This is a genomic window from Pseudomonas sp. W5-36 (assembly GCF_046540455.1).
In the GTDB taxonomy this organism is placed as follows: Bacteria; Pseudomonadota; Gammaproteobacteria; order Pseudomonadales; family Pseudomonadaceae; genus Aquipseudomonas; species Aquipseudomonas graminis_B.
In genome coordinates, this window is sequence record NZ_JAXCIQ010000002.1 from 229,123 (window position 1) to 341,748 (window position 112,626).

Annotated in this window: 120 protein-coding genes, 2 tRNA genes and 3 pseudogenes (2 of these 125 cut by a window edge); 94 read left to right on the forward strand and 31 right to left on the reverse strand. The window is 58.8% G+C overall.

Going from position 1 to position 112,626, the window contains the following annotated elements:
- The 5 genes from hisA to SLW74_RS03870 form a co-directional block, all read right to left on the reverse strand.
- Positions 1–52, reverse strand: partial view of a 1-(5-phosphoribosyl)-5-[(5-phosphoribosylamino)methylideneamino]imidazole-4-carboxamide isomerase gene (hisA, locus tag SLW74_RS03850; RefSeq protein ID WP_065987386.1) — the beginning only. The gene continues 698 nt to the left of window position 1, outside the view; only the first 52 of its 750 coding nucleotides appear in the window; its start codon is at positions 50–52; the stop codon falls past the left edge of the window.
- 91 nt (positions 53–143) lie between these two features.
- Complete coding sequence (locus SLW74_RS03855; RefSeq protein WP_037016295.1) at positions 144–404, reverse strand: DUF2164 domain-containing protein; 261 nt, start codon at positions 402–404, stop codon at positions 144–146.
- Positions 404–1,042: an imidazole glycerol phosphate synthase subunit HisH gene (hisH, locus tag SLW74_RS03860; RefSeq protein WP_065987387.1), complete on the reverse strand. Its 639-nt coding sequence runs from the start codon at positions 1,040–1,042 to the stop codon at positions 404–406. Before hisH ends, SLW74_RS03855 begins: the two co-directional genes overlap by 1 nt.
- Entirely contained in the window at positions 1,042–1,635 is a 594-nt protein-coding gene (hisB, locus tag SLW74_RS03865) for an imidazoleglycerol-phosphate dehydratase HisB (RefSeq protein ID WP_065987388.1), read from the reverse strand. Before hisB ends, hisH begins: the two co-directional genes overlap by 1 nt.
- 305 nt (positions 1,636–1,940) lie before the next feature.
- On the reverse strand, positions 1,941–3,602 hold the full coding sequence (locus tag SLW74_RS03870) for an OFA family MFS transporter (RefSeq protein ID WP_065987389.1): 1,662 nt from the start codon (positions 3,600–3,602) through the stop codon (positions 1,941–1,943).
- Positions 3,603–3,932: 330 nt separating this feature from the next.
- Between SLW74_RS03870 and SLW74_RS03875 the strand changes: the two genes are divergently transcribed.
- The 9 genes from SLW74_RS03875 to SLW74_RS03915 all read left to right on the forward strand — a co-directional run bounded on the left by SLW74_RS03875 (position 3,933) and on the right by SLW74_RS03915 (position 11,182).
- Positions 3,933–6,161 carry an AsmA family protein gene (locus SLW74_RS03875; RefSeq protein ID WP_410928175.1) on the forward strand — a complete coding sequence of 743 codons (2,229 nt, stop codon included), beginning with the start codon at positions 3,933–3,935 and terminating at the stop codon, positions 6,159–6,161.
- Between the two features lie 135 nt (positions 6,162–6,296).
- Positions 6,297–7,364 carry an A/G-specific adenine glycosylase gene (gene mutY, locus SLW74_RS03880; protein ID WP_410928176.1) on the forward strand — a complete coding sequence of 356 codons (1,068 nt, stop codon included), beginning with the start codon at positions 6,297–6,299 and terminating at the stop codon, positions 7,362–7,364.
- Positions 7,361–7,633 (forward strand): oxidative damage protection protein, encoded by a 273-nt coding sequence (locus tag SLW74_RS03885; protein ID WP_192130801.1) that lies wholly within the window; start codon positions 7,361–7,363, stop codon positions 7,631–7,633. The genes mutY and SLW74_RS03885 overlap by 4 nt, the downstream gene beginning before the upstream one ends.
- A gap of 102 nt (positions 7,634–7,735) precedes the next feature.
- Positions 7,736–7,811 (forward strand) — tRNA-Phe (locus tag SLW74_RS03890).
- A gap of 386 nt (positions 7,812–8,197) precedes the next feature.
- The gene (locus SLW74_RS03895) at positions 8,198–8,785 is read left to right on the forward strand and encodes a DUF433 domain-containing protein (protein WP_369318359.1); all 588 of its coding nucleotides are present in this window, start codon (positions 8,198–8,200) and stop codon (positions 8,783–8,785) included.
- Complete coding sequence (locus SLW74_RS03900) at positions 8,782–9,189, forward strand: hypothetical protein (protein WP_296306432.1); 408 nt, start codon at positions 8,782–8,784, stop codon at positions 9,187–9,189. The genes SLW74_RS03895 and SLW74_RS03900 overlap by 4 nt, the downstream gene beginning before the upstream one ends.
- 141 nt (positions 9,190–9,330) lie before the next feature.
- On the forward strand, positions 9,331–9,984 hold the full coding sequence (locus tag SLW74_RS03905) for a hypothetical protein (RefSeq protein ID WP_410928177.1): 654 nt from the start codon (positions 9,331–9,333) through the stop codon (positions 9,982–9,984).
- Between the two features lie 70 nt (positions 9,985–10,054).
- Positions 10,055–10,549: a hypothetical protein gene (locus SLW74_RS03910; RefSeq protein ID WP_410928178.1), complete on the forward strand. Its 495-nt coding sequence runs from the start codon at positions 10,055–10,057 to the stop codon at positions 10,547–10,549.
- Between the two features lie 90 nt (positions 10,550–10,639).
- Positions 10,640–11,182, forward strand: a complete 543-nt coding sequence (locus tag SLW74_RS03915; protein ID WP_410928179.1) for a cytochrome b — start codon at positions 10,640–10,642, stop codon at positions 11,180–11,182.
- Between the two features lie 106 nt (positions 11,183–11,288).
- Here SLW74_RS03915 and gabP read toward each other — a convergent pair whose 3' ends face one another.
- Positions 11,289–12,680, reverse strand: coding sequence for a GABA permease (gabP, locus tag SLW74_RS03920; protein ID WP_410928180.1), 1,392 nt, complete (start codon positions 12,678–12,680; stop codon positions 11,289–11,291).
- Between the two features lie 495 nt (positions 12,681–13,175).
- On the opposite strand from gabP, the gene SLW74_RS03925 reads away from it, so the two are divergent.
- The 11 genes from SLW74_RS03925 (at position 13,176) to SLW74_RS03975 (ending at position 21,158) form a co-directional block, all read left to right on the forward strand.
- Positions 13,176–13,949, forward strand: a complete 774-nt coding sequence (locus SLW74_RS03925) for an ABC transporter ATP-binding protein (RefSeq protein WP_296316150.1) — start codon at positions 13,176–13,178, stop codon at positions 13,947–13,949.
- A gap of 13 nt (positions 13,950–13,962) precedes the next feature.
- The gene (locus tag SLW74_RS03930) at positions 13,963–14,727 is read left to right on the forward strand and encodes an ABC transporter substrate-binding protein (RefSeq protein WP_065987399.1); all 765 of its coding nucleotides are present in this window, start codon (positions 13,963–13,965) and stop codon (positions 14,725–14,727) included.
- A 67-nt stretch (positions 14,728–14,794) separates the two neighbouring features.
- A complete protein-coding gene (locus tag SLW74_RS03935) occupies positions 14,795–15,490 on the forward strand; it encodes an ABC transporter permease (RefSeq protein WP_410928181.1) in 696 nt (231 codons plus the stop codon).
- Positions 15,487–16,176, forward strand: a complete 690-nt coding sequence (locus SLW74_RS03940) for an ABC transporter permease (RefSeq protein ID WP_122622908.1) — start codon at positions 15,487–15,489, stop codon at positions 16,174–16,176. The genes SLW74_RS03935 and SLW74_RS03940 overlap by 4 nt, the downstream gene beginning before the upstream one ends.
- Before the next feature lie 157 nt (positions 16,177–16,333).
- Complete coding sequence (locus tag SLW74_RS03945) at positions 16,334–17,539, forward strand: methyltransferase (protein WP_410928182.1); 1,206 nt, start codon at positions 16,334–16,336, stop codon at positions 17,537–17,539.
- A gap of 295 nt (positions 17,540–17,834) precedes the next feature.
- A tRNA-Thr gene (locus tag SLW74_RS03950) sits at positions 17,835–17,910 on the forward strand.
- Positions 17,911–18,021: 111 nt separating this feature from the next.
- Complete coding sequence (locus SLW74_RS03955; protein WP_410928183.1) at positions 18,022–18,603, forward strand: hypothetical protein; 582 nt, start codon at positions 18,022–18,024, stop codon at positions 18,601–18,603.
- 1,024 nt (positions 18,604–19,627) lie between these two features.
- Positions 19,628–19,786, forward strand: coding sequence for a hypothetical protein (locus tag SLW74_RS03960; protein ID WP_162835411.1), 159 nt, complete (start codon positions 19,628–19,630; stop codon positions 19,784–19,786).
- Positions 19,783–19,989, forward strand: coding sequence for a hypothetical protein (locus SLW74_RS03965; RefSeq protein ID WP_410928184.1), 207 nt, complete (start codon positions 19,783–19,785; stop codon positions 19,987–19,989). Before SLW74_RS03960 ends, SLW74_RS03965 begins: the two co-directional genes overlap by 4 nt.
- Before the next feature lie 19 nt (positions 19,990–20,008).
- Complete coding sequence (locus SLW74_RS03970) at positions 20,009–20,842, forward strand: phage antirepressor N-terminal domain-containing protein (RefSeq protein ID WP_410928185.1); 834 nt, start codon at positions 20,009–20,011, stop codon at positions 20,840–20,842.
- Positions 20,843–20,918: 76 nt separating this feature from the next.
- Complete coding sequence (locus tag SLW74_RS03975; protein WP_410928186.1) at positions 20,919–21,158, forward strand: hypothetical protein; 240 nt, start codon at positions 20,919–20,921, stop codon at positions 21,156–21,158.
- Here the strand turns inward: SLW74_RS03975 and SLW74_RS03980 are convergent.
- Positions 21,126–21,518, reverse strand: a complete 393-nt coding sequence (locus tag SLW74_RS03980) for a LexA family protein (protein WP_410928187.1) — start codon at positions 21,516–21,518, stop codon at positions 21,126–21,128. The two genes, SLW74_RS03975 and SLW74_RS03980, sit on opposite strands and share 33 nt — an antisense overlap.
- Positions 21,511–21,792: a hypothetical protein gene (locus tag SLW74_RS03985; protein ID WP_410928188.1), complete on the reverse strand. Its 282-nt coding sequence runs from the start codon at positions 21,790–21,792 to the stop codon at positions 21,511–21,513. The genes SLW74_RS03980 and SLW74_RS03985 overlap by 8 nt, the downstream gene beginning before the upstream one ends.
- Positions 21,793–22,142: 350 nt before the next feature.
- Between SLW74_RS03985 and SLW74_RS03990 the strand changes: the two genes are divergently transcribed.
- The 3 genes from SLW74_RS03990 to SLW74_RS04000 all read left to right on the forward strand — a co-directional run bounded on the left by SLW74_RS03990 (position 22,143) and on the right by SLW74_RS04000 (position 24,140).
- Complete coding sequence (locus SLW74_RS03990; protein ID WP_410928189.1) at positions 22,143–22,925, forward strand: TIGR04255 family protein; 783 nt, start codon at positions 22,143–22,145, stop codon at positions 22,923–22,925.
- Between the two features lie 7 nt (positions 22,926–22,932).
- Complete coding sequence (locus SLW74_RS03995; protein ID WP_410928190.1) at positions 22,933–23,460, forward strand: hypothetical protein; 528 nt, start codon at positions 22,933–22,935, stop codon at positions 23,458–23,460.
- A 326-nt stretch (positions 23,461–23,786) separates the two neighbouring features.
- Positions 23,787–24,140, forward strand: coding sequence for a hypothetical protein (locus SLW74_RS04000; protein ID WP_410928191.1), 354 nt, complete (start codon positions 23,787–23,789; stop codon positions 24,138–24,140).
- Between the two features lie 130 nt (positions 24,141–24,270).
- Here the strand turns inward: SLW74_RS04000 and SLW74_RS04005 are convergent, their stop codons facing one another.
- Genes SLW74_RS04005 through SLW74_RS04015 form a run of 3 tightly spaced genes read right to left on the reverse strand, consistent with a single transcriptional unit; the run spans position 24,271 to position 27,875 of the window.
- A complete protein-coding gene (locus SLW74_RS04005; protein ID WP_410928192.1) occupies positions 24,271–25,032 on the reverse strand; it encodes a DNA adenine methylase in 762 nt (253 codons plus the stop codon).
- Between the two features lie 12 nt (positions 25,033–25,044).
- Positions 25,045–26,115 carry a phage portal protein gene (locus SLW74_RS04010; RefSeq protein WP_410928193.1) on the reverse strand — a complete coding sequence of 357 codons (1,071 nt, stop codon included), beginning with the start codon at positions 26,113–26,115 and terminating at the stop codon, positions 25,045–25,047.
- The gene (locus SLW74_RS04015; RefSeq protein WP_410928194.1) at positions 26,115–27,875 is read right to left on the reverse strand and encodes a terminase ATPase subunit family protein; all 1,761 of its coding nucleotides are present in this window, start codon (positions 27,873–27,875) and stop codon (positions 26,115–26,117) included. Before SLW74_RS04015 ends, SLW74_RS04010 begins: the two co-directional genes overlap by 1 nt.
- 156 nt (positions 27,876–28,031) lie before the next feature.
- Here SLW74_RS04015 and SLW74_RS04020 point away from each other — a divergent pair, with 156 nt between their 5' ends.
- The 25 genes and pseudogenes from SLW74_RS04020 (at position 28,032) to SLW74_RS04140 (ending at position 46,295) form a co-directional block, all read left to right on the forward strand.
- Positions 28,032–28,898: a GPO family capsid scaffolding protein gene (locus SLW74_RS04020; RefSeq protein WP_346630024.1), complete on the forward strand. Its 867-nt coding sequence runs from the start codon at positions 28,032–28,034 to the stop codon at positions 28,896–28,898.
- Between the two features lie 37 nt (positions 28,899–28,935).
- Positions 28,936–29,940, forward strand: a complete 1,005-nt coding sequence (locus SLW74_RS04025) for a phage major capsid protein, P2 family (RefSeq protein ID WP_410928195.1) — start codon at positions 28,936–28,938, stop codon at positions 29,938–29,940.
- 2 nt (positions 29,941–29,942) lie between these two features.
- Positions 29,943–30,647: a terminase endonuclease subunit gene (locus tag SLW74_RS04030; protein ID WP_410928196.1), complete on the forward strand. Its 705-nt coding sequence runs from the start codon at positions 29,943–29,945 to the stop codon at positions 30,645–30,647.
- 99 nt (positions 30,648–30,746) lie between these two features.
- Positions 30,747–31,214, forward strand: a complete 468-nt coding sequence (locus tag SLW74_RS04035) for a head completion/stabilization protein (RefSeq protein WP_192130774.1) — start codon at positions 30,747–30,749, stop codon at positions 31,212–31,214.
- Entirely contained in the window at positions 31,214–31,426 is a 213-nt protein-coding gene (locus SLW74_RS04040) for a tail protein X (RefSeq protein ID WP_346628038.1), read from the forward strand. Before SLW74_RS04035 ends, SLW74_RS04040 begins: the two co-directional genes overlap by 1 nt.
- Before the next feature lie 62 nt (positions 31,427–31,488).
- Entirely contained in the window at positions 31,489–31,803 is a 315-nt protein-coding gene (locus tag SLW74_RS04045; RefSeq protein WP_110950439.1) for a phage holin, lambda family, read from the forward strand.
- Positions 31,800–32,639 carry an N-acetylmuramidase domain-containing protein gene (locus SLW74_RS04050; RefSeq protein WP_410928197.1) on the forward strand — a complete coding sequence of 280 codons (840 nt, stop codon included), beginning with the start codon at positions 31,800–31,802 and terminating at the stop codon, positions 32,637–32,639. Before SLW74_RS04045 ends, SLW74_RS04050 begins: the two co-directional genes overlap by 4 nt.
- Entirely contained in the window at positions 32,636–32,842 is a 207-nt protein-coding gene (locus tag SLW74_RS04055) for a hypothetical protein (protein WP_410928198.1), read from the forward strand. The genes SLW74_RS04050 and SLW74_RS04055 overlap by 4 nt, the downstream gene beginning before the upstream one ends.
- A complete protein-coding gene (lysB, locus tag SLW74_RS04060) occupies positions 32,839–33,282 on the forward strand; it encodes an Rz-like lysis system protein LysB (protein ID WP_410928199.1) in 444 nt (147 codons plus the stop codon). The genes SLW74_RS04055 and lysB overlap by 4 nt, the downstream gene beginning before the upstream one ends.
- A pseudogene (lysC, locus tag SLW74_RS04065) lies at positions 33,197–33,391 on the forward strand (Rz1-like lysis system protein LysC); the annotation flags it as partial. The gene lysB and the pseudogene lysC, both read left to right, overlap by 86 nt.
- Positions 33,388–33,870: a phage tail protein gene (locus tag SLW74_RS04070; protein WP_410928200.1), complete on the forward strand. Its 483-nt coding sequence runs from the start codon at positions 33,388–33,390 to the stop codon at positions 33,868–33,870. The pseudogene lysC and the gene SLW74_RS04070, both read left to right, overlap by 4 nt.
- Positions 33,867–34,319: a phage virion morphogenesis protein gene (locus SLW74_RS04075; protein ID WP_410928201.1), complete on the forward strand. Its 453-nt coding sequence runs from the start codon at positions 33,867–33,869 to the stop codon at positions 34,317–34,319. The genes SLW74_RS04070 and SLW74_RS04075 overlap by 4 nt, the downstream gene beginning before the upstream one ends.
- Positions 34,320–34,357: 38 nt before the next feature.
- Positions 34,358–34,939, forward strand: coding sequence for a phage baseplate assembly protein V (locus SLW74_RS04080; protein ID WP_410928202.1), 582 nt, complete (start codon positions 34,358–34,360; stop codon positions 34,937–34,939).
- Positions 34,936–35,289 (forward strand): GPW/gp25 family protein, encoded by a 354-nt coding sequence (locus SLW74_RS04085; RefSeq protein ID WP_410928203.1) that lies wholly within the window; start codon positions 34,936–34,938, stop codon positions 35,287–35,289. The genes SLW74_RS04080 and SLW74_RS04085 overlap by 4 nt, the downstream gene beginning before the upstream one ends.
- Positions 35,286–36,200 carry a baseplate J/gp47 family protein gene (locus SLW74_RS04090; RefSeq protein ID WP_410928204.1) on the forward strand — a complete coding sequence of 305 codons (915 nt, stop codon included), beginning with the start codon at positions 35,286–35,288 and terminating at the stop codon, positions 36,198–36,200. Before SLW74_RS04085 ends, SLW74_RS04090 begins: the two co-directional genes overlap by 4 nt.
- The gene (locus SLW74_RS04095; RefSeq protein ID WP_410928205.1) at positions 36,197–36,808 is read left to right on the forward strand and encodes a phage tail protein I; all 612 of its coding nucleotides are present in this window, start codon (positions 36,197–36,199) and stop codon (positions 36,806–36,808) included. The genes SLW74_RS04090 and SLW74_RS04095 overlap by 4 nt, the downstream gene beginning before the upstream one ends.
- A complete protein-coding gene (locus SLW74_RS04100) occupies positions 36,805–38,847 on the forward strand; it encodes a phage tail protein (RefSeq protein WP_410928206.1) in 2,043 nt (680 codons plus the stop codon). Before SLW74_RS04095 ends, SLW74_RS04100 begins: the two co-directional genes overlap by 4 nt.
- Before the next feature lie 10 nt (positions 38,848–38,857).
- A complete protein-coding gene (locus tag SLW74_RS04105) occupies positions 38,858–39,403 on the forward strand; it encodes a phage tail assembly chaperone (protein WP_410928207.1) in 546 nt (181 codons plus the stop codon).
- Positions 39,404–39,549: 146 nt separating this feature from the next.
- Positions 39,550–40,722 (forward strand): phage tail sheath protein, encoded by a 1,173-nt coding sequence (locus SLW74_RS04110; RefSeq protein ID WP_410928208.1) that lies wholly within the window; start codon positions 39,550–39,552, stop codon positions 40,720–40,722.
- 51 nt (positions 40,723–40,773) lie between these two features.
- A complete protein-coding gene (locus SLW74_RS04115) occupies positions 40,774–41,289 on the forward strand; it encodes a phage major tail tube protein (protein WP_410928209.1) in 516 nt (171 codons plus the stop codon).
- A gap of 57 nt (positions 41,290–41,346) precedes the next feature.
- Entirely contained in the window at positions 41,347–41,682 is a 336-nt protein-coding gene (locus SLW74_RS04120; RefSeq protein ID WP_410928210.1) for a phage tail assembly protein, read from the forward strand.
- An 8-nt stretch (positions 41,683–41,690) separates the two neighbouring features.
- Positions 41,691–41,810, forward strand: coding sequence for a GpE family phage tail protein (locus SLW74_RS04125; RefSeq protein ID WP_110950425.1), 120 nt, complete (start codon positions 41,691–41,693; stop codon positions 41,808–41,810).
- A complete protein-coding gene (locus tag SLW74_RS04130; protein WP_410928211.1) occupies positions 41,803–44,562 on the forward strand; it encodes a phage tail tape measure protein in 2,760 nt (919 codons plus the stop codon). The genes SLW74_RS04125 and SLW74_RS04130 overlap by 8 nt, the downstream gene beginning before the upstream one ends.
- Positions 44,563–44,568: 6 nt before the next feature.
- The gene (locus SLW74_RS04135; RefSeq protein WP_110950424.1) at positions 44,569–45,009 is read left to right on the forward strand and encodes a phage tail protein; all 441 of its coding nucleotides are present in this window, start codon (positions 44,569–44,571) and stop codon (positions 45,007–45,009) included.
- The gene (locus SLW74_RS04140) at positions 45,006–46,295 is read left to right on the forward strand and encodes a phage late control D family protein (protein ID WP_410928212.1); all 1,290 of its coding nucleotides are present in this window, start codon (positions 45,006–45,008) and stop codon (positions 46,293–46,295) included. Before SLW74_RS04135 ends, SLW74_RS04140 begins: the two co-directional genes overlap by 4 nt.
- A gap of 30 nt (positions 46,296–46,325) precedes the next feature.
- On the opposite strand, the gene SLW74_RS04145 is transcribed toward SLW74_RS04140, so the two are convergent.
- Together SLW74_RS04145 and SLW74_RS04150 are read right to left on the reverse strand one after the other, a co-directional pair.
- Positions 46,326–46,499, reverse strand: a complete 174-nt coding sequence (locus tag SLW74_RS04145) for a hypothetical protein (protein WP_410928213.1) — start codon at positions 46,497–46,499, stop codon at positions 46,326–46,328.
- A 119-nt stretch (positions 46,500–46,618) separates the two neighbouring features.
- Positions 46,619–46,972, reverse strand: coding sequence for a helix-turn-helix domain-containing protein (locus SLW74_RS04150; protein ID WP_410928214.1), 354 nt, complete (start codon positions 46,970–46,972; stop codon positions 46,619–46,621).
- A 103-nt stretch (positions 46,973–47,075) separates the two neighbouring features.
- On the opposite strand from SLW74_RS04150, the gene SLW74_RS04155 reads away from it, so the two are divergent.
- The 23 genes and pseudogenes from SLW74_RS04155 (at position 47,076) to SLW74_RS04265 (ending at position 65,601) form a co-directional block, all read left to right on the forward strand.
- Positions 47,076–47,276 carry a DNA-binding protein gene (locus SLW74_RS04155; protein ID WP_410928355.1) on the forward strand — a complete coding sequence of 67 codons (201 nt, stop codon included), beginning with the start codon at positions 47,076–47,078 and terminating at the stop codon, positions 47,274–47,276.
- Positions 47,277–47,305: 29 nt separating this feature from the next.
- On the forward strand, positions 47,306–47,779 hold the full coding sequence (locus SLW74_RS04160; protein WP_410928215.1) for a YmfL family putative regulatory protein: 474 nt from the start codon (positions 47,306–47,308) through the stop codon (positions 47,777–47,779).
- 76 nt (positions 47,780–47,855) lie between these two features.
- Positions 47,856–48,137, forward strand: a complete 282-nt coding sequence (locus SLW74_RS04165) for an ogr/Delta-like zinc finger family protein (RefSeq protein WP_410928216.1) — start codon at positions 47,856–47,858, stop codon at positions 48,135–48,137.
- Positions 48,137–48,511 carry a hypothetical protein gene (locus tag SLW74_RS04170; protein WP_410928217.1) on the forward strand — a complete coding sequence of 125 codons (375 nt, stop codon included), beginning with the start codon at positions 48,137–48,139 and terminating at the stop codon, positions 48,509–48,511. Before SLW74_RS04165 ends, SLW74_RS04170 begins: the two co-directional genes overlap by 1 nt.
- Before the next feature lie 64 nt (positions 48,512–48,575).
- The gene (locus SLW74_RS04175; protein WP_346628055.1) at positions 48,576–48,809 is read left to right on the forward strand and encodes a hypothetical protein; all 234 of its coding nucleotides are present in this window, start codon (positions 48,576–48,578) and stop codon (positions 48,807–48,809) included.
- 2 nt (positions 48,810–48,811) lie between these two features.
- Positions 48,812–51,616: a toprim domain-containing protein gene (locus SLW74_RS04180; protein ID WP_410928218.1), complete on the forward strand. Its 2,805-nt coding sequence runs from the start codon at positions 48,812–48,814 to the stop codon at positions 51,614–51,616.
- A 40-nt stretch (positions 51,617–51,656) separates the two neighbouring features.
- A complete protein-coding gene (locus SLW74_RS04185) occupies positions 51,657–51,953 on the forward strand; it encodes a hypothetical protein (protein ID WP_410928219.1) in 297 nt (98 codons plus the stop codon).
- Positions 51,954–51,991: 38 nt separating this feature from the next.
- Positions 51,992–52,129 (forward strand): hypothetical protein, encoded by a 138-nt coding sequence (locus SLW74_RS04190; RefSeq protein WP_199885209.1) that lies wholly within the window; start codon positions 51,992–51,994, stop codon positions 52,127–52,129.
- A 70-nt stretch (positions 52,130–52,199) separates the two neighbouring features.
- A complete protein-coding gene (locus SLW74_RS04195; protein ID WP_410928220.1) occupies positions 52,200–52,463 on the forward strand; it encodes a hypothetical protein in 264 nt (87 codons plus the stop codon).
- A complete protein-coding gene (locus SLW74_RS04200) occupies positions 52,463–53,134 on the forward strand; it encodes an HNH endonuclease signature motif containing protein (protein WP_410928221.1) in 672 nt (223 codons plus the stop codon). Before SLW74_RS04195 ends, SLW74_RS04200 begins: the two co-directional genes overlap by 1 nt.
- The gene (locus tag SLW74_RS04205; protein ID WP_410928222.1) at positions 53,131–53,376 is read left to right on the forward strand and encodes a hypothetical protein; all 246 of its coding nucleotides are present in this window, start codon (positions 53,131–53,133) and stop codon (positions 53,374–53,376) included. Before SLW74_RS04200 ends, SLW74_RS04205 begins: the two co-directional genes overlap by 4 nt.
- Before the next feature lie 73 nt (positions 53,377–53,449).
- Positions 53,450–53,653, forward strand: a complete 204-nt coding sequence (locus tag SLW74_RS04210; protein WP_410928223.1) for a hypothetical protein — start codon at positions 53,450–53,452, stop codon at positions 53,651–53,653.
- On the forward strand, positions 53,650–54,807 hold the full coding sequence (gene xerC / locus SLW74_RS04215; protein ID WP_410928224.1) for a tyrosine recombinase XerC: 1,158 nt from the start codon (positions 53,650–53,652) through the stop codon (positions 54,805–54,807). Before SLW74_RS04210 ends, xerC begins: the two co-directional genes overlap by 4 nt.
- A 429-nt stretch (positions 54,808–55,236) precedes the next feature.
- Positions 55,237–56,655 (forward strand): hypothetical protein, encoded by a 1,419-nt coding sequence (locus SLW74_RS04220; protein ID WP_410928225.1) that lies wholly within the window; start codon positions 55,237–55,239, stop codon positions 56,653–56,655.
- 652 nt (positions 56,656–57,307) lie between these two features.
- Positions 57,308–58,120, forward strand: a pseudogene (locus SLW74_RS04225) (tyrosine-type recombinase/integrase); the annotation flags it as partial.
- Positions 58,121–58,509: 389 nt separating this feature from the next.
- Positions 58,510–59,445, forward strand: coding sequence for a retron St85 family effector protein (locus SLW74_RS04230; protein ID WP_410928226.1), 936 nt, complete (start codon positions 58,510–58,512; stop codon positions 59,443–59,445).
- Positions 59,442–60,398, forward strand: a complete 957-nt coding sequence (locus SLW74_RS04235) for a retron St85 family RNA-directed DNA polymerase (RefSeq protein ID WP_410928227.1) — start codon at positions 59,442–59,444, stop codon at positions 60,396–60,398. Before SLW74_RS04230 ends, SLW74_RS04235 begins: the two co-directional genes overlap by 4 nt.
- A gap of 211 nt (positions 60,399–60,609) precedes the next feature.
- Positions 60,610–61,533 (forward strand): hypothetical protein, encoded by a 924-nt coding sequence (locus tag SLW74_RS04240; RefSeq protein ID WP_410928228.1) that lies wholly within the window; start codon positions 60,610–60,612, stop codon positions 61,531–61,533.
- Between the two features lie 2 nt (positions 61,534–61,535).
- Positions 61,536–62,615, forward strand: coding sequence for a hypothetical protein (locus SLW74_RS04245; protein WP_410928229.1), 1,080 nt, complete (start codon positions 61,536–61,538; stop codon positions 62,613–62,615).
- Between the two features lies 1 nt (position 62,616).
- Positions 62,617–63,288, forward strand: a complete 672-nt coding sequence (locus SLW74_RS04250) for a hypothetical protein (protein WP_410928230.1) — start codon at positions 62,617–62,619, stop codon at positions 63,286–63,288.
- A gap of 438 nt (positions 63,289–63,726) precedes the next feature.
- Positions 63,727–64,218 carry an AAA family ATPase gene (locus SLW74_RS04255; protein WP_410928231.1) on the forward strand — a complete coding sequence of 164 codons (492 nt, stop codon included), beginning with the start codon at positions 63,727–63,729 and terminating at the stop codon, positions 64,216–64,218.
- A gap of 170 nt (positions 64,219–64,388) precedes the next feature.
- Positions 64,389–64,709, forward strand: coding sequence for a hypothetical protein (locus SLW74_RS04260; protein WP_065987406.1), 321 nt, complete (start codon positions 64,389–64,391; stop codon positions 64,707–64,709).
- Positions 64,710–64,851: 142 nt separating this feature from the next.
- The gene (locus tag SLW74_RS04265; protein WP_410928232.1) at positions 64,852–65,601 is read left to right on the forward strand and encodes a substrate-binding periplasmic protein; all 750 of its coding nucleotides are present in this window, start codon (positions 64,852–64,854) and stop codon (positions 65,599–65,601) included.
- 35 nt (positions 65,602–65,636) lie between these two features.
- Here SLW74_RS04265 and SLW74_RS04270 read toward each other — a convergent pair whose 3' ends face one another.
- From SLW74_RS04270 to SLW74_RS04295, 6 genes and pseudogenes are all read right to left on the reverse strand, one after another.
- A complete protein-coding gene (locus SLW74_RS04270; protein ID WP_410928233.1) occupies positions 65,637–66,596 on the reverse strand; it encodes a quinone oxidoreductase family protein in 960 nt (319 codons plus the stop codon).
- A gap of 223 nt (positions 66,597–66,819) precedes the next feature.
- Entirely contained in the window at positions 66,820–67,596 is a 777-nt protein-coding gene (locus tag SLW74_RS04275) for an AraC family transcriptional regulator (protein ID WP_410928234.1), read from the reverse strand.
- Positions 67,597–67,739: 143 nt separating this feature from the next.
- Positions 67,740–69,008: an OprD family porin gene (locus SLW74_RS04280; RefSeq protein WP_065987410.1), complete on the reverse strand. Its 1,269-nt coding sequence runs from the start codon at positions 69,006–69,008 to the stop codon at positions 67,740–67,742.
- 242 nt (positions 69,009–69,250) lie between these two features.
- Entirely contained in the window at positions 69,251–69,481 is a 231-nt protein-coding gene (locus tag SLW74_RS04285; RefSeq protein WP_083233037.1) for a hypothetical protein, read from the reverse strand.
- Between the two features lie 181 nt (positions 69,482–69,662).
- Positions 69,663–70,769, reverse strand: a complete 1,107-nt coding sequence (aguA, locus tag SLW74_RS04290; RefSeq protein ID WP_410928235.1) for an agmatine deiminase — start codon at positions 70,767–70,769, stop codon at positions 69,663–69,665.
- A 170-nt stretch (positions 70,770–70,939) separates the two neighbouring features.
- Positions 70,940–73,839, reverse strand: a pseudogene (locus tag SLW74_RS04295) (aminotransferase).
- A gap of 296 nt (positions 73,840–74,135) precedes the next feature.
- On the opposite strand from SLW74_RS04295, the gene rfbB reads away from it, so the two are divergent.
- The 7 genes from rfbB (at position 74,136) to SLW74_RS04330 (ending at position 81,244) form a co-directional block, all read left to right on the forward strand.
- Positions 74,136–75,215 carry a dTDP-glucose 4,6-dehydratase gene (gene rfbB, locus SLW74_RS04300; protein ID WP_192130735.1) on the forward strand — a complete coding sequence of 360 codons (1,080 nt, stop codon included), beginning with the start codon at positions 74,136–74,138 and terminating at the stop codon, positions 75,213–75,215.
- Positions 75,212–76,087, forward strand: a complete 876-nt coding sequence (rfbA, locus tag SLW74_RS04305) for a glucose-1-phosphate thymidylyltransferase RfbA (RefSeq protein ID WP_410928236.1) — start codon at positions 75,212–75,214, stop codon at positions 76,085–76,087. Before rfbB ends, rfbA begins: the two co-directional genes overlap by 4 nt.
- On the forward strand, positions 76,084–76,629 hold the full coding sequence (gene rfbC / locus SLW74_RS04310) for a dTDP-4-dehydrorhamnose 3,5-epimerase (RefSeq protein WP_192130733.1): 546 nt from the start codon (positions 76,084–76,086) through the stop codon (positions 76,627–76,629). The genes rfbA and rfbC overlap by 4 nt, the downstream gene beginning before the upstream one ends.
- On the forward strand, positions 76,626–77,507 hold the full coding sequence (rfbD, locus tag SLW74_RS04315) for a dTDP-4-dehydrorhamnose reductase (RefSeq protein WP_410928237.1): 882 nt from the start codon (positions 76,626–76,628) through the stop codon (positions 77,505–77,507). The genes rfbC and rfbD overlap by 4 nt, the downstream gene beginning before the upstream one ends.
- An 89-nt stretch (positions 77,508–77,596) precedes the next feature.
- Positions 77,597–79,411 carry an ATP-binding protein gene (locus SLW74_RS04320; protein ID WP_410928238.1) on the forward strand — a complete coding sequence of 605 codons (1,815 nt, stop codon included), beginning with the start codon at positions 77,597–77,599 and terminating at the stop codon, positions 79,409–79,411.
- Positions 79,408–80,784, forward strand: a complete 1,377-nt coding sequence (locus tag SLW74_RS04325; RefSeq protein ID WP_192171327.1) for a sigma-54-dependent transcriptional regulator — start codon at positions 79,408–79,410, stop codon at positions 80,782–80,784. The genes SLW74_RS04320 and SLW74_RS04325 overlap by 4 nt, the downstream gene beginning before the upstream one ends.
- Positions 80,777–81,244 carry a YiiD C-terminal domain-containing protein gene (locus SLW74_RS04330; RefSeq protein WP_410928239.1) on the forward strand — a complete coding sequence of 156 codons (468 nt, stop codon included), beginning with the start codon at positions 80,777–80,779 and terminating at the stop codon, positions 81,242–81,244. The genes SLW74_RS04325 and SLW74_RS04330 overlap by 8 nt, the downstream gene beginning before the upstream one ends.
- A gap of 164 nt (positions 81,245–81,408) precedes the next feature.
- On the opposite strand, the gene cysQ is transcribed toward SLW74_RS04330, so the two are convergent.
- Both cysQ and nudE read right to left on the reverse strand, forming a co-directional pair.
- The gene (cysQ, locus tag SLW74_RS04335; protein WP_410928240.1) at positions 81,409–82,251 is read right to left on the reverse strand and encodes a 3'(2'),5'-bisphosphate nucleotidase CysQ; all 843 of its coding nucleotides are present in this window, start codon (positions 82,249–82,251) and stop codon (positions 81,409–81,411) included.
- Complete coding sequence (gene nudE, locus SLW74_RS04340) at positions 82,248–82,814, reverse strand: ADP compounds hydrolase NudE (RefSeq protein ID WP_074889934.1); 567 nt, start codon at positions 82,812–82,814, stop codon at positions 82,248–82,250. Before nudE ends, cysQ begins: the two co-directional genes overlap by 4 nt.
- Before the next feature lie 96 nt (positions 82,815–82,910).
- Here nudE and yrfG point away from each other — a divergent pair, with 96 nt between their 5' ends.
- The gene (yrfG, locus tag SLW74_RS04345; RefSeq protein WP_065987421.1) at positions 82,911–83,573 is read left to right on the forward strand and encodes a GMP/IMP nucleotidase; all 663 of its coding nucleotides are present in this window, start codon (positions 82,911–82,913) and stop codon (positions 83,571–83,573) included.
- A gap of 132 nt (positions 83,574–83,705) precedes the next feature.
- On the opposite strand, the gene lysM is transcribed toward yrfG, so the two are convergent.
- Positions 83,706–84,152: a peptidoglycan-binding protein LysM gene (lysM, locus tag SLW74_RS04350; protein ID WP_192130727.1), complete on the reverse strand. Its 447-nt coding sequence runs from the start codon at positions 84,150–84,152 to the stop codon at positions 83,706–83,708.
- Positions 84,153–84,323: 171 nt separating this feature from the next.
- Between lysM and SLW74_RS04355 the strand changes: the two genes are divergently transcribed.
- The 4 genes from SLW74_RS04355 (at position 84,324) to SLW74_RS04370 (ending at position 89,276) form a co-directional block, all read left to right on the forward strand.
- The gene (locus SLW74_RS04355; RefSeq protein WP_192130726.1) at positions 84,324–85,211 is read left to right on the forward strand and encodes a LysR family transcriptional regulator; all 888 of its coding nucleotides are present in this window, start codon (positions 84,324–84,326) and stop codon (positions 85,209–85,211) included.
- Between the two features lie 94 nt (positions 85,212–85,305).
- Entirely contained in the window at positions 85,306–86,145 is an 840-nt protein-coding gene (gene fdhD, locus SLW74_RS04360; RefSeq protein WP_065987424.1) for a formate dehydrogenase accessory sulfurtransferase FdhD, read from the forward strand.
- A gap of 2 nt (positions 86,146–86,147) precedes the next feature.
- Complete coding sequence (locus SLW74_RS04365) at positions 86,148–88,478, forward strand: FdhF/YdeP family oxidoreductase (protein ID WP_167355775.1); 2,331 nt, start codon at positions 86,148–86,150, stop codon at positions 88,476–88,478.
- A 336-nt stretch (positions 88,479–88,814) separates the two neighbouring features.
- Positions 88,815–89,276, forward strand: coding sequence for a glycine zipper domain-containing protein (locus SLW74_RS04370; protein ID WP_065987426.1), 462 nt, complete (start codon positions 88,815–88,817; stop codon positions 89,274–89,276).
- 70 nt (positions 89,277–89,346) lie between these two features.
- Here SLW74_RS04370 and SLW74_RS04375 read toward each other — a convergent pair whose 3' ends face one another.
- Together SLW74_RS04375 and SLW74_RS04380 are read right to left on the reverse strand one after the other, a co-directional pair.
- Entirely contained in the window at positions 89,347–89,775 is a 429-nt protein-coding gene (locus SLW74_RS04375; protein ID WP_065987427.1) for an acyl-CoA thioesterase, read from the reverse strand.
- Between the two features lie 55 nt (positions 89,776–89,830).
- Entirely contained in the window at positions 89,831–91,762 is a 1,932-nt protein-coding gene (locus tag SLW74_RS04380) for an ATP-dependent DNA helicase RecQ (RefSeq protein WP_410928241.1), read from the reverse strand.
- A gap of 242 nt (positions 91,763–92,004) precedes the next feature.
- Between SLW74_RS04380 and SLW74_RS04385 the strand changes: the two genes are divergently transcribed.
- From SLW74_RS04385 to SLW74_RS04395, 3 genes are all read left to right on the forward strand, one after another.
- Positions 92,005–92,808, forward strand: coding sequence for a hypothetical protein (locus SLW74_RS04385; RefSeq protein ID WP_410928242.1), 804 nt, complete (start codon positions 92,005–92,007; stop codon positions 92,806–92,808).
- A 128-nt stretch (positions 92,809–92,936) separates the two neighbouring features.
- Complete coding sequence (locus tag SLW74_RS04390) at positions 92,937–94,064, forward strand: hypothetical protein (protein WP_410928243.1); 1,128 nt, start codon at positions 92,937–92,939, stop codon at positions 94,062–94,064.
- Between the two features lie 238 nt (positions 94,065–94,302).
- Positions 94,303–95,037, forward strand: coding sequence for a hypothetical protein (locus tag SLW74_RS04395; protein ID WP_141695127.1), 735 nt, complete (start codon positions 94,303–94,305; stop codon positions 95,035–95,037).
- 61 nt (positions 95,038–95,098) lie between these two features.
- Here SLW74_RS04395 and SLW74_RS04400 read toward each other — a convergent pair whose 3' ends face one another.
- Together SLW74_RS04400 and hslO are read right to left on the reverse strand one after the other, a co-directional pair.
- Complete coding sequence (locus SLW74_RS04400) at positions 95,099–96,640, reverse strand: phosphoenolpyruvate carboxykinase (protein WP_410928244.1); 1,542 nt, start codon at positions 96,638–96,640, stop codon at positions 95,099–95,101.
- A gap of 191 nt (positions 96,641–96,831) precedes the next feature.
- A complete protein-coding gene (hslO, locus tag SLW74_RS04405) occupies positions 96,832–97,734 on the reverse strand; it encodes an Hsp33 family molecular chaperone HslO (RefSeq protein WP_065987433.1) in 903 nt (300 codons plus the stop codon).
- 98 nt (positions 97,735–97,832) lie between these two features.
- On the opposite strand from hslO, the gene SLW74_RS04410 reads away from it, so the two are divergent.
- Positions 97,833–98,642, forward strand: coding sequence for a phosphatase PAP2 family protein (locus SLW74_RS04410; RefSeq protein WP_410928245.1), 810 nt, complete (start codon positions 97,833–97,835; stop codon positions 98,640–98,642).
- 65 nt (positions 98,643–98,707) lie between these two features.
- On the opposite strand, the gene SLW74_RS04415 is transcribed toward SLW74_RS04410, so the two are convergent.
- Positions 98,708–99,109 (reverse strand): RNA-binding S4 domain-containing protein, encoded by a 402-nt coding sequence (locus SLW74_RS04415; protein ID WP_065987435.1) that lies wholly within the window; start codon positions 99,107–99,109, stop codon positions 98,708–98,710.
- 117 nt (positions 99,110–99,226) lie between these two features.
- On the opposite strand from SLW74_RS04415, the gene SLW74_RS04420 reads away from it, so the two are divergent.
- The 3 genes from SLW74_RS04420 to rimK are packed head-to-tail and all read left to right on the forward strand — an operon-like array spanning position 99,227 to position 101,400.
- Positions 99,227–100,000 carry an EAL domain-containing protein gene (locus SLW74_RS04420; protein ID WP_065987436.1) on the forward strand — a complete coding sequence of 258 codons (774 nt, stop codon included), beginning with the start codon at positions 99,227–99,229 and terminating at the stop codon, positions 99,998–100,000.
- 48 nt (positions 100,001–100,048) lie between these two features.
- Positions 100,049–100,498, forward strand: coding sequence for an ATP-dependent zinc protease (locus tag SLW74_RS04425; RefSeq protein ID WP_192131017.1), 450 nt, complete (start codon positions 100,049–100,051; stop codon positions 100,496–100,498).
- Positions 100,495–101,400, forward strand: coding sequence for a 30S ribosomal protein S6--L-glutamate ligase (gene rimK, locus SLW74_RS04430; protein WP_065987438.1), 906 nt, complete (start codon positions 100,495–100,497; stop codon positions 101,398–101,400). The genes SLW74_RS04425 and rimK overlap by 4 nt, the downstream gene beginning before the upstream one ends.
- A 75-nt stretch (positions 101,401–101,475) precedes the next feature.
- Here rimK and SLW74_RS04435 read toward each other — a convergent pair whose 3' ends face one another.
- Together SLW74_RS04435 and ompR are read right to left on the reverse strand one after the other, a co-directional pair.
- Positions 101,476–102,789: an ATP-binding protein gene (locus tag SLW74_RS04435; protein WP_410928246.1), complete on the reverse strand. Its 1,314-nt coding sequence runs from the start codon at positions 102,787–102,789 to the stop codon at positions 101,476–101,478.
- A 166-nt stretch (positions 102,790–102,955) separates the two neighbouring features.
- Positions 102,956–103,696, reverse strand: a complete 741-nt coding sequence (gene ompR / locus SLW74_RS04440; RefSeq protein ID WP_065987440.1) for a two-component system response regulator OmpR — start codon at positions 103,694–103,696, stop codon at positions 102,956–102,958.
- Positions 103,697–103,976: 280 nt separating this feature from the next.
- On the opposite strand from ompR, the gene SLW74_RS04445 reads away from it, so the two are divergent.
- The 3 genes from SLW74_RS04445 (at position 103,977) to gshA (ending at position 108,468) form a co-directional block, all read left to right on the forward strand.
- Positions 103,977–106,301, forward strand: coding sequence for a Tex family protein (locus SLW74_RS04445; protein WP_410928247.1), 2,325 nt, complete (start codon positions 103,977–103,979; stop codon positions 106,299–106,301).
- Complete coding sequence (locus tag SLW74_RS04450; protein ID WP_065987442.1) at positions 106,301–106,684, forward strand: PaaI family thioesterase; 384 nt, start codon at positions 106,301–106,303, stop codon at positions 106,682–106,684. Before SLW74_RS04445 ends, SLW74_RS04450 begins: the two co-directional genes overlap by 1 nt.
- 197 nt (positions 106,685–106,881) lie before the next feature.
- Positions 106,882–108,468 carry a glutamate--cysteine ligase gene (gene gshA / locus SLW74_RS04455; RefSeq protein ID WP_410928248.1) on the forward strand — a complete coding sequence of 529 codons (1,587 nt, stop codon included), beginning with the start codon at positions 106,882–106,884 and terminating at the stop codon, positions 108,466–108,468.
- A 180-nt stretch (positions 108,469–108,648) separates the two neighbouring features.
- On the opposite strand, the gene argA is transcribed toward gshA, so the two are convergent.
- Positions 108,649–109,947, reverse strand: a complete 1,299-nt coding sequence (gene argA / locus SLW74_RS04460; protein ID WP_065987444.1) for an amino-acid N-acetyltransferase — start codon at positions 109,945–109,947, stop codon at positions 108,649–108,651.
- Positions 109,948–110,107: 160 nt separating this feature from the next.
- Positions 110,108–111,256 (reverse strand): acetylornithine deacetylase, encoded by a 1,149-nt coding sequence (gene argE, locus SLW74_RS04465; protein WP_410928249.1) that lies wholly within the window; start codon positions 111,254–111,256, stop codon positions 110,108–110,110.
- Positions 111,257–111,421: 165 nt separating this feature from the next.
- Between argE and SLW74_RS04470 the strand changes: the two genes are divergently transcribed.
- Positions 111,422–112,626: the 5' portion of an inorganic triphosphatase gene (locus SLW74_RS04470; RefSeq protein ID WP_410928250.1), read on the forward strand. 163 nt of this gene lie beyond the right edge of the window; 1,205 of the gene's 1,368 nt are visible here — the first part of the coding sequence; it begins with the start codon at positions 111,422–111,424; the stop codon falls past the right edge of the window.

Sequence of the window (112,626 nt, forward strand, 5' to 3'; positions counted from 1 at the left end):
GCAGACGTACACATGCGCCGTCTTTAAGGTCGATCGCGGGAATAATGAGCATCAGCTTTTCCTTCGTCTAAAAGCCGCGAACCGCACGCCATAAGCTGCAAGTCGCATCTCTACTAATTCTTGCAGCTTGAGGCTTGACGCTTCTAGCTGCTCTTCTCCAACGCCCACAGGTCGCTTTCGATGCTTTCGAAACGCTCCTTGAGGTGCGTCTGAACATCGAAGATCGCCCGGTTGTAGTAATGCGGTGCGATCTCGCGGGTGAACAACTCCAGAATTTCAGCCGCTTCGAACGAACCCAGGTCCAACTCGAAACGGTCTTCCATGAACCGCTTGATCGTGTGGCACGCCTCGCTCTCCTGCTCGGGAGTGAGGGTCAGGATCGGCGGTTTGGTCTTCTTGCTCATTACCGGCTGCCGTCCCACGCCGCGAAGTTCTGCAGTAACTGCAGGCCATGGGTATGGCTCTTCTCGGGGTGGAATTGCACGGCGAAACGTGAGCCATCGGCCAAGGCAGCGGCGAAGTCATGACCATAATGGCCACGTCCGACAATCTGCTGCGGGTTGGGCGATTCGATGTAGTAACTGTGTACGAAATAGAACCGCGCCATGTCCGGAATGTTGGCCCAGAGCGGATGATCCACGGCCTGCGCCACCTCGTTCCAGCCCATGTGCGGGACTTTCAGATGCTGGCCGTCTTCGTGAAGATCCTTGCCGAAAAAGCGCACCTGACCGGGCAATACGCCGATGCAATCGACGCCGCCACTCTCTTCGCTGCGCTCCATCAGCGCCTGCATGCCCACGCAGATGCCGAGAAACGGACGGTCCTGACTGACTTCACGCACCAGGGCATCGAAGCCCAGGCGACGGATTTCAGCCATGCAGTCGCGAATCGCGCCGACCCCGGGAAACACGACACGGTCGGCTTCACGGATGACGTCGGCGTCGCTGGTGATCAGCACGCGACCGGCGCCAACGTGCTCCAGCGCCTTGGCCACCGAGTGCAGATTGCCCATGCCATAGTCGATAACAGCGACGGTCTGCATTACAGCACGCCTTTGGTCGACGGCATCTGGCCAGCCATGCGGTCATCAAGCTCCACTGCCATGCGCAATGCACGGCCGAACGCCTTGAAGACGGTTTCGATCTGGTGGTGGGTGTTGTGGCCGCGCAGGTTGTCGATGTGCAGCGTGACATTGGCGTGGTTGACGAAGCCCTGGAAAAACTCCTGGAACAGGTCCACATCAAAGCCGCCGACGGTGGCGCGGGTGTACGGGACGTGCATCTGCAGGCCAGGCCGACCGGAGAAGTCGATGACCACGCGCGACAGCGCTTCATCCAGCGGGACGTAGGCGTGGCCGTAGCGACGGATGCCCTTTTTGTCGCCGATGGCTTTGCTGAACGCCTGACCCAGCGTGATGCCGACATCTTCCACGGTGTGGTGATCGTCGATATGCAGGTCGCCTTTGCATTCGATGTCCAGATCGATGAGCCCGTGACGGGCGATCTGGTCGAGCATGTGTTCAAGAAAAGGAACGCCGATATCAAATCGGGACTTTCCGGTGCCATCCAGGTTGATCGAGGCTTTGATCTGGGTTTCCAGGGTGTCGCGCTCGACGAACACCATACGTTCGGCCATCACCAGCTCCGCTAAATCATTGGGCGAAAAGGCGGCCATTATAGGCGTGTGGCGGGGAAACAGAAACATGAAGCGAGCAATGCCTGACCGAGGGAAATGCCGGCCGCATGCGATAGACATGTGTGTACAAGCGAATACATTCAGGCAAAAAAAATGTGGGAGCGAGCTTGCTCGCGAATAGGCCCTGGCATTCGACATCTCTGTCGACTATAAGGCCGTCTTCGCGAGCAAGGTGGATCGCCACCCCGGTCGCGCCCACAGGTTTCAGGTCAGCCTGATACATCTCAGGCTGCCTCGATCAGCTTTTAGTGAAACAACACCGCAGTCTTCTGCAGAGTGATCCACACGCCCCATGCCAACGGAATGCCCACTGCCAGCCAGGCCAGAATCGCCAGTGGCTTGGTGCTTGGATCGGCTTTCCATTCCAGCGAAGTGCTGTGATCGGCGCCGACATCGTGACCGAAAGCTTGCTCAGCCTTCAATTGCTCGTCAGTCATGAAGTACTTGTCGGCCACCGGACGCACCAGCAGGTTGCAGATGAAGCCCAATACCAGCAGACCCGCGAGGATGTACAGGGTGATGTCGTAAGCATCGGCGCGTGCAACGCCGTGGCTCAGCTGATACTCACGCAGGTAGTTCACCAGAACCGGACCGAGCACGCCAGCGGCAGCCCAGGCGGTCAGCAGACGACCGTGGATCGCGCCGACCATTTGCGTACCGAACAGGTCGGCCAGGTACGCCGGAACGGTTGCGAAACCACCGCCGTACATCGACAGCACGACGCAGAACGCCGCCACGAACAGCGCAACGCTGCCCAGGTGACCCAGTGTCGGTACCGATGCGTAGAGCAAAAAGCCCAGCGCGAAGAACACGAAGTAGGTGGCTTTACGGCCGATGTAGTCCGAGAACGATGCCCAGAAGAAACGTCCGCCGATGTTGAACAGGCTCAGCAGACCGGTGAAGCCGGCTGCGATGGCCGCGATGGCCGCCAGTTGCGAGGCATCCAACTGCCCGAAAGGCTGATCGTTGCCCAGCAGTTTGCCGCCGAACACTTCCTGCAGCAGGGGCGAAGCCATGCCGAGGATGCCAATGCCTGCCGAAACGTTCAGGCACAGCACCAGCCAGACCAGACGGAACTGCGGGGTCTTCCACGCAACGCTGACGTGCACGTGACGGTTGGTGATCATCGCGCTGTTGGCTTTCTTCGCAGGAGCGGTCCAGCCTTCAGGTTTCCAGCCGGTCGGCGGAACGCGATAGGACAGTGCACCGCCGATCATGAAGACGAAGTAAATCACCGCCATCACCGCGAAGCTCTGCCAGACACCGACGCTGTCAGGCGTGGCGAAGTGGCTCATCAGTGCGGTTGCCAGCGGAGCGCCAACCATCGCGCCACCGCCGAACCCCATGATCGCCATGCCGGTCGCCATGCCGCGCTTGTCCGGGAACCACTTGATCAGCGTCGAGACCGGCGAGATATAACCCAAGCCCAGACCGATACCGCCGATCACGCCCGAGCCGATCCACATCAGCCAGATCTGGTGCGTATAAACGCCCAGCGCCGAGATCAGCAGACCACCACACCAGCACAGTGCCGATACAACACCGGCCTTGCGCGGGCCTGCGTGTTCCAGCCAACCGCCCCAGATCGCTGCGGAGCAACCCAGGAAAATGAAGAACAGGGTATAGATCCAGCCGAGCATGGAAATCGGCCAATCACAGCTGGACGAAATGACTTGCTCGAAGAAACCCATGTCAGCCGGGCAGGCGACAGCGGTCTTGATGCCGATTGCCTTGGACAGCGGCAGCCAGAACACCGAGAAGCCATAGGCCATGCCGATACACAAGTGGATTGCCAATGCAGCTGGCGGAACCAGCCAACGGTTGAAACCGCGCTTGGCGATAATGCGCTCTTTGGACAAGAACGCAGGCTGAGCGGCAGTACCGCCCAGAGCAGTGCTCGTAGTCATCTTATTGTTGCCCCCAATTTATAGTTGTATCCCGCAAGAACAGCGACATAGCCCCACCACCACTCTTAAAGCACGCAGGCCTCGGTGGTTTATCGGCAGGACATCTCTTTACGTGACAATTCGACGCAGCACGGCTGGCGAATGGCGCGAGATTACCATTTGCGGCCTAAAAGAAAGCATTCTGCTACTACCTTTTTAGTGCCGTCTGTCACTGTGCAGGTCGCCGCCAACTTGATCGGCAACGTCTATGGCGATCCAAAACCCGGTGCTTGCGTGAGAACGCTATACTCGCGGGCTAAATTTTGAACGACTCGACACAAGGACTCGCCCATGAAAGCGTTCGGCAAAATCCTGGGGCTCACCCTTCTCGGGCTGTTGCTGATCATCGTGGCTCTTGGCTTTGCCCTGACCCACTTTTTTGATCCCAACGACTACAAAGACGAGATTCGAAAACTGGTTCGCGATCGCGCCCATGTCGAGCTGACGCTCAATGGCGACATCGGCTGGAGCCTGTTTCCATGGCTTGGCCTGGAGCTGCACGACGCCAGCGTTGCCACCTTGAGCGAGCCGACCAAACCCTTCGCCGACTTGCAGATGCTCGGGCTGTCCGTGCGCGTGCTGCCGCTGCTGCGCAAAGAAGTTCAGATGAGCGACGTGCGCGTCGAGGGCCTGAACCTGACGCTGACCCGCGATGAAAGCGGCCACGGCAACTGGGAAGACATCGGCAAAGTACCCGCGACCGCGGCCAATCCAGCCCAGCCCCCCGCCACGCCGGAAGCGCCAACTGATACCGCGTCGGCCAAGCCCGACAAGCCGTGGCAGCCGCTCAAGCTGGACATCGACAGCCTGACCGTGAACAACGCGCGGATCGATTTCAACGATATTCCCAAGGCCCGGCAGTTCACCGCCGAGAGCATTCAGCTGAGCACCGGCCCGATCCACAACGCGACCGATATCCCGCTGAAACTGACCGCATTCCTCAGCACCAATCAACCCGTCGTGCGCACCAAAACCGAACTGACGGGCAAGCTGCGCTTTGATCGCGCCCTCAAGCGTTATCAGCTCGACGACATGCGTTTCTCGGGTGATGTGACGGGCGATCCACTTCAGGGCAAGACGCTGACGTTCTCGGCCCAGGGCCAGTTGCTGGCAGACATGTCCGCCAACGTCGCGGAATGGACCAACCTGAAGCTGTCCGCCAACCAGCTGCGCGCCATCGGCGAGCTGCATGTGCGTGACCTGGACAAGACCCCGCAGCTCACGGGGGGCATTTCGATTGCGCAGTTCAACCTGCGCGACTTCCTCGACAACATCGGCCAGCCTGCGCCGACTCTTGGTGACGGCAGCCTGAACAAACTGGAACTGGTCACCCGCATCGCGGCGACGCCGAACAGCGTGGCGCTGGACGACCTCACGGTGAAACTCGACGACAGCACCATCAGCGGCCACATCGCCGTGGAGGACTTCGCCAAGCAATCCCTGCGCCTGCAACTCAAGGCCGACACGTTCGACGCCGACCGCTATCGCAAGCCAGAAGGCGAGCAGGCGAAGAGCGCGGGCGCCGCTCGCAGAGCCGAAGTTCAGGGCGCCGAGGCCGAAGCCATGGTGGCCTCAGGCACCTCGCCTCTGCCGAATCAGCCGACCCAAGGCGCCTGGAGCGACGCGAAGCTGCTGCCGCTTGAGCGCCTGCGCAAACTGGATGTCGACGCCGATCTGAGCTTCGGCAAACTGACCCTGGAGAAACTGCCGATCCAGAATGCGGCGCTGAAAACCTCGGCGCTCGATGGCGTGATAACCGTCAACAGCCTGCGCGGCGATCTGTACAACGGTTATTTCGAGGTCAAGGGCAATCTCGACGCGCGTCCCGAGGTGCCGTTGGCCAGCGTGCAGACCCGTATCGCCAAAGTGCCGGTGGAACACTTCATTCAGAGCCAGGGCACCACGCCGCCTCTGCGCGGCCTGCTCAACCTCACCAGCGATGTGACCGCCAAAGGCAACAGCGAGAAGGCGCTGGTCGAGAGCCTCAACGGTACTGCCAGTTTTGCGCTGAACGACGGCGTGCTGGTCAACGCCAACCTCGAGCAGCAGCTCTGCCGCGGCATCTCGACGCTCAACCGCAAGAGCTTGAGTGGCGAGCCGCGTGGCAAGGACACGCCCTTCCAGCAGTTGAATGGCAATCTGGTGTTCCGCAACGGCGTGGCCAGCAACCCGGACCTGAAAGTCCGTACCCCGGGCCTGACCGTCAACGGCGATGGCGACATCGACCTGCGCGTCATGGGCATGAACTATCGCGTCGGGGTGATCATCGAAGGCGACAAGAGCGATATGCCAGACCCTGCCTGCGAAGTGAACCCGCGCTTTGTCGGCATCGAATGGCCGGTGCTCTGCCGTGGCCCGCTGGAAATGGGCGCGAAGGCCTGTCGTCTGGATAACGACGGCCTGGGCAAGGTCGCTGCAAAGCTGGCAGGCGACCGGATTGGCGACAAGATCGATGAAAAGCTGGGGGACAAGGTCAGTCCCGAGCTTAAGGACGCGATCAAGGGATTGTTCAAGCGTTAAGCCTGACTAACAGGCGCCGCGCAGTTACGTGGTGGGAGTGCGCACACTCCCACATTCATTTTGACTGGCCGCCGACAGCGCGGCGTCTGGCTGCGGATATAGCAACCCAACTTCTTTTGATCACCGGAACCCTTGATGCAACCCGAGCAGTTCTCCTCCGCCGTTCTCGACTGGTACGACCGCCACGGCCGTCACGATCTACCCTGGCAACACGACATCACCCCGTACCGCGTGTGGGTGTCGGAAATCATGCTGCAGCAAACCCAGGTCAGCACGGTGCTTGGCTATTTCGACACGTTCATGGAAGCGCTGCCTACCGTGCAGGCTCTGGCCGACGCGCCGGAAGATGAGGTTCTGCATCTGTGGACCGGGCTGGGTTACTACACTCGCGCGCGCAACCTGCAGAAGGCCGCGAAAATCGTGGTGGCCGAGCACGGCGGAGAATTCCCCCGCGACGTGGAAAAGCTCGTCGAGCTGCCGGGTATCGGCCTCTCAACGGCCGGAGCGATTGCCAGCATCAGCATGGGCCTGCGCGCGCCGATCCTTGATGGCAACGTCAAGCGCGTACTCGCCCGCTTCACCGCCCAGGAAGGCTATCCCGGCGAGCCCAAAGTGGCGAAGCAGATGTGGACCACGGCCGAGCGCTACACGCCGCACAGCCGGGTCAATCACTACACTCAGGCGATGATGGATCTGGGTGCCACGCTCTGCACCCGGACCAAACCCAGCTGCCTCCTCTGCCCCCTCGAGCGTGGCTGCGAAGCCCACATGCTGGGCCAGGAAACCCGTTATCCAATTCCTAAACCGCGCAAGGTCGTGCCGCAAAAGCGCACCTTGATGCCGATCTTTGCCAACGACGAAGGCGCGATTCTGCTGTATCGCCGCCCTTCGACCGGGCTGTGGGGCGGGCTGTGGAGCTTGCCGGAACTGGACGACTTCAACGACATGCAGCATCTGGCCAACCAGCACGCCCTTGAGCTGGGCGAGCATCAAGCCTTGCCGGGCCTGATCCACACGTTCAGCCACTTTCAGCTGAGCATCGAACCCTGGCTGGTCCGGGTCCGCGCGTCCGCCCATCACGTGGCCGAGGACGACTGGCTCTGGTATAACCTCGCCACCCCGCCGCGCCTGGGCCTTGCCGCCCCGGTGAAGAAACTGCTGAAAAACGCAGCCGACGTATTGAATGCAGGAGAGTCCTCATGACCCGCACCGTGATGTGCCGCAAATACAAAGAAGAATTGCCTGGCCTGGACCGTCCGCCGTATCCGGGCGCCAAAGGTGAAGACATCTACAACCATGTCTCGCAGAAAGCCTGGGGCGACTGGCAGAAACACCAGACCCTGCTGATCAACGAGCGTCGTCTGAACATGATGAACGCCGAAGATCGCAAATTCCTGCAGACCGAGATGGACAAATACCTGTCCGGCGAGGAATACGCCAAGGCCGACGGCTATGTTCCCCCTGCCGAATAACCCTTCGCAGACAGTGTTCGTCGTAAGCGGAGGAAATAATTCAGATTTTTTTCGACACCGTGCTTGACGACCTCCTGAAAAACACGTTTAATGCGCCCCGTTGCCCAGATAGCTCAGTCGGTAGAGCAGGGGATTGAAAATCCCCGTGTCGGCGGTTCGATTCCGTCTCTGGGCACCATAAATACCGAAAACCCCTGCATCGAAAGATTCAGGGGTTTTTTATTGCGCGCGAATAACTAGGGTGCCCTCGGAGATCTCCGCCGTACAGACGCCTGCTACGAATGGATTTGTTAAGCGTCGCCACTCCAGGCACAGCACGGGATCATCAAACTTTCACCCGTCCGCGCCCCCACCTTCTTTACAATTTTGCCCTGAGCATCCGCCCAAGATCAGTTGAACGAGACCCTGATCAACCTCAGAATGCATTTTTTTGAGCAGCCACGGACACGGGAGGTGTGCATGAAGACTGTCGAATCGTCGAGCCGCCTCATTGGGGTCGGCGTGTACACGCCCTCAGAAGCAGCCCTTTACACAGGCATACCCGCCAAGGACATTCGCAGATGGCTGTTCGGCTATAAGGCGGATGGTGTGGAGCACTCCGGTTTGTGGCTTCCTGAGCTGGATGTCGGAGACGAGAAGCTGCTTGGCTTCCACGACCTGCTTGAGATCAGATTTGTTGATGCCTTCCGAAAGCACGGCGTGAGCCTTCAAGCTATTCGCGCAGCATCCAGGCAAGCCAAGGAAATTTTTGACCAGCACTATCCGTTCACCTGCAGAAGATTCCAGACTGACGGCAGGAGCATATTCGCTACCGTTTTTGATGAAACTGGCGACGAGGCGATCCTGGATCTGGCGAAACGTCAGTATGCATTCAGGCAAGTAATCGCCCCTGCGCTGTATGAGGGCATTGACTATACGGGCGAGGGAAAGGCGCAGCGTTGGTATCCAGTCAAGCGAAGCAGGGCAATCGTGCTGGACCCGAACCGCAACTTTGGAAAACCGGTGCTCTCCGCCGCTGGTATCGATACGGCGTCGATTTATCAGGCTTACCTGGCTGAAGGCCAAGACGCAAAACGTGTGTCCGTGATTTTCGAAATTCCGACCGCAGCAGTGGACGCTGCGGTGACCTTTGAGCATAGGATCGCTGCTTGAATTTTCTGATCGATAACAATCTTCCACCGTCCATTGCCAGAGCCTTGCACGAGCTATGCAGAGGCGAAGGCCATGTCGTAGTCCCACTTAGGGACAGGTTTCCAGCGGACACAAGTGACATCCACTGGATTACCGACCTCACTGCCGAAGGCGGGTGGGCCGTGGTGTCACAAGACAAGTTCTCCAAGGGAAACGCCGAGCGGCAGGCCTTCAGAGAATGCGGGCTACCGGTTTTCTGCCTCGCGAGGCAATGGGGCCAAACGACCTACTGGAGTAAGGCTGAAAATCTTGTCCGGTGGTGGCATGCCATCATTCGGCAGGCGGAGCTGATCTCGGGCGGTGCGGCATTCAAGGTGGTCTGGAAATTTTCAGCGCCCGGGAAGTTTGAGCAATTGAAAATGTAGCCTCGCATCAGACTCGCCCCTGTGATCCCGTCTCTGGGCACCATAAATACCGAAAAACCCCTGCATCGAAAGATCCAGGGGTTTTTTATTGGGCGCAATTTATTAACATCGCAGGCTTGAGCTAACCAAGGAAGCTTCGTGATGGCATCTGTCAGCAAGCAACAAAAACGAGCCAAGCGCGCCAAGACCAAAGCCAAAGAGCAGCGTGTCGATCGCCAGCATCCGCAGACTCCCAACCCGATCGTCCCGGATTACTTCATGCCTGATTTCTTCTCGGACGACGACGCAGCGCTGCTGGACGACGATACCCTGCTGAAGAATTTCGTAGAGCCCGACATCCTTGAAACCATGGACGAAGAAGAGCGGGAGGCGATGGCGGCGGTGATAAGAGGCGATTCCGACGAGATGTCGATCACTGAGGACGAAATGTTGATAGCGGAGGTGTATCACTCCCCTGCGCCGGAGCCTTCTCAGGAGCAGCGACTCGCGCATTACGAAGTGCTCAAGCTTGCCGAGCAGCAAGGGTTCCTCGATCTGCTTGATGCCTTCGCCAGAGGTCCCATAGCCGCCCACGCTTTCTACGACATCGACTTCGACGACTACCTCGACGTCCTGGTGAACACGCTTGGCGCTTACTTGATGTGGGCCCACGGACTGGATGAGGCTACCGTCAGGGCGCGCATTCACGACGATGATTTCTACGAGGCCTTCCGCGCGATTCTCGACGAGATCGAGATGGAATCCACGATGGAGATGCTGGGGATCGACCGCAACAAGCACGACGAACCGGCGTAAGACTGAATACAATACGCGCCCGATGATCCTGGGCCATGCGAATGGCTGCACCGCACAAGGAACCGCCGTCATGGCCTCCCCCGACAAACAGCAAAAACGCGCCCAGCGTGCAAAGGCCAAAGCCAAGCAGAACCGTTCCGGCAAGGCCCGGCCGAGCGTTATTCACCCGGTGCTCAACCATGCCTTCGTCAACGAGCCTTTCGATGACGTCGAGATCGACCTGAGCACGTTTGATTTCAAAGACATCGAAGAAAACGGTTTCGACCCTGCGGATTTCGACGACCTGTTCGAAGCAATGAAGCAGGCCGAATCAGTAAGCTTGCTGGCGCTGTGCGTGGTCTTCCTGCAATACCCGGTGCTGGAGCTGGTGATTGCCGAAGAAGACGAAGAGCCGGCGACCGACTTCATGATGGGCCTGCTGATCACCTATCGCGGGCTGTTCCACGAGGAAGATGAAGACTCGGCCGTTGAATGGATCGGCAGCGACGCCTTCCAGACTGCCTACAACGAAGCGTCCGTGACCCTGCAGAAAAAGAACGCGAAAGGTGCAGGCGGGCGTTCTTAAAACGTTTTTTGATTTACATGACCCCGGTCAAAACGGTAGCTTTGCGCCATTACGAGAATGCAACTCCTTCTCAACTAAAGGCTGGCCGTTTTGACACCTCTAAACACCGCTTTGCCGGCACCGACGTCAGGCGAAACGAGCACTTACTCCCGAACCCGAATTTTCCTGCATTGGCTGTCCGCGGCCGTCATCCTGTGGGCGACATTCAGCGGCTTCGGCGTGGCATTGCTCGACCAGAGCGACCCGTTTCGGCAATGGGTCGAGTCGTTTAATCCCCAACTGACCAGCCTGTTTATTCCGTTCTTTGCCTGGCGTTTGTGGCTGGCGGTGAAAGCCCCTGCGCGGCCCTCCGCTAAAAACGTCCAGGCGCGACTGGCCAGCGCTGCGCACAAAGCGATCTACGGGGCAGTAGCCGGCGTGTTGATTACCGGGGTGCTGATGATGAGCCACCCGGTCATGCTTCTGGCGCTGGTGCCGCTGCCACAGCTCATCCATTCAAAAATCGCGCTGCTGGAGCTGCATCAGTTGCATCACGTCCTGTGCGCGGTATTGGCAGGGTTGGTGGCGCTGCATCTGGCCGCAGTGGTGCTGCATCAAGTGCGCGGCAAATCGGTGCTGGGCAGGATGCGCTGAGACACTGACCCCCACCGCGACCCAATCATCGGGACGAAAAAAAACCGCCATCATCCCTGACAGCGGCTTCTCGACAGCGGTTGGTCACAACCGACTCACTGCTCCATCAATTCAGCACAACCTTGCCTGCCTTCCCCGCTTTGCGACGGCTCGACACGATCAGGCCAGCAGCCACGACCATCAGGCTCAACAGCCCGGTGGCAATAATCTCCATGCGGTGGCCTTCCTGGAACAGCATGATGGTCAGCACGGCGACGATGAACACGATCACTGCCCAGGTCAGGCCGGGGAACAGCCACATGCGGAAGTCGACGGCCTGGCCTTCTGCTTCACGCTTGCGGCGCATACGCAGCTGAGACACGGCGATGACCAGATACACCAGCAGTGCGATGGCGCCCGAGCTTGCGAGCAGGAAGTCGAACACCGCCGCAGGTGCGACGTAGTTGGCGAACACGGCAGCAAACGCAGCGCCGGTCGACAGGAGCACCGCCCAGTAAGGCGTGCCGGCTTTGGTGGTACGCTGGGAAACAGCAGGGGCGTCGCCACGTTTGCCGAGGGAAAAGAGCATGCGTGAAGCCGTGTACAGCGCCGAGTTCAGGCAACTGGTCACGGCGACCAGCACGACGATGTCGACGATCAGCTTGGCGTTTGGAATGCCCATCAGATCGAGCACGGTCTGGTACGAACCCACTTCAGCCAGACGGCTGTCGTTCCAAGGCACCAGCGAAACGACGAGGAAGATCGAAAGCAGATAGAACAGGCAGATCCGCCAGATCACCGAGTTGGTGGCCTTGGTGATTTGCTGGCCGGGATTCTTCGATTCTGCCGCCGCGATGGTGACAATCTCCGTCCCCATAAACGAGAACATGGTGGTCAGCATCGCCGCCAGCACCGCCCCCATGCCGTTAGGCAGGAAACCCTGCGTGTCATACAAATGACTGACGCCGCTGACCTGGCTGTTCGGCAGAAGTCCCATCACCGCCGCAATGCCGAGCACCACAAAGCCGATGATCGCGAGCACTTTGATCAGCGCGAACCAGAACTCGAACTCTCCGTAGTTCTTCACGCTGAAGAGGTTGGTCGCGGTGAGCAGCAGGGTGATCACCAACGTAAACGCCCAGATCGCCACGTTCGGGAACCACGCATGCAGGATGGTCGCGGCGGCGTTGGCTTCCAGCGGGATGACCAGCACCCAGAACCACCAGTACAACCAGCCGATGGTGAAGCCGGCCCAGTGCCCGATCGCGCGGTCGGCGTAGGTCGAAAAAGAACCGGTGTCCGGCGAAGCGACGGCCATTTCCGCCAGCATGCGCATCACCAGCACCACCAGCGTACCCGCGGCGCCGTAGGCCAGAAGCACAGCCGGCCCAGCTTCGGCAATCGCGTGGCCGGAGCCGACGAAGAGGCCAGCGCCGATGACGCCCGCGATAGACAGCATGGTGATGTGCCGCGGTTTGAGCCTTTGTTCAAGGTTTGAAGCGTTGGGTGTACTGCTCATGGAACCAACCTTAGAAGGATTTCTGTACGGATCAGGACGCGTGGCGGCTCTTCGTAAAGAGAACACAACAGCTCTGTTATTTATTTTTTACGCAAGAATTACGCCAGGATGTTTCAGATACGACGTCGCAGCGGGATACGCCCGCTGCAGACCATTTACGCAAGTCCATGAATGCAATAGCAATTCGCCATTCATGTAGGAAACGTTACCTGGAGCAACAGGAGGGTGACGATTAGCCGCACCGAAAATACACACTCAAGATGAAATAGCACCAAATAAGCGCACATTAACGGACGTCAATCCCCGCAATGGCCGGAACACCCTTCCCCACGGCGGTTAAAGCTGGCACCATCGCGCCCTTTTTGCGCAACGGCATTCTGCGCCGGCGCTCATCAAGCTCATCCTCAAAAGGCCTCGCGCAGCATCGCTGCTGCCGCCGCCAGGTTGCGTCCACTCGACAACCCGATGAGCCCACCGAATACACGAGGACTGAACATGGCCGAGGCCACGCCCGCCCTGGAAATCCGCAATCTGCACAAGCGCTACGGCGAACTCGACGTGCTCAAGGGCATCTCGCTGAGTGCGCGCGATGGCGACGTGATCTCGATTCTGGGTTCCTCTGGCTCAGGCAAGTCGACGCTGCTGCGCTGCATTAATCTGCTGGAGAACCCGCATCAGGGGCAGATTCTCGTGGCCGGCGAAGAGCTCAAGCTCAAAGCCACCCGCAAAGGTGAACTGATCGCTGCCGACAACCGTCAGATCAACCGCCTGCGCAGCGAGATCGGCTTTGTCTTTCAGAATTTCAATCTCTGGCCGCACATGACCGTCCTCGATAACATCACCGAGGCTCCGCGCCGCGTGCTGGGGCAGAGCAAGGCCGAGGCCACCGAAGTTGCCGAAGCATTGCTGGCCAAAGTGGGGATCGCCGACAAGCGTCATGCGTATCCGGCACAGTTGTCGGGCGGTCAGCAGCAACGTGCCGCGATTGCGCGCACGCTGGCGATGCAGCCCAAGGTCATTCTGTTCGATGAGCCCACGTCTGCCCTCGATCCCGAGATGGTGCAAGAAGTGCTTAGTGTTATTCGTGGCTTGGCCGAAGAAGGCCGGACCATGCTGATGGTGACCCACGAAATGAATTTCGCCCGGCAGGTGTCCAGCGAAGTGATCTTCCTGCACCAAGGGCTGATAGAAGAACAAGGTTCGCCAGACCAGGTCTTCGATGACCCGCAGTCGGCGCGCTGCAAACAATTCATGTCCAGCAATCGCTAACGGAGCAACATCGATGCAGACCCTGAGAAACATTCTGTTGGCCGCTGCCGCCACCCTGGCCATGGCCTCCAGCGCCTTTGCTGCCGACACCCTGAAAATGGGCATCGAGGGCGCCTATCCGCCGTTCAACAACAAGGACGCCAGCGGTCAGGTGGTGGGCTTTGACGTGGAGATCGGCAACGCCCTGTGCGCCAAGATGAAAGTGACCTGTGAAACTGTCACCTCCGATTGGGACGGCATCATTCCAGCCCTGAATGCGCAGAAGTTCGACTTCCTGATCTCGTCGATGTCGATCACCGAAGAACGCAAGCAGGCCGTGGATTTCACCATTCCGTACTACTCCAACAAGCTGCAATTTGTCGCGCCTAAGACCACGAACCTCAGCGGCGACCTGGCCGCCATCAAGGAAACGTTGAAGGGCAAGACCATCGGCGCCCAACGCGCGACCCTGTCCGGGACGTGGCTGGAAGACAACTGGGGCGACGACGTGACCGTCAAGCTGTACGACTCCCAGGAAAACGCCTTCCTCGACTTGGCGTCGGGCCGCCTCGACGCACTGCTCGGCGACAAATACGCGAGCTACGAGTGGCTGAAAGGCAAGGAAGGCCAGAGCTTCGAGTTCAAAGGTGACGCCCTGCCGGTTGACGACAAGATCGGCATCGCGGTGCGCAAAGACGACCCGCTGCGTGACAAGCTGAGCGAAGCCTTGAAAGAAATCATCGCCGACGGCACCTACAAGAAGATCAACGACAAGTACTTCCCGTTCAGCATCCTCTGACCTGCCTGACCATCGCCGCCGTTTGCCCGCGCAGACGGCGGCGTCTGTCCTCTAGACAAACAACGCCATGAACTTCGATCTCTATGGATTCGGCCCGGCCCTGGCCGCCGGCATGCTGATGACCCTCCAACTTGCGCTGTCGGCGCTCTGCCTGGGGCTGGTGCTCGGCTTGCTCGGGGCGCTGGCGAAGACTTCGCCGAATCGTGCCTTGCAGTGGCTCGGCGGCACCTATTCCACGCTGGTGCGCGGCATCCCCGAATTGCTGTGGGTGTTGCTGATCTACTTCGGCACGGCCAGCTCGATGCGGGCGATCGGCAAGCTGTTCGATATTCCGAACCTGTCACTGAGTGCGTTCGCGGCTGGCGTCATTGCCCTGGGCCTGTGCTTCGGCGCTTACGCGACCGAGGTGTTTCGCGGCGCCATGCTGTCGATCCCGAAAGGTCATCGCGAGGCCGGCTTGGCGCTGGGCATGTCCCGCTCACGCATCTTCTTCAAACTGGTGATGCCGCAGATGTGGCGCATTGCGCTGCCGGGGCTCGGCAACCTGTTCATGATCCTGATGAAGGACACGGCGCTCGTCTCGGTCATCGGGCTTGAGGAAGTCATGCGCCACGCGCAGATCGCCGTCACGTCCACCAAGCAGCCTTTCACCTTCTATATGGTCGCGGCGCTGATGTACCTGTGCATGACCGCGCTGTCGATGATCGGCCTGGCGTGGCTGGAGAAACGCGCGTCGGTGGGCTTTGCGAGGAGCGCGTCATGAGCTGGGAATTCGTCCTCAAATGGCTGCCGAAACTGCTGCACGGCGCCACCGTCACGCTGGAGCTGGTCGCCGTCGCGGTGATTGCCGGCCTCATTCTCGCCATTCCGCTGGGCATCGCCCGCGCTTCGCGCAACGCCTATGTCCGGGCGCTGCCCTACGCCTACATCTTCTTCTTTCGTGGCACACCGCTGCTGGTCCAGCTGTTTCTGGTCTATTACGGCTTGGCGCAATTCGACGCCGTCACCAAGGGGCCGCTGTGGCCTTATTTGCGCGACCCGTTCTTCTGCGCGGCGCTGACCATGACGCTGCACACCACCGCCTACATCGCGGAGATCCTGCGCGGCGCCATTCAGGCCGTGCCACCCGGTGAAATCGAAGCGGCCCGCGCACTGGGCATGTCCAAAGGCAAAGCGCTGCTGTACATCATCCTGCCCCGCGCCGCACGCATCGGCCTCCCTGCCTACAGCAACGAAGTCATTCTGATGCTCAAGGCCAGCGCACTGGCGAGCACCGTGACCCTGCTCGACATCACCGGCATGGCCCGCACCATCAACGCGCGGACCTACATGCCGGAGCAGACCTTCCTCATCGCCGGGTTGATCTACCTGGTGATGTCGTTCGTGCTGGTGCAAGGCTTCAAGCTGCTTGAGCGCTATCTGCGAGTGGACGCCAGCCAAGGGCGCTGAGGACCGCCGCGCCCTCCCGCAGAGAACACGGTCCAGGTGGGAGCGAGCTTGCTCGCGAAAGCGGCATTTCAGCCGCCGAAGATTGCCGAGCCTGATAAACGCGCTCAGGCACTGATTCACCGTATGCTGCACATCACAGCTCAACTGCCATAACCCAATGCCACGCACACCCGCGCAACTCCAATCCCGATTCGCCGCGCTTGATGCCTTCCTCCTGGAGCATCAGGCCCTGTGGCGCCCACGACCTTTCACCCATCGCCACCTGCCGTGGGAGTCCCAGCACCCCGAGCAGTCACGCTGGTTGCGACAACGCTCGCTTGAAGAGGCAGAAGCGGCGCACAACCATCCCGAACAGCTCAGTGCGCCTCAGCCCTTTGCTCAGCTAGCTTTACAGTCGAAGGCATTAAGCGAGATCGACGCGCTGCCTCCCGTCAGCCTGGAGCCTGTGTCATCGCGCATGAGCGTCGACGTGCCCGGCCGCAAGTGGCAGCAGATCGAAGCCTTCGCCAGCCGCTTGAGCTTTCAGCGACAGCCAACCCACTGGCTGGACTGGTGCTCTGGCAAAGGCCACCTGGGTCGGCGCCTCGCCCATGGCGGCCAAGCCCTGACCTGCCTTGAATACGATGCGCAACTGGTGGTGGCGGGAAGGCAACTCAGCGACAAACTGGGCATCACCGCAAACCATCTGCATCAAGACGTCATGGCCGACGATGCCGGCGCGCGCCTCGAAGCCCATCACACGTCCGTCGCCCTCCACGCCTGCGGCGACCTTCATGTGCGCCTCATGCACCTCGCCAGCGACGCGCGCTGCCAACAACTGGCCATCGCACCCTGCTGCTACAACCGCATCGCCGGCGAACACTACCTGCCGATCTCCCAACAGGGCAAAGCTTCCGCGCTTACGCTCTCCATCGACGACCTCGGCCTGCCCCTCAGCGAAACCGTCACTGCTGGCGCCCGCGTGCGCCGCCAGCGCGACATCTCCATGGCCCGACGCCTCGCCTTCGACCTGCTGCAGCGAGCGCTACGCGGCGTCGATGACTATTTGCCAACGCCCTCACTGCCCAGCGCCTGGCTCGACAAACCCTTCGCCGACTACTGCCGCGACCTGGCTGAACTCAAGCAACTCCCCTCCCCCGGCACTCAGGACTGGAACGCCCTTGAAACAGCGGGATGGGCGCGTTTGACCGAAGTGCGCAACCTCGAATTGCTGCGCAACCTCTTCCGTCGGCCGCTAGAGATGTGGCTAATACTCGACCGCGCGCTTTATCTGACTGAGTGCGGGTACGACGTGCACATCGGCACCTTCTGCGACCGCCAAGTCACTCCGCGGAATCTGCTCATTCTCGCAGAACGGCCGTGAGCTTTTTTTGACGCGCGCGCCTGTGGATAAGTCTGTTGATGAAATCCCAGCGAACGCCCGGAAATCCTGCTTTGGGAGGGATGTAACCATTTGTTCATTTTTTGGTCAGCGTAAAATTGGCGCTAAAACAGTAGCTTGCGAAGGATTGAGAATGGTTCCTGAATCTGACCGATCGTCGCCTTCGGTTTGTGCGGATTGTGAATAACGGTAATCACCTTCCGGCATAAGGGCCGCGAAAAAACTGAAATTAGGGCTTTACTCGCCAGATCAAATCCCTATAATCAGCGCCCACAACGCCGGTATAGCTCAGTTGGTAGAGCAACTGACTTGTAATCAGTAGGTCCCGGGTTCGACTCCTGGTGCCGGCACCATACAAATCAAGGGCTTGCAGCGATGCAGGCCCTTGTTGTTTATGCCATACGTAACAAGCGACGTAACAAGCAGGTTTTGGCCTACCCATCCGACGATCCGAGAACCTTCCCATGGATTGGAAACAGTTCATTGCTGCCATCGTTACGGCCTCCGCATGGCCGGTGGCTGCTGTCGTCCTGGTCATGATGCTTAAAAGCCCGTTGGTGGACATTCTCGGGCGAATCCGTTCGCTGAAAATCAAAGATTTCAACTTCGATCTGTCGGGCAAACTCGATGAAGTGGCTTCCGCAGTGGCCGCCAATGTTTCAGAGCCGCCGGCGCCCGTTACCACCGCGACACGGCCAGTACTGGAGTTGGCACGCATTGATCCACGATCGGCAGTCCTAAGCGCTTGGCTGGAGGTTGAAAAAGAAACTGAGGAGCTCGCTCTCAAGGCTGGCATTCAGTTTCTCGGTCGACAACCAGTCGCGGTCGCGAATGAACTTCACGCGGCGGGGCTTATGGATGAGTTGGTTTTCTCTACCTACGTGAAGCTTCGCATGATCCGCAATGAGGCCGCCCATCTTCAGGAGCGGGACATCTCATTCGAGGAGGCTGTAAGCATGGCGAACCTCTGCCACTGGCTTGCCAATCGGCTCCACTACGAGCGCGCTCATTTAGAAGCAATCGCGCCAGCAGGCGTTAATCCCTGAATTTGCACGTACTTGCAGAAGAGTCTGTGCACACGCGCTGAAACGCCCCGCCTTTGCGTCATGTTGGTTTTATGCTGACCCACGGGAAACCGGTTAGTTAAGGCAGGTTTTGCCTGTCGCCTCTAGAAGCCACGGATTTAAAGGGCTGTAGAGTTTCGATATGGGTTAGTTTTATAGACAGGATAAGTTAGGAACTAACCTTTTCTAACTGTTAGAAACCATGAATAAAATATCCTTATAAATCAACGACCTAACCACTACCCCCCATTTCACCTAACCCTATTCTAACCTCGCAAAATAAGCGTCTACCCCCCGTCGTTATTGGGTTTGACCTCCCGCGCCGCGCCTCAAATAAAAACTAACCCTTTCCCCGTGGCTGAACCTAGAAACAGCTCCCAGAGACGGCGCCTCCAGGGCGTTTGAAAACAGGGGGGCGTGCAGGGATCTGCAGGGTTTTCGCAGCTCCACTTCGCGCAGGAGAGGCCCAGCGCGGGCTGCGGGAAGAGGTCTGCAGGTGCGCAGAAAATTAGACCTATTTAGCCCGCAGGCGTGGCGGGGGGACGACGGCGCGCGCCAGGTGAAGACGGCCCTGCCGAGCCGGAGGACGCACCAAAATGAGGCAAAAAAAGGGACTGAACGTAGCGGCGCCGTCAGCCGCTTCGGATCGGCTGTGGGCCTGGGTTGACTGGAGGGCGAGCGCAGCCCTTGCTGCCGGGCGTGCCATGGTTTGTGTACGCGGATAGTTCTTGCAACGTATCACCCTCAAGTAATACATTACGGCCGTCGCTGCCAATTCAGCGACACGGGTTTGGCGACCCGGTAAGCGTAGGCGCACAGGCGCCCCCATTCATGACAGCAGGCGCTTTTTTTACGCCCGCAGTTTCTTGTTATGGCGGCTGTGCGCGGGAGACTCTCGGGTCTGCCGGGTTCCTATGCCCCGGTTCGCCAACCTGCGTACAGCTGCCACCCTTACTCGTTTGGCGACGAGCCGTGGCAGCTCCCCATCTGCATAGGAGCTACACCCATGACCGCCCTTATTCCGTCCAAAATCCGCGCACTTGCCCACCGCCGCATGGCTCTCGCCGCGCTGCACGCTGACTCCTCGCTGTCCACGCGCCTCAAGCGCTACAACCATCACATGCTCCAGGTGCGCGTTCTCGAAACGCACGGTGGTGCCCAATGAGAAAGCCATACGGTCTCACTGAGGACGATCTGTTCGATCTGCAACGGGCCCGAGACTCGCTTGCCCTGGTGCATGCGCTTGCCCAGCAGGCCGATCACCCCGGGTTGTATCAGCCGCAAATGCTGGCGGGCTTTCTCGACGGTATTTGCACTGATCTGAACCGCGTCATTCGCTCCGCTACCGGCAATCAACGCCGCATCTAAAGACTGAAGGGACACAACGATGAATACCCAATTGATGCCCGTTGCATTCCACGGCGATACCGTGGTGCTGGTAGGTAAAGACGGCGAACCTTACGTGGCGATGAAGCCGGTGGTAGCCAACATGGGGCTGGACTGGAAAAGCCAACACGCCAAGCTGGGCGAGAAGTTCGGTTCAGTTATGGCGGAAATCACCACAACTGGCGTTGACGGAAAACAGTACGGAATGACCTGTCTGCCACTGCGCAAGCTCGCGGCCTGGCTCTACTCCATCAGCCCCAACAAGGTGGCGCCCGAGCTGCGCGACAAAATCGTGCAGTACCAGGAAGAGTGCGACGAGGTGCTTTGGAACTACTGGAGCAAAGGCGTCGCCACTCGTCCCGGTGCGGTCACGATTGCTCAGCAGATCAGCATGTCCAAGCATCGCTTCGCCCTGATGAAAGAGCTGATGCGCAGCCGTAACAAGGTCATGCGTGAAGCGCTTGAAGACGAGATAACGCGTTTGTCTGGATCGATGGGGCTGGAGGTGCCAGATCTGGCTGGGCTTGGCAGCGTCGAGCCTCCCCAAGCTGATGTCGTTGCCGACTTTTGGGCTGCGCTTCTGCAGCTCGACGCGAAAGGCGTGGCTTACAACCACTCGAAAAAGCCCGGTCTGATCGCTCTCAACATGCCGCACCTAGCTGAACTATTCGCCAAGCACGGCATACCGATAGTGCTTGGCCCCAGTGTTACAACAGCGTTGAAAAGCAGCATAAACCCGCGATTCATCGACCTGAAGGCGGTGGACAGTGTGATCAGGAAAGTCACGGTTAAGTGCTGGCTTTTCGCTCAGCCGGACCTTATCCAACCGGAGTAAATAAAAAGCCCTTACCGCCTTGGTAAGCGGGCGGTAAGGGCTTTAGGGTTCCGGCTCCATCACATAGGGATCAGACATGAGCAGCAATTCCACACAGAGCGGCGACGCTACGATGACCATCGCAACCGAGGCTGGTGTCTCCGGGGAGATTGCGTTTACAGAGGCTGAAGCTATTGCGCTGGCCCAATTCGTCAACCGCCAGGGCTGGGCGGAGTTTTCGGCAAGCGCTGTCGACGAAGCCGGGGCGTTTCTGGTTAAACAGTCCGTCGACAAACTCCAGGACCTAATGACCCGCGCGGGCTTTCTGCCGCGCTGATCTGACCGTCGACCATTTCAGTTTCGGGCATGGTCCCGCAGACTGTGAGTGACCCCCCCCCCAGACCTCGAACTCGTCGTTTTCCATGATGTAGCGGTTTGGATAACGCGGATTGGCTGACCTGAGAATCGGCTTTCCACTGACTTCAAAGGAAAGCAATTTCACCAGCGGCTCCCGATTCACCACGGCGATCACCACATGCCCCGCTCGCGGATCGATGCCCTTGTCCACGATCAGAATGTCCCCGCTGAAGATCCCCACGCCTTGCATGCTGTCGCCTTCAACCTTAACGAGATAGGTGCCGGCGGCTCGAATATTCAGCTGCTCATCCAGAGAAATTTTGACGTGATCGTCAATCATGTGAATCTTCCTTAGTAGTGGCCGCCACGTCGGGAAGCCGATGACGCTCCTCAGTCATCAGCTGCAGCATCAAATGCAGGGCGGTCAGATCCCCACCGACCTCCTCGCGCCATGCTCTGTGCGTGATCTTATAAAGATGGTCGACCTTCGCGATCACCCGGCGGTAGCGCTCAACCTCAAGCAACAGGCGGCGGCGGCATTCGGGATGCTGCACCCATATGCCGCGCAGTTCGGCTTGGGTCACAGGCTTGAAAGGAGGGAGTTCGGGGGGCATAAGCATCGGCCAATACTGGATGTACAAACAGCATTCTGCACACCTTACGGATGCTCGGCTATAACCGCTGGGCGAGCAAAATCGTTCAGGAACGCTTAATCGCTAAGCGGGCAGACTAATCGCGCAGAATTACTCTCGGCTGCCCGTAGCGTCCCGCACAGCTAAATTCTTGATAGAAGCCGAAGTTGCAACCTACACTCGTGAGGGAGCCGACTGTACTGATACCCGAAGGGTGAATGAACAGGCTACATTGGCCGGGCTTGGCTTAAGAAGCGCTGCCTAGCGGCGGCTGACACTGGATGGATTCCATGACATCATGGCCGCCTTTTGCACCTAGCGATGAGAATCTCATGAGCGCCACTTGGAAAGCTGACGAATTAATCCACACACGGTCAGATAATGTTAATCGCTTCAGCCGCAACTTTTTGAAGCAGGCTGTGTGCGAATTGCGCTTTCCTACATTAATGGAGCTAGGGGAGCAGCGTCCGCCAGCATCTTTCGTTAAAGCTCTGCGAAAGGACTATCCTCTGCTTGATATGAATAACGAGTTTAAACTCGGTATTGGCTCTGCACATGCCGGCTCCAGTAATATTCACATCTTGAAATCACTCAAGGGTAACTGGAGCATATCGCTAAAAGAAAGTGCTCTTACAATTGAAACAACTAATTATACAGGCTTTGACAATCTCAGAGCGCGGATACTTCAAGCAGTTGAAGCAACTAAAGATTTCATCGATTCCGCCTTCTTCACCAGAGTCGGACTTCGCTACATAAATCTTTTACATAGTGATCACGACGATGTAACCGACTGGATCAACCCTGCACTGATCGCACCTATTGCTTCAGAAAAGTTCACCGGTATAAATGATTTCGGTGGTCGATTCCAGTTGCTCGCGCCTGATGGCGGCTGCTTATTTCAACACGGCGTCCAGTTAAATCAAGTCAAGCCCGATGATTCACCAGTAGTGGAGTACATGATAGATATTGATACCTTCCGTGCTGCTGTACCATTGTCTGATACAGCAGCGGCTATAGATATTATGCACCATCAAGCTTTTGATTTATTTGATTGGGCTATCACCGAAAGGGCACGAGAGTTTCTAACCTCAGAAGTTAAGCACCGGAAAGGATAATGTAATCATGGACTTTTACGTTGATGTGACTCCAGCGCCGTCTCCTTCAGTGTTCTATTCGTCTCAGGCTGGGGATGACCGACGTCCTGGCCTAGATAACTCCCACATTGGAGCGACACAATTTGTAACCACGAATTTTTCTGGTCTCGATTTTGTCGCGCCAGGGATTGATACAACAGAAAAACCTGTAAAAAACCCCAAGGAAGGCTTGGATACGACGCCAATTATCCCAAGAGCTGCGAATGCGTCGACGAGTCGCGCCTCGGCGGGCGAAGATAGTCTGCGACTGATAAAAGAGATGGAAATCAAAAGAATAGCGCAGAACAGGATCCGGCTTCTCGCAATTAAGTATGCAGACAACGATGTTTCTGCCGAAATTATTGCAAGACTTGAAATTCTCAACTCAAGACTCATAGAACGCTCTCCCAGAGTAACGAGCGAGCAAGTTAATTTTCTAGAAGCATCTATTAGCTCCCTTAATTCAGTTGAGCTATCCAGACAGGATCGTGCGAAACGACTGGGACTATCAGTTTGAATTTTACAATTTTTCAGTACCCCAAATCAAGACATATAAGAACTCTTAAACCTAGGGTATTTAGAACTTACCGAACTTACAAGCGTTGGCTACAGCAAGAGTTTTCTAGAACTTGTGTGTACTGTCGCCAACCCGATAGCAGTGCTCCCAATTTAAATTTCGGGGTTGATCACTACCGACCCAAAGTTATACCAAAATTTGCGAATTTAGTCTGTGACTATACAAATTTATATTATTGCTGCGGACTCTGTAACTCTCGAAAGAATGACGATTGGCCAATTGACGAAGCGTTTGGTCCGTACGTGGTGAACCCATGCGACCACGTTATGAGCCAGCATTTAAGATTTGATGCATCGACTGGCACTATGGTCACCAGGACCCTGTTCGGCCAACATACCGAAGATCTCCTCCAGCTAAACGACAAGGCTTTAGTTGAGTATCGAAATACCACGCTTCATACGTTGAAGATTGCCAGTATCGCGCTTGATTCTTTGAAATTGCAGAAAAGCGAGCTCTCAGACTTCTTGCGGCAAGGAAAGATATCGCAACCTATTTTCGACCGCGAAATTTTAGACATAGAGAAAGAGTATGCAAAGACCGAGAAAGTTATTGAAAGTCTTACGGGAAAGACAGCGCTCCCTCCCCTTGTAAAGGTACGTCTCGGAGTGGCGCTTATCTAAAATGTACGACTCTCGGAACTGACTAGAATAGAAGACTAGCGCTCGCTCGGCACGTGCGCTCATATATAAAACTGAATGTAAAAAGGGGCGAGTACTGTCCACTCCCCCCTTACAATTCCTTGAGTGTGCGCTACCAATTGAAGTAAACCAGCTCGGTTACTTCGACCCCCCCACTCCCTCCCACTGTATGCCTAAATGGCACCTCTTTGAGCCTGAGCCCCCTGAACACCTCCCGGATGCGAGGATGGTCACCTACCGAAATGACCATCTTGCCGCGAATCGTTCGGGCCAGATCGGCCATGGCTTCAAACTGCTCAAAGCCGAAGCCTCCTACCTCGTAGCCCGCTGTGTCCCAATAGGGTGGGTCCAGGTAGAACAGCGTGTGAACGCGATCGTAGCGTCTGATGCACTCTTTCCAGTCCAAGTGTTCGACGGTCGTCCGGGCCAAGCGCAGATGGGCATCACTCAATTTCTCTTCGATGCGCAGCAGGTTCAGCCTCGGTGCCGAAGTGGTGGCCGTTCCGAACGTCCGGCCTTTCGCCTTGCCCCCAAAACACAGGTTCTGCAGATAGAAGAATCGCGCCGCTCGCTGAATATCGGTGAGAGTCCGCGGTGCCTGCTCTTTGGCCCATTCGAACATGGTGCGGCTGACCAGGGCCCATTTGAACTGGCGCACGAACTCCTCGAGGTGATTCGCAACGACGCGATATAGATTCACCACATCGCCGTCAAAGTCGTTGATCACCTCTACCCGGCTGGGCTCTTTCATGAAGAACAGAGCCGCGCCGCCGCAAAAGGGCTCGACGTAGCAGTCGTGATCGGGAAACTCGGGGAGGATGTGTTTTGCCATGCGGCGCTTGCCGCCCATCCACGGGAAAATTGGAGCAGACATTCGTGGTCCTTATTACGGATTGAGAAGAGTGTTGTCAGCGACTGGTTCGAAAGGCCGGAAGCGCACCACCTCCTCGCCCAGCCAATCGTTGATCTGCTGCAGGCGGGCCTGAACGGGTTCGAGCTCGTTCATCGCCCAGATCTGGGCGGCTTCCTTGATGGAGCCAAACCCGCCAGCGTTCTGCGGGACGATGCCCATGAGCTGCGGCGGGATACGCAGCGCGGCCAGCATGTCATCGCGGCTGATGTTCTTGATCGAGGCGAACTCGTCCTTTGCCGCAACCTCGCTGACGGGGATCAGCTGAATTCCGTCCTTCTTGCCACCAGGCGCGTACATGAACAGGTTGCGGAAGTTGCCCGGGCCTTTTGCGGCCTTCAGCGCGCTGCGCAGCGCCGCAACGTCGGTCTCGTTCTGGGCCGTATCGGTCATGTACATGATGAAGCCGGCGTGACTGCCGTTGTTGTAGTACTTGCGCCGAAACAGCGTGGCGGACTCGTTCAGCAGCGCGCTTTGCAGCGCCGGGAGCCACTCCGGAAGGCCGTAGATTTCCTGATTGATATCAGCCTCACGCTGATGAAAAACGGTCCCCTTCTTGAACTCGTGTTCATCGCTCCACCCACGAACCTGGTAATAGGTGTCCAGGTCAACGCCGCGCCGCATGTACTTGCCCAAGGCAGGCTGCAAGCCGAGCGTGCTTCGCATCATGCTGTCGCGCTTTTCGAGATAGCCGTTGCCACACCAGAGGAAGTCCAGGGCGAACTGTTCGAACGTTTGCCGTGTGAGCAGCTTGTGAGGGATGAAAGTGCGAGCCAGCATATTCCGTTTGAAGTTCAGCCCCGACTGCAGGAACACGCTGGCCCTGGACGACTTCGCAAGACCATCAAGGGACATGGGCGGCTCGTACCACCGCCCGTTGAGCCAGCACTCCAGGTAATCCAGTATTCCCCGCTCATCAAGCACGGGCGTGGGATCGCCGAAAGTGAACGCCTCCATCTTGCCGCCGGCCGCAGGCAGCAGATCCCCCTCGATCGGGGGCCGGGTCGCGGCGCTGGTTTGCGTGTTTCTGCTGCGGCGGTTGCTCATCAGTAAATCTCCATGAAGCCAGTATTCGTTGAGGTCTGGCCCTCAAGCGGTTCGTTCTGCAGTGCGTGGAAGAGCGCCCAGGCGAGATCCGCATGTCCGGTCTCGTCGGTGCGGCCTGCGGTATAGGTGAATTGCCGGCCGCTGGCCGTGATGGTCTTGCGGATCGCCATCAACGACTGCGCCATGTCGGTCCAGCCGGCGTCGAATTCGAGGCGCCGCTTGTGAATCACGTCATATGCCTTGAGCACCAGCCGCGTCTTCACCTCGGGCGAATAGCTGAACGTGGTGACGTTCGGAAAGAATTGGCGCACCAGTTGGGCCACACCAGAGCCCATGCCGGTAATGTCGACGCCGATGTAGGTGACCCAGTACCGCAGCGTGACCTGGCGGATCGCTTCGGCCTGCGCCGCGAAATCCATCCCCCGGAACTGATGGCGCTCGAGCACGCGGAATTTACCGCCGGGCACGAGCGGCGGAGCGACGACGACGAGCCCAGAGCTGTCGCCTGTTTCCGCCGGGTCATAACCCACCCACACCTGCCGATCGGCAAACGGCCGCGCCGCGAACGGCTTGTAGTCCTCGGACCACTCGACCCAACTGTCGACCATGCACGGCTGCAGCACGTTGAGGGGGAAGATGCTGGCTCCGTCGTCGACGAACTGACACATCAGCAGATTCGCGAACGCATCCGCGTTGTATTCGAGCCGCAGCTCTTCCAGGTCGAAGAGATCGCAGCCACGCTGTTCAGCGTCCAGGATGGTGACGATCTGACGCCAGATGCGGTCCTCACACAGCCTGCCCTGCTGCAGCGCGTCGTGGGACACGTCCAGACTGAGCCGCTGCGCCGCCGGTTTGCCTTTGTTGAACCGTTCGCCGGTCCAGAACGTGTACGCCTCATGCGCCATGCTCGATGGCGTTGAAAAGTAGGTGCGGCGGTACTGCTTCTGCATCGCCATGCCGCTGGCGACCTTGTTCAGTTCGTTGAACTTGAACGTCCAGAAGAATTCGTCGAAGTAGAAATTACCGTGATAACCCTGAGCGGTTCGGGCGTTCGTGCCGAGGAAATGAAGCTCCGCGCCGTTGGCAAGAATGATCGGATCGCCAGTCAGCTCGACGCCACACACTTCACGCGCAAACCCTTGAATGTAAGCCTTGAAGATGTGCGCCTGGTTCTTCGAAGCCGACAGGAATATCTGGTTGCGGCCAGTGACCAGGGCGTCAATGAACGCCTCCCGGGCAAAGTAGTAAGTCGCGCCGATCTGCCGGCTTTTAAGGATTGCCCTGGTGCGCTGATTGCTCGCCCGGTACCAGTCCAATTGATAGCCAAAACACCCATCCTTGAACGCCTCGGTCAGCTGCTCGATCTGCTCCTCGCTGAACTCGTTGCGCGCCGCCTTCTTCTTCGGCCCCTCGTTACGCTTCGCCAGATTCGGATTGAGATCAGTGTCGGTGCCGCCCGCCTTGTACCGCTCGATGCGAGCCTGCCGTTCCAGCTGACGATGGAGCAGGTCAATTTCCTTGAAGTCCCCGCCGGTCTTTCCGTCTTTCAGGATCAGTTGCACCAGGCGCGCTTCGAGAGCCCCGCCGATCCGCTCGACGTTGTCGGCCCGGTCCCACTCGTCGCGGGTCTTCCAGGCGTGAACGGTCTTTTCTTTCTCCTCCAACATTTCGGCGATCGCGCAGATCCGCAGGCCGGTCCAGTAAAGGAATTTGGCCTGACGGCGGTTATCGCGGATGGGAGTGGCTTCGGTTGTCGTCATGGCGGCGATGCTGACGCCACGCGCGCGTGAAGGCGTAGTGACGGGCCGTGTAGCGCCCGGGGTTACAACTGGCGCCGATTGCTCATAAAAGCGCCAATGTCGACGATGCACCTCAACGCAATTGCACCCAGCAGCATCGCTTTGAGGACCCGCTCAATGAGTAAGAAATTTCGATCCAAATGGTTCCGCGTCGCCGTTGAAGGCGCAACCACCGACGGCCGCCAGATTGAGCGCCAGTGGCTGGTCGACGCAGCCGAAACCTACAACCCGAACACCTACGCAGCACGCGTCTGGATGGAGCACTACCGCAGTGTATTGCCCGACAGCCCGTTCCGTGCTTACGGCGACGTGCTGGCCGCGAAGACTGAAGAGGTCGACGTCAACGGCGCGAAAAAGCTGGCCCTGTTCGTCCAGATCGAACCCACGCCGGACCTGATCGCCATGAACAAGGCGCGTCAGAAGCTGTACACCAGCATCGAGATCGCACCCAAGTTCGCCGATACCGGTCGCGCGTACCTGGACGGGTTAGCCGTCACCGATTCGCCTGCGAGCCTGGGCACTGAAATGCTGACTTTCAGCGCGCAGAACCCGGACGCATCGCCGCTCAAGGCACGCAAGAGCAAGCCGGACAACCTGTTTTCCGAGCTGCTGGAAGCGAAGCTCGAATTCGACGAGATCGAGGAGACCCCCGGCAGATTCGAAGAGCTGTTCTCACGCATCGCCGAACTGCTCGGCGCGACCAAAGAAAAAGACAAGCCGGTCGAGATCGAGAAGCCCGAAACCGACGACGGGAAGTTTTCGAAGCTGAACGACGCCGTGGGTGCGCTTGCCGGCCACGCTGCCGAGCAGTCCCGATTGTTTACCTCGATCGAGGAAGCCCACAGCTCCCTGCAGGGCAGTTTCGACAAGCTCAGCACCGACTTCAACGACCTGATCAAGCGCCTGGGCGAGACCCAGGACCACAGCCAGACGAGCCGTCCACCCGTAGTCGGCGGCGACGGCGCTGTGCTGACTGCCTACTGATCGAACCGCTCACCCAAAGGTTTACCTGGAGAACACCATGCGTAACGAAACACGACTTGCCTTCAACGGCTTCAGCAAGCAGGTGGCACTGCTCAACGCCGTCGCCTCGGCGGCTGAGAAATTCACCGTCACTCCGACGGTGCAACAAACCCTCGAAACCGCCATCCAGGAATCGAGCGATTTCCTGAAACAGATCAACGTCATCGGCGTCGATGAGCAGGAAGGTGAAGCGATCCTGCTGGGCGTGGGCTCGACGATTGCTGGCCGTACCGATACGTCGGTCAAGGCTCGCGATCCGCGCAGCGTTGGCGCGCTGAAGAGCGATACCTACAGCTGCAAGAAAACCGACTTCGACACCTACGTGAAGTATCAACTGCTCGATGCCTGGGCAAAGTTCAAGGATTTCCAGGCACGCTTGTCGGGCGCGATCGTCGGGCAGCAAGCACTCGACCGCATCATGATCGGCTTCAACGGGAAAACCGTTGCCGCTGACACCGACCGCGCCGCCCATCCATTGCTGGAAGATGTAAACATCGGCTGGCTTGAGAAGTACCGCACCAAGGCACCAGAGCGCGTTCTGAGCAGCGGCAAAGTTGCCGGCAAGATCACGATTGGCCCGACCGGCGACTACAAAACCCTCGACGGTTTGGTGTACGACGCGATCCAGTTGCTGGACCCGTGGCACCGCAAGCGTCCAGATCTGGTCGTTTTGGTCGACCGCAACCTGCTGCACTCCAAGTTCCTGGCGAACATCGAAGGCGCAGCAGACAACGAAAACGAGCTGGCTGCAGCCCGCATCCTTGCGAACGGCACGCTGGGCGGTCTGCCCTACGTCGATGCCCCGTTCTTCATTGACGGCGGTGTGTTCGTGACCACCCTCAAGAACCTGTCGATCTACTTCCAGATCGGCGCTCGTCGCCGTATGACCCGCGAAGAACCGGAGCGCGATCGCATCGCGGACTACCAGTCGTCGAACGAGGCTTATGTCGTCGAAGACTTCGGCCTGGGCGCTCTCGTCGAACACATCGAAGAGGCCAAGTAATCATGGGCCTTTCTCTCGCTCAACGTCACCGGCTGCAGGCGCTTGCGTCACAGGAAGCCGCTGCTGCTACGCCGTTGGTATCGATGGCGGGCGGGACGGCCTACGAAATGCAGCTGGCCCAGCTTCTCCAGGATCGTCTGCGCCTCAAGCAGATTCAGTCGAATGAAGGGAAAGCCGCGCTGAAGTTGCAGCTTCTGCCGGCCTATATCCCCTACGTCGACGGTGTGTTGTCCGCTGGCAACGGCGCCCAGGACGAAGTGCTGACGACGATCATGATCTGGCGCGTGGACGCCTCGGATTATGCCGGCGCGCTCCAAATTGCAGCGTATGTGTTGCAGCACAACCTGCTCATGCCTGATCGCTTCGAACGAACCACCGGCTGCCTGATTGCTGAAGAAATCGCGGAAGCGGCCTTGAAGGCACAGAAGACCAACGGAACGTTTGACCTCGCCATCTTGCACCGCGCGATGGAGTTGACCGCAGACCACGACATGCCCGACGAGGCCAGGGCGAAGCTGTACCTCGCTACCGGCCGCGCCACTGTGGCAGGTCTGGACGCGGATAACCCCGGCCAACCCGGGCAGGTAATGGCAGGGATCGAGCTGCTCAAACGGGCCATCGAACTGAACAGCAGCTGCGGTGGCAAAAAAGACCTGGAAGGCGCCGAGCGCCTTCAGAAAAAGATTGCTCCCCCACCAGGGAGCTGACCGAGCGTACCCCGCAACCCCGGCGGCCCGAGGCTGATCAGCAGGTTCTCTCCTTTCCTTGCTGCGACGCCTCGGCCACCGCCGACTTAGGGCAGAAACATGAGCGGATTCATTGCCACTGGCACAAACACTACTGCCCCGTACCCCATCACGAACGACGGATTCTGGCCGGACATCGATGGCGCCCATGTGCGCGCATCTTTAAGGATCGATGGCAGCGTTACCGACGCGCGTCTTGAGGTAGCGATTGTCAACGCGCTGATTCAAGTCAACGGCGAGTTGAGCGCAGTCAAGAAAGGCTACAAAGCCGAAGGACACGACACGCTGGAAGCGGTACCAGCGGACGAGATCAAGGGCATCAGCCTGCTCGTGCACCTCTATCGCCGATCCATCTATTGCAGTGCCGGCGCCGAACTCACCGAGCGGTACCGCAGCTATGACACCTCGACCGAAGGCAACAAAAACGCTGACGAACTGACGCCGTCAGTTGACGAATACCGCCGCGATGCCCGGTTCGCGATTCGCGATCTGCTGGGTGTTCCGCACTCGACAGTGGAGCTCATCTGATGGCGACGACCGTGTATGCCCAACAGCACGACACCGTCGACGCGCTCTGCTGGCGGGTGTACGGCCGCACTGCTGGCGTCACCGAGGCGGTACTGAACGCGAACCCCGGCCTTGCCGATCTGGGCCCCGTCCTGCCGCACGGCACGGCGGTGATCCTCCCAGACGCGGCACCCCAGGCTCAGGTCCTGCAAATGGTGAATCTATGGGACTGATTCATCACAGGACATTCACGGATGACCTCCCCATTTCACCCTCAGATAGCGGATCAAAGCGCATGCCTGACAAACCGGATTCATGGGCCTGGTTCGCTGCCTGGCTCCAACAAAACTGGCCTGCGTTTTACGCAGGTGGACTGGCCGCCGTGATCGCGGCCCTACGCATCATGTACGGAGGAGGCACATGGCGACGGGTTCTGCTGGAGGCTCCTTTGTGCGGGCTGCTGGCCCTATCAGCGAGCCACGGCCTGTCGCTGCTGGGCATCCCCACGACGACAGGCCCGTTCTTCGGCGGTGTGATTGGCCTGCTGGGCGTTGAAACCACGCGCGCCATTGCCAAATCCTTCCTGAATCGCAAGGTGGAACAAGTATGAGCGTCTTACGTCATGGGGATCGCGGCCAAGAAGTCCGCGTGCTGCAGCAACGCCTGAACCTTCAAGGGGCCGGGCTTAATCCTGACGGCATTTACGGCGATGGCACGGAGACTGCGGTTCGCGATTACCAGCGCAAGGTTGGCTTGGTAATCGACGGTATTGCAGGCCAGAAGACCGTCATGGCTCTGTCCGGCAATGATTGCTGCAACCTCCTACAGCACGCCTCCCTGGTAAGCGCGGCGGCGAGACTGGGCGTCGAGCTCGCCGTGGTGATGGCCGTGAACGAGGTCGAAAGCCAAGGCAGTGGCTTCCTGGATAACGGCAAGCCGAAAATCCTTTTCGAGCGCCATGTCATGTACCGCCGGCTCGAAACCCCACGCTCGCCCGACGATGATGCGGCGGCGCTGAAAAAGCATGCTGATCAGCTGGCTGCCGCCCAGCCTAACCTCGTCAATCCCAAGGCCGGTGGGTATGCCGGCGGCTCCGCCGAGCATCAGCGCCTGGCGAACGCGCGACTGATCGATGACCTGTGCGCGTTGGAATCGGCCAGTTGGGGCGCGTTCCAGGTTATGGGGTACCACGCGGTGCGGCTCGGCTACGCCAGCGTGCAGGACTTTGTGTCGCGCATGTTCAAGAACGAAAACGAGCAGTTCGAAGCCTTCGTGCGTTTCATTGAATCTGACGCGGGGCTGCTCAAGTCGCTCAAGGGCAAGAAGTGGGCTGCGTTCGCCAAGGACTACAACGGCCCGGACTACGCGCGAAACCTGTACGACACCAAGCTCGAACGCGCTTATCAGCGTCACGCTGCGGGTTGTCCAGTGCCGGAGGCCGCATGATCGATCACAACCAGATCCGCAAGCTGAGCCCCGTCGACGGCGATATCTTCACGCTGCCGGCAGATACCCCCTATGAACTGGTTCAGCAGCTGGGGGAGGCAATCACGATCGCCAAGCCTGGCATTAAGGCCATCGTGATCTGCGCCGACCTTCGCCAAGCCGACGCGTCCGTAATGAACGCCGCTGGCTGGTACCGGAAATGAGCACGCTGCGCCAGGCGCTGTACGGGCTGGCGTTGCTCTGCGCTTTGGGGTTGTTGCTCTGGGCCCAGTCCGAGCGAATCGAGGTCGCGGACAAAAACGTCGAGCTGGCCCAAGGCGCCACAACCGCCGCGCTCGGCAGGGCCACCCGCAGCGAGGCTGTGGCCACCCAGATGACGGGCGCGCTGGATGCGGAGCGGAAGGCGCAAGCGGCGCTGCGCCTCCTGCAGAACGACCTTCGCAAAGCGCTCTCCGATCGGAAGCAGACAATTGAGGACTTGAAACGTGAAAACGAAGAGCTTCGGCTATGGGCTGATCAGCTTCTCCCTGACGCTGCTCGCCGGCTGCGCGACCGCCCCGCCATCACCGGAGCCGCTGCTTATCGAGACTGGTTGTCCGGCAGTCGTGCCGTGCGTCCTGCCGGCGACGCGACCGCTCAGTAACGGCGCGCTTCTGGATGACCAGGACGTGATCGAGGCGGCATGGGCGGATTGTGCCGCGCAAGTCGATATCGTCTATCAGCATCAGCTGGAACAGGCGCGGAAACCATGAACAAGCACGAATCACTGCGCGCGCACCTGCTCGCGGCCGTTCCAGATCTGGCGCAGAATCCGGACCGGCTGATGATCTTCATCGACAACGGGAAGATCCGGAGTACCGCTGGGTTCGGCCTGTCGTTCGAATACATCTACACGCTCAATCTGATTCTGACCGACTACGCAGGTCACCCGGACGCCGTCGCCATCCCGCTGCTGGCGTGGGTGCTGGTGAACCAGCGTGAGCTGATGGAAAACGTCGATCGCAGCAAGGACTCAATCGTTTTCGAGGCCGATGTCCTGGACAACAGCAAGGTCGACCTGTCGATCAAACTGCCGCTAACCGAGCGGGTAATCGTCAAACGCCAGGACGATGGAACCCTGCAGGTCAGTCATCCGCCCGAGCCCGTCGTTGCGGACGATCCGTTCGACCTCGCAAGCCTTGAGCTCTTCACATCAGACGGGGTGTTCATCACGCGCTGGAACCGCCCATGAGCCAGGACCTGCACGCCCTGGAACAATGGGCCAGCGTACTGCTGGCGAAATTAAGCGATTCCGAGCGCCGAAAACTGCTCGGCACGATGGCCCGTGATCTGCGACGCAGCCAGCAGAAACGAGTCACAGCCCAACGCAATCCGGACGGCAGCTCGTTTGTCCCTCGCAAGCCCAAGGATCTGCGCGGAAAGAAGGGGCGGGTCAAAACGAAGATGTTCACCAAGCTCAAAACCGCGCGATACCTGCGCACGGAAAATAATGCCGGCGGTTTCTCGATTGGCTTTGTCGGTCGCGTCGGGCGTATCGCGCGAATCCACCAGTACGGACTGCGCGACCGGCCGGCCAAAGGTCAAGCAGACGTGCAATACGACACCCGGGAATTGCTGGGTTTCTCCGGTGACGAGCTGGATACCATCCGGAATGCGCTGATCGATCACCTCGCTGGCTAACGCCGCCTTGTAGACCCCCCTCCTACACCGTCCCGGTGATGCGGCACGCACGCGCGAGCCGCACCATCCGCGTCATGGACTCCCTCACTGATGTAATTCGACGCCTAGAAAACCTGATCCGCGCCGGCACCATTGCCGCGATCGATCCGGCGATCCCCCGTTGCCAGGTTAAAACCGGGGGCCTGCTCACGGACTGGTTGCCGTTCTATACGCTGCGCGCCGGCGAGGACAGTGACTGGGATCCGCCAAGCATCAATGAGCAGTGCCTGGTGCTCTCGCTCTCCGGCAATCCCGCTCATGGCTTCGTTATCTCCGGCTTCAACAGCGACCTCTTCCCTGCGCCTGATCAGAGCCTCACCCGTCGCCGCCGCCGGTACCGCGACGGCGCGACCGTGGATTACGACACCAAAACCCACACCCTGACCGCAACGCTGCCAGACGGCGGCAAGGCGGTACTGGTTGCGCCCGGCGGCGTACACATCACGGGCGACGTGGTGATCGAGGGCCTCGTGACCATCAGCAAGGACGTCGTTGCGGGGCCGGTGGGAATCAGCCTGGTCAATCACCGAACGGCTGGCGTGAAGCGCGGCAACGAAGTTTCGGATGGGCCCATCCCATGATCGGCATGAACAGCAAAAACGGTAAAACGTTGACCGGCAGCGCGCATCTCGCTCAATCCATCAGCGACATCCTGAGCACGCCGCTGGGCACGCGAATCATGCGCCGGGACTACGGCAGCCAGCTGGCTGACCTCGTCGACTGGCCGTTGAACAACGCAACCAAGCTGCAGGCGTATGCCGCCGTCGCAATCGCGTTGATGCGCTGGGAACCTCGCATCCGGCTGAGCCGGGTGCAGTTGTCTCTCGGCGAACAGCCCGGGCAAGCAATTCTCGACATCGAGGGCTCGGTGGTCGACACCAACGAGCCATTGAGCCTCCGCGTACCCCTGAGCCTGGGAGCGTCAGCATGAATACCTTCACTCCCATCGATCTGACCCTGCTCCCCGATCCGGACGTGGTCGAGCGAATTGATTACGAGGAGATCCTGGCCGATCGCAAAGCCTATGCCGTCACCCTTTGGCCGGCTGATCAGCAGGCCGAAGTCGCAGCGACCCTGGCGCTGGAGTCAGAACCGCTTACAAAGCTGATCCAGGAGAATGCCTACCGCGAGACGCTGTGGCGGCAGCGGGTCAACGAGGCGGCGCTCGGCACCATGCTTGCCAAGGCCAAAGGCAAGGACCTGGAGCAGGTCGCTGGAAACGTCGACGTCGAGCGCCTTGTTGTGTCGCCTGCCAATCCAAGCACGATCCCTCCAACCCCAGCCGTAATGGAATCGGACGACAGCCTGCGCGAGCGAGCGCAGATGGCATGGGAAGGTCTATCCACTGCCGGTCCAAAAAACAGTTACATCCTGCATGCCCGCAGCGCTGACGGTCGTATCGCAGATGCCACCGCCGAGAGCCCGTCCCCTGCCGTTGCAGTGGTGACAGTGCAGGCGCTCCTGGGCGACGGATCTGTCGACCAGGCCGTGCTCGACATCGTTTATGCCTACCTGAACGATGAAGACCGGCGCCCGGTGGCTGATCGGCTGACGGTTCAGTCTGTAGAGGTACTGCCCTATGGCGTCGACGCGACGCTGTATCTCGCAACCAATGGTCCGGAAGGCGAGCCTATTCGCGCTGCAGCACAGCAAAAGCTCTCGGGGTTCGTTACCCAGCGTCGTCGCTTGGGGGTTGAGATTTCGGAATCAGCAGTCCATGCGGCGCTGCACGTTGAGGGCGTGCGCAAGGTAGTCCTCCATAACTGGAAAGACATCAAGCCAACCCCCTACCAGGCGGCCTACTGCACAAGCGTAAGCGTCGTAGTCGGTACCGAACTATGACGCCCCTTCTACCGCCCAACGCCCAAACGCTGGAGCAACTGGCCGCCTCGGCATTGCAGCAGATCGAGCGCGTCCCGATCCCTATCCGTGACCTGTCCAACCCCGATCGGTGCCCACTTGCACTACTGCCCTACCTCGCGTGGGCATTTTCGGTGGATCGCTGGGACGAGCGCTGGCCCGAAGCGATAAAGCGCAGGGTCATCAAGTCCTCGTACTTCGTGCACTCCCGCAAAGGAACGATCGGCGCGCTGCGCCGGGTCGTTGAACCTCTGGGCTATCTGCTCGATGTCCAGGAGTGGTGGCAGCTCAAGCCCGAGGGCGTCCCGGGCACATTCCAACTCAAAGTCGGCGTCCTGGACACGGGCATCACAGACGAGATGTACCAAGAGCTGAGCGCGCTGATCGACGACGCCAAGCCCCTTACCCGCCATTTGATCGGGCTGGCTATCAGCTTGGAGACAAACGGCCGCACTTATCTGAGCGCCTCGATCAGCGAGGGCGATGTAATTGACGTTTACCCACCGCAGCAACGAGACATCGAAGTCTCGGGTGTGATCGGCCGGGGTGGGCGAGAAACCACTGTAGACACCCTGGACGTGTATTCATGACAGACCAAAACTCGCAGTTCTTCGCAATCCTCACGAATATCGGTGTCGCAAAGCAGGCCAACGCAGACGCACTCGGCATTGCTTGGAAGATCACCCAGATGGGTGTTGGTGACGCCAATGGCACGGATCCTCAACCTGATGCCAAGCAGAAGACGCTGATTCGAGAGTGGCGCCGAGCGCCGCTCAATGAGCTCAAGCAGGACCCAAGCAACCCGGCCATCATCATCGCCGAGCAGGTCATCCCTGCAGAGATCGGCGGCAACTGGATCCGCGAGATCGGCCTATACGACGCGGACGGCGATCTGGTTGCTGTCGCAAACTGCGCGCCTTCGTACAAGCCGACGCTCGCCCAGGGATCAGGGCGGACTCAAGTGGTTCGCATGAACTTGATTGTCAGCAACTCGGCCAACGTCGAGTTGAAAATAGACCCATCGGTGGTGCTCGCGACTCGTGCTTTTGTTGAGCAGCGTCTAGCCGATGAGATTGCCAGACTGGATTCAAAGCAGTCGGTGCGTGTAGCCACAACGGGCCCGATCGCGCTTTCCGGGCTGCCAGTGCTGGAGGGTGCCCAATTGGTCGCTGGCGACCGGGTGCTGGTGAAAAATCAGGCTAACGGTCGTGAAAACGGCATCTGGATCGCGGCTGCAGGCGTCTGGTCTCGGGCGACCGATGCTGATGCCAGTGCCGAAGTCACGCCGAATCTGCTGGTCAGCGTCGAAGAAGGCGCAACCCTTGCGGACACCCTGTGGCAGTTGACGACCAATGCGCCGGTCGTCTTGGGCTCCACTGCGCTGGTGTTCGAACGGGTGGCGGGGCCGAACGGGGTAATCCCGGGCACTTACCGACAGGTCACCGTCGATATCCGGGGGCTGGTGGTTGCGGGGAGCAATCCCACGACCTTGGGCGGATACGGCATCGGCGATGCTTACACCAAAACGGAAATCGACGCCAAGAACGCGCTGCTACAGCCCAAGCTCGGCTTTACCGCCGTGCAGCAAGGGACCGGCGCGGGCCAGCAGGCCAACACCGTCAGAATCGGTTGGTCGGGAACGGTGCTCAAGGCTGCGATCGATAATACGGACCTTGGCAATCTCTGGTATGCCGGCAACTTCGACCCCAACAGCAAAGCCAATTGGGGGTCGACGCTGGCCGCCTACGGCATCACCAATGCCTACACCAAGGCGGAGACGGATGCGCAGGTTGCGACCCGCCTAGTAAGGGACTGGATTTCTGCAGCCGGCTTCCAGGCCAACGACCCGACCTTGCCATATATGCGTCGTGAAAGTGACTCTCAGATTTTCTTTTTGCAGCCGCGCCTCGGTTTTACGCCGGTACAGAACGGCGGGGGCATTGGTCAGAATAACAATCCGATCAAGATGGGTTATTCGCCCAGCGGCGTGAAAGTGACGGTGGACGCCACCGACATGGGGAACTTGTGGTACTCGGGAAACTTCGACCCTAACAGCAAAGCTAACTGGGGTACGACGCTGGCCGCATATGGCATCACCAATGCTTACACCAAAGCAGAGTCAGATGCTCGAGATACTCAACGGGCTTTGTCAGACGCAATTACGCATGTCGGCTTTGCAGCCGACAACGTTGCCCTCCCTTACCTGCGCCGAACATCTGACGGGCAGGTTTATTACCTGCAACCACGCCTGGGCTATACGCCTATTGAGCAAGGCGGCGGCGCCGGTATGGGGGCCAACAAAGTGCGTCTCGGCTACAACGCGGCCGGAAGTCTGCGGCTTCAAGTTGATGCGACGGACATGGGCGATCTGATCAGCGATCAGAACTTAGGCCCAAAGATCGGCGGGCTGGGCTTGAATGGCGTCGGCTCCTACGCCTTCGCAACGGTTATCACCTCTCAGGGGCAGGTCAACCAGGGCGGGTTAGTTGCGGGTACTAATCTGCGGTACAGCTCAACCAATTCCGGCGACGGCGCGGCCAATACTTCCGGCTCCATTGGAGTGGGCACTTGGCGAGTCCACGGGGCTTTTACCAATTTCGAAAGAACACTCTTCCAAAGAGTTAGCTAAGGGGAAATATATGTTTACTGTACTAAGTGCGCGTGAGCCACGCTGGGCTGACTTGGCCCATACTTCAATTACACTGCAAGTGCTGTTTGAGGAAAACAAAGATACTTATGGCGAAGTACCCTTTGCGGCATCCCCAGATGATACGGAGCCACACGGGGTCGAGCTGTACGAGCGGGCGGTCGCTGGGGAGTTCGGCGAGGTTCAAGAACCGACCATTGAAATGATCCAAGCTCAAGTGATGTGCCGACGGGTATCCATCTCAGCAGCCGCTACCGCGCGGATCAATGAGCTCGCCGCAACCGTGGACACTCTGCAAGACGCAATCTCCTTCAACCTGGCAACAGACACACAGATTGCTTCTCTACCGAGTATCGAGGTGGAACTGAGTGCATGGCGGCTGTACCGGGCGAAACTCGCTCAATTGGACACGCAGCCAGGCTACCCGAGCAAATTCGCCTGGCCTGAAGAACCTGTGGGGCCTTTTGTAGCTCCTGTTGAGGAAGGCGAATCGCTCCCAACAGTGGGGGTGTCAAAAGAAGAACTGCCAAGGACATGAGCGCTTCCTGAGTTCGCCATTCGCCCAACGCCCCGCTAAAGCGGGGCATTTTCTTTGTATTAACCCCTGCTACATGGCACCTAACTCGCCCCCCAGTCCCGCGCGCGTCACCCTGCTCTCATTGCCCCCCACGCGCAGGTTCTCACATGCCAACCGATTATCATCACGGCGTCCGAGTCGTCGAAATCAACGAGGGCTCACGCCCTATTCGCACCGTCGCCACTGCCGTAATCGGCATGGTCTGCACCGCCGAAGATGCGGATGCGGCGACTTTTCCGCTCAACAAGCCCGTCCTCCTGACTGACGTACTGACCGCCAGCGGCAAAGCCGGAGTAAAAGGCACTCTTGCACGAAGCCTGGATGCGATCGCCGATCAGGCCAGCCCCGTCGCCGTTGTCGTTCGTGTCGCCGAGGGCGCGGACGCCGCCGCCACCAGCTCCAATGTGATCGGCGGTGTGAGTGCCAATGGTCAGTACACAGGTTTGAAAGCGCTCCTGGCCGCAGAGGTCCAGTTGGGGGTTCGTCCACGCATTCTGGGTGCTCCTGGTCTGGACAGCCTCCCGGTGACTACCGAGCTGGTCGCGATCGCCCAGAAGCTTCGCGGGTTCGCATATGCCAATGCCTGGAACTGCGAAACCGTGTCCGAGGCCATCGCATACCGCGAGAACTTCGGCGCGCGCGAGCTGATGACCATTTGGCCCGACTTCATCAACTTCGACACTGCTTTGAACGCCGAAGCACCGGCTGCAGCGGTGGCGCGCGCTTTGGGCCTGCGAGCAAAAATTGACCAGCAAACGGGCTGGCACAAGACCCTATCCAACGTGGCCGTCAACGGCGTGACGGGTCTGAGCAAAGACGTTTACTGGGACCTGCAGAACCCCGACACCGATGCAGGACTGCTGAACGCTGCGGACGTGACGACGCTGATTCGCCGCGACGGATTCCGTTTCTGGGGCTCGCGCACCTGCAGCGACGATCCGCTGTTCGCTTTCGAGAACTACACACGAACCGCACAGGTACTGGCCGACACGATGGCCGAGAACCACTTCTGGGCCGTGGACAAGCCGATGCACCCGAGCCTAGTGCGCGACATCGTGGAAGGCATCAACGCCAAATTCCGTGACCTGGTGCGCCAGGGGTATCTGATCGGCGGCGAGTGCTGGTACGACGAGGCAGCAAACGACAAGGACACCCTCAAGGCCGGCAAGCTCTTCCTGGACTACGACTACACGCCGGTGCCGCCGCTGGAGAACCTGAACCTGCGTCAGCGCATCACCGATCGTTACCTGGTCGACTTCGCCAGCCGCGTAAACGGCTGATCCCCCCATTGAATAGCGCGGCCACGGCCGCGCCTACAGGAGAGCGCCACTATGGCTCTGCCCAAAAAACTCAAGAACATGAACCTGTACAACGACGGCGTCAGCTACGTCGGTCAGTGCAAGACCGTCACCCTGCCGAAGCTGGGCCGCAAGCTGGAAGCCTGGCGCGGCGGCGGTATGGATGGCCCGGTGAAGGTTGACCTCGGCCACAGCGACGACGGTATCACCCTGGAATGGACGCTCGGCGGCTGGGACCTCACCGCGCTGCGTCAATACGGCGCCGTATCAGTCAGCGGCGTCCAGCTGCGTTGGGCTGGTTCAATCCAGCGGGACGACGACGAGCAGGTTTCCGCTGTGGAAGTGGTTGTCCGCGGCCGGCATGAAGAGATCGACATGGGCGACTCGGAAGGCGGCGAAGACACCGAGCACAAATTCAACACCGCCTGCAGCTACTACAAGCTGACGATCGACGGAAGCGTCGAGGTGGAAATCGACCTGCTCAACTTCATTTTCGTCGTCAACGGCGAGGACAGGCTCGCCGCACATCGAAAGGCGATCGGCCTATAAGCACGCCGCAACGCGCCGGCCCTACCGGCGCCTCACTCTCCATCACGGGTACCAATCATGACCACCACCGAAGCCACCAACGAAGTTACCGCCGTCGAGCTGAACCCGAACACCGTCATCCTGGACAGCCCGATCAAGCGCGGCTCGTCCGAGATTCACGAGGTCACTCTTCGCAAACCCATGGCAGGCGAACTGCGCGGGGTAACGCTGACCGACCTTCTGCAAATGGACGTACTGGCCCTGCGCAAAGTGCTCCCGCGCATCACAAACCCGACCTTGACCGAACACGAAATCGGCCAGATGGATCCTGCAGATCTGGTGCAGATGGCGAGCTTGGTAACTGGTTTTTTGTTGCCGAAGTCGGCGAAGGCGGATGCGTCCCTCGTTGCGTAGATGACGCAATGGCGGACATCGCCGTGATTTTCCACTGGGGACCAGCGGCAATGGATCCACTGTCCCTGACCGAACTGATGGACTGGCGCGAACGCGCCCGCGTGCGAAGTGGGGCTAAGGATGAATGACAAGCTGCGGCTGGAAGTACTGCTGTCGGCGATCGACAAAGTAACCGGCCCCCTGAAAAAGATCACCGCCGGGAGTACTTCCACTTCGCGCGCGCTCAAAGCGGCCCGGGACCAGCTCCGGGAGCTGAACGCCCAACAGTCCAATATCTCCAGCTACACACGTCAAAAAGAAGCGGTTCGCCAGTCCTCCGAGGAGCTCGCCAAGGCGCAAAACAGATTGCGCGCGCTGCGCGAGCAGCTGCAGGGCATGGACGCGCCCACCGCCGCCTTCCAAAAATCGTTCGTCAACGCGAGCAGCGCTGTTGAAAAGCTGACCAACAAACATACTGCCCAGCGATCGGAACTGCAGCGGCTGATCCCGCTGATGCGATCGACGGGCGCTGACACCCGCAACCTCGGAGCCACCGAGCGCCGTCTAAAGAGCGAGATCGAGGCGGCGAACATCGCCATCCAATCGCAGAAAGACCGGCTATCCGCGCTCGCCAAGCAGCAGGAGCGCGTGTCCCGAGCACAGAAGAACTATTCCAAGGGCAAGGAACTAGCCGGCAACGCGGCCGTAGCAGGCGCGAGTGCCGGCGCAGTCGGCGCCGCCGCCGGCATGCCGATTCTGGGCATGGTCAAAAACTACGCCTCCTACGAAGACGCCATGGCAGGCGTCGCAAAGCAGGTCAGCGGCGCCCGGGATGACAATGGGCAACTGACGGCGACCTATTACGAAATGGGCGCGGCCATCAAGAAGATGGCCGAGACAATCCCCATGGCGACGACCGATATCGCCGCCCTGGTGGAAGGCGGCGCCCGGATGGGCGTCGAAGGTAAAGACAATCTCCTCGAATTCGCGCGCGTCGCGGCGACAGCGGCAACTGCCTTCGAACTTCCGGCCGAGCAAGTGGGCGAAAACCTTGCGCGAATTGCCCAGCTCTACCATCTGCCGATTAAGAACGTCAGCCAGTTGGGTGATGCGATCAACTTCCTCGACGACAACGCCATGTCCAAGGGCAAAGACATCATCGACGTGATGCAGCGCACTGCAGGCGTCACGGCTTCGGTCGGGATGTCGTTCAAGGATGCGGCGGCGCTGGGCTCCACGTTTCTGACGTTGGGGGCATCGTCAGAGATCGCGGCGACTGCAACGAACGCGATGATTCGCGAGCTGGCTATCGCCACCCAGCAGCCCAAGCGCTTCGTCAAAGGTCTGCAGGCGATCGGGCTGGAAGCGAAATCCGTCCAGGACGGCATGACCAAAGACGCCACCGGCACGATTCAGAAGGTGATGGAGGCGGTCAACAAGCTGCCGAAGAACAAGCAGCTGGGCGTCATGACTCAACTGTTCGGTAAGGAGTACGGGGACGATGCCGCCAAGCTCGCGTCGAACCTGGGCGAATACAAGCGTCAGCTCGATCTGGTGAATGGCGCAAAGGCCGCACCTAAACGCGACGGCTCGATGCAGCGCGAGGGTGATATCCGGGCCGACCTGCTTTCCGCTCGCTGGCAGATGGTACAAAACCGGATGTTCAACCTAAGCAGCGCGCTGGGCGCCACCTTGCGGCCGGCGCTGATCGAGCTGGTCAACGGTTTGAACGGCGTTATGTCCCGCCTGACCGCCTGGGCAGACGCTAACCCTGGCCTGGTGCTGGGAATTCTGAAAGTCGTCGCCGGCATCGCCGCTCTGTCCATCGGGTTCAGCTCTGTTGCACTCGCCCTGGCGACAACGCTCGGCCCTTTCCTGGCGGTGCGTTACGGCCTGGCGCTGATCGGAATCAAACTGCCGTCGCTCATTGGGATGATGATCAACCTGGGGTCGAAGGTGCTGCCCTTTGTGGGTCAGGCGTTCATGTGGCTCGGCCGGCTGTTCTTGACCAACCCGATCGGCCTGGCAATCTCCGCGATCGCTCTCGCTGCATACCTGATCTATGCCAACTGGGACAAGGTGAAAACCTACTTCGCAAGTGCCTGGGAGGAAATCAAACAGGGCTTCAGCGGGGGCATCGGCAGCATCCTGAAGACGATCGCAAATTTCAGCCCGATCGGCCTGATCTACCAAGCGTTCGCCGCAGTGATGGGATACCTCGGCGTGGATTTGCCGAATAGATTCACCGAGTTCGGCGGCATGATCATCGCGGGACTAGTCAGCGGCATCAAGAATGCTATGGGGTCGGTCAAAACCGTCATCTCTGATGCTGGCACTAACACTATCGACTGGTTCAAGGAGAAGCTCGGGATTCATAGCCCGTCTCGTGTCTTCGCGGAGCTTGGCGGGTTCACCATGGCTGGACTGGCGCAAGGGCTAACCGGGGCGCAAGCGGGTCCGCTCAACGCGATTAAAGCGGTGGGCGCCCTTCTGACCAAGGCCGGTACAGTTACCGTCGACACGCTCGTCAATACTGGCACAGCACTGAACCCCGCCGCGTCGTTGGGGAACAGCCCGACAACTCCAGCAACTGAGGCGGGTAGCCATAGCGGCGTGCTTGAAGCTGTCATGAGGATGGGTAAGCAACTGGCGCAAGTCGGTGCAATTGCGACTGGCGTGGCTGGCGCGCCTGGTCTGATTGCGGTCGATAACAGACCGCCTATCGCCTCTGTTTCCCCACAGCCGGTCGTGCAGTCGGCCCCGGACCACATCGAAATCAACATTCACGCAGCCCCGGGCATGGATGCGGCCGCGATCGCTCGAGCGGTTTCTGCCGAGCTCGATAAACGTCAAAACGCGAAGCGGGCTCGGGCGCGCAGTTCGCTGTATGACCAGGAGTAAACGACCATGATGATGGCCCTCGGCATGTTCATCTTCAGCCTTGAGACGTTGGTGTACCAGGAGCTGCAGCGGCAAACGGAATGGCGGCACGGTTCCACCTCCCGCATCGGCACCAATCCGGCACGTCAGTTTCTCGGACGAGGCGACGATTCGATCACGCTTCCCGGCGTTCTCCTGCCGGCACTCGCTGGCACCCCGTTAAGCGTCGACACGCTGCGTTACATGGCCGACACCGGCAAGGCTTACCCGTTGGTCGAGGGGACCGGCCGCATTCTCGGCATCTGGGTGATCGAAAGCATCAACGAGACGCGTACGCTTTTCTTCCAGGACGGCGCAGCGCGTCGAATTGAATTCACTATCGCGTTGAAACGCATCGACGACGGCCGCGTTGATTTGCTCGGCTCTGCCGTAAGCAGCGCGGGCAACATTTTGAGGGCCGTCTTGTGATCGATGAGGCTATTGACCAAGTTGACCGCTACCTGGACAGCGCGCAGAAATCCATGCGCGAGGCGAAGGCTTACCCCAGCCCTATCTGCCGTCTGATGGTCGACGGCCGCGATATTACGGCGGCGGTGGAAAAGCGCCTGGTCAGTATTGAGCTCACTGATAACCGCGGACTCGAGGCGGACCAGTTGGACGTGACGCTTTCCGACCATGACGGCCTGCTGGTGATCCCGCCCAAGGGGGCCACGCTTCGAGTCTGGCTCGGATGGAGCGATACGGGGCTGGTCGACAAGGGTTCGTTTACAGTCGATGAAACTGAACACAGCGGCGCTCCTGATCAACTGAGCATTCGAGCGAGGAGCGTCGATTTACGCGCAGGGCTCAAGGTCAAGCGCGAGCGCAGCTGGCATCGCCAGACGATTGGCGCCGTAATTACAGCGATCGCAGGGGCTTACGGGCTCGCGCCAGTCATCAGCGCGGTGTTGAACGTCATCGAGCTGGTGCATCTCGACCAGGCGAATGAATCGGATGCGAATTTGCTGACGCGTCTGGGCCAGGAGTACGACGCGATCGCCACGGTCAAGGCAGACAGATTGCTGTTCCTGCCAATCGGCAGGGCGACCAACGCGAGCGGATTGAATCTGCCTCACGTCACACTCACACGGCTCGATGGTGATCAGCACCGCTTTCTGCAGGCGGACCGTGACAGCTACACCGGCGTGCGGGCCTTCTACTACGACGTTAACAGCGCCGAGAAAAAGAGCGCCATTTCCGGCGGCGGGGAGAACATCAAGGATCTGAGGCACTCTTTCACGGATCGGAAAAGTGCCCTCGTTGCGGCGCGGGCGGAGTGGAACCGACTGCAGCGCGGGACCGCGACACTGAGCTACACGCTCGCCCACGGGCGACCAGATCTGGCGCCGGAGCTGACGTACACGCTGACAGGAATCAAGCAAGAGATCGCCGACATCATCTGGCTCGGCGGCAACGTCAAACACAGTTTCACCTCGGACGCGTTCACCACCAGTCTGGAGCTGGAATCGCAGCTGCCGGACGGGGACGAAGTTGCCGAGCTCGCGGAGGATGGCAAAAGCTACACGGGCATCATCGCCTGGTACCGGGAATCGAAGACCGCCAAACAGCACACAGTGACGGCAGGGGATCAGTCACGACCACGTCGGCTCACGCACCTGTACGAAAGTAAGGCGACGGCGAAGCGGGCTGTTGAGAGGGAGAATAAACGGCTGCAGGCAAAAAACAGCGCGCCTACTACCGGGACTCCGGCGTGACCGGCCGGAGCACAGTTGCGAAAATCGGGCCTATTTCGTCCGGGTCAGCATTTCTGCCAGGCGTTGCAGGTACGCCTGATCGGTTTCCGACATCTGGCGATACCGCTGGAGCAACGCCTGCTCCAGCTGGGTCAATTTCAAGTCGGGACAATCGTTGTTTCGAGCATCCTGCTCAAGCCTCTCCAAAACGCCTCGATCCAACATGCTTAACACTCCTGAGAAACGGTAAGCATCGACGGTTTCACAGGAATCTAAATAGCCAAACGCGGCCACTTTCGGCTATCAGCGATGGAAGGAATGATGGGCCAAATGTTTCATGGCGCTTAGGATCCAGTCGTTGGATTGACGCTCCCAGTGTTCATTTCAGCAAGCCCAGTCACGACACGTCGGGCCACAGCCTGATCGGCGGCACTCAGCGACCGGAAGGAGCAAAGCAACTCGGCCTCAATTCCGGATTGTGCTTCTACAGACCGGTCACGGGTCCCGAAGAGAACGTACATGACATCGATCCCAACTTTCGCGATAGCCAACAGATACGCCGTGTCCGGGTTCTGCCGGCCGCGCTCGTAGTTACCTTGGGAGTTGCGTTTCACCCCTCCAATATCTGCCAGCTCGTTTTGATTAATTCCAAGCCGGTCGCGCTCTTCCCGGAGCCGCTCGCCCAAAGTTTTTTCCAAGGAATCTCCGCATACACAAATTTTTGGCACGCACCGCTTTACACAGCCAATTTCTTGGGCATAATGATGGCACTTCCAACACGATTGAACACACATGAACACTATGCCCGTCCTCCTTACAACCGAGCAAGCCCGCGCAGAACTTGACCGCAACGGCATAACGATCGCCCAGTTCTGCCGCAAACATGCCCTGAACAAAAATTTGGTCAGCGACCTGTTGAACGGCCGGAAGAAAGGCGTCCGAGGCGAGGCCCGACGAGCAGCAGTACTCCTGCGGATCAAAGACGGCGCGATAGCAAAATAATGGCAATTCGTCCGACCAGGAACGAGAAGATGAAACGCACCGTTCTAGAAACCCGCCGCCAAGTCGTAAGTGCAGTGATCTGCGCCTACCCCGGCGGGCGCGATTGCGCAGCACCTCGGCTCGGCATGTCGGTAAAGAAGTTTGATAACCACGCTTACGAAAATGCCGGCAGTCGCCCTCTGACGGACGAGCAAATCTGCCTTTTGGAATCACAGACAGGCACGACCCATCTGCCGGACTTCGTATGCGGCCTGTACGGGGGCGTATTCGTTCCCGTTGCCGAGGCAGGTGAACTGGACAACCTTGATCTGTATGCACGTTCAATCAACACCGCCGTCAAGCGCGGTCTTGTCGACGCCATCATTGCCAAGGCCCTCGAAGATGGGGTCATCAATGACTGCGAAGTGCAAGACATCCTCGCCGCGCATCGTGCGCACGTAGCAGCCAGACATGAAGAAATTACTGCCGTGATCGTTCTGCACAGAGAACCAGCGAGCAGGTAGGAACCGAAGTAGGCGCAGGAAGCGCCGCCAATTCTCGGCGTCAGCCGAAGGCCGCAACTCGCGGCGGGGAGAACAAGTGAGCACCTACAAATTGGTATGTCCGCACTGCCGGGGGCGAATGCGCATCCGCACCAGTGAGGGCACGCATATCTTTTTGCGTATCGCCTACCTGCAATGCACTAACGAGGCGTGTGGCTGGTCGGTCCGCGCCGAGTTTGAAATGACTCACGAAATGAGCCCGTCCGGCATGCCAAACCCGTCAGTCCGCCTGCCAGTGGCACCGGTCGCGATTCGCCGGCAAGCGATGAAGAAGGATGGCGAACAACAGATGGATCTACTGGGATTGGAGACGGCCTGATGCAAATCGTACTGAAAGCGCAGAACCCGGAACTTGAGTATCGCTCGACGATGCAGAGCGCGGCCCTGTGCTTCATGCAGCGTCACCAAAGCGAGCACCTGGACAATGACCAACAGCTCTTCGTCCGGGCGGTGACGTATCTGCAGACCACTCTCGAAGTGCCCCTCTATCTTGCAGAGATGCTCGCGGGCCTTGCTTACAGCGAGCTGCGTTCCACTGGAGATCAGCGCCGGCTAAACCTTGCCAACAGCAGCGAATCCGTGGCGGTGCTTACTGACCCCACCACCGGCAACTCCTACGCCATCCCCGTCGCCCATATTTTCGAGCAATTGATCGACGTGCCCGGGCAGCGACAGCCCCCCCCGACTATCTGAACAACTAGCACGACCCAGAGCGTATGGGTTTGGGCGAATTGCGCCCGAAATCAGGGATACAGCCATGAGCACAGCACTTTCAATCCGAATGGACCTGAGCAAGAGCCTTGCGGAAGCCTTGCAGTACGAGCTGCGCGAGCGGCTACGCATTGGGATTCAAGAGCACTGGTATTCGGATGAGTTTCGGCGCGTCCCTGACGGTCTGCGCTCCGGCGCGATCCTTTCCGCTTACCCGGCTCTGGCAGCACAAAAAACCACTCTCGGCGCCTTACAGGCCGCCATAAGTAAGCAGGCTTGACGATGGAAGACGTGATCCGGGCTGACGTATTGACCCGACTCGAAAATGACTACGGGCTGAAGCATCGTGCCGGCACTGATTTCATGCGCGGCGGTGTATGCCCGGCATGCGGCAAAAAAGAGCTCTACTCCAGCTTCGTGAACCCGTGGTTCATCAAGTGCGGCCGGGAAAGCAAGTGCGGTCAGCAGTGGCACGTTAAAGAGCTGTACGACGACATTTTCGACGACTGGAGCAAACGGGCGCCGGCAACTGATGATCAGCCCACTGCCACGGCTCGCGCCTACCTGGAGTTCGCTCGTGGGTTCAAGATGGACCTAGTCGCAGGCCTGTTCACTCAAGAGAGCTACTTTGATCGGGATTTGGAGATCGGATCGGCAACCGTGCGCTTCCCTTTGGAGCGCGGGGGTTATTGGGAACGCCTGATCGACCGACCTCACCGGTTCGGAAAGAAGAAGGCTCGGTTCAAGCCGAAGGAATCGTACAGGGGCTATTGGTGGTGTTCCCCGCACGTCGACCTCTCCAACACCCGCGAGCTCTGGATTGTCGAGGGGATCTTTGACGCCATTGCCCTGCAGCACAACGATATCGACGCTGTCGCCGCGATGTCGTCCAACGCCTTCCCGGAAGCTTCGCTCAAGGCGCTGATCACGCTACGGGCTGGCAGTCTCCCAAGGCTTGTATGGGCGTTGGACAATGAACCAGGCGCACACAAGTACACGCGCAAATGGGTGGCAATGGCCCGTGCGATGGGGTTTGAGTGTACTGCCGCGCAGATCCCGCAGCGTGATGCGCGAAAGGTGGACTGGAACGATCTGCATCAGCGCTGGGCGTTTATCGACGACGAAGCCGACCGGCAGAAGCGGTTGGACGGCGACCTCGCCGAAGCACGCCACCACGGCGCCCTGCTGATCGCGGAGAGTGCCTCGGAAAAAGCGCTGCTGATGTACGACTGGCGCGAGCGCGAAGAATTTCACTTCGGCTTCGAGTCCCGCCTGTACTGGTGGAAGCTGGACATCAGCAAGTTCAACAGCGCCATGCAGGCGCTGGAGACGAGCGAAGACCACGATGAGCAGCAGCTGAATAACAAGGCCATGCGCGAAAAGGCGCTGCGCATGTCCGGCTGCGTGGTCGAGATCGCCAACTGCTACCCGCAGGCCCTTTATTTCCAGCGCAACGAGATCACCGACGAGTCCTGGTACTTCTTCCGAGTCGACTTCCCTCACGACGGCGTGTCGGTAAAGAACACGTTCACCGGCGGCCAGGTCGCGGCCGCGAGCGAATTCAAGAAGCGCCCTCTGGGCATGGCTGCAGGCGCCGTGTTCACCGGCAGCGGTCAGCAGCTCGACAAGATCATGAAGGACCAGCTATTTGCGATCAAAACGGTCCAGACGATCGACTTCGTTGGCTACAGCAAAGAGTACGCCTGCTATGTCTACGGAGACATGGCAATCAAGGATGGTCAGGTCGTGGCGGTCAACGACGAGGAGTTCTTCGAGTTCGGAAAACTGCGACTCAAGACTTTGCAAAAGGCCGTGCCGGTACGCATTCAGCGCGATCCAAAGGAATACAGCGATGAATGGGCAAAGCTGCTTTGGACGTGCTTCGGCGCCCAGGGCGTGGTCGCGCTGGCTTTCTGGTTCGGATCATTGTTCGCCGAGCAGATCCGGGCTCGTTACCAGTCGTTCCCCTTCCTGGAAGCAACAGGCGAAGCCGGGGCCGGTAAAACCACGCTGCTTAACCTACTGTGGAAATTGCTGGGACGGTCTGGCTACGAAGGTTTCGACCCGTCCAAATCGACCAAGGCCGGCCGAAGCCGGTTGATGGGTCAAGTTTCCGGGATGCCTGTGGTACTGCTGGAATCTGACCGAAGCGGCGATGACAAATCACACGCCAAGAACTTTGAATGGGACGAGCTGAAGGATTACTTCGGCGGCGGCACATTGGCGACCAAGGGCGTCAAGACGGCCGGTAACGAAACCTACGAGCCGCCGTTCAGGGGCACGATTGCCATCAGCCAGAACGCTCCGGTCGTAGCGTCCGAAGCCATCATGACGCGAATCGTTAAGCTGCATTTCGTCCGCCCTATTGTCACTCCGGCAAGCCGCGAGGCTGCTGACAAGCTCACAGCGCTGGACGGCAACAAGCTCAGCCATTTTTTGCTGCAAGCGGTCAAGCGTGAAGCCGACGTCATGTCCACCCTTGCGGACAAGATCCCGGCTCACGAAGCCCGCCTGCGCCGGCTGCATACCCACTGCGTCAGCTGCGATACCGCATACCCGCCTGATAGCGAAAAGTCTGCGTGCCAGAAGTGCGGCAACCAGCTGCGCGGATACATTCGGGTCGAGCGGATCGTAAAGAACCACGCGCAGCTTCTCGGCCTGGTTGACTGCATTCGTGCGCTGGTCCCACTGACTGACGCACAAATTACGGCGACGCAACGCTGCATCGTCGGAATGGCGATCGAGCGCCAGAGCTCGATCAGCGCAGACCACCCAGTAGTGGCCGAATTCTGGGAGGTTTACGACTACCTGCAAAGCCTGGACGCCGAAGGGCCAGTGGTAAACCACAGCAAAAAAGACAACGTCATCGCCATCAACCTCAACGAGTTCGTCGAGCGCGCCGCCGAGCATCGCCAGAAGCTGGCCGACGTCAGCGAGCTTCGCGATCGCCTTAAGGAATCCCGCCGGCACAAGTTTCTGGAATCGAATAAGTCCGTGGACAGCAAGGTCCGGGCTCACCACGCCATGCGACACAACAACACGATCACCAAGTCACCAATCGTCAAATGCTGGATTTTTCAGGCGTAGGGCTGCAACCCACGTCGAACAGCCCTGAAAGGAGAGAACCATGCAGATTCAAGTCGTCGCCGGCACCGCGCAGGCGCAACAAAGCCGCGTTACCGAGCTGCTCGACGAATTGGGCAATGACCAGCGCAAAACCGTCCAGGCGGAAGCATATGGGCCCAACGGACTGGTCGACATTCTGGAGGTCCGTGGCGCCGATGGTCAGCGGGAGATCCTGGTGCTCAATTGCACGCGGCGGCAAATTCAATCGGTGCTGGATTGGCAGTCATGCGAGGAAGACAACGATCAGTTTATAGACCTGGTGCTGTACCTGGTGCGAATGCCAGACAGCGACCTGTAACGCCGGCTGCAACCGGCAACCCCGGAAAGGAGAGAACCATGCGCAACACCGAACCACTTGAACAAGCCGCTCGCGGCGCCCTACTGGGGCAGTTGTTGGGAGCAGTGCTGACTGTGACGCTGATCGCAATCGTCGCGGTTCAGGTTCCGGATCTGATGATCTGGATCCTTCGCTAGTAATCCAAATGAAGTCGGTGCCATAGGGCTGCAACCCCATGGCACCTACCACCCCTGAAAGGAGAGAACCATGCAAGCTCAAACCCTCAACGGCAGCGCGGCCGAGGCTACCATGAACACGATTTGCGTTGGTGATCAGGTCACATACGTGAAGATGACTGCAACAGCCGGCGGCTATGGCCTCTCGGTCAAAGAAGCCAAGGTCATCGCGATCGACGGCTCCGTTGCTCGCCTCCGCGGCCGAAACGGTCGTACCGGCACCCAACCATTGCAGAAGCTCACCCCTGCAGGTCAGAGGAATGCCCTGACACGCGCTTTGTTGGGTGACGCGTAATGAACGTACTCGCCGAGCAGGCGCTTGAGCGGGCCCGCGCGAAAATCCCGCGCAGGAAATCCAGCCGACGCTATTGGACCAACCGGGAAATGGAGCTGCTGTCCGCGCTGTATCCGGACCATCCCGGTTCTGCCGTTGCTGAGCGCCTCGATCGGCCGCTCAGCGCTGTACACGCCAAAGCAAAAGCCATGGGCATCAAGAAGAGCGCCGCCTTTTTTGGCGGGCCCCATTCCGGCCGTCTGGATGGCTTACGCGGTGCGGCATCCCGGTTCCAAAAAGGCAACTCCTCCTGGAACAAGGACAAGCCGTTTCCCTCCCGGGGGCGTTCATCTGAAACGCAGTTCTCCAAAGGTGGCATGCCGCACAACCATGTGCCCGTAGGCACCGAGGTTATGGCTACAGATGGTTATCTCAAGATCAAGGTGGCCGAGCCCAACGGCTGGGAATGGACTCACCGGCGCAACTGGGAAGCGGCGCACGGTGTCATTCCGAATGGCATGGTTTTGGTGTTCAGGACAGCAGACCGGACGGACTGCTCAGTCGATAACCTGGAGCTAATCACCCGTAACGAGCTGATGGGTCGTAATACGATCCACCGATTCCCCCCCGAGTTGAAGCAAACCATTCGTCTGTTGGGCAAATTGAAGCGAGCGATCGAGGACAACCAATGAAGAACAAAATGATTGACCTGCGGAATCATCTTTTCGCTACCTTGGAGGCGCTCCAGGACGCAGAAAAGCCGATGGATATTGAAAGAGCGAGGGCGATTGCCGATGTCGGGAAAGTGCTGGTGGATTCTGCGAAAGTAGAAGTCATGTACCTCAAAGCCATGGACGGCGGCGGCAAGAGCACCGGTTTCATTGAATCGGAAGGGGCATTGCCCGCGCCCGGACGAACTCACCAAGAAAACTGACCGGCATCTTCTAATAACGCTGCCCCAGACCAAGCACTAGACTGGCTCGGGAGCAACACCCGCAGAGGCATACATGTCGAGCAACGTCTTGATATTCGAAGACCTGCAGCGCATTACCGGATATCAGCGCCGGTCTGACGTTGAAAGGTCACTCATTGAACAGGGTGTTCGCCTGTTTCGAGGCCGTACCGGCCCCTGGACAACTCTGGACCTCATCAATCAAGCAGCTGGGCTCACCCCAGCATCGAACGAACGGTACGAAATCGACATTTTATGAAGCGAGCGAGGAAGCGGAAGCACAATCCCAATATTCCTGCCCACGTCGACCAGGCCGCCCTTCCGGCGGCCATTTTCTTCGACCAGCGCGGCAGCGGAGTTTGGTACACCCTCCACAGGGATGAAACAGGGAAACAGCGGCGCCGCAATGTGGCGCCTGCAGACGTATCTCTGGCAGAACTACATCGGATCATGGATGAAGCGTCAAACGTCGACAGAGGTACGCTCCGTTACGTCTGTGAGAAGTTTCACGAAAGCGATCGTTATAAAAAGCTCAGGCCAAAGACACACGACGATTACTGCTACTCCCGAGACGTACTGCTGAATATCCCCACCAAGCTGGGTAAGCCGCTGGGCGACCTCGCTGTGAAGAAATTCACCGCCGCCCTGGTACAACGCATCGTCGATCGACTTGCAGACGAGGGAACCCCTTCCAAAGCTGCGCATGCCCTGCGGTACCTTCGGCGGGTGATGCAGTGGGGACGTAACCGCGGCTATCTGGAGATCAACCCAGCGCTGGGCATCGAGGCGCCCATTGAACGCAAACAGCGCCGGCTACCGACACAAAGCGTCATGAACGAGCTGATCGATCGGGCAATGGCTCGCGGCCGACTTGCGCGCAACGAGCCTGGTGGCTGTCCGGAATATCTCCCGATCGTGATGGAGCTGGCCTACCTGTGCAGGCTCCGAGGTATCGAGGTCGTCACCCTCACAGACGCCAATGAGCTGGAAGAAGGGATTTTGACCAACCGACGCAAGGGCAGCAGGGACAGCAGGGACAACATCGTTCGTTGGACGCCGCGCCTGCGAGCGGTGTGGGACAGTGCAAAGGCGTACCGATCACGCACTTGGGAAAAGCGCCGGACGCCCATCCCGATCGCACCACACAGACGACCCATCATCGTGGCGAGCCATGGCGGTACGCTGCGCAAGTCGAGTCTTGATACCGCTTGGCAGCGTTTCATCACACTGGCACTCAAGGACGACGTAATCACGCCCGAGCAGCGTTTCGCGTTGCACGATTTGAAGCGAAGGGGAATCACGGACACCGCCGGCAACCGATCGGACAAGCAGGAGGCCAGTGGTCACCGCGACCCGAAAATGATGGATATCTACGACCATAGCCTGCCAGTGGTAGCCCCCTCAGCCGACTGAGTTTGCTCACATCGATTAATGGCAAGAGCGGCAGAAATCGGCACCAGCAGCCACTGATTGTGCCTACGAAAACCGATGCGGCTCAGTATTCACGCTGCCGCCCCCTATCTGCTGCCACGGCCAAATGCTGGGCGACCTATGCACTAATTAGCAACCGACGTAGAGGGAGCATGGTCTTTGCCCTCTATGACAAATGCTAGCTACCAACATCGTCTAGAGACAGGTCTAACTACCCTCGGCAGACCCAGGTACTTTATCTCTCATGCTCATTGGCTAGAAGACCGTCACACACTGCCTGGAAAACTTGCTACATCGCTCTTCCCACACATCGGTGACAGCGCACGTTTGTTTTCCAGTCAGAAATAGGCGCATGATCATCCCAAGGGAATTAATGAGCGTATCATTTTATCTATATCAGGGTTTACAACCATGCAGCTGAAAGAGCTTTCCGAAAAAGTACGGAACGGCAATTTAATAATTGATTTCGTCTCGCTGGAAATATCGCAGCGATCTTCCACAGGCATCAATCTCACGGGCCACGGTGTGCTGAGGATTGATCCTGATGGTGCCCTGACGTGCGACATTGTGTGCACCAAGGCAGAAGGAATTACGTTGGAAAGATTTAGTGCTGCGTACCCACTGGACCACAGGGATAAGCAACAAGTACTCATGCTCAGGGGTGTTGATCTGTCGGGAAGGGAGTGGCGCGCAGAGAATTTCGCTCTCAGACTGAGTATGCTACGTACTGCTGCGCCATTCAAATGCTCTGTATTGCTTAGCGAAGTTGTGCACGAAGCCCAGCAACAAATTCCATCTCAACTTGAAAACTACCTGTGGTTCCAGTTTTCCGAGACCAGCAATATCCCTAAAAACAAAACAAATTCGATAGACGACTCGTTGGTAGGACAATCTAGAAGTTGGAATCAAACAGATATAACAGTAGGCGAAAGCACGATATCCATAATAGACAATGGGGACCACACTACCGCTTACGTCAATGGCAAGTTTGACGTGGAAGAAATGTATTCCGCGCTAAAATTCTATATAGGTTTCACCAGTGGATCAATGCCAAATGCTTTTTTGATGACTTGCCGGAATAGTTCCAATGTGCGCCACCACATTAGGAGTATTAATAAAAGAATAAACCTTTCCACGATGCCGTATCCCATTGAAGAACATCTTGCACTGAGCGCGGAGGAATGGAACCACAAATATCATTACGAGCTGCTGAGAAACATCATCCACGTTCAAAACAAAAATCCGTTATTTTACGAAAGTACAGTAAGCCAGTGGAAGAGAACATGGCAGGGATTTACCGCACAGCAGTCTCTAGCGGCCCTTGCTTTAACGGTCTCTATAGAAGGCTTGCTGATAGACTTATTTATTCCGCAACTAAAAAAAGATATTGAAAGTGCAGATTTCGAAAAAACGAAACGTGAAATAATTGAAAAATTGACTACTCTCAAGATCGATGAGAAACATGTCGAGACATTGGTCGACGGGGTAAACCGCTGGGGAAATATTCATGCAAGTGCCGCGCTGAAAATTCTTGCCGATAAAGGGCTGATTACAAAGCAAGAGGTACAAGCGTGGAAAGACCTAAGAAACGGATCTACTCATCCTAAGTTCTCCGATGCCACTCCGGAGAGGGAAAGTAAGGAGTTGAAAAGGCTAACCCACTGCCTTAATCTTTACTATAAACTTAACCTGAATATCTATGCATATAAAGGGGGGCATGTGATTTATGATAGAGACAATACTATGAGTGTAATATTTCCCAGCATAAGAATTTTCGATCCCCTCGACGATCATTCAGCGTCGCTCAGCGTCTCTCCAGCGCAGGATTAAACCCACTGTTGCCGCTGGTGCCCATCAGAGTGATGGCATCTCGAGCAGCAGTTAAGAACTATCTCCAGTGTTTGGGCGCCGATGAGCAGCACGAAATGCTTTTGGCAGTTGATGAGCGATTAAGTCGGTGGGCGCAGTCAACGTATGCTCATATCAGTTTGCTAGGTGTGGTCCCCCGACGATATCGGTGTGTGAGTTGAGTGCATTGCCAGACCATCGAAGGGTGATTCTCAGCTGGAATTACACCGGCAGCCTTGGGTCTTGATCTGCCGATCGCAGCAATAAAATCTGCGGGGGCCGTGATTCGCGGGCCGGCAAACTGAGCAGATCGTGCGTAACAAGGGCCAAAAGGCCCGCATATCTAGGCCGCTTTGTGGCGTCAGCACGTAACAAAGAATCGCGTAAGCTCTTGATTCTAATCTTTTAACCAACTTACTTGTAATCAGTAGGTCCCGGGTTCGACTCCTGGTGCCGGCACCATACAAGGTTTCTGAGAAGGCTTTTAAGATCTCTGGAACTTCCGAAAAACCCGTCTTTTGGCGGGTTTTTTCGTTTCCACGCTCCGCCAGATTCCGGTGAATCCTTGTGGATTCCAAGCGGTTTAAGGTTAGCGTTTGGGGTTAAGGTCACTTCGATAACAGGGAGTACCCTTATGTCGCTCACCACAGCGCCGCCCTCCAACGCCACTTGCCGCTCGGCAAAACCTAAAGACCGCGCCTAGAGGCTTTTCGACGGCGATGGCCTCGACCTCCTCGTCCAACCCAACGGCCACAAAGGCTGGCGACTCCATTACGTCAAATCTGACGGACGGGAAGGACTGACCTCATTCGAAAACTACACCGTCATTGGCCTCGCGAAGGCGCGCCTCAGGCGCTTTGAGGTCAAGCGGATGGTAGCGGATGGTAGCGGATGGTAGCGGATGGTAGCGGATGGTAGCGGATGGTAGCGGATGGTAGCGGATGGTATTGATCCCATAGAGACCAAGCACCAAGCAAAGTCGGAAGCTGTGATCAAAGGCAGAACCTTTGAAAGCGTTGCGCTGGACTGGCACAGGGAAGTGCCAAGTGGCACCAGGCCACTCCAGGACTGTGGTGAGCAGTCTCAAAAACCTACTTGTTCCCGATGATCGGTGCCCGCGCAATTGTCGCTCCCTACACCCATGACCTCATGCAGCCCTTGGAAGCGATCAAGAGGCGCGGGACGATAGACGTTGTTCTAACTATACAAAACTACCTACAGAGCATCATGCCCGAGGCAAAGCGCCTCCGGCTTATCACCATAAACGCTGCTTACGACCTCGAAGGCTCAATCAAGGCCCCACGGGTTGTCCATCGCCCCTCTTGAACCCATGTCCGAAAATGCCGTGAATAACGCGCTACGGACGATGGGATACGACACCAAAACCGATATCTGCGGGCATAGATTTCGTTCGATGGCCTGCAGCGCAATGATCGAGTCAGGACTGCGCCAGGCATAAACACTCCATAGCCGAGGGTCATGGTGGAGACGCTCATTGGCGTCGCGTCCGTAAAAAGATTTGAGGTGCTTCGAACGTTGCCATTTAGATAGCCAGATAGTGACGTGCCGTAGATTTCAGCCTCAAACACGCTCGTAGCTGAAGCATCGGGCTTTCATCGCTTGACGACGTGCTCACGGTAGGTTAAAAAAAGCTCCTCTTTACGCGAACAAAGTCGAAAGACAATTTTGTCTGAGGCTTAGTCGGGCGTTTCGCCAGACTCATACGCATTGCTTGGATTTATTCCGCAGAGAAAATCCGCGGCCCTACACTCGCAAGCTCCCTCCAGTCCGCGAATTTTCCCCGCGGCTGATTCTCGGTAAAGAGTCCTATTTCGCATGGATCCGCGACAAAAAATTCTTGCTGACATCGATTTAGTCGAAAGCAAGATTTTGTTCTCAAAAAATCCAATTGTTCTCCTTTGCGGTGGATCTGTCCCTGAGAAAGCGCATGCCGAAGCGCCCGATCCTGAGCTTGCATCCCTCCGGCATGCGGTTACTCGCAGATATCCTCCTTACGAAATTTTTCGTCCTGAAGAAATAAAATCTTGGCAGGAGGACGGTGTATTTAAAAATTTAATGGACTATGAATCTGATCTAGCGAGTATCTGCTCTCTAATAGTAATAATTCTTGAGAGCGCCGGTGCTATAGCAGAACTCGGAGCCTTTTCTCAACTACCTGACTCTAGCAAGAAATTAGTAGTTATCGTTGCTGAAAAATTCGCCGATGAAAATTCTTTCATTAATCTAGGAATTTTGAAATTCATAGCTCGGGATCATGAAAAAGGTGTAAAGCGTTATCCATGGGAAATAACTAGACCCCTCGATATTTCTGAGCAAATGATAGAAGACGTCGTTGATGATATCAACATCGAACTGACCAACCTAAACAAAACACAAAAATTCAACATAAACAGCGAAGTCCACCTAGTTGTTTTAATCTACGAACTAATAAAAATGTTTGTAGCTCTAAAGGAAAATGAGCTAATCGAGGCTATTTCCGGCTTCGGTCGCGTAATTCATCGTGATGCTTTAAGGAGAAAAATATTTCTGCTTAAGCATTTCAGGCTTGTAGACGTTATAGGGTACAGCGACGCAACCTACTTTTCTTCTAGGGATGATTCTTTTCATAAAATTAGATTTGCCCTAAAACCAGATGGCGCATTAGATCACCTCCGAACAAGAGCGGAGTCAATTGCGTACTATAGCTCTACGAAAACCGAAAGGAATCGTATGCGAGCTATCCAACAAGCAAAACTAGGGGCTGACAAATGAGCGTCTATGACTTCAGGAGGAATATTGCTAACGCTTTGGTAGTGTCAAGTAACGATGTCTCTAGGCTTATTATTCGCGCGCCCCACACATACAAGACCTACGAAATCGACAAAAAAAACGGAGGAAAGAGATCAATCGCTCAGCCAGCAAAAGAAACAAAATACATTCAACGCTTATTGATGACTCAGCTTTTCTTCCGGCTACCAGTGCATTCTTGCGCCGTCGCCTACAAGGACGGCGCCAGCATCAAAAAAAATGCCGAACTTCACAAAAACAATCAGTACATATCCAAATTCGATTTTACGAATTTTTTCGGCTCAATTAAAGAATCAGATATTGCTGCTCATCTCGCAAGCATATTCGGCGATGAGCTATCTGATGAGACGATCAAAGACATATCCAGAATCAGCTGCATAAAGCATAAAGACTTGCCAGATCTTTGTTTAAGTATTGGCGCGCCCAGCTCTCCTGTGCTATCAAATACAATAATGTATCTGTTTGATCAAATCGTACATAAATGGTCCGTGGAGCGAGGTATAACTTTTACCAGATACGCAGATGACTTAACCTTTTCTAGCAATACAAAAGGACTTTTTTCTGAAATTGAACCATTGATATCTCAAGTATTAAAAGAGCTACCTTATCCCGTACTTTCTCTTAACTCCAAAAAAACCATTCACGTCTCCAAAAAAAACCAGCGCAGGATTACCGGTCTCGTATTGGACAATGAGGGAAGAGTGTCATTGGGGCGTGATCGAAAACGGTTAATCAGCACAATGATTCATCATTACTCCTGCGGACGCTTATCTGACGAAGAAACTATGCGACTTCAGGGCCTGCTTGGCTTTGCAGAAGATGCCGAGCCTCTTTTTGTTTCTAGGATGAGAGGAAAATATGGAATACTTGTGATTTCTGAGCTATTTCAAAAAAGAGGAAAAAAGCTAGAAAAGTGACCAGCTTTTCGGACTGTGAAATTCCATGATTCAAAGACAGCACACGCTATAACTGCTAACAAACTGATTTTCCTTTGTGACGCAACAAAAGCTTTGTCGTTGTAGCGCCACTCGCGGTGAATATTTTCGTCTTGGAGATTATTATGGCTGAAACTGTAAACATAGGAGAGATTTCGCAAAAACTTTCCGAAGATATTTTTGAACATTTTTTTTGGGAATGGCACCCAAAGCTTACGAAAACTTCGATTGTCATAATAGCGAACATGTAGGGAGCGGAGGAAAACCAAAGTTAACACACCCAGGTGATGTCGTTTTTTCATACGACGATCCATATCTGGGAAACACTATTTACTTACACACAGACCTTAAAAGCTATTCGAAAGACGCTATAAACCAAGGTAAGCTTAGAGAAGCCTTTAAGTCACTGGCAATGGCTACTGACTGCGCTAGAAATTCAAATGTATGGAGGAGTATTTTCTCCGTCGATACCAGCTCATCTTATGAGGTGCGCGGTTTGTTATTTATACACAATCACGATCACGGCTACCAGAAAAAATTCTCAGAAGTCATTGACATCATTAACTTCGAGAGCATGCCAATCCCCGCAAACGTATACATGCATTACCTTGGGCCTGACGACATCCAAAGGTTATACAGCATTGGAAATGATATTATTCGACAGCGCATGTCGAAGCTGATATCCGATGACTACACGTTCTACTATCCTGATTTAGTAATGTCTCACCGAATTGGAGACGTATGGGGTCAGCCGGCTACCATCGAAGCGCTGACAAGCCCGCACCTAATAATCCGCCACAGAGAAACGCAAAAAACCAAAGCTGGCTACGTAATTTATTATAATCGCCAAGGTGATAGCGTTGAGGAGTTCACCTATTTACTAGATACACTATCCAGATATCAAATTCTAGACGCCGACAACTCAATTAGAGTCCGAACTACCACGCTCTCACCCAACAAGCTCATGAAAAGCAATTTCGAATTGGCTAAAAAACGCTACGTACAGGCTTGGGGATTTGATCCCATACGTGAGGCCATCTTAGATGAAATATCAATCGACACCATTACAACGGTGACAGACACATATAATCCAGGCGACATGGGTTGGAGAGAATAAATATGCGTCACGGTCCATCATTACAATTTGCATCAGATAAAAATATTTTCGAAGCGCTTATCCAACACAAGGTCGACAACAGTACTCTTTCCGCGCTTTTTGAAAAACGCAATACTATCGTGTCGCGGAAAACTTCGCGAGAGAAGCTCGCAGAATACTTCTCCAGACTTCCTCATGACTATTACGACCATAGAACAATCGCACAGCGTTTAGGAGTGAGAGCGTGGAGGGAAAGAACCGCATCCATGGACGTCTGCGGCGACATAAAAACAGATGATATCCAAAACATTCTAGATGAAATAAAACATGCTGCCCGCCTAGGAAGTGACACGATTTCCGCTACCCGAAATCAGGACAACTTTATAATTCATGCTTCCTACACTACAGTCGACTATAAAAAATCCGAGTTCTCTCAACTACAACATAGAACGGGAGAAATCGAACTACTTAAAACTGCTACTGGATACCGGATTCGGAATACTGATAGCGAGTTCATGAATAATCTTCGTGAGAAACTTGTACACAAATTGGATTCGACAGTCGAAGGGGGCATAGAAAAAGTCAATATTTCGCTTTTTGAAGTGTTAACGCCTGGACTTCGCACAAAATTCTTTTATGAACTTATAAATGGGCTCCAAGGCTTTTCACGGAGAGATGTATCTGACATCTATGCTTTCAAACCAAAACCAAATAAGTCTGATTCTGACGAAGAGCTATCTAGCGATGCCGACGAAACACATGTTGAACGTGTTTTCTTACGAGGTAATGGCGTCACAAGATCAAAATTCCTGCTCTCACTCACAGATGAAAATGAATACTACATAATAAAAGCAGGTTGGACCGCGACAAAAATAGTAGGTAACGGTGATGTGTACGACATCGAAGCAGTTTTTTCTGATCCACGAGATTGTACTGGATTTTCCTTTCTATTAAAGGGTGTGTATCCATATCAAAATGGTCGTCTTGGAAAAAGGCGTCCTCCCGTCATGAAGGAGCTTGAGGAAATCTCAGTAGTCGTTGAGGAAAGAGCCAGGGAGCTAAGCGCTTCACTAAAAAATGACTTTATCAACGGGAGCATCTAGCGTGATAGAACGATACAAATGGTACGCCATTACCTTACCTATAAACTTGGATCAACTTTATACAAAGATGTCGGAAAGCTATTATACAGACGGGATGGATTCAGGTTTTCAGCAGATAGATAGACAAGCAAGCGAATTTAGCTTCTTATGGCAGTCCTCGATCGCGGTTCCATTCATCGATGAAAATGGAGAGTTAAACTCTCAGATTGTACGAACTATTAATCGTCAGGATGTGGCGATACTTAGGGGGCATAGAACAATCCTGCGCCTCAAAGAACCACTGAGGAGTACAAGGCCACTTTTTAACGCGCTAGAGAAGATTATGGGCTACGGTTTCACTTGCGAACTTATTTCGCTAACGCCACGTCATATTGAAAGGATTCTTGATTCTGTAGACTCTCATAGGCTAACCAACTCGAAAATTTCCGGATCCATTCCGGAGCTTAAACTCCTTACGCGTATGGAATTCATGTCAAAAGAAGGAATTTCTTTAGATTACCTAAACGTATTAAAAGGAATAAAATACACTGTTGACTCTGCCAGTTATGAAATTTTTCAAGGATCTCACAAGGGGAAAATCTCTATAAGCGTAACTGGCCTTTGCAAGGCTAGCGGAATTTTATCAGAGCATTTAATACGCCAGCTCGAACAAATATTAGTTACTGAACAATAATACCCTTTTGAACTTATTATATCTGGGGCATATCAACCAACATAAAAATAGACAAAAACTCAAACCTAACGATTAGCAGCGTTTGTGCAAATACAACATAAAAATAAGCCTTCGCTAAAGTCTCATTTTTATCAGGATCGCAAGGCAAGCGCTTCACAACATAAGCTCAAGCAGATAAAGGATAGCCTTAGGGATAGGGCCTATTTTTTGAAGTTTCATTATTATCAATATTTTAAGATTTTTTTCGACTTTTGGTATAGCACCAGATCCCACGCGAGAAGACACACCGCAAGACGAGAATTTTTTGTTTGGAACTCCTCAAAATAGAGTCACGTGACGCATTCAGCTACTGAAAGGTCTGTCGACTCGACACAGTGCCTCATTGTCCCGGCCTCAATCCACGAGCATCATCGTGCTTCGACATAAGGAAGCGTCTCCATGGCCAACCCCACACTCCACCTCCTATGCGGCAAGATCGCCTCCGGGAAATCCACCCTAGCGAATTCCCTAAAAACCGACCATGGAGCGATCCTGCTGACCGAAGACCACTGGCTTTCAAGGCTCTATCCAGACCAGATCCACTCGGTCGCAGACTACGTAACGCTCTCAAGAAGACTCCGAGATGTCGTAGGCCCCTTGGTCATCGACATGCTGAAGGCCGGGATCAATGTGGTTCTCGATTTCCCCGCAAACACTCCCGCAGACCGCCAATGGTTGCGCGGTCTGGCAGATACCGCCCAGGCCTCTCACACCCTTCACTTCCTCGACGTCAACGACGAAACCTGCCGAGCCCGGCTGCACCTCAGAAACGAGCGCGGTGAACACGACTTCGCAGCAACCGACGCCGAGTTCGATTTGATCACCAGCTACTTCCAAGCCCCAGACAAGGAAGAAGGGCTCAACGTAGTCATACACCAGGATCATTCCTAAACGGCTGCCACCCGGAGAGAACTAAACCATCATGCTCAAACGGCGCCCTTAGATTCAAAGCGCCCCCTCCCCCATCCCGCCCCCATCGAGTAACGTATACCCATCCAACGGCCCTCGCGTCTGCGTCAGGACAGCGACCCGTCATCAGAAACACGACAGAAGGCCCAACCGTGCACAAAGTCCGATTGATCAAGTACGTCTGGACCCACCAGACCCCGGAGATTTCGTCTGAATGGTCCAAGCTGCTCTACGAAGTGGAGCTGCCGTTCGTCCCTTTCCATGGCTTGAACATTCAGTTGCCGATGCAGCGCGTCTGGCGGATTCGGGATGTTGAGTGGAACGTAGAGGAGCAGACCTTTCGGTGCCACATCGAAGATCAATTCATGAACTTGCTGGATGTGGATGACTCGTACGAAGACTGGATCGAGATGTTGGTGGAGTGTGGCTGGGAGATGAGCGGTCGCTACACCAATGAGCACAACAAGACCTGAGTCGCCGCCACCTGAGTATGTTCTCTGCAGTAGACGCAGGACGCGCACTGCGACCGGCAGAAATGAAGATCGATGCCAGACTGGATAACAAACCTGGCACAAGGGCTGTCCTGGCGCCTTATTTCCCCTGAGCATAACTGCCATGAAATGGATTTCCTGTTGTACCCGTTACGCGGCCAGCGCGCTGTTGGCGTGCTCGTCAGCGGCATCTGCGCTGCCGGTCGTTGACGTGTACGTGGCCGAAGCGCAGCCGCTGACCATGGTCAGTCAAGGCGAGCATCACGGGATCGCGGGCGACATCACCCTGCAGGCCATGGCGATGGCCGGGTATTCCGCCCACCTGCTGTCGCCGCCGTGGCCGCGGGCGCAGCGGGATGTGGAGCTTGGCACCAACAAGCTCATCGCGCCGCTGACCCGCACGCAAAGTCGCGAAGACAGCTTCATCTGGATCGCGCCGGTGATGACAATGGACCGGGCATTTTTCAGCCTTGATCGTCACGTCGAGACGTTTGAGGAGGCGCGCAAGGCCTTCAAGATGATTGCCGTGGGCAGTGGCTCGGCGCAGGAGACGCGTCTGCGTGAGGAAGGTTTTTCAGCCGCGCAGATTTATCCGCTGAAGATTGGCGAGAACCCGGCGCTGATGTTGCTCAAGGGGCGGGTGGATGCGTGGTTCAACGGCGTGCCGGAGACGCTTTATATCTGGAAGCAGATCAGTGATCGCCCGCTGATGATGAGCCGGGCATTGATGACCGCCGATTTGTATCTGGCGTGCTCGAAGGACTGCGATCCTCAGATGGTCGAGAAGTTGAAGACCGCGATCGAGACGCTGCGGTCAAACGGCTCGATCAAACGCGTCCAGCATGACTACCTCAAAGGGCTACCCGTCCAGTAATCCGGCAGCCCTGCCCCAAGATTCGTGCTTGCCTGTCACGGCACCAGAATGACCTTCTCGGCGCCGCCCTGATTCACTTCCGCATAACGTGCCAGGCCTTCCTCCAACGGCGACTCAATCAGCCCGGTTGGCAGCGGCAAGGTGCCGTCGTCGAACTGTTTACCGAAATGCTCCAGCATCCGTGCGCAAGCTTCGACGCCGTACAGCAGCGAGTTGATCCCCACCACCGAACCGCCCTTGCGGTACAGCGCCAGCGCGGGCAATTGCACGTGGCCGTCCACCGGCGCGGCGATGATTGCGATGCGACCGAACTGGGCCAGCGCAGGCACAGAAGCCGGCAGCCAGAAGCCCGTGGTGTCGAAGATCACGTCGGCGCCGCCTGGAAAAACAGCGTTCACTTGAGCACCCAGGTCTTCCGGTTTGTCGAGCTGGATCGCGTTGAAGCCTTGCTCTTGCAGCGCTTTCAACTGATCAGGTTTACGCACCGCTGCCAGCACCTGGGCGCCCCGCACTTTCGCCAGTGCGATGGCGGCGCTTCCCACTGCGCCATTGGCGCCGATGACCAGCAACCGGGTGCCGGCCTGCACGAGGCTGCGCTCAAGCGCGTCCCACGCCGTGGTGTACGGCACGCCCAGACTGGCGGCCTGAGTAAAGCTCAGCGATGCAGGCTTGATCGCCACGCCTTTGGCCGGCAGCGTGATGTAGCCGGCGTGGGAGCCGTCGCGGACAAAGCCGATTTCCTTGCCGGTGCCCCACACCTCCTTGTCGATCAGTGCCTGCGGGCCTTCCACGACCACGCCCGAAAAATCACGACCCGGAATGCGCGGCATCGTGGTGTAGGGGAAGCGGCCCAGGACGTTTTTGACGTCGCTGGGGTTCAGGCCCGCTGCTTTTATCTGCACCAGAACTTCGCCGGCTGCCGGGACGGGCGTGGGCAGATCGACGACTTCCAGCGCAGCCAGGTCGCCGGTGCGGGAGAATTGCAGTGCTTTCATGATGGATTCATCCAGAGTGGGGAAAGGGGGTCGTCGGTTCAGGAGGCCAGATGGGAGAAGAACTGCTTGCCCACGCCAGAGCCATTCACCGGCCTGCATGCCAAGCAGGCCAACCATTGCGAGCAGAGGCGCGACGGCGTTAAGCGATGACCAGAGTGTAAGGGGGGCCGGCAAGGGCTGCCGGCCAAGAGCTTCTGAATTTCGGACAGTATCGGCGCAGGCGTTAGTGAGATGGATCAACCACCGGGTACTGAGAAGGCGCCATGCCCAGTTCGCGGCGAAACATGTCGCTGAAGCTGCTCGGCGAATACCCCATTGAACGAGCGATGACGTTGACCGGCACGCCCTGGATGATCTCCGCCACCGAGGTCGCCAGTTGCACCTGCCGCCGCCATTCGGCGAAGCCCATGCCAAGCACCGCCTGAAACAGCCGGGACAACGTTCGCACGCTGGCGCCGGCGTTTTCTGCGTGCTGCTCGAATGACACGTCGATGGACGGCTCGATCATCACCGCCTGACAAACGCTCATCAGCCTGCGGTCGCTGTCATCGGGCATCGGCACTCTCAGCAGCGAACGCCGGGCGCGTTTGAGTTCGAGCAACGCCAGTTTCACCACGGCGTCGTAGTAGTCTGACTCCTTGTCTTGCTCGGCGACGAGACCAACGATCAACTCGCGCAGCAATCGGCCGACTTCCAGTACCTGAACGGTAGCGTCGAGGGTTCGGGCGAGCGCCGGCCGCAGGTAGATGTTGCGCATTTCCAAGTCCGAGACCACGCGGATGCCATGGGGCACGCCGGGCGGCAACCACACCGCGCGCTGCGGAGGTACGACCAGCGCATCGTTGGGCGTCTCGACCCACATCACCCCCGACATCGCATACAGCACCTGCCCCCACTCATGTTCATGGGGCTCGATGTACAACCCGCGGGGATACGTCCGAGACAGAGGCTGCACAGGGACGGAGGTGTTGGAGAGGTCGGGCGGCGCGGCGATTGCCATGGTGAAACCGGCTGGAGTGGGATGCGGCGATGGTAGCGGGAGAGCGGGCAGGATCGCCAGTTCAGTGAACCCTCATACCCGAACGCCCCGATCTTGCGACCGGGGCGTCTGGGTGAAGCCGTCAGCTCTTCAGCCGTTCGACATCAAAACACGTTGATCGGGTAATCGACGAAGATCCGCGTTTCGTTACCGCCTACGTTGTACTGATCAACATCGTTGGAGACGCGCAGGAACGAGTTGCGCAGGCGTACCGAGAGGTCTTTGACCGGGCCGCTCTGGACCACGTAGGTCAACTGGCTGAACAGTTCGCGCTCTTCGCCACGCCCACGGTCGCTGCCGTCGTCGATGTTGTCGCCGCGCACGTAGGCCACGCGGTAGCTGAGGCCTGGCGTCACGACGGTGCCCAGGTTCACGCCATAGCCCACCTGCCACGAACGCTCGTCCTTGCCGTTGAAGTCTGACCAGTAGGAGTTCGCCAGGTAGATGGTGTTGCCGCCATCGCCGGTGCCGCCTGCGTTGCGATAGCCCCCGTAGGTGTAGCCGGTTTCGCCGGTGCTGCGCTGATGCGCGAGGGTGAATGAGTGGATGCCCACCGCCCAGGTCGCCGCCAGGCTCCAGATCTTGTTGTCGCGGGCGTCGTCGACGGCGAAGTCCTTGTCCAGCTTGGTCTTGTAGCCGTTGAAGTCGAAGGTCAGCGACTGATCTTTCGGCATCGCCCAGACGTAGTTCAGGTTCACGTACTGCTTTTTCAGCACGTCTTCGTCGTCGGAGGCGTAAAACGCGGCGCTGAGGGCCTCGGTGAATTTATAGCTGCCGCCGTACACGTTGATGCTCTTCAGATCACCGCTGTCGCGGCCTTCGGCGCTCTTGCGGGCTTCGGCGGTGAAGCGGCCGGCCACCAGGGTAAGGCCCTTGATCTCTTTGGAGGTGATCATGGTGCCGGTGTAGGACTCAGGCAGCAGGCGCGAGCCGTCGTACGTCAGCACGGGCAGCTCGGGCATCATGTCGCCGTACTTCAGTTCGGTATTGGACACCCGGAATTTGACCGCACCGCCGAAACGCGACAGGTCGTCCGCCGCATTGCCGCTGTCGCCCTGCTTGAAGAAGTCGATACCGCCTGCGCCGCTCTTGCCCTTGCCACCGTCCAGACGCGCTGCGTACAGGCCGAAAGCATCAACGCCGACGCCCACCACGCCTTGGGTGAAACCGGATGTGTAGCCGGCCATGAACGCCTGCCCCCATTCCGAGCGGTCCTGCGGCCCGTTTTTGTAATCGCGATTGATGTAGGCGTTACGCAGGTTGATCTTCAGGCTGCTGTCTTCAACAAATCCTTTGGAATCTGCCTGACCGTCCGCCATGGCGTGAGTGGCGGCGAGAATGCTCAGGGCGAGCAGGCCGATACGCTGTTTCATCTTGTTGTCCTTGTGAGCGGATTAATCGCGCGCTGTGGCAAATGCCCGGTGTGGGCAATTGCGTCTTCCGGCTCTGAAACAGTCCCGGAAGCCCGCACGAAATCATCACAGTGGAGGACTGATGCACGTACATGGCGCTAGGCCACAGGCGGTGGAGGCGCGAATGCTATCCCCCGTCTGCGGAAGGTGTCAATTTGATGGGAGTCAAACGGAGGCTCTGCAGTGCCTGTTCTCACCCTTCGTCAGCTGTGGAGCACGCCCAGCAGCGCTTCAATTTCCGCGTCATTGATCAACCCGCTGGGGTATCGCCTGGACAGCATCTTGCGAAAATCACCGCGTTGTTTCAGCGCCTGCAGCTCTTGCATGCGCACCAGCGGGATCCGGGTCGTCCGTAACCAGTCCGCCATCATCTGCCGTGCTTCACTGCTCGCAGAAAAACCTCGAGCCACTCGCAACTCATGACCTGCGTTCATAAGGACAACCTCTTATGTCGTGGACTGCGAAATCTACGGAGCTTTTGTTACAGACGGACGACCCCGCAAGGGCATTTACGCGCTGCTGGGATCCCGTCTTCCTACGACCGGCTTGAAACCGTCCAGCCATAAAAAAGCCCATCGTCTGATGGGCTTTGATAACAGCAAGAAGCGAACCAACTCAGCTGCGGTGGGGCGCCGGCTGCTGCTGCGTCAGGCAGTGAATGTTGCCTCCACCCAGCAACATTTCGCGGCCCGGGACCATGACCACCTCGTGTTCAGGGAACAGCTGCTGGAGAATCTGGCGGGCCATGTCATCCATCGGATCGTCGAAACACGGGGCAATGATGCCGCCGTTGACGATCAGGAAGTTCACGTAGGAACCCGCAAGGCGCACCGATGGGTTGCGCTCCTGACTGCCGTGCACCTGATCCACCCCGGCGCACTCTTCTTCGGTGGCAAACAGCGGGCCCGGGATCGGCATCTTGTGCACGACGAACGGGCGTCCCTTGGCGTCGCGGGCGTTTTCCAGCACCGCCATGGCCGCCTGGCAACGCGGGAAATTGGGGTCTTTCGGATCATCTGTCCAGGCGAGTAACACTTCACCGGGACGCACGTAGCAGCAGAAGTTATCCACATGCCCGTCGGTCTCGTCGTTGTACAGACCGTCCGGCAGCCAGATGATCTTCTCGACCGACAGGTGATCGCGCAGCACGGCTTCGATGTCTTCGCGCGACAGATGCGGGTTGCGATTGCGATTGAGCAGGCATTCTTCGGTGGTGATCAGCGTGCCCTCGCCATCGACGTGGATCGAGCCGCCTTCCAGCACGAAACCTTCAGTGACGTAGCGGGGGCAGCGCTCGATTTCCAACACTTTGCTGGCGACCTGTTCATCCAGGTTCCACGGCGCGTACAGCCCGCCGTCGAAACCGCCCCAGGCATTGAAGCCCCAATTGACACCCCGGACCTCGCCCGCGTCGTTGATGACGAAGGTCGGCCCGCTGTCACGCACCCAGGCGTCGTTGCTGCTGATCTCGACGGCGCGAATGTTGGGCACATTCAGGCGGGCGCGGGCGTTGTCGTACTGTGCAGCCGAGACGCCGACGGTGACAGGCTCAAACCGGGCGATGGCCTTGGCCACAGCAACATGATCGTTCTGCACCGGCTTGCCGCCCAGACGCCAGTTGTCAGGGCGCTCGGGCCAGATCATCCAGGTTTGCGTCTGCGGCGCCCACTCGGCAGGCATATAGAAACCATCGGCGCGGGGGGTGCTGTTGAGAGTGGTCACAGTAATCAGAACTCCATGAAACGACGAGGGCGTCTGCGGCAAAAGAAGACAGACGTTATAGACGATAAAAATCGGATTTAAAAACACTAATCAAGCAATCGGCGCAGATCCGGGCATCTAACGCCGATATATATCGGAATAAAGTCCAATCGTGACGGATAAGAGCCCACTCAGCTCTCCAGTTCGCTCAGCACCTTCGACACGCTGTCGACAAAGAAGTCCACGCTTCGCCGGGTGGTGACCATGGGCGGCTTGATCTTGAGAACATTCAGATAATCCCCCGTAGGTTGCATGAAGATCCCCAGCTCACGGAGACGATCACACAGGTAGGCCGTTTCCTCGGTTGCTGGCTCCAGCGTCTCTCGATTGCGGACCAGTTCAAGCCCAAGATAGAACCCCGAACCATGGACGGCCCCGGCCAGCGGATGTTTGTCGATCAGCGCCAGCAGGCGTTCCTTGAAATAGCCGCCAACCACTTGAGCGTTTTCCCACAGCTTTTCTTCTTCCATGACGTCGAGTACCGCCATGCCGACGCGGCAACTCACCGGGCTGCCACCGGACGACGAAAAGAAATAGCCCTCAGCCTCCAGCGCTTCAGCGATTTCGCGACGGGTGATAACGGCGCCGAGGGGATGACCGTTGCCCATGCCTTTGGCCATCGTAATGATATCCGGCACTACGCCCTGCTCTTCGAAGCCCCAGAAGGAGTGACCGAGACGGCCATACCCCACCTGCACTTCATCGGCGATGCACACGCCGCCCTGGGCGCGGACTTTGTCGTAGACCTGCTGCAAATAGCCCGGCGGCAGCGAGATTCCGCCGGCGTTGCCGTACACCGGTTCACAGATGAAACCCGCCACTTGCCGCCCCTGCTCGGCCAGCGCAGTCAGATGCGCGTCCACGCTGCGCAGGTAGAACGGTGTGCTGTCCGCGCCACGAAACTCACCGCGATACGTGTTGGGCGCAACCACGGGATGCACCCAATCCGGGCGCGTGCTCAGCGCTTGCGGGTTGTCGGCGATGGACGTCGAAATGGCATCGGTCGCCACCGACCAGCCGTGATAAGCCTCCAGCACGCTCAAGACATCGCGCCCGCCGCTGTAGGCCCAGGCCAGACGAATCGCCAAGTCATTCGCCTCGGTGCCGCTGTTCACCAGAAACACCCGATCCATCCCGGCGGGCGCCAGCTTCAGCAGGCGCTCTGAAAACTCGGCGATCGCCGCGTAATGAAAGCGTGAGTTGGTATTGAGCAGCGACCACTGCCGCGCGGCGACTTGGGCCATGCGTGGATGACCATGACCGAGCACCGCGACGTTGTTGAGCATGTCCAGGTAAGAACGGCCTTGCATGTCGATCAGGTGGTTGCGCCAGCCGCGCTCGATCTGCGGCGGAGCCTGGTAATAATGCTTTTGCGACCGAGCAAAACTGGCATCGCGACGGGCAAGCAGCGCAGCAGAATCTGCCAACGCAGGCGCATCGCAATCGAAACCCAGCAGTCCTTTGGGTGACGGACACAGCGCACGCCAGGCTGCGGCTCGCGAAGGCGTAGTGAACAGCGGCGGGCTCACGTCCGGCTCCGAACACAGCTGCACGATCAACGCCCCGCCGCCCTGCCCGATCACGTCGCCCTGCCCGATCACGTCGCCCGCGCCGAACTCGACACCGGCGTCAAAATCAGAGCGCACGCCCCACAGACGCAGGTTCACTTCGGCGCCCACCAACTGCAACGCGCCGTCGGCCGTGTGACGCAGGCTGCCGGCAAATGGCGCATGAACAGCGGTGCCGTGGGGGATCTGCAATTCGGTATGCAGCGCGAAGGTGTCCGGTTCTTTTGCACTGTCCGGCAGCGTGCGGGACAGCCGGTATTCGCCATAGCGACTGGCGGCCAGACCATGTTCGGCCGCCTCTTTCAGCAGTTGCTCGTCGATGCCGCTTTGTTCCCAGTTGCCCGCGACGAAATGCTCGCTGAGCACACCCAGATCGACCAGGGCAAAACCCTGCCCGCTCAAGCTCGGCAACAGCGGCGAGAACGGCTCGGCCTCTTTGTCCGCTTCCCATTCACCCACCGCGTCGAGAATCGCCGCTTCCATCAACGCAATCGACACGGAGGTGGCGACGTCGAAGATGTTCCACTCGCTGGCCAGATTGGCCTGGATATAGCCGTTGTCCGGCTCGATGCTCGCCTGTTGCTCGCTGCTCAAGACCAGTACGGCCGAGCGCGCAACGATCAATGGCCACAGCGCCAGCAGTTCCTCGCTTTGAAGCGGGTTGATCTGGTGATAGGCCTGAATGGCGGGCAGGATGAAAAACGGATCGCCCTCGGCATGGTGCAACAGCGCGGCGCAGGTCACCGAGAGGTCAGCGATGCGCCACGTGCGCACCAGATCATCAAAGTCGATCAGCCCTTGAAGCTGCCACTGGCGATGGGCATCTCTCGCCCAGACCACGTTGTACTCGGTGATGTCCATGTGAATGGCCTGCACCGGCAGCGACGCCACCAGCGGCAGCAAATAGGCCTGGGCCTGCTCGGCGGCCTCGGCGATACAGGCGCGCTTGTCGGCATCGGCGATGACCGGGAGCAGGTGCTCGATCAACGCGAAAGCGTGACGCGGGTCCCACTGCAACACACGGTCCAGGCCTGGGTGCTCGAACCCGGCCAGCGCCACGTCGACACGGGCACAGAGCTGCGCCAATCCGGTCACGATGTGCCGGTTCAGATGCGCGACGTGAGCCAGTGACTGCCCGTCGATAAACTCCAGAACGCGCAGGTGCACGGCATTGCCGTTGTGCTCGACGGACAGCAAGTCCTCACCCTTCAGCGCCGGCATCACTGCCGGAACGCTGCATGTTGCGCGGCAAGTTCGGTGGCTGAGTAAGCACCGTGGCAGATCTTCAGGACGAAACGTCGCCCGTCACCGCAGTCGAGCAGGAAGTTTCGGTCCTGATGGCTGCCCAACGCCTTCAACGTCCCCGACAGCCCGTAATACGTCGTCAGCCATTCGGCGGCCTGCGCGGCGTCGACGTCCGGGCATGGCAGGCTGGAGCGACGAATCAAAGTGTCGAGCGACATGGAGGAAGTCCTGAGAGATAGAGGCACGCCGACAATATCGCCAGTTGCGCGACCGTTAATCAACCCCGCGACCTGCGCCAGTCAAGAAATGCCTTGAGAGACCGATACATAGGCCAGGCGTTAAACTCGTGCAACACCTGCGGCGGTTTAATGGCGCTAATTACGATGGGCCATCAATTAATATCATCGCTCGTCGGTGGATTGCTTCTTGCGCCAGTCAGCAAGGCCCCACAAGCTATGCTCCATCGTCCTACGCCTTTATCGTCTTACGTCTTTCCAGGGAAGAAGGTTTATCCATGCGAATACTTGTTACCGGTGGCGCCGGCTTCATCGGCTCTGCGCTGATCCGTCATCTGATCAACAACACCGATCACGACGTTCTCAATTTCGACAAGCTGACCTACGCCGGCAATCTTGAGTCGCTGCAGGGCATCGCCACGAACACTCGGTATGAGTTCGTGCAACAGGACATCGTTGATCAGGCCGCCGTGAGTAAAGTCCTCGCGCGCTTCAAGCCTGACGCGATCATGCACCTGGCGGCTGAGTCCCACGTCGATCGCTCGATTGACGGCCCGTCGGAGTTCATCCAGACCAACATCGTCGGCACCTACAGCCTGCTGGAAGCGACCCGCAGCTACTGGCTGACTTTGCCCGACGCCGAGCGCGCCGCCTTCCGCTTTCACCACATCTCCACTGATGAAGTGTATGGCGACCTGCACGGCGTGGACGACCTGTTCACCGAAACCACGCCCTACGCGCCAAGCTCGCCGTACTCGGCCAGCAAAGCGGCGTCGGACCATCTGGTTCGTGCCTGGCAGCGTACCTACGGGCTGCCGGTGGTTGTCACCAACTGCTCGAACAACTACGGCCCGTTCCATTTCCCCGAGAAGCTCATCCCGCTGGTGATTCTCAACGCCCTGGCCGGGAAGCCGCTGCCGGTGTACGGCAACGGCCTGCAAGTGCGTGACTGGCTGTTCGTCGAAGATCACGCCCGCGCACTGCTCAAAGTGGTAACCGAGGGCAAGGTCGGCGAGACCTACAACATTGGCGGCCACAACGAACAAAAGAACATCGACGTCGTGCGCGGCATCTGCGCGCTGCTCGAAGAGCTGGCGCCGGAACAGCGCAAAGGCGTGGCGAACTACGCGGACCTGATCACCTACGTGACCGACCGCCCCGGCCATGACATGCGCTACGCCATCGACGCCAGCAAAATCGAACGCGAACTGGGCTGGACACCGGAAGAGACATTCGAATCCGGCCTGCGCAAAACCGTGCAGTGGTATCTCGACAACCTTGAATGGTGCCGCAACGTGCAAGACGGCAGTTATCAGGGCGAACGCCTGGGCACCAACGTGAAGGAACTGATTGCATGACTAAAGGAATTGTTCTGGCCGGCGGCTCTGGCACTCGCCTGCACCCGATCACCCTCGGGGTCTCCAAACAGCTGTTGCCGATCTACGACAAGCCGATGATCTATTACCCGATCTCGGTGCTGATGCTGGCCGGGATCAAAGACATACTGGTCATCTCGACGCCGCTGGACCTGCCGCAATACAAGGCGCTGCTGGGTGACGGCAGTCAGTTCGGCGTGCGCTTCCATTACGAGGAGCAGCCCAAGCCGGACGGCCTCGCGCAGGCATTCCTGATTGGCGAAGAGTTCATCGGCGATGACTCGGTGTGCCTGATTCTGGGCGACAACATCTTCCACGGTCAGCACTTCAGCGAGCAGCTCAAGCGTGCGGCGGACAACACCTCTGGCGCGACCGTGTTTGGCTACTGGGTCAAGGATCCGGAGCGTTTCGGCGTGATCGATTTCGATGAGCACGGCCACGCGCTGTCCATCGAAGAGAAGCCCAAGGCGCCTAAATCGAGCTACGCCGTGACGGGCTTGTACTTCTACGACAACGAAGTCATTCAGATCGCCAAGGACGTCAAGCCGTCCCCGCGCGGCGAGCTGGAGATCACCGACGTCAACAACGCCTACCTCAAGCGCGGCGACCTGCGCGTCGAGCGCTTTGGCCGCGGCTTCGCCTGGCTCGACACGGGTACCCATGACAGCCTGCTGGACGCGTCGCAGTACGTGCAAACCATCGAGCATCGTCAGGGCCTGAAAGTCGCGTGCCTGGAAGAAATCGCTTTCCAGAACGGCTGGATTGACCGCGCTCACCTGTTGAACAGGGCTGACTATTTCGGCAAGACCGGCTACGGTCAGTACCTGTTCAAGATCGCAGGGGAAAGTCAGTGAAAGTGGTTGCCAGCAAGTTGCCTGAAGTCCTCATCATCGAACCCAAGGTGTTCGGCGATGAGCGTGGCTTCTTCTACGAAAGTTTCAACGCCCGGGCCTTCGCCGAGGCCACCGGCGTCGCCGATCAGTTCGTGCAGGACAATCACTCGCGCTCGCAAAAAGGCGTCCTGCGCGGGCTGCATTACCAGATCGAAAACCCGCAGGGCAAACTGGTGCGCGTGACCACTGGGCGCGTGCTGGACATCGCCGTCGACATCCGTCGCAGCTCCCCGCAGTTCGGCCAGTGGTTCGGTCTGGAGCTGTCTGCCGAGAACGCTCGTCAGCTGTGGATTCCCAAGGGTTTCGCCCACGGCTTCGTGGTGTTGAGCGACTACGCCGAGTTCCTCTACAAGACCACCGACTACTACACGCCGTCGGCCGAGCGCTGCATTCGCTGGGACGATCCCGAGCTGGGCATCGACTGGGGCTTGAGCGAAGCGCCTCAACTGTCGGCCAAGGATCAGGTCGGCAAGCTCTTGAAAGACGCGGACCTGTTTCCGTGAGCGCGCCGCTACGGATTCTGATCAGCGGGCAACAGGGCCAGGTGTCCCAGGCGCTGCAGCAACGCCTGCAGAACATGGGCGAGCTGATCGTGCTGGGTCGCGATCAGCTGGATTTGAGTCAGCCGGAATCCATCCGCCCGGTGGTTCGCGACATCAAGCCTGACCTGATCATCAACGCTGCCGCACACACGGCGGTGGATCAGGCCGAAAGCGAGCCGGACCTGACCTTAGCCATTAACGCGACGTCTCCCGGTGTGTTTGCTGAAGAAGCCGCCGCGCTGGGCATTCCGCTGATTCACTATTCCACCGATTACGTGTTCGACGGCAGCAAGGCCGGCGCGTGGGTTGAATCGGACGCGCCTAACCCGCTGGGCGTCTACGGCAGCAGCAAGCTGGCGGGCGAGCGGGCCATCGCCGCAGCGGGCGGGCAGCACCTGATTTTGCGCACGAGCTGGGTGTATTCCCTGACCGGGCGCAACTTTCTGCTGACCATGCAGCGCTTGCTCCAAGACCGCGAGAAGCTGTCGATTGTTGCCGACCAGATCGGCGCACCCACCTGGGCCGGCACCATCGCCGCCAGCACCGGCGCGCTGATTGAACGCTGGCGCGATGGGGCGCCGGGCGCCTGGGGTGTTTATCACCTGACCGCCAGCGGCGAGACGTCCTGGTTCGGGTTCGCTGAAGCGATCGGTCAGCAATTGATCAACAGCGGCAAACCCTGCGCAGTACTTGAGCCGATTGCTTCAAGCGCGTACCCGACGCCGGCCGCACGTCCGCTCAATTCACGCCTGGATTGCAGCCTGTTGCAGCGCGAGTGGGGTGTCAGCCAGCCGGACTGGCACGATGCGTTGCTGGAGTGCTTAGCGCAGCAGCGGTAGGCATAATGGGCCGACTCGATGTTGAGCGGCTGCGGAATACTGATTCATCCGCAACCGCCCTGCATCGCAACGCACCCACCGGCGATTCCATGATCAGCACTAACGCCCTTCCCCGCCGTCCTCGCTGGCGCAGCCTTGCCTTGCTGGCGCTGATCCTCGCCCCGCTGTTGTGGCCGCTCGAACGCCTGGCCGAACACTATTACCGCAATGAGCTGCTGAGCCAGAATCGCCAGACCCTCGACCTGTACGTTGCCAACCTGCTGGGCACGCTGCACCGCTATGAAGTGCTGCCGCAGATTCTCGGCGACCTGCCCGGCCTGCGCGCCATGCTGGCGAACCCTCAGGACAAGCAGGCCCAGGCCCAGGCAAACGTGCTGCTGATGAACACCGCCAGGCAGACCGGCGCCGAGGTGATCTACCTGATGGCGCCCAATGGGGACACCCTCGCTGCGTCGAACTGGGAAAAGCGCGACAGTTTTGTCGGTCGCAACTTCGCCTTCCGCCCCTATTTCAGCAACGCCATGGCCGGCAACCTTGGCCGCTTTTTCGGTTTGGGCACGACGTCGGCCAAACGCGGTTACTTCTTCGCCGCCGCCGTGCGCGACGGCGATACCGTGATTGGCGTGCTGGTGGTCAAGGTCGATCTGGACCTCACTGAAACGTTGTGGGGCAAGACGCCAGAGCAGTTGCTCGTCACCGACCACAACGGCGTGGTGATCCTCACCTCCAACCCCAACTGGCGTTTCCGCGCCACGCGCCCGCTCAGCGAGGAAGAAAAGCAGGCCATCGTCGCCATTCAGCCCTACCCGACCCGCGATCCGCGCCCGCTGCAGCTGGATGAAAACGGCTGGCTGACGCAAACCCAGCAGATCGACGAAACCGGCTGGAGCGTTAACATCCTCGCGCCCAAGGTGCTCCTGTCGAGGCCTGTGCGAACCGTCGTGGCGATTGGCGGCGCGGCGTTGCTGGTCTTGATGTTGCTGCTGGGGCTAATGATGCAGAGGCGCAGGCATTATCTGGATCGCATCAACTTCGAGGCCAAGGCGCGCCGTGAACTGGAAGTGCGAGTCGCCGAGCGGACCTGTGACCTGGAAGGCGTCAACCAGCGACTGCGCCAGGAAGTGCTCGAACGCGAGCAGGCGCAGCAAGAACTGTTTCGCGCCCAGGACGAACTGGTTCAGGCCGGCAAGCTGTCGGCGCTGGGCACGATGTCGGCGAGCATCAGCCATGAACTCAATCAGCCACTGGCCGCGATTCGCAGTTACGCCGAAAACGCCGAAGTGCTGCTCGACCATCAGCGCACAGAGGACGCCCGCGGCAACCTCAAGCTGATCAGCGAACTCACCGGTCGTATGGCCTCGATCATTGCGCACCTGCGCGCCTTCGCAAGGCGCGACCGGCATGCGCCTGAAAGCGTGGCGTTGCAACCGGCGCTGGACGATGCACTGGCCCTGCTTGCCAAGCGACGGCGAGCGATGGAAGTGGAACTGATTCGTGACCTGCCCGCCGCCACCTTGTGGGTGCAGGCCGGCGAGACGCGCCTGCGTCAGGTGCTGGGCAATCTGCTGGCGAACGCGCTGGACGCACTGACCGAGAAAGGCCCGCCGCGCAAGTTGTGGATCAGCGCCGAGTACAACGCCGAGGGTGTCAATCTGTTCATCCGTGACAACGGCCCGGGCTTTTCACAAGAGGCACTGGAGCACGCCCGCGAGCCGTTCTTCACCACCAAGACACGCACACAGGGACTCGGCCTGGGCTTGGCGATCTGCGATACGCTGATGCGCGCCCTGGGTGGCGAGCTGCTGTTCGCCAATCACCCGGAAGGCGGCGCGCTGCTGACGTTGCGGATGCGCACCGGCGCCTCGGGCGTCAACCTTCAACCGTCTGAGGACTTATCTGCATGAGCACCGACGCCATCGACAGCCGCATTCAGGTGGTGCTGATCGACGACGACCCGCACCTGCGCCAGGCGCTGAGCCAGACGCTGGACCTCGCCGGCCTGAAAATCCTGCCGCTGAGCGACGCCAAAGGGCTGCAAGCGCGCATCGAGCGCGACTGGCCGGGCGTCATCGTCAGCGACATTCGCATGCCGGGGATTGACGGCCTCGAACTGCTCCACCAGTTGCACGCCCAGGATCCTGAGCTGCCGGTGCTACTGATCACCGGCCACGGCGACGTACCGCTGGCAGTGCAGGCCATGCGCGCGGGTGCTTACGATTTTCTGGAAAAACCCTTCGCCAGCGACGCACTGCTCGACAGCGTGCGGCGGGCTCTTGCGCTGCGCCGGCTGGTGCTGGACAACCGCAGCCTGCGCCTTGAGCTCAGCGATCGTCAGCAACTGAGCACGCGACTGGTGGGGTTGTCTGCCCCCATTCAGCGCCTGCGCGATCAGATCGGTGCGCTGGCCGCGACCAAGGCCGACGTGTTGATTCTCGGTGAAACCGGTGCCGGCAAGGAAGTGGTCGCCCGCGCCCTTCACGATTTGTCCAATCGCAGAAACGGTCCGTTCGTGGCGATCAACGCAGGGGCCCTGGCCGAGTCAGTGGTGGAAAGCGAGCTGTTCGGCCACGAATCGGGGGCTTTTACCGGCGCGCAAAAGCGGCGCATCGGCAAGTTCGAATTCGCCAACGGCGGCACGCTGTTTCTGGATGAAATCGAAAGCATGAGCATGGACGTTCAGGTCAAGCTGCTGCGCTTGCTGCAAGAGCGCGTGGTCGAGCGCCTGGGGGGAAATCAGCAGATCCCGTTGGACATCCGGGTGATCGCAGCGACCAAGGAGGACCTGCGTCAGGCCGCGGATCAAGGGCGTTTCCGGCCCGACTTGTATTACCGCCTCAACGTTGCCCCATTGCGCATTCCGCCGCTGCGCGAGCGTGGCGAAGATGCACTGGTGCTGTTCCAGCATTTCGCCGACACCGCCAGTTTGCGCCACGGCCTGCCACGCCATGAACTGCAGCCTGGGCATCGTGCGCTGCTGCTGCGCCACACCTGGCCGGGCAACGTGCGTGAACTGCAGAACGCCGCCGAGCGTTTCGCCTTGGGCCTTGAGCTGGAACTGGAAGGCGAGGCGCAGCCAGATCTGGTGGCGTCCAATGGCGGGCTGAGCGAACAGGTCGAGGCGTTCGAGCGAGCATTGATCGCCGCCGAATTGACCCGCCCGCACAGCTCGGTCCGTAGCCTCGCCGAAGCGTTGGGCCTGCCACGCAAAACCCTGCACGACAAACTGCGCAAGCACGGGCTGACCTTCAACGGCGCGGGGTCCGACGACAATGACTGATCGGGATTGCTTGTCTGCTGAAGACCTGGAAGCGGTGCTGCACCGGGACATCCCCCTCACCCGGGAGATGGGCATCAAGGTGCTGGGCTGGCAAGACCATCAACTCCGTCTGCACCTGCCGTTGGCCCCGAACGTCAATCACAAGAACACCTTGTTCGGCGGCAGCCTGTATTGCGGCGCGGTGCTGGCAGGATGGGGCTGGTTGTATTTGCGGCTCAAAGAAGCCGGGATCGACGACGGGCACATCGTGATCCAGGACGGCCAGATCAGTTATCCCCTGCCGGTCACCCGCGATGGCGTCGCCATTTGCGACGGAACGGATGAAGCGAGCTGGGAGAAATTCCTCAAGCTCTACCAGCGCCGCGGCCGCGCGCGCCTGGCGCTGCACACCCGGATCGTGGCGGAAGATTCAGAAGAAACGGCAGTGGATTTCGTCGGGCAGTTCGTGCTGCATCGCTGAACACATCCTTCCACCTGTAGGAGCGTGGCTTGTCCCGCGATCGATCGCGAAGCGGTCGCAAATCCGATCGGTGCAATTCGCTCTGGAAAACCCAGCGCTGCATCTGCGACGACTGCGTCGCCGATCGCGGGGCAAGCCACGCTCCTACGAGGGAACCGAAAGCTTCAGGTCAGCGCCAGCGCCAGCAACGCGTCGCGCCACGTGGCTTCCCCCGGTAGCGCCAGGAAATACGGATTCAGCAGTATCTCCCGCGCCGGATATTCGAACGTCGTGCCGTCCAGGTTCAACACCACACCGCCCGCGCCTTCCACGACACCTTGGGCCGCAGCCGTGTCCCACTGAGAGGTGGGCGCCAGACGCGGGTAGCAATCGGCAGCCCCTTCGGCCAACAGGCAAAACTTCAGCGAGCTGCCGATATTGGCCAGCTCCAATTCACCCACCACTTCCGACAAACCGGCCAGCAACTTCTGTTGCTCGGGGCTTGAGTGACGCCGGCTGGCGACCACGGTGAACGCTTCTCCCGCGCCCGGCTCATTGCGCACGCTGATCGGCGCCAGGTGCTGCGAATCGTCACTGCGCCACGCGCCCAGCCCGGCGCCACCGAAATAGCAGCGGTTGTTGGTCGGCATCGACACCACGCCAAACACCACGCGACCGTTCTCGATCAGCGCCACGTTGACCGTGAACTCTTCACTGCCGGCAATGAATTCCTTGGTGCCATCCAGCGGGTCCACCAGCCACCAGCGCTGCCACTGACTGCGCTCGCTCAACGGAATATTCGCGTCCTCTTCGGACAGAATATGAATGCTCGGATCCAGCGCCTTAAGCCCCGCTACCAACAGCTCATGGGCGGCCAGATCAGCAGCCGTTACCGGCGAGTCGTCCGATTTGACGGCGACCTCCACGCCGGAGCGCCAGAACGGCAGAATGACTTCCCCTGCCTGGCGGCAAAGCTCGATCACGGGGGCAAGCAGCGGGTGTGGCAATTGGGAAAATGTCGGGTTCATGGCAGGAAATCCCCACGCTCGGCCAGCAGGTCGCGGGCAAGGTACAACGCAGCCAGCGCGCGCCCCTCAGTGAACTGCGGGTTCTGAACCAGAGCGGAAAGCTCGCGCAGATTGACCTTGTCCACACGCATCGGCTCAGGCTCGTCGCCGGGCAGCGTTTCTTCATACAAATCAGTGGCCAGCACGACCTGAATTTTCTGGCTCATGTAGCCCGGCGAAAGCGACAGTTCGGTCAGGTGCACCAAGGTCCGCGCGCCATAACCGGCTTCTTCCTTGAGCTCGCGATTGGCGGCGGCCAGCACGTCCTCGCCCGGCTCGATCAAGCCCTTTGGCAGCGACAGCTCGTACTGGTCAGTGCCGCCGCAGTATTCCTCGATCAGCACGGCGTGATCGGCATCGAGCATGGCCACGATCATCACCGCGCCATAACCGCTGCCGCTGCCGACCAGCCGCTCGTAGGTGCGCTCGACGCCGTTGGAAAAGCGCAGCTGCACCTCTTCAACGCGGAACAGGCGGCTGCTCGCGACGATTTCGCGAGAGAGGACGGTAGGTTTCTGCTGCATGACGAGCTCCTTGGCGTAGTCGGGTTACTATACCGTGGCTTTTGCGGATGTCTTCGCCGCAAACCCACGCGACCCCTCCAACGCCGAGAGACCTGCATGCCTTCTTTGCCCTGGCGCGATATCGACACCGTTCTGCTGGATATGGACGGCACCCTGCTGGACCTGCATTTCGACAATCACTTCTGGCTGGAGCATCTGCCCAGGCGCTACGCCGAGGTGCACGGGGTCAGCCTGGCAATGGCGCAGCTGGAGCTGATGCCGCTCTTCGAAAAAAACGCCGGCACCCTCAACTGGTACTGCACCGACTTCTGGAGTTCGGAGTTGAACCTGCCGGTGAAAGACCTGAAAGTCGAGATTGCCCACCTCATCGCCTTGCGCCCCGACGCCGAGACGTTTCTGGCCGCCATCAAGCAGGCCGGCAAACGGGTGATCATGATCACCAACGCTCACCGTGACTCGCTGTCGCTGAAGATGGAAAGACTGGAACTGGCGCCCTACTTCGAGCGCTTAATCAGCTCCCACGACTATGGCTATCCCAAGGAACACCCGCAGTTCTGGGATGCGCTGCAGGACGACATCAAGTTTGACCCGGCGCGCAGCCTGTTCATCGACGACACCTTGCCGATCTTGCGCAGCGCTGGGCGATACGGTATCGGCCACTTGCTGGCAGTGCGCGAACCGGACAGCCGCAAAGGGCCAAAAGACACCGAAGAATTCGAAGCCGTTGAGGATTATCGGGCGTTGATGAAGGGGTTATAAGCGCAAAACGAAGCAGGAGCACGCTTACCCGCTTAACTCGCACACCCCACCCAAACATGGGTCGGGATATCCGAATATCGCCGGTAAGGGCGCTCCTGCAAGAGTCGGCGCACGGTCAGTAAGACCGCCGCGTTACTCAGGAATACGCAGAGACTGACCTGGGTAGATCTTGTTTACGTCCTTCAGCATCGGCTTGTTGGCGTCGAAGATCTTCTGATACTTGTTGGCATCGCCATACACGCGCAACGAGATGGCGCTGAGGGTATCGCCCTTCTGCACAGTGACCAACGTCGCAGCAACCACGGCAGGCGCCCCAGCCGCGATGGTCAGTTGATCATCAACACTGCCAACACCGGCGATGTTACCGGCAGCCAGCACGATCTTCTCTTTCTCTTCCTGACTGGCGACTTCGCCCGTCAAGGTGATCTTGTCGCCGTCGACCGTCGCATGAACGTTGGGATTGCCCAGCCCGACAGACTCGATGTGCTTTTTCAGCTCTTCGCTGGCGTTGGCGTTTCCTGGGGTGAGCAGGTCGATAAGCTTCTCACCGGCTTCCTTCACAAAACTGAACAGACTCATGGGTTTCTCCTTGGTGACGTCGTAGTGTCGTTGTGGTTTCCCGCGCAACATCTGTTCCGCTGACATTGCCCGACAAACCTCCGACCCGTGGCCGGGCCTCAAGGTTTCAAGCCATTGGACGTTCGGTCGCGATAGACTTCGCCGGGCCAGCCTGTGCCTCAAGGAATGAAGATGGACATTAAACAGCTCAAATTTCTGATCGCCCTCGACGAAACCCGTCACTTCGGGCAAGCGGCTGCGCGTTGCCATATCACGCAACCGACACTGTCGATGCGTCTGCGCAGCCTCGAAGAAGAGCTGGACCTGCCGCTGGTCAATCGTGGCCAACGTTTCGAAGGATTCACCGCCCCGGGCGAACGCGTCCTGGCCTGGGCGCGCACGGTGCTGGCGGCCTACGACGGTTTGCAGGCTGAAGCGGCCGCCTGTCGCGGGAATCTGGTCGGCACATTACGGCTGGGCGTGGTGCCGCTGTCGAATTTCGATCCACTGCCCTTGCTGCAACGTCTGCATTCTCTGCACCCGAGCATGCGCTTTGAGCTTTCATCGCTGAGCTCCGAGCAGATCCTCGATCAACTCGCCAGCAACCGCCTGGACCTCGGGGTTTCGTACCTCGACCGACTCGACTCCGAGCGCTTCGACTCATTGGAACTGGCCGAAACCCGCATGGGGGTGATGTACGACCAGCGTTATTTCAGTTTTACCGAAGCGACATCGAGCTGGGAAAGCCTGACCGAACTGCCCCTTGGGCTGCTCACCAGTGGCATGCATTTTCGGCAATCCATCGATCACAACTTTCACAGCCGCGGCCTTCATCCGCAGCCGATCATTCAGACCGATGCGGTCCATCAGCTGCTGCAAGCGGTGCATGGCGGGTTCTGCTGCGCGATCATGCCGCTGGACGGCGGCCTTGAATCACTGACCGAGCACCTTCGGCTGCAGCCGATTGAAGAGGCACAAACCCTGGCGCGGCTCGGCTTGATCATGCGTCGCTCGGCACCACGGTCGGCACTGGCTGAAGCCTGCCTGGCGCTTTACCACACGATGATGGAGGCGTCTTGATCGACATCATCTATCGGTGCATCAGTACTAGCGATTAGACGTAATCCGACCGGAGGCCTAGGCTTAAGCCTAATCAATCTGCCGGTCACCCCCGATGCACGCCAAGCACATGGATATCACGGCGCCCGCACAACAATTGCCCGCGCCCGCCGCAAGCCAGTCCTACAGCTATACGAACCTCGAACACGATGTCAGCGAGCCCAATGTGCTTGCCGAGGAAGTCGCGTTGGCGATTGCCTATAACGGCATCAGCCAGGCGGTCATGCTGGTCACGCCCACTGACCTGGAAGATTTCATCGTCGGCTTCAGCGTCGGCAGCGGCCTCATCGAATCACCGGATGAGATCTACGACATCAAGCTCGGTGGCTGCGGCTCTGCGCAGACCGCAGAAGTCGAAATCGCCAGCCGCGCCTTCTGGAACCTCAAGACCCAGCGTCGGCAACTGGCCGGCACCAGCGGTTGCGGCCTGTGTGGCGTCGAAGCCGTCGAGCAGGCATTGCCCGAGCTCAACGTGCTGCCCGGCGCGCCCCTTCCCCCCGCCGAATGGCTGAAAGGTCTGCGCGAGCGTATGGGCCAATTTCAGCCGTTGGGCGAACACTGCGGCGCGGTCCATGCGGCGATGTTTATGGACGCTCGAGGCGAAATTCTTTTAGGTCGTGAAGACATCGGCCGACATAACGCTCTGGACAAGCTGATCGGCGCGCTGATTCGTCAGGACATCCCGACCACGGGCGGTCTGGCCATTGTCACGAGCCGCTGCAGTCTGGAGCTCATTCAAAAAGTATTACGTGCCGGCATTCAGACCCTCGTCAGCCTGTCATCGCCCACCGGCCTGGCGCTGCAATGGGCCCGACGCCACAACCTAAACCTCATTCATCTGCCTAAACACAGTGCGCCGCGGGTTTACAGTCCTGCGTTGGAGAATCAAGCGTGAGCATGCATAAAGAAGCCGACAAGGTATCGACCCCCCGCTACAAGCCCTACAAAGGCCCGGCCGGCGGATGGGGCGCATTGATCAGCGTCGCCCACTTCTGGCTGACCAGCGACAACGCCCTGAAGAACATACGCACGATGCTCAAGACTAACCAGAACGGCGGCTTCGACTGCCCGGGTTGCGCGTGGGGTGATTCGCCGGAAAGCGGCATGGTCAAGTTCTGCGAGAACGGCGCCAAGGCAGTGAACTGGGAAGCGACCAAGCGCCGCGTCGATGCGTCCTTCTTCGCCCGCTACAGCGTCAGCTCGCTGCTTGAGCAAAGTGATTACTGGCTGGAATATCAGGGCCGTCTGACCGAGCCAATGGTCTACGACGCCCAGACCGATCGCTACAAGCCGATTGCCTGGGACGACGCCTTTGCGCTGATTGCCAAGCACCTGAACAATCTGCCGAACCCGAACATGGCCGAGTTCTACACCTCGGGCCGTGCCAGCAACGAAGCGGCGTATCTGTATCAGCTGTTCGTGCGTGCCTTCGGCACCAACAACTTCCCCGACTGCTCGAACATGTGCCATGAAGCGAGCGGCGTTGCTTTGTCGCAAAGCGTGGGCGTCGGCAAAGGCACCGTAACGTTTGATGACTTCGAGCACGCGGACGCGATTTTCGTCCTCGGTCAGAACCCGGGCACCAACCACCCGCGCATGCTGGAACCGCTGCGTGAAGCGGTCAAACGCGGCGCGCAAGTGGTGTGCGTCAACCCGCTGAAAGAGCGCGGTCTGGAACGTTTCCAGCACCCTCAGCACCCGCTGGAAATGCTCAGCAACGGCTCCGAGCCGACCAACACGGCGTATTTCCGTCCGGCACTGGGCGGCGACATGGCCCTGCTGCGCGGCATGGCCAAGTTCCTGCTGCAGTGGGAACGCGAAGCCCAGGCGAACAACGAGCCATCGGTGTTCGATCACACCTTCCTCAACGAACACACCAATGGCGTGCTGGAATACCTCGCTGCCATTGACGACACCTCGTGGGAATTCATCGTCGAGCAATCGGGTCTGCCATTGACCGACATCGAACTCGCAGCGCGGATGTACGCCAAAGGCAAGAACGTGATCATGTGCTGGGCGATGGGCATCACTCAGCATCGCCATTCGGTGCCGACCATTCAGGAAGTCTCCAACCTGATGCTGCTGCGCGGCAACATCGGTCGGCCAGGCGCAGGCCTGTGCCCGGTGCGCGGTCACAGTAACGTGCAGGGCGACCGCACGATGGGCATCAACGAACGTCCGCCGGCGTTTTTCCTTGATGCGCTGGAGAAACGTTTCCAGTTCAAGGTGCCGCGTGAAAACGGCCATAACGTCGTCGAAGCGATTCACGCGATGCTGGAAGGCCGCGCAAAAGTCTTTATCGGTCTGGGCGGCAACTTCGCTCAAGCCACCCCGGACAGCCCGCGCACTTTCGAAGCCCTGAGCAACTGCGACCTGACCGTGCAGATCAGCACCAAGCTCAACCGCAGCCACTTGGCCCACGGCAAGGAAGCGCTGATTCTGCCGTGCTTCGGCCGTACCGACATCGACATCCAGGCCGAAGGCCCGCAAGCGGTAACGGTTGAAGACTCGTTCAGCATGGTTCACGCGTCCAACGGTCAGCTGAAGCCGCTGTCGCCGCAGATGCGTTCCGAGCCTGCGATCCTGGCGGGCATTGCCAACGCAACACTGGGCAAGCAGCCGGTGGACTGGCTGTGGCTGGTGGCGGACTACAGCCGCATTCGCGACCTGATCGCCGACACCATTCCGTCATTCCAGAACTTCAACGAGAAGATCAAAAACCCGGGCGGCTTCTACCTGGGCAACGCCGCAGGCTCCCGTCGCTGGAACACGCCGAGTGCGCGGGCCAACTTCAAGGCGAACGTATTGCCGAGCGACCTGGTGCATGAAAGCATTCGCGGGACAGGCATCGTGCCGGACCTGATCATGCAATCGATGCGTTCTCACGATCAGTACAACACCACCATCTATGGCCTGGACGACCGTTACCGCGGCGTGAAAGGTCAGCGTGACGTGATGTTCGTGAACGAGGCCGACATCATTCGTCTGGGCTTCGTACCCGGTCAGAAAGTCGACATCGTGTCGATCTGGGGCGATGCCATCGAACGTCGCGTGAAGGGCTTCACACTGCTGCCGTTCGACATTCCGGCCGGCCAGGCTGCAGCGTATTACCCGGAAGTGAACCCGCTGGTACCGCTGGAAAGCGTGGGCGACGGCAGCAGCACGCCGACGTCCAAGTTCGTGGCGATCAAGCTGGAACGGCATACGGAGACAGCGCGGATTATTTGATCCTGAGCTGAAGAACCTTGTAGGAGCACGCTTGCCCGCGAAGACCTGCTTTCAGCCTCCGGAGAAAAAGGCTGAAGGTCCCGGCCCCTTCGTGAGCAAACTCACTCCCACAGGTTCCTTGCGGCGATAGCAGGATATAGCGCCACAAAAAAAGGCCCGAATCGCGAGATTCGGGCCTTTATCAAGTAGCGTATGACTCACCAATACGACTTCGGTTCCCAAGCCAAAACAATAAGTTAGCGTTTTGTATACAGGTCGTGTTATTCGTCGGATTTAGATTGTGACATTTTCTTCATGATCGCAGGATCGCGGCGTCATCCCTATGAGCATCAATACATGAAGTATTCCTCGATTCTGTTGTTATCGTTCTCACTGGTCAGCGGTTTTGCCTCAGCAGGCGATAACGTGACGGCCGGCGTGGGCGGCGCATTGGGTGGGGTACTCGGCTCCGTCGTTGGCCAACAGGTCGGCGGCAGCACAGGTTCGGCAATCGGAGCCGGCCTTGGCGGCGCGGCTGGTGGCGCAGTGGGCGCAAACCGCCGGAACCGTACCGAAGCCGCCATCGGCGGCGGCCTGGGTGCTGCTGGCGGCAACGTAGTCGGTCGCAGCGTCGGTGGCAGCACCGGCAGTCTGATTGGCGCAGCAGCAGGCGGCGGCGCGGGCGGCGCACTCGGCAACTACATGGGCGACGAAAGCCGCCGTGACGATGACCGAGGCCGTGGCTACCGTGGCGATCGCCGCGACTACAAACACGGTCGCGGTCACGCGCATGGTCATCGCAAACACCATCGTGACTGATGCCGTCGAGCCCGACTCGCGCACCTGACCCGATGAACACCGGCCGCCCATAAAGCGGCCGGTATCATTTTCAGACCACCAAACGCTCAAGCGCCTGCCGCAACGCCGCAGGGATCGGCACCGGCTGATTGGATGCCCGATCCACGAATACATGCACGAAGCGTCCTGCCGCCCGCGCCTCGTCTTCCCCCGCCTTGAAGACCGCCAGCTCATATTGCACCGAGCTGTTGCCCAGCTTGCCAACCCGTAGCCCGACCTCGATCGGCTCCGGATAGGCAATCGACGCAAAGTAATCGCACGACGAACTCACCACAAATCCCACCGCTTCACCGTCATGGATATCCAGTCCGCCCTGTTCGATCAGGTAGGTATTCACCGCGCTGTCAAAGAAGCTGTAGTACGTGACGTTGTTGATGTGACCGTACACATCGTTGTCATGCCAGCGCGTCACGATCGGCTGGAAGTGGCGATAATCGGCGCGCTGCGGGGTGTCGTTCATGGGGGTTCCCTCCGGTTTGTCTGCTGTGCTTCCTGGTTGATGAAATCCGTGACCGCTATTGAATCTGGCGCTGAATCCATTCCCGCACGTCCGCATACGGGTAAGCCTCCAGCGCCGCAAACCCGCCGATGTTCCGAGCCTTGAGTTTGGTAAACATCGGCACGCTGATCCCACACAGAAACCGCGTCAGGCACTCCGCGCCCGGCTCATGCCCACGGGCCTCGAGGTGCTTGCCGACGAACTCGCTGCATAGATCCGCGAAGTCCTGCTCGCTCAACGGCGTCAAGGCTGGCGGCTCGGGGAGCACCGCCACATGCCCCTCACACACCGAGCAGTGGCCGCAATGCGCGGGCGCACGGTCGTCGCCAAAGTATTGAGCCAGACGATGACTGAGGCACTGCTGGCTGGCAAACAGCTCGAGCATGGCGTGGATGCGCGCGACTTCGGTCTTTTCGTGGTGGACGAAGTAGTCATGCAACTCTTCGCTCAGGGCCTGGGCGTCGAAGTCGGCGGCGATCAGGCTGTAGACCTCGGTCATCTGCTTGCTTTCGAGTTCGATCCAGCCCTTCTCCTGAAAGAAATCCAGCGCCGTTACCACGCGCCCGCGCTCGGCCTGATACTGCTGGTACATGGCGTCGAAGTTGACGGTTGCCCACGTCCGCGCCCGGCTTGACGTCTCGGTCAGCGCCTGCACGAATTCCCGTCGTTCGCCTTGAAAGCGCTGCACCAGCACCTGCGGTTCGATCAGGTATTTGAAGCGGTATTCCGCGAAGTACGAATAACGCGGCGCAATGATCCCGCGCAGCTCCAGTTGCACCAACAGCGTTTTGAGCGGCAGTTGACGGATATTGCTGAGGTCCGACAAGGGCGCCAGCAGAAACTCCCACTGACTGTCGTTACGCGCGCCTTGCAGATCTTCCAGCACCAACCGGATGCCTTCCTGCTCCGGTGTGTCGCCGTACACGAAGTTCTCCAGCACGTTCAGGCTGTCGCGATTGGCCAGCACCAGACACTCCGACGTCGCCCCGTCCCGGCCCGCACGACCGATCTCCTGGCTGTAGTTCTCGATGGATTTGGGCAAATCGAAATGCACGACGTTGCGGATGTCACTCTTGTCGATGCCCATCCCGAAAGCGATGGTGGCGACGATGCAGTTCAGACGCCCGTCCATGAACTGCCGCTGGATCGACTCGCGCTTATCGTGAGGGAGGCCTGCATGGTAGGCGTACGCCGGGATGCCGTTCTGCGACAGGTGAGCCGCCACGAACTCGGCGGTCTTCTGCAGCGTAACGTAGACAATGCTCGGCTGACCGGCCCGTTCGCCAAGCCACTCCACCAGACGCCGGCGCTTGTCCCGGCCTGCAACCGGCTCGACCCGCAGCGTGAGGTTGGGCCGGTAGAAGCCCGTCGTCACAACGTCGTCCAGCGCGATGCCGAACTTGCTCTGCATGTCACTGATGACTTGGGGTGTCGCTGTCGCTGTCAGGAGCAGCGCCTGGGGGATATTGAACTCGCGCTGGTAGTCAGGGAGTTTGAGGTAGTCGGGCCGGAAGTTGTGGCCCCACTCGGAAATGCAGTGGGCCTCGTCCACTACAAGCAGCGAAATCGGCACCTGAGTGATGAAATGCCGGAAGCGCTCGTTCTTCAGGCGCTCGACGGAGATCATCAGGATTTTCAACTCGCCGGAGCGCGCCCTGGCCATGACGTCAGCGACGTCATCGCGGCTTTGGGCTGAGTCGATGCTCGCCGCCGCAATGCCGTGTCGCTGGAGGAAAGCCAGTTGGTCCTGAATCAGCGCCAACAGCGGTGATACCACCAGCGTCAGATGCGGCAGCAGCAACGCCGGCAGCTGATAGCAGAGGGATTTACCGGACCCCGTGGGAAAGATCGCTGCGGCGGAGCGCCCTGCCAACACGGCACTGATGGCGGCCTCTTGTCCGGCGCGAAACTGCCGATAACCGAAAACCTGCTCAAGGGTTTGATGCATGTGCTGCCACTCCTTTGACCGTCGCAAGGGCGTGAACCATAGCGCGGTGGGTCCGGGCGCAATACACCTAAACCATTACAGAAATATCGGACAGGATACAGCGCGGACAAATACCGCGCGCCATGCTGGCAAAACGTCATGCCGAGGATTAATCTCGCGCGACGCGTATTCAAGCGCTGTACGTCAGCCACCCCGATTGACTGCAAACCGGTCGACAACACACGATTCGCCAAGGAGAGGCAATGCAATCCACGCCACAGCCCGAGGATGACGGGCTTACCATGCAACGGCTGGCCCCCGGCCAATTCGACGTTGTGCTCGGCTCGCATCCTGCCCGGCGAGCTGCCGCATCCGGCAACGGCAACTGGCCGCTGAGTAGCGTTCTGATCTGCCTCGCGCTGCTGATCGCGATTATCTTTCTGATCGCGCAAATGTTTCGCACGCCCAAGCCTGCAGCAACGGTCATTCCTGCGCCGCCCATCGCAGAGGTGGTCAGTGAGACTGACCCAGCGCCCGTCGCTCAGGTGCGCAACGTCGAACAAGTCGTTTATATCGCCCCCAAAGTTGAAGTCTCCCAGCCCGCCACGGCGCGGCCGCTCGACGCCTGCCTGAAAGACGGCAACGTGATCGACCGGGATGTCATCAATTGCCGCTTCGGTGAAGCTCAGGCCAACGACTCCCAAGCCACTCGACCCCAAGGCATGGTTTCAGATCGTTACATGGCGACCTACAAGGCCGCCGCCGCCAAACCCAAAACCGAGCCCGCGCGGCGCTATGAAGTAGCAGGTGTGTTCATCCGTGAAATCGACGGGCGAAATCGCTATGAAGCCCGCTATCGCATTTCCAACAACCATATTGAAACCACCAGTGTCTGCATGAACTTCCTGGCCGACAGTGTCGAACACCGTGAATGCCGCCGCGCCGCCGTACCCTACTTCAAAGACATGTGCAGCGACTGGAGCAAACGCGTCGCCAAAGATAAGAGCGACAAGAACAAACTGGCGCAAGAGCAGTACTGCACAGCGGCCCGGGATTATTCAGCGTGATGGAAAAACAATTCACGTCACCAGATAGTCATTAGCGCTCCACTGAACATGAAGTAACAACAACAGCGGACGCGTCCACAATCAGTCTTCTAACCTCGTGATTCCTATCCAACAACGAGGTTATAAACATGACAACTTTTACAATTTTCTTTTGCGGTACGGGCTCGACTAAATACGACCATCTGCACAAGAACTACTGGAACGGTGAGCTGGTTGCGACGCTGGCCAATAATATTGACGGTCACGAGTTTGCGGAGTGGATCGTCATTGACGGGCCGGGCAGCGGCAATATGCAGGCCGATGAGCTGTTCACCGAACCCAAAGCATTCGGGTGGACTGGCCCCGCTTTCGGCAAAGGCTGGCACGAGAATGTGCAGCATGCCGTCAACATCATTCAGGGCAAATTTGACTGGCAAAGAACCAAGCTGTCGGAAGCCGATTACCAGCGCCTCAAGCGAGCCGATGTGCCTATTCCCGACGCCCAGGCGCACGGCTCGTGGTTCTGGCGGCAGTACGACTACGGCAATCGCATCAGCCCGCAGGAACTCCAGCAACAGCTGATCAAGAACCTGAGAAAAGGCGGCTTGATCCCAAAGCAAATCAATCTGGTGGGCTGGAGTCGTGGCGGCGTCAGTTGTCACATGCTCGCCAATGCGCTGCTGGCTAATCCGGCCACGCGTCATATACCGGTGAACATATTTGCGGTGGACCCGGTGCCCGGCCCCTTTAATTATCAGCTTGAAAAAGTTTCTCTCGGCAGCAACGTCAAAGAATATGTGGCGTTCTATGCCCGCGACGAACGCTCTAAAGGATTTTCCTGCATCATTCCTAAAACAGCTCCAAAGACCAAAGTCAGCATCTATCCCATGGCCGGACGTCACGCGACGCTGGTGGGTAACGCGTCGCTTTCGGGAGCGAGTGGGCCAGGTGACCTGACAGAGCCTGGCAAGCTGGTGCGGCATTACGCCGAAGTGTGTCTGACCCGATGGGGAACGAAGTTACAAAGAAAACTCAACTTGTCGGCCATCGACATTGGCAAACTGCACCAAAGTATCGTTATGCATGAAGCCAAGTTCATCAAGATGCGAAGCCACTCATACACTGTTTTGGTTGAAGACCACAAAACAGAGCGGTATGTCAGTTATGCCGACAAGGGAACCGGTTTCAGCATGGTAGCGGGAACGCCGTTTAAGCCTGCGGAAGGGTTGGCGGCGAACCTCGCGAAAGGAGTCAGCGCGTACAAAGATATCTCTTGAGGTTCGATCCACACCCGCGAAGCATCCCGCCGTTCAGGTTTCTGACTGCACGGATCAACGCCAACGCCCTCCTGGCTGAGCGCTGCGCTGGCGAAAAAGAATTCCCGAAGAAACCGCGCCCACTGAGGGCGGTTTCTTCGTTCCGTTTTTTGTCATCGCCTCATTGACCCGCCGGCGCATTCTGCGGTCATAGGAGGCTAGAGTCAGAGACAACCGCAGCGATTACGGACGGAACAACATGCCTCAAGCAGCCCCGCGAACCCATACACGCCTGCTACCGCTGTTACTCGCAGTCACCGCCGCTCTTCTTTCGGGCTGCGGCGATGAAGCCAAGACAGCCGGGACGGCGACCGCAAGTGCGTCGCCCCTTCAGAAGAGCATGATTGTCGACGTCAGTGGCGCGCTCAACCTGCACTACGAGGCAAAAGGCGATCAAGTAGCCGTTGGCTTCCTGCCCGGCAAACTGCCCGGCTCCAACTGGCTGACACTCAGCGCGGATCAGGAAGCCGAAGGCGACCGCAATGAGGTGAGCATCGGTCCCATCCTCGGGTTCTCTTTCGACAACCCCGATCAAGAGAAGAAGGCGATCATGTTTCAGGGTGGCCGCGTCGAAGTCGCCCACGATGAAAACAGCGCGTCCTACGACACCGGTTCGTACTATCAGTATTTCGACACGGACAAGGGCGGGGGCAACAGCAACGTCCAGCTCGTCTTCAGCAAAATCGAGAAACTCACCTCCCCCAACAAACTGCTCGACCGCTATCGGTTGATCGGCACGTTCCAGTTCAACGCGGCGCTTTCCCCTGAACAGCCCACCGACGAATGTACTCGGGAAGCCGCTGCGTACGCGGCCGAGCACGGCGAACGCCACCCGGGGTTCGATGCCAAGCTGTGTAATGCGAAGAGCGTTGTGGCGAAGGGCAGCTTCGACATCACCCAGGACTTTCCGGTGACGACGAAGGCTGACGGCTAGCCATCGCGCAGGTATAAAAAAACCGCCCCGAAGGGCGGTTTCTTTTTAGCAGGTACCGATCTTACAGCTTCGGGCCCGCTGCCTTGATCGCGTCGCTCACTTCGAACTTCTTGAAGTTCTCGATGAACAGGCCGGCCAGTGCTTTGGCGGCTTCGTCGTACGCCGCTTTGTCAGCCCAGGTGTTGCGCGGGTTGAGCAGTCCGGTTTCGACGCCTGGTACGGAGGTCGGGACGTCCAGGTTGACGGTGTCGAGGTGCTCGGTTTCTGCACCGATCAACGCGCCGCTCTGAATGGCCGCGATGACGCCGCGGGTGGTCGGAATGTTGAAGCGTTTGCCGACACCGTAGCCGCCGCCGGTCCAGCCGGTGTTGACCAGGTAGACCTTGGAGCCGAAACCGCGGATGCGCTTGATCAGCAGCTCTGCGTATTCGCCCGCCGGACGCGGGAAGAACGGTGCGCCGAAGCAGGTAGAGAACGTCGACTTGATGCCGGCGCCAGAACCCATTTCAGTGGAACCGACCAGTGCGGTGTAACCCGACAGGAAGTGGTAGGCCGCTTGTTCTTCGCTGAGGATCGACACCGGTGGCAGCACGCCAGTCAGGTCGCAGGTCAGGAAGATCACCGCGTTTGGCTCGCCGCCCAGGTTCTTCTTGGAACGCTTTTCAACGTGCTCGAGCGGGTAAGCGGCGCGGCTGTTCTGAGTCAGGCTGCCGTCGGCGTAGTCGGCATGACCGGCTGCGTCCAGCACCACGTTTTCCAGCACGGCGCCGTGCTTGATGGCCTTCCAGATAACAGGCTCGTTCTTCTCGGAGAGGTCGATGCACTTGGCATAGCAACCGCCTTCGATATTGAAGACAACGCCTTCGCCCCAGCCGTGTTCGTCGTCACCGATCAGGTAACGGGTCTCGTCGGCAGACAGCGTGGTTTTACCGGTGCCGGACAGACCGAAGAACAATGTCACGTCGCCGTCTTCACCGATATTGGCCGCGCAGTGCATTGGCAGCACATCGGAAGCCGGCAGCAGGAAGTTCTGCACCGAGAACATGGCTTTCTTCATTTCACCGGCGTAACGCATACCGGCAATGAGGACCTTCTTCTGGGCGAAGTTGATGATGACGCAACCGTCGGAGTTGGTGCCGTCACGCTCAGGCACGCACTCGAAGTTAGCCACGTTGAGCACTTGCCATTCTTCACGGCCGGCCGGGTTGTACTGGGCCGGATTGATGAACAGGCAGCGACCGAACAGGTTCTGCCAGGCAGTCTGCGTGGTCATCTTGACCGCAAGGTAGTGATCTTCGGCGGCGCCTACGTGCACGTGGGAAACGAAGTGTTCCTGAGCGTTGTTGAACGCCTCGACACGCGCCCACAGGGCATCGAACTTGTCGGCCGGGAACTTGCGGTTGATCGGCCCCCAGGCGATCGCAGCCTGGGTGGAGGGTTCGTCTACGATGAAGCGGTCGACAGGCGAGCGGCCTGTGCGGTGGCCTGTTTCCACGACGAGTGCGCCAGTATCGGACAGCACGCCTTCTTCGCGTTTGAGGGCTTCTTTAACCAGATCGTCGACACTGAGATCGGTGTGAACGGCGTTATTGGCTTGCGTCATGAGATTCCCCGTCGGCTCGATGGCCGAGTGCTCCAAACGTTTTGTAGTAGAAAAACCAACACTACTACAGCTAAAAAGTGGCCGGATTATGCCAGAAAAGCCCAAAAAAGGTAGGGCCCTCCTGTCAGAACTACATGAAGAAGAGTCAAGCGGGCCGGGCGGAAAGCTTTCAGCGCAGGACCCGCACTACATTAATGGCGGGTATCGGAAGGGGTATCTACCCCGCCCCCTGCAAACAGCTGCGCTACATCCGTTGCATCGAACAGATAGCGCTGATTGCAGAACTGACAGTCGATCTCCACCGCACCGTGATGCTCGATCACCAACTGCTGTGCATCTTCCAGACCAAGACTGACCAACGCATTGCCAGAACGTTCGCGCGAGCAGCTGCAACGGAACACCAGTGGCTGGACGTCGAACATCCGCACGACGTCTTCGTGGAACAGGCGTTTCAACACGGTTTCGTTGGTCAGGCTGAGCAGTTCTTCGGCGGTCAGGGTGTCAACCAGCACATTGACATGCTGCCAGCTGGCTTCACGCTCATCCTGATCTTTCAGCTTCTCAGCCGGCAGTTGTTGCAGCAGCAGCCCACGTGCGCGTTTGCCGTCGGCCTTGATCCAGAAACGCGTCGGCAATTGCTCCGACATCACAAAGTATTCGGACAGGCAGGCCGACAGGTCGACGCCGTCCAGGCCCACGATGCCCTGATAGCGTTTGCCCTGACGCGGATCGATGGTCATGGTCAGGTCGCCATCGGGCATCAGGTCGAGCAGCGTGGCGTCCGGCTTCACCAAGGCCTCGTCGTAACGCGCAATCCCGCGCAGTTCACGCTCGCTGGAGCACTCGACCATCAGCAACGACACCGGTCCAAGGGACCGCGCCTGCAGAACCAGCAGGCCGTCGAACTTAAGGGTGCCCACCAGCAGCGCGGCGGCGGCGAGCATTTCGCCGAGCAACTGAGCCACTGGCTCGGGATACGGGTGCTTGGCAAGGACCTCGGCGTAGCTGCGCTCAAGGGCCACGAGCTCGCCGCGCACGTCGCTCTCGTCAAAGATGAAACGCTGGGTGTAATCGGTATCCGCAAAGTCTGACATAGGAGAAGGTATCTGAATGGATGACAAAATGATGACAAGCGCCTATAAAGCGCGGTTTCGCACCGCTTGGTGCACTGCCATGCCGATGGGGGCATTTTATGGACTATCCCGCATTGTTCCAACCCAAGTGGAACGCCAAAAAATTCCTGCTGTGTAATCTGGTGGCGCTGGGCCTGCTACTGCTGTGGGTGTGGCCCACGGGACACGCGGCTTTCACGCACTTCGACGAAGGCCTGTTTCACTTGCTGAACCGCCCGCTTGAGCAAAACAAGGCGTGGCTGTGGGTCTGGACGATTGCCAGCATGCGACCCTTCGACATCGTCGTCGGCCTGATTCTGCTCACGCTGCTCATAAAGGGCGACTGGGTGTTCAAATCCTTGCAAACGCGTGCCGCGCTGATCGGCTTTGTGCTCACGCTGATCCTGCTGCTGATCATCCGCACGGTGTTTTCCAAAATCATCGACCACAGCGCGCTGCAACATGACAGCGCGTCAGTGATGATCCCCGATGCCATCAAGCTCAGCGACATATTCCCGGAGCTGGAGGACAAGTGGCAGCTCAAGGACCGTTCCAGCCAGAGCTTCCCGGGCGACCACGCTTCGGTGCTGCTGATCTGGGCGATGTTCATGAGCGTCTACAGCCGCACAGTCGGCCAGCGCGTGGTCATCTGGGCCCTGGCGTTTCTGTTCATGATGCCGCGCCTGGTCGCCGGCGCCCACTGGGGTCAGGACGACTACGTTGGCGGCGTAATGATCGCATTGCTCGCGCTGGGCTGGAGCTGCTACACCCCGTTCGTGGCCACCGCTACCGGGTTTCTGTTTCGACTGACGGCATCAGTCTTCAACGTGATGGGCCGCCTGCCGCTGCTCAAATGCCTGAGCATCATGAAGCAGGGCTCTCATTTGTAAGCTGCCTGTTGCTACAGAGCAGTCCGGGGTCGATCAATGCGCGATCCCGGAAAGCGGCGAGATCGTCAGTCGTCACCCGAACGAAAATGAAACAATTGCCGACGCTGCTTTTTGGTCGGCCTGCCGTCAGTGGTCACGCCCAGGCTTCCGGCCTTGCGCATCTCGGCGGCTTGCTCGCGTTTGGCGAGGCTCTCCGGGGTTTCGCTGTACAGCAACTGAGCCTCAGGGGCGCCACGGCGGACAATCGACAACGCCTGGACCACCACGGTCCGCTCATCGAAACCCGCTCTGATCTGGAACTCGTCCCCTACCCGCGGCTCTTTTCCCGGCTTGCAACGCTCGCCGCGGCAATGAACCTTACCGCTTTCAATGGCGGCTTTTGCCAGCGCACGCGTCTTGAAGAAACGCGCCGCCCAAAGCCATTTGTCCAGACGGACTTTGTCGTCCTCGTCTGACTTCTGTGTCATCTGAATTCCTCAATCGTGTAATGGTCAGAATCGTACTACGTCACGCCGGGGACGCAGTAACCGCCACCCTCGTTTACACTGCCCACCAGACTAAAGCGCCGGCTTCAGGAGAACGACGTGACAGACTTCCCAACGTCATTGACTGGTGGGTGCCAGGGCTGCAGAGAAAGCTCCGCACTGGATTTCGAATTTGAATTCGCCTATCAGCCCATCGTGGACGTCCGCGACCGCTCGGTATTCGCTCACGAGGCGTTGGTACGAGGCGTCAACGGCGAGGGTGCCCTGTCTGTCCTGAACCAGATCGACGACACCAACCGTTACCGTTTCGATCAATTGTGCCGAACCCGCGCGATTTCAACTGCCGCCCGGCTGGGAATGGACGAATACCTGTCGATCAACTTCCTGCCCAACGCGGTGTATCGCCCCGACCTGTGCATTCGCAGCACCCTTGAAGCGGCCCGCGCCCACAACTTTCCGCTGGACCGGTTGATCTTCGAGACCGTCGAAACCGAGCACATCTGTAGCAACAGCCACCTGACCAACATTCTTCGGGAGTACCGCCAGTTCGGCTTCAAGACCGCCATCGACGACTTTGGCGCCGGGCACTCCGGACTCACCCTCCTCGCCGACTTTCAGCCTGACCTGATCAAGCTCGACATGGCCCTGGTGCGCAACGTCCATCTGGACCCTGCACGGCAGGCCATCGTGCGCGGCATTGTCACCATGTGTACGGACCTGAACGTTACAGTGATCGCCGAAGGCATCGAAGATGCGGGCGAACGGGACTTCCTCGCCGACTGCAACATTTACCTCATGCAGGGCTACTGGTTCGCCAAGCCTGCATTCCAGGCGCTGGCGCACATCGATGCCGGCGCCTGGCAGAACGTGTAAACGAACGGAACCGATTTGAAAACATTTGACCATCTGACAGTCATCGGCCTGCGCGAATGGGTGGCTTTGCCCCATCTGGGCGTCGCCGGGCTGCGCGCAAAAATCGACACCGGTGCCAGCACTTCCAGCCTGCACGCGACAGAAATAGAGCCGTTCGAACGGGACGGTGAGAAATGGGTGCGCTTCAACGCTCATCTGGGGACGGTGGTGCAGCTGCGTCACCGTCGCTGTGAGGCTCAACTGGTGGCGATGAAAACCATCAAAAGCTCCAACGGCCACGCCCAGGTTCGCTACGTTATTCGTACGACGCTGGCGCTGGGAGACAGGGTCTGGCCGGTGGAATTCACGCTGGCCTGCCGCAAGGCCATGCGCTACCGGCTGCTGCTGGGTTCCAAAGCCCTGATTGACGGCCAGTTGGTCGTCAATCCGGGTGTGACATATATTCAGGACAAGCCGGTGTTCCCGGCTTCAAATCTCTCTGCCACAGGTGCTGCATGAAGATCGCTGTGCTTTCGCGAAACCCGCGTCTGTATTCAACTCGTCGTCTGGTCGAAGCTGGAATCCAGCGCGGCCATGAGGTCGTGGTGGTCGATACCCTGCGCGCCTATATGAACATTGCCAGTCATAAGCCGCAGATCCACTACCGAGGAAAACCCCTGGAAGGCTTTGATGCGGTGATACCCCGCATCGGCGCCTCCGTGACCTTCTACGGCTGCGCCGTGCTGCGTCAGTTTGAAATGATGGGCGTGTTCCCGCTCAACGAATCCGTCGCCATCGCGCGCTCCCGCGACAAGCTGCGCTCGCTGCAGCTGTTGTCACGTCGAGGCATTGGCTTGCCCGTCACCGGCTTCGCCCACTCACCGGATGACATCCCTGACCTGATCCAGATGGTCAACGGCGCGCCTCTGGTGATCAAGGTGCTCGAGGGGACGCAAGGTATTGGCGTGGTGCTGTGCGAAACCGCGACCGCGGCCGAATCCGTGATTGAGGCCTTCATGGGGCTGAAACAGGACATCATGGTGCAGGAGTACATCAAAGAAGCCGGTGGCGCCGATATCCGCTGCTTCGTGGTGGGTGACAAGGTCATTGCGTCGATGAAGCGCCAGGCGAAACCGGGGGAGTTCCGCTCCAACCTGCATCGCGGCGGCACCGCCAGCCTCATCAAGATCACCCCGGAAGAGCGCATGACAGCCATTCGCGCGGCCAAGGTCATGGGCCTGAGTGTCGCGGGTGTCGACATCCTGCGCTCCAACCACGGGCCACTGGTGATGGAGGTGAACTCGTCGCCAGGTCTTGAAGGGATCGAAACCACCACCGGCAAGGATGTGGCGGGGATAATCATCGAGTACATCGAGAAAAACGGCGGGCCGCACATGACCCGCACCAAAGGCAAAGGATAACCCCCAAGCCCGTCTCTGCACGGAGGCTATGGTCGCGAGTACCGCCCACGGCCTCCAGGCAGAATCACGAACGAATCAATCGGCATCCCGCGGCAGCAACAACCCCAACGGCAGGCGAACTCTGGCCTCCAGCCCGCCTCCCGAACGATTACGCAGCTCGACGTTGCCGCCGTGCATTGCGGCAATGCGCTTGACGATCGCCAGGCCAAGCCCTGTCCCCTTGCCGCTTCTGGCGCGGTCACCACGGATGAAGGGATTGAAAATACCTTCCAGCTCCGACGGATCGATCCCCATGCCCCTGTCCAGCACACTCAGCACCACGTAGGGCGCGCCGCTGTCGCCGGAAACATAGGCCGCGACTTCAACGCCGTCACCGGCATGGTGCATGGCATTGCCAATGAGATTATTGAGCAGGCGCTTCATGGAAACCCGTCGCAACGGGAAAGGCGGAATGGACTCCAGGCACAGCCGCACTTGCTCCACCGGGTTGTTGTACGGCGCGACGACTTCATGGACCAGCTCGACCAGATCGACTTCTTCGACCTCTTCATCACGCCCGTCCCGGATGAAAGCCAGGAATTGATCGAGGATCGCGTCCATGTCTTCGATGTCGCGAACCATGCCTTCCATGAACTCGTTATTGGCCGGCATCAGCTCAAGGGACAGACGCAGCCGGGTCAGCGGCGTCCGCAAATCGTGAGACACCCCGGCCAGCATCAGTTCGCGCTCCTGCCCGGCCTGCTCCACGTCTTCGGCCATCTGGTTGAACGCGCGGTAGACCTCGGTTATCTCGCTGGGCGTGTCACCCACCGGCAAACGCACGCTGCGGCCCTGGCCCAACTGGCGGGCCGCAAACACCAGGCGCTTGAGCGGCTGATTGAGCTGGCTGACGAAGATCCAGGCCGAGGCCGTCGAGAGCAATCCGATCGCCAGGAACCAGCCCAGCACGCTCCAGATTTTCTGCCCGCGCAACGGATGCGGGTACAGTGGCACTTTCAGCCAGCCATCGCCAAGACTCGGCGCCCTCACCCATAGCGCGGGGGGCGCGTGGACACGCAGTCGCACTTCGGTGTCCGCGCCCAGCTCATCCTGCATCTGCCGCTGGTAGATTTCGGAGTACGGCCAGTGCTGCTCGCCTTCCGGTACACCACCGCCCACCACGCGGATCAGTCCGGCGGCGTCAGCGATGGTCTGCCGGTCACTCTCATCGGCCGCCCAGTAAGCCCGCAAAGTGAGTGCAACGCCGTGGCTGTATTGACGATCGACCAGAACATCCTCGTTCATCAGCAAATAGACGAGGGTCAGCGCCTTCGAAAACAGCACGACAATGAGCACCAGCCACAGGGTGCGGGAGAAAAAGCTTTGCGGGAACCAGAGCGGTGTCTTCATAACAGCAGCTACACACTTTGCGGAAGCGAGCCGGGCTCGCGAATTTGCGGAACACATGACACAGCAAAAACCAGTCACGCCAATGGCCGCTTTCGCGAACATCGAGGTGACTGGCTAACGTAGGCGGGCGTGAGACAGGCCCGGCAGGTTACCGTCGAACTTGCTGTTACTGCTTGTTGGCACCGTCTGGCACGAAAACATAACCCACTCCCCAGACCGTCTGAATGTAACGCGGCTTGGCAGCGTCCACCTCAATCAGACGGCGCAGACGGGAGATCTGGACATCGATGGAGCGCTCCAGGGCGTCCCACTCACGGCCCCGGGCCAGGTTCATCAGCTTGTCTCGCGTCAGCGGCTCACGGGCGTGCATGACCAATGCCTTCAACACGGCGAATTCACCGGTCGTCAGCATGTGCACTTCGTCGCCACGCTTGAGCTCGCGGGTGGCGAGGGACAGAGCGTAGTCGCCAAAGGTGACGGTTTCGTCTTCCGTGGCAGGCGCGCCAGGTACGGGTGCGGATTGACGACGCAGCACAGCGCGAACGCGGGCCATCAGTTCGTCAGGGTTGAAAGGTTTTGCGAGGTAGTCATCAGCGCCGAGCTCGAGGCCCTTGATGCGACTGAGCTCGTCGCCCTTGGCGGTGAGCATGATGATAGGGACTTGATTGTTCGCGGCGCGCAGGCGGCGGCAGGCGGACAGCCCGTCTTCGCCCGGCAGCATCAGGTCCAGCACCACGAGGTGAAACACTTCGCGCGCCAGCAGCCGATCCATTTGCTCCACGTTGGGCACAGCCCGGGCGCGGTAGCCCTTGCTGTTGAAAAAGCGTTCTAGCAGGCTGCTCAAGCCCGGGTCATCGTCAACGATGAGGATTTTCTCGCCTTCAGCCGTTTGTGCAGTGCTGCTCATTGGAAGCTCCTTTGATCTCGGCGCGCATTATGGCGTAGCTGCAGTGATGCGCACCGTGTGCATTGTTAGCAGATTTTTCCTGAATCCACATGGGTGCTCTCGTTGAGTCACTTAAGGCTGATTCACGGCGGCTACGCGGGCTGAAACCGGCGTATCGACCGGGCAATCCCCTATTCAAGGCTCACTGGGTATAATGCGCCGCCTTCAAGGTCAGGCAACGCTCGTTCAAGGCGGTTCGCCAGCCGCTGATTTTATGCACACACATTTGCCAGGTGGTTTTATGGACAGTATCAACAGCCGCATCGCCGAGGAACTCGGCGTCCGCCCGCAACAGGTCGAAGCGGCCGTCGCGCTACTGGATGAAGGCTCAACGGTGCCTTTCATCGCTCGTTACCGCAAGGAAGTCACTGGCAGCCTCGATGATACGCAGCTGCGTCATCTGGAAGAGCGCCTGCGCTACCTGCGCGAACTCGACGAGCGCCGCATCAGCATCCTTGCCAGCATCGAAGAGCAAGGCAAGCTGACCCCTGAACTGGCGCGCGACATCAACCTTGCCGACACCAAGACCCGCCTTGAAGATTTGTACCTGCCGTACAAGCAGAAGCGCCGCACCAAAGGCCAGATCGCGCTGGAAGCCGGCCTGGGCGAACTGGCCGACGGGATCTTCAACGACCCGACGCTTACCCCCGAAGCCGAAGCCGCGCGATTCGTCGATGCCGAGAAAGGCTTCGCCGACGTCAAGGCCGTGCTCGAAGGCGCCAAATACATTCTGATGGAGCGCTTTGCCGAAGACGCGACGCTGCTGGAGAAGCTGCGCAGCTTCCTCAAGCACGAAGCCGTGATCAGTGCCCGGGTGGTCCCGGGTAAAGAGGAAGAAGGCGCCAAATTCCGCGATTACTTCGAACACGACGAGCCGCTCAAGAGCATGCCGTCCCACCGCGCGCTGGCGATCTTTCGGGGTCGCAACGAGGGCGTGCTGAGCTCGGCGCTGAAAGTCGGGGAAGAATTGCCCGGCACCCTGCACCCCTGCGAGATGATGATCAGCGAGCGCTTCGGCCTGCAGAACCAGAACCGCCCTGCGGACAAGTGGCTGGCCGAAGTCGTGCGCTGGACCTGGAAGGTCAAGCTGTACTCCAGCCTCGAAACCGACCTGCTCGGCGAGCTGCGCGAAGGTGCCGAGACCGAAGCGATCAACGTATTCGCTCACAACCTGCACGACCTGTTGTTGGCCGCCCCAGCGGGACCCCGCGCAACGCTGGGCCTCGACCCGGGCCTGCGCACCGGCTGCAAGGTCGCCGTGGTCGACAGCACCGGCAAACTGCTGGACTACGCCACGGTCTACCCGCACGTACCAAAAAACCAGTGGGATCAGACGATCGCCGTGCTGGCAGCCCTGTGCGCCAAGCATTCCGTTGACCTGATCGCCATCGGCAACGGCACCGCCAGCCGCGAAACCGACAAGCTGGCCGGCGATCTGATCAAAAAGTATCCAGGTCTGAAGATGACCAAAGTCATGGTCTCTGAAGCCGGCGCTTCGGTGTACTCGGCGTCGGAACTCGCTGCCAAGGAATTCCCGGACCTCGACGTTTCGATCCGTGGCGCGGTGTCCATCGCCCGCCGCTTGCAGGACCCGCTTGCCGAACTGGTGAAAATCGACCCGAAATCCATTGGTGTTGGCCAGTACCAGCATGACGTCTCACAACTCAAACTCGCCCGCGGCCTCGACGCGGTGGTGGAAGACTGCGTGAACGCCGTGGGTGTGGATGTGAACACCGCCTCCGTGGCCCTGCTGGCGCGGATTTCCGGCCTGAACACCACGCTGGCGCAGAATATCGTTTCCCACCGCGACCAGAATGGCGCGTTCAAGACCCGTGCGGCGCTGAAGAAAGTCCCGCGTCTGGGCGAGAAAACCTTCGAACAGGCCGCAGGCTTTCTGCGCGTCATGAACGGTGACAACCCGCTGGACTCGTCCGCCGTTCACCCTGAGGCGTATCCCCTGGTGCAGCGCATTGCCGCCCAGACCGATCGCGACATCCGCTCGCTGATCGGCGATGCAGGGTTTCTGAAGCGTCTCGACCCGAAGAAATTCACAGACGAAACCTTCGGCCTGCCGACCGTCACCGACATCCTTCAAGAACTGGAAAAACCGGGCCGCGATCCGCGTCCGGGATTCAAGACCGCTGAGTTTCAGGACGGCGTTGAGGACTTGAAGGACCTTCAGCCGGGCATGATCCTCGAAGGCGTAGTCACCAACGTTACCAACTTTGGTGCGTTCGTTGACATCGGCGTGCATCAGGACGGTTTGGTGCACATCTCTGCGCTTTCGGAGAAATTCATCAAGGACCCTCGCGAAGCGGTCAAAGCCGGCGATGTGGTGAAGGTCAAGGTGATGGAAGTGGACATTCCGCGTAAGCGCGTGGGTCTGTCGATGCGCATGAGCGACACGCCGGGCGAGAAAGTCGACGGCGCTCGCGGTGCCCGTCCTGGTGCGGCGCCGCGCCAGCAGCACAGCAATGCCCCCCGTAAGGAAGCCCCCACCCCGGCGCCGAGCAACAATCCGATGGCGTCGCTGTTCGCCAACGCCAAGCAATTGAAGAAGCGCTGATGGATATCCCTGATGAATTGACTCAGAGCGCCTACTTCAAGACGCTCGGCTGCCGGGTGGTGCAGTTGAATGAAGGTGTCGCCGTCGTGGCCTTGCCGCTGGAGCCGCACCTGCGCAATCGCGGCAATGTCATGCACGGCGGCGCGCTGTTCAGTCTGGTAGACATCACCATGGGGTTGGCCTGCTCCAGCACCCACGGCTTCGACAAGCAAAGTGTCACCGTGGAATGCAAAATCAATTACATGCGTGCCGTGGCCGAGGGTGAAGTCATCTGCACCAGCACCGTGCTGCATGCCGGACGCCGAACCCTGGTGGTCGAAGCCGACGTTCGCCAGAACGACAAGCTGGTTGCCAAAGCGCAGGGCACGTTTGCGATCGTCTAGCTGTCCGATAGCGTTATGAGTTAATTTCGGCACTGTTCAGCAGTGTCGAAATTATCTGATTTCCTTGTAGGAACGATCAGCGACGGGCATCGGCGTTAGGGCCATCGACGAGGCGAAAACGCCAGTTCCTTTCTTCACCCTTGTAGACCGCCATATCGCCCCCATATAGGGCCGACTGACGCGTGAAGGATTCCAACTTGAGCGAACTTCTCAACCGCCGCCTGACTCTGCTTGGCGAGCACTCCAACCTCTCCCTTCTGGAGAAGTGCTTGCACGGCATCGAGCGTGAATGCCTGCGCGTTACGGCCGAAGGCCGTCTGGCACAAACCCCGCACCCTGAAGCACTCGGCGCGGCGCTGACCAACGAGCAAATCACCACCGATTACTCCGAGTCGCTGCTGGAGTTCATCACTCCCGCCCTGGCCGACCCTGCTCAAACGCTGGAAAGCCTGGATAAAATCCATCGCTTCGCGTACAGCAAACTGGGCAGCGAATACATCTGGAGCCCTTCGATGCCGTGCCCGCTGCCGGCCGAAGCAGATATTCCGATCGCCTATTACGGCACCTCCAACATCGGCAAGCTCAAGTACGTCTACCGTCAGGGCCTTGCCTTGCGTTACGGCAAAACCATGCAGTGCATTGCCGGCATTCACTATAACTTCTCGCTGCCCGAAGCCATCTGGCCCGTGCTCAAGCAAGACGCGAAATTCGAAGGCGATGACCGCGATTTCCAGTCCGAGAGCTACATCGGCCTGATTCGCAACTTCCGTCGTTACAGCTGGCTGCTGATGTACCTGTTCGGCGCGTCGCCGGCGCTGGATGCCAGTTTCCTGCGCGGCCGCTCGCATCAGCTTGAGCAGTTTGACGCCGAAACGCTGTATCTGCCGTACGCAACCAGCCTGCGGATGAGCGATCTGGGTTACCAGAGCAACGCCCAGGCGGACCTGACGCCCTGCTACAACGACCTGCTGACGTACACCGATAGTCTGCGCCGCGCGGTGGCAACGCCCTACGCGCCTTACGTTGAAATCGGCACGCACAAGGATGGCGAGTGGATTCAGCTGAACACCAACGTGCTGCAGATCGAGAACGAGTACTACTCGACGATCCGCCCGAAACGCGTCACCTATTCCGGCGAGCGCCCTATTCAGGCGCTCGTCGCGCGCGGGGTGCAGTACGTGGAAGTCCGTTGCCTGGACATCAACCCGTTCCTGCCGGTGGGCATCGACCTTGAGCAATCGCGCTTCATCGATGCGTTCATTCTGTATTGCGCGCTGCACGAAAGCCCGCAGCTGGCGAGCAACGAGTGCGGCAACGCCAGCACGAACTTCCTGACCGTGGTCAAGGAAGGTCGCCGTCCCGGCCTGCAACTGAACCGCAACGACACGACGATCGACTTGAAAGTCTGGGCCAACGAGATGCTGGACACGATCAGGCCGATCTGTGAACTGCTCGATGCCAGCCAGGGCACGGATCAGCACGTCAAATCGCTGGACGCTCAGCGCGCGAAAGTGGCGGACGCCTCTCTGACGCCTTCGGCACAAGTGCTGGCGGCCATGACCGAGCACAAGGAAGGCTTCACGGCTTTCTCGCTGCGCCAGTCACAGGTTCACGCTGATCATTTCCGCAGCAACCCGCTGAGCGCCGAGGACCAGACGCATTTTGAGAGCAAGGCGCGTGAGTCCCTGGCTCAGCAAGCGGAGCTGGAACAGACCGAAGAGAAAGTGGATTTCGACACGTTCGTGGGTGCGTATCAGGCGAGCATTCTGGCGATCAGCAACTGACGCCAGACCCGTTGCAAACGGTGGGACGACCGGGGTGGCGCTCCACCTTACTCGCGAAAGCGGTGTCTCAGGCGAGAGAGATGTATCGTCTGACCTGACCCTTCGCGAGCAAGCTCGCTCCCACAAGGGTTGTATCGAACCGAAAATGCGCGTCAGGCTTCAGGTCCTGACGCGCTTCGCTTAGATCGCCTTTTCAAAAATCTTCGAATTACGCTGGTAGTTGTACAGTGACGCACGTGCGCTGGGCAGGCGATCGACGCTGCTGGCCTCGAAACCGCGCTCCTGGAACCAGTGCGCCGTACGCGTGGTGAGGACGAACAGGGTTTTCAGACCCAGCGCCCGGGCGCGTTCTTCGATGCGTTCAAGCAGCTCGTCGCCGCGCCCGCCGTGGCGATACTCGGGATTCACCGCCAGACAAGCCAACTCACCCGCGTCGGAATCGGCAATCGGGTACAGCGCCGCGCAGGCGATGATCAGGCCTTCGCGCTCAACCACGCTGAACTGCTCGATTTCCCGCTCCAGCACTTCCCGCGACCGACGCACCAGGATGCCCTGCTCTTCCAGCGGCGTGATGAGGTCGATGAGCCCGCCGACATCGCCGATCGACGCTTCGCGCACCAGCTCGAACTGCTCCTGGGCCACCAGTGTGCCGCCGCCGGCTCGGGTGAACAGCTCGGAGAGCAGCGCGCCATCTTCGGCGTAGCTGACGATATGGCTGCGCGCCACACCCCCGCGACAGGCCTGAGCCGCCGCATCCAGCAGCTCCGCCTGGTAGTTGCTGCCCAAGCGCTGTAGGTGCGCGGGGACCTGTTGTGGACGCAGCTCACGGACCAGTCGGCCCTGCTCGTCCAGCAAGCCTGATTCGGCGCCAAACAGCAGCAGCTTTTCCGCCCCCAGATCAATGGCCGCGCGCGTCGCGACGTCTTCGCAGGCCAGGTTGAAGATCTCGCCGGTGGGTGAGTAACCCAGCGGTGAAAGCAACACGATGGAGCGTTCGTCGAGCAGCCGGCTAATACCCTTGCGGTCGATACGGCGCACTTCGCCGGTGTGCTGGAAATCGACGCCCTCGAGGACGCCGATCGGACGCGCCGTGACAAAGTTGCCACCGGTCACGCGCAACCGCGAGCCCTGCATCGGCGAGGCGGCCATGTCCATCGACAGACGCGCTTCGATGGCGATTCGCAGGGCGCCGACGGCGTCGATCACGCATTCAAGGGTGGCGAAATCAGTCACGCGCATGTCGTGATGGAAATGCGGCGTCAGGCCACGGGCCTGCAAGCGGCTTTCGATCTGCGGGCGGGAGCCGTAAACCAGCACGAGGCGCACGCCAAGGCTGTGCAGCAACACGAGGTCGTGGACGATATTGCCGAAGTTCGGGTGCGCCACGCCATCGCCCGGAAGCATGACGACGAAGGTGCAATCCCGGTGGGCATTGATGTAGGGAGACGCGTGGCGGAGCCAATTGACGTAATCGGGCATATCCGAAAGGAGCCTGTAGTGGATGGACGAAGGGGTGGAAGCACTCAAGACGGCATGAGCGTTATCGTCGGAACAGGCATCGCAACACGCGTACTCTCCTTTTCGGGTAATTCTCAGACAGGCCCTGACTCAACCAGCACGTGGGCGCATTCAAGGGCACTCAAGTCGTAGCCAGGCAGTAATGTTCGATCAATTGACGTAACAGACGCACTGTAGGCTGCAAACGTGACATTTCAAGATACTCACCGGGCTGGTGCGCACAGGCAATATCCCCGGGCCCCATCACGATGGTTTCACAACCAAGGCGCTGAAGATAAGGCGCTTCGGTGCCAAATGCCACTGCTTCGGCCGCATGACCGGTCAGACGCTCCGCGATTCGCACCAGTTCCGCGTCGGCGCTTTCTTCAAACGGGGACACTTCCGAAAACAGCGGCGCGTAGTCGATCTGCACCTGATGCAGCTCGGCGACGGGCTGCAGTTTCTGCCGGATCGCGGCGCGCAGCACCTCGGGGTCCATCCCCGGCAGCGGGCGCAGATCGAACTCCAGCGAGCATTGCCCGCAGATCCGGTTAGGGTTGTCGCCGCCATGGATGCAGCCGAAGTTCAGGGTGGGTTGAGGCACGCTGAACTGCGGATTGCGGTATTGCTCCTGCCAGTGTCGGCGCAGGCCTTTCAACTCGCCAATGGCGTCGTACATGGCTTCCAGGGCGCTGCGCCCCAGGCTCGGGTCCGAGGAGTGACCGCTGCGGCCGAGAATCTCGATGCGCTCCATCATCACGCCCTTGTGCAGGCGGACCGGCTTGAGACGGGTCGGCTCGCCAATAACCGCCGCGCGCCCCAGTACACCGCCGGCCGCAGCCAATGCCTTGGCACCGGCCATGGAGCTTTCTTCATCGCAGGTCGCGAGGATGATCAGCGGCTGTTTGAACGGCTGATCGAGCAGCGGCTGAAGCGCTTCGATGGCCAGCGCGAAGAAGCCCTTCATGTCGCAGCTGCCCAGTCCTACCCAATTGCCGTCGACTTCGGTCAGTTTCAGCGGATCGGTCTTCCACAGCGCATCGTCGTAAGGGACCGTATCGCTGTGGCCCGCGAGCACCAACCCGCCGGGGCCTGTGCCATACGTTGCCAGCAGATTGAATTTGCCCGGGCTCACGTGCTGGATGTCGCAGGCAAAACCCAGATCGCCCAGCCAACCTGCCAGCAGATCAATGACGGCGCGATTGGACTGGTCGAGCCCGGGCTGCGTACAGCTCACAGACGGCGCGGCGATCAGGGCGGCGAACTGGTCTTTCATGGACGGCAACGGCATAGGCGACTCCGGAATGGGGTGCGACACGCGAGCCATCATAGGTTGATTGGCCCGCATCAATAAACTGTCACGGTTGATGTCCTGTACACTGCACGGCCCACGCAGCTGTGTCGATTCCGGCTGCGACCCCTGTTATCAGCGATAGAGCGTTTGGATTCTCCGGCCATGCAGAAAGAAACCGAAATCAAACTCCGCGTCAGCCGCGAAACCCTCATAGCCCTGCGCGAGCACCCGTTGCTGAAGAAGCGCAACAAGAGCGGCTGGGAGCGGTTGGAGCTGTTCAATCAGTACTTCGACACCCCCGAGCGCGAGCTGGCCCATGCCAAGGTTGCGCTGCGCCTGCGCCGCGACGGCGACGCAATCATTCAAACCCTCAAGACCCGCGGCCAGAGCGTGGCGGGCCTGTCCGAGCGTAACGAATACAACTGGGATGTACCCAAAGCCAAATTGGACCTGAAGAAGCTCGACGGCGAATGCTGGCCCGAGCAACTGGCAGATCTGGACAAGAAAACCATCAAGCCGGTGTTCACCACTGATTTTGTCCGCGAGAAAGCGGAAATCGCCTGGGGCCGTGGCAAGACCAAGGTGGTGATCGAAGCGGCGCTGGACCTGGGCAAGGTCGTCGCCGGCAAGCAGCAGGAAGAAATCTGCGAGCTGGAGCTTGAACTGCGCGAAGGCGACCCTGCCGCGCTGCTGAAACTGGCTGCAGAGCTGGCCGAGAAGCTGCCGCTGATGCCCTGCGATATCAGCAAGGCCGAACGTGGCTATCGCCTGTTCGACGCCAGCAGCTACTCGATCAAGTTGCCGTCACCCGAGCTGCATGGCGAACTCTCCGTAGACGACGCGTTCAGCGCCATCGCCTGGTTCCTGCTCGGCAGCAGCCAGCGTCTGGCCGAGCAGTACCGTTTCAACGGTCACTGGAGCCTGTTGCAGGAATGGGTCGAAGTGCTCGCTGAATTGCGCGCTCTGGCCGGCAGCCTCGGTCAGGCCGCTCCGCGCGCCACGACCCATGACCTGCGCGCCGCGCTGGACGCTTTGCTGGAAGACTGGCGCACGCTGGTGCTGGCTGGCCAGGAAGACGGCGACGTACGCGCCGCCGCCCATGAGCAGTTCATCGAAGAGTTGCAGGACACTCGTTGGGGCGTGTTCTCGCTGACCACCTCGCGCTGGTTGATGGCGCACAGCTGGACGGTGGAGCGCAACAACCGTGGCAATCGTCAGGGCCACGCGATGCTCAGCAGTTGGGTGCCGCGTTTCCTGGGTGATGAAGCCACCGCGCTGAACCTGCCGCGCTACCAGCAGCAGCCGGAAGATCTGGCCGAGCAACTGCCACGCATCGAACGCCTTCAGGTCTGGCTGCATTACGCCCG

Bases quoted from the DNA above. Each gene is read 5' to 3' on its own strand.
- SLW74_RS03855 (WP_037016295.1), bottom strand. From the start codon at position 404: ATGAGCAAGAAGACCAAACCGCCGATCCTGACCCTCACTCCCGAGCAG.
- hisH (WP_065987387.1), bottom strand. From the start codon at position 1,042: ATGCAGACCGTCGCTGTTATCGACTATGGCATGGGCAATCTGCACTCG.
- hisB (WP_065987388.1), bottom strand. From the start codon at position 1,635: ATGGCCGAACGTATGGTGTTCGTCGAGCGCGACACCCTGGAAACCCAG.
- SLW74_RS03870 (WP_065987389.1), bottom strand. From the start codon at position 3,602: ATGACTACGAGCACTGCTCTGGGCGGTACTGCCGCTCAGCCTGCGTTC.
- SLW74_RS03875 (WP_410928175.1), top strand. From the start codon at position 3,933: ATGAAAGCGTTCGGCAAAATCCTGGGGCTCACCCTTCTCGGGCTGTTG.
- mutY (WP_410928176.1), top strand. From the start codon at position 6,297: ATGCAACCCGAGCAGTTCTCCTCCGCCGTTCTCGACTGGTACGACCGC.
- SLW74_RS03885 (WP_192130801.1), top strand. From the start codon at position 7,361: ATGACCCGCACCGTGATGTGCCGCAAATACAAAGAAGAATTGCCTGGC.
- SLW74_RS03905 (WP_410928177.1), top strand. From the start codon at position 9,331: ATGGCATCTGTCAGCAAGCAACAAAAACGAGCCAAGCGCGCCAAGACC.
- SLW74_RS03910 (WP_410928178.1), top strand. From the start codon at position 10,055: ATGGCCTCCCCCGACAAACAGCAAAAACGCGCCCAGCGTGCAAAGGCC.
- gabP (WP_410928180.1), bottom strand. From the start codon at position 12,680: ATGAGCAGTACACCCAACGCTTCAAACCTTGAACAAAGGCTCAAACCG.
- SLW74_RS03925 (WP_296316150.1), top strand. From the start codon at position 13,176: ATGGCCGAGGCCACGCCCGCCCTGGAAATCCGCAATCTGCACAAGCGC.
- SLW74_RS03930 (WP_065987399.1), top strand. From the start codon at position 13,963: ATGCAGACCCTGAGAAACATTCTGTTGGCCGCTGCCGCCACCCTGGCC.
- SLW74_RS03935 (WP_410928181.1), top strand. From the start codon at position 14,795: ATGAACTTCGATCTCTATGGATTCGGCCCGGCCCTGGCCGCCGGCATG.
- SLW74_RS03940 (WP_122622908.1), top strand. From the start codon at position 15,487: ATGAGCTGGGAATTCGTCCTCAAATGGCTGCCGAAACTGCTGCACGGC.
- SLW74_RS03945 (WP_410928182.1), top strand. From the start codon at position 16,334: ATGCCACGCACACCCGCGCAACTCCAATCCCGATTCGCCGCGCTTGAT.
- SLW74_RS03955 (WP_410928183.1), top strand. From the start codon at position 18,022: ATGGATTGGAAACAGTTCATTGCTGCCATCGTTACGGCCTCCGCATGG.
- SLW74_RS03960 (WP_162835411.1), top strand. From the start codon at position 19,628: ATGACCGCCCTTATTCCGTCCAAAATCCGCGCACTTGCCCACCGCCGC.
- SLW74_RS03965 (WP_410928184.1), top strand. From the start codon at position 19,783: ATGAGAAAGCCATACGGTCTCACTGAGGACGATCTGTTCGATCTGCAA.
- SLW74_RS03970 (WP_410928185.1), top strand. From the start codon at position 20,009: ATGAATACCCAATTGATGCCCGTTGCATTCCACGGCGATACCGTGGTG.
- SLW74_RS03975 (WP_410928186.1), top strand. From the start codon at position 20,919: ATGAGCAGCAATTCCACACAGAGCGGCGACGCTACGATGACCATCGCA.
- SLW74_RS03980 (WP_410928187.1), bottom strand. From the start codon at position 21,518: ATGATTGACGATCACGTCAAAATTTCTCTGGATGAGCAGCTGAATATT.
- SLW74_RS03985 (WP_410928188.1), bottom strand. From the start codon at position 21,792: ATGCCCCCCGAACTCCCTCCTTTCAAGCCTGTGACCCAAGCCGAACTG.
- SLW74_RS03990 (WP_410928189.1), top strand. From the start codon at position 22,143: ATGAGCGCCACTTGGAAAGCTGACGAATTAATCCACACACGGTCAGAT.
- SLW74_RS03995 (WP_410928190.1), top strand. From the start codon at position 22,933: ATGGACTTTTACGTTGATGTGACTCCAGCGCCGTCTCCTTCAGTGTTC.
- SLW74_RS04000 (WP_410928191.1), top strand. From the start codon at position 23,787: ATGAGCCAGCATTTAAGATTTGATGCATCGACTGGCACTATGGTCACC.
- SLW74_RS04005 (WP_410928192.1), bottom strand. From the start codon at position 25,032: ATGTCTGCTCCAATTTTCCCGTGGATGGGCGGCAAGCGCCGCATGGCA.
- SLW74_RS04010 (WP_410928193.1), bottom strand. From the start codon at position 26,115: ATGAGCAACCGCCGCAGCAGAAACACGCAAACCAGCGCCGCGACCCGG.
- SLW74_RS04015 (WP_410928194.1), bottom strand. From the start codon at position 27,875: ATGACGACAACCGAAGCCACTCCCATCCGCGATAACCGCCGTCAGGCC.
- SLW74_RS04020 (WP_346630024.1), top strand. From the start codon at position 28,032: ATGAGTAAGAAATTTCGATCCAAATGGTTCCGCGTCGCCGTTGAAGGC.
- SLW74_RS04025 (WP_410928195.1), top strand. From the start codon at position 28,936: ATGCGTAACGAAACACGACTTGCCTTCAACGGCTTCAGCAAGCAGGTG.
- SLW74_RS04030 (WP_410928196.1), top strand. From the start codon at position 29,943: ATGGGCCTTTCTCTCGCTCAACGTCACCGGCTGCAGGCGCTTGCGTCA.
- SLW74_RS04035 (WP_192130774.1), top strand. From the start codon at position 30,747: ATGAGCGGATTCATTGCCACTGGCACAAACACTACTGCCCCGTACCCC.
- SLW74_RS04040 (WP_346628038.1), top strand. From the start codon at position 31,214: ATGGCGACGACCGTGTATGCCCAACAGCACGACACCGTCGACGCGCTC.
- SLW74_RS04045 (WP_110950439.1), top strand. From the start codon at position 31,489: ATGCCTGACAAACCGGATTCATGGGCCTGGTTCGCTGCCTGGCTCCAA.
- SLW74_RS04050 (WP_410928197.1), top strand. From the start codon at position 31,800: ATGAGCGTCTTACGTCATGGGGATCGCGGCCAAGAAGTCCGCGTGCTG.
- SLW74_RS04055 (WP_410928198.1), top strand. From the start codon at position 32,636: ATGATCGATCACAACCAGATCCGCAAGCTGAGCCCCGTCGACGGCGAT.
- lysB (WP_410928199.1), top strand. From the start codon at position 32,839: ATGAGCACGCTGCGCCAGGCGCTGTACGGGCTGGCGTTGCTCTGCGCT.
- SLW74_RS04070 (WP_410928200.1), top strand. From the start codon at position 33,388: ATGAACAAGCACGAATCACTGCGCGCGCACCTGCTCGCGGCCGTTCCA.
- SLW74_RS04075 (WP_410928201.1), top strand. From the start codon at position 33,867: ATGAGCCAGGACCTGCACGCCCTGGAACAATGGGCCAGCGTACTGCTG.
- SLW74_RS04080 (WP_410928202.1), top strand. From the start codon at position 34,358: ATGCGGCACGCACGCGCGAGCCGCACCATCCGCGTCATGGACTCCCTC.
- SLW74_RS04085 (WP_410928203.1), top strand. From the start codon at position 34,936: ATGATCGGCATGAACAGCAAAAACGGTAAAACGTTGACCGGCAGCGCG.
- SLW74_RS04090 (WP_410928204.1), top strand. From the start codon at position 35,286: ATGAATACCTTCACTCCCATCGATCTGACCCTGCTCCCCGATCCGGAC.
- SLW74_RS04095 (WP_410928205.1), top strand. From the start codon at position 36,197: ATGACGCCCCTTCTACCGCCCAACGCCCAAACGCTGGAGCAACTGGCC.
- SLW74_RS04100 (WP_410928206.1), top strand. From the start codon at position 36,805: ATGACAGACCAAAACTCGCAGTTCTTCGCAATCCTCACGAATATCGGT.
- SLW74_RS04105 (WP_410928207.1), top strand. From the start codon at position 38,858: ATGTTTACTGTACTAAGTGCGCGTGAGCCACGCTGGGCTGACTTGGCC.
- SLW74_RS04110 (WP_410928208.1), top strand. From the start codon at position 39,550: ATGCCAACCGATTATCATCACGGCGTCCGAGTCGTCGAAATCAACGAG.
- SLW74_RS04115 (WP_410928209.1), top strand. From the start codon at position 40,774: ATGGCTCTGCCCAAAAAACTCAAGAACATGAACCTGTACAACGACGGC.
- SLW74_RS04120 (WP_410928210.1), top strand. From the start codon at position 41,347: ATGACCACCACCGAAGCCACCAACGAAGTTACCGCCGTCGAGCTGAAC.
- SLW74_RS04125 (WP_110950425.1), top strand. From the start codon at position 41,691: ATGGCGGACATCGCCGTGATTTTCCACTGGGGACCAGCGGCAATGGAT.
- SLW74_RS04130 (WP_410928211.1), top strand. From the start codon at position 41,803: ATGAATGACAAGCTGCGGCTGGAAGTACTGCTGTCGGCGATCGACAAA.
- SLW74_RS04135 (WP_110950424.1), top strand. From the start codon at position 44,569: ATGATGATGGCCCTCGGCATGTTCATCTTCAGCCTTGAGACGTTGGTG.
- SLW74_RS04145 (WP_410928213.1), bottom strand. From the start codon at position 46,499: ATGTTGGATCGAGGCGTTTTGGAGAGGCTTGAGCAGGATGCTCGAAAC.
- SLW74_RS04155 (WP_410928355.1), top strand. From the start codon at position 47,076: ATGCCCGTCCTCCTTACAACCGAGCAAGCCCGCGCAGAACTTGACCGC.
- SLW74_RS04160 (WP_410928215.1), top strand. From the start codon at position 47,306: ATGAAACGCACCGTTCTAGAAACCCGCCGCCAAGTCGTAAGTGCAGTG.
- SLW74_RS04170 (WP_410928217.1), top strand. From the start codon at position 48,137: ATGCAAATCGTACTGAAAGCGCAGAACCCGGAACTTGAGTATCGCTCG.
- SLW74_RS04175 (WP_346628055.1), top strand. From the start codon at position 48,576: ATGAGCACAGCACTTTCAATCCGAATGGACCTGAGCAAGAGCCTTGCG.
- SLW74_RS04180 (WP_410928218.1), top strand. From the start codon at position 48,812: ATGGAAGACGTGATCCGGGCTGACGTATTGACCCGACTCGAAAATGAC.
- SLW74_RS04185 (WP_410928219.1), top strand. From the start codon at position 51,657: ATGCAGATTCAAGTCGTCGCCGGCACCGCGCAGGCGCAACAAAGCCGC.
- SLW74_RS04190 (WP_199885209.1), top strand. From the start codon at position 51,992: ATGCGCAACACCGAACCACTTGAACAAGCCGCTCGCGGCGCCCTACTG.
- SLW74_RS04195 (WP_410928220.1), top strand. From the start codon at position 52,200: ATGCAAGCTCAAACCCTCAACGGCAGCGCGGCCGAGGCTACCATGAAC.
- SLW74_RS04200 (WP_410928221.1), top strand. From the start codon at position 52,463: ATGAACGTACTCGCCGAGCAGGCGCTTGAGCGGGCCCGCGCGAAAATC.
- SLW74_RS04205 (WP_410928222.1), top strand. From the start codon at position 53,131: ATGAAGAACAAAATGATTGACCTGCGGAATCATCTTTTCGCTACCTTG.
- SLW74_RS04210 (WP_410928223.1), top strand. From the start codon at position 53,450: ATGTCGAGCAACGTCTTGATATTCGAAGACCTGCAGCGCATTACCGGA.
- xerC (WP_410928224.1), top strand. From the start codon at position 53,650: ATGAAGCGAGCGAGGAAGCGGAAGCACAATCCCAATATTCCTGCCCAC.
- SLW74_RS04220 (WP_410928225.1), top strand. From the start codon at position 55,237: ATGCAGCTGAAAGAGCTTTCCGAAAAAGTACGGAACGGCAATTTAATA.
- SLW74_RS04230 (WP_410928226.1), top strand. From the start codon at position 58,510: ATGGATCCGCGACAAAAAATTCTTGCTGACATCGATTTAGTCGAAAGC.
- SLW74_RS04235 (WP_410928227.1), top strand. From the start codon at position 59,442: ATGAGCGTCTATGACTTCAGGAGGAATATTGCTAACGCTTTGGTAGTG.
- SLW74_RS04245 (WP_410928229.1), top strand. From the start codon at position 61,536: ATGCGTCACGGTCCATCATTACAATTTGCATCAGATAAAAATATTTTC.
- SLW74_RS04255 (WP_410928231.1), top strand. From the start codon at position 63,727: ATGGCCAACCCCACACTCCACCTCCTATGCGGCAAGATCGCCTCCGGG.
- SLW74_RS04265 (WP_410928232.1), top strand. From the start codon at position 64,852: ATGAAATGGATTTCCTGTTGTACCCGTTACGCGGCCAGCGCGCTGTTG.
- SLW74_RS04270 (WP_410928233.1), bottom strand. From the start codon at position 66,596: ATGAAAGCACTGCAATTCTCCCGCACCGGCGACCTGGCTGCGCTGGAA.
- SLW74_RS04275 (WP_410928234.1), bottom strand. From the start codon at position 67,596: ATGGCAATCGCCGCGCCGCCCGACCTCTCCAACACCTCCGTCCCTGTG.
- SLW74_RS04280 (WP_065987410.1), bottom strand. From the start codon at position 69,008: ATGAAACAGCGTATCGGCCTGCTCGCCCTGAGCATTCTCGCCGCCACT.
- SLW74_RS04285 (WP_083233037.1), bottom strand. From the start codon at position 69,481: ATGAACGCAGGTCATGAGTTGCGAGTGGCTCGAGGTTTTTCTGCGAGC.
- rfbB (WP_192130735.1), top strand. From the start codon at position 74,136: ATGCGAATACTTGTTACCGGTGGCGCCGGCTTCATCGGCTCTGCGCTG.
- rfbA (WP_410928236.1), top strand. From the start codon at position 75,212: ATGACTAAAGGAATTGTTCTGGCCGGCGGCTCTGGCACTCGCCTGCAC.
- SLW74_RS04320 (WP_410928238.1), top strand. From the start codon at position 77,597: ATGATCAGCACTAACGCCCTTCCCCGCCGTCCTCGCTGGCGCAGCCTT.
- SLW74_RS04325 (WP_192171327.1), top strand. From the start codon at position 79,408: ATGAGCACCGACGCCATCGACAGCCGCATTCAGGTGGTGCTGATCGAC.
- SLW74_RS04330 (WP_410928239.1), top strand. From the start codon at position 80,777: ATGACTGATCGGGATTGCTTGTCTGCTGAAGACCTGGAAGCGGTGCTG.
- cysQ (WP_410928240.1), bottom strand. From the start codon at position 82,251: ATGAACCCGACATTTTCCCAATTGCCACACCCGCTGCTTGCCCCCGTG.
- nudE (WP_074889934.1), bottom strand. From the start codon at position 82,814: ATGCAGCAGAAACCTACCGTCCTCTCTCGCGAAATCGTCGCGAGCAGC.
- yrfG (WP_065987421.1), top strand. From the start codon at position 82,911: ATGCCTTCTTTGCCCTGGCGCGATATCGACACCGTTCTGCTGGATATG.
- lysM (WP_192130727.1), bottom strand. From the start codon at position 84,152: ATGAGTCTGTTCAGTTTTGTGAAGGAAGCCGGTGAGAAGCTTATCGAC.
- SLW74_RS04355 (WP_192130726.1), top strand. From the start codon at position 84,324: ATGGACATTAAACAGCTCAAATTTCTGATCGCCCTCGACGAAACCCGT.
- fdhD (WP_065987424.1), top strand. From the start codon at position 85,306: ATGCACGCCAAGCACATGGATATCACGGCGCCCGCACAACAATTGCCC.
- SLW74_RS04365 (WP_167355775.1), top strand. From the start codon at position 86,148: ATGCATAAAGAAGCCGACAAGGTATCGACCCCCCGCTACAAGCCCTAC.
- SLW74_RS04370 (WP_065987426.1), top strand. From the start codon at position 88,815: ATGAAGTATTCCTCGATTCTGTTGTTATCGTTCTCACTGGTCAGCGGT.
- SLW74_RS04375 (WP_065987427.1), bottom strand. From the start codon at position 89,775: ATGAACGACACCCCGCAGCGCGCCGATTATCGCCACTTCCAGCCGATC.
- SLW74_RS04380 (WP_410928241.1), bottom strand. From the start codon at position 91,762: ATGCATCAAACCCTTGAGCAGGTTTTCGGTTATCGGCAGTTTCGCGCC.
- SLW74_RS04385 (WP_410928242.1), top strand. From the start codon at position 92,005: ATGCAATCCACGCCACAGCCCGAGGATGACGGGCTTACCATGCAACGG.
- SLW74_RS04390 (WP_410928243.1), top strand. From the start codon at position 92,937: ATGACAACTTTTACAATTTTCTTTTGCGGTACGGGCTCGACTAAATAC.
- SLW74_RS04395 (WP_141695127.1), top strand. From the start codon at position 94,303: ATGCCTCAAGCAGCCCCGCGAACCCATACACGCCTGCTACCGCTGTTA.
- SLW74_RS04400 (WP_410928244.1), bottom strand. From the start codon at position 96,640: ATGACGCAAGCCAATAACGCCGTTCACACCGATCTCAGTGTCGACGAT.
- hslO (WP_065987433.1), bottom strand. From the start codon at position 97,734: ATGTCAGACTTTGCGGATACCGATTACACCCAGCGTTTCATCTTTGAC.
- SLW74_RS04410 (WP_410928245.1), top strand. From the start codon at position 97,833: ATGGACTATCCCGCATTGTTCCAACCCAAGTGGAACGCCAAAAAATTC.
- SLW74_RS04415 (WP_065987435.1), bottom strand. From the start codon at position 99,109: ATGACACAGAAGTCAGACGAGGACGACAAAGTCCGTCTGGACAAATGG.
- rimK (WP_065987438.1), top strand. From the start codon at position 100,495: ATGAAGATCGCTGTGCTTTCGCGAAACCCGCGTCTGTATTCAACTCGT.
- SLW74_RS04435 (WP_410928246.1), bottom strand. From the start codon at position 102,789: ATGAAGACACCGCTCTGGTTCCCGCAAAGCTTTTTCTCCCGCACCCTG.
- ompR (WP_065987440.1), bottom strand. From the start codon at position 103,696: ATGAGCAGCACTGCACAAACGGCTGAAGGCGAGAAAATCCTCATCGTT.
- SLW74_RS04445 (WP_410928247.1), top strand. From the start codon at position 103,977: ATGGACAGTATCAACAGCCGCATCGCCGAGGAACTCGGCGTCCGCCCG.
- SLW74_RS04450 (WP_065987442.1), top strand. From the start codon at position 106,301: ATGGATATCCCTGATGAATTGACTCAGAGCGCCTACTTCAAGACGCTC.
- argA (WP_065987444.1), bottom strand. From the start codon at position 109,947: ATGCCCGATTACGTCAATTGGCTCCGCCACGCGTCTCCCTACATCAAT.
- argE (WP_410928249.1), bottom strand. From the start codon at position 111,256: ATGCCGTTGCCGTCCATGAAAGACCAGTTCGCCGCCCTGATCGCCGCG.